This is a genomic window from Streptomyces sp. NPDC001728 (assembly GCF_040297565.1).
GTDB lineage: Bacteria > Actinomycetota > Actinomycetes > Streptomycetales > Streptomycetaceae > Streptomyces.
The window spans coordinates 1-114,747 of sequence record NZ_JBEOZK010000003.1 but is presented as its reverse complement, the minus strand read 5'-3'; the positions used below and the strand labels follow the sequence as shown (position 1 = coordinate 114,747).

The 114,747-nt window shown below is 72.8% G+C and carries 93 protein-coding genes (1 of these 93 only partly in view); 48 read left to right on the top strand and 45 right to left on the bottom strand.

Translation table 11 applies throughout. The features are described 5' to 3' along the window. From ABT154_RS05960 to ABT154_RS05945, 4 genes are all read right to left on the bottom strand, one after another. On the bottom strand, positions 1-597 hold the 5' portion of the coding sequence (locus ABT154_RS05960) for a response regulator (protein ID WP_351853408.1). 93 nt of this gene lie to the left of the window's left edge; the window shows 597 of its 690 coding nt (coding positions 1-597); it begins with the start codon at positions 595-597; its stop codon lies off the left edge, out of view. Then, complete coding sequence (locus tag ABT154_RS05955; RefSeq protein WP_351853405.1) at positions 594-1,835, bottom strand: sensor histidine kinase; 1,242 nt, start codon at positions 1,833-1,835, stop codon at positions 594-596. The genes ABT154_RS05960 and ABT154_RS05955 overlap by 4 nt, the downstream gene beginning before the upstream one ends. 238 nt (positions 1,836-2,073) lie before the next feature. After that, entirely contained in the window at positions 2,074-2,352 is a 279-nt protein-coding gene (gene pspAA, locus ABT154_RS05950; RefSeq protein WP_351853403.1) for a PspA-associated protein PspAA, read from the bottom strand. A 19-nt stretch (positions 2,353-2,371) separates the two neighbouring features. Next, positions 2,372-3,166, bottom strand: a complete 795-nt coding sequence (locus ABT154_RS05945) for a PspA/IM30 family protein (RefSeq protein ID WP_351853400.1) — start codon at positions 3,164-3,166, stop codon at positions 2,372-2,374. Positions 3,167-3,517: 351 nt separating this feature from the next. On the opposite strand from ABT154_RS05945, the gene ABT154_RS05940 reads away from it, so the two are divergent. The 3 genes from ABT154_RS05940 (at position 3,518) to ABT154_RS05930 (ending at position 6,169) form a co-directional block, all read left to right on the top strand. Beyond that, positions 3,518-4,120 (top strand): DUF3043 domain-containing protein, encoded by a 603-nt coding sequence (locus tag ABT154_RS05940; RefSeq protein ID WP_056560407.1) that lies wholly within the window; start codon positions 3,518-3,520, stop codon positions 4,118-4,120. Positions 4,121-4,188: 68 nt separating this feature from the next. Further along, a complete protein-coding gene (locus tag ABT154_RS05935; protein WP_351853397.1) occupies positions 4,189-4,962 on the top strand; it encodes a methyltransferase domain-containing protein in 774 nt (257 codons plus the stop codon). Between the two features lie 121 nt (positions 4,963-5,083). Continuing rightward, positions 5,084-6,169 (top strand): S1C family serine protease, encoded by a 1,086-nt coding sequence (locus ABT154_RS05930; protein WP_351853394.1) that lies wholly within the window; start codon positions 5,084-5,086, stop codon positions 6,167-6,169. A gap of 104 nt (positions 6,170-6,273) precedes the next feature. On the opposite strand, the gene ABT154_RS05925 is transcribed toward ABT154_RS05930, so the two are convergent. Next, positions 6,274-6,480, bottom strand: a complete 207-nt coding sequence (locus ABT154_RS05925) for a hypothetical protein (protein WP_030208345.1) — start codon at positions 6,478-6,480, stop codon at positions 6,274-6,276. A 91-nt stretch (positions 6,481-6,571) separates the two neighbouring features. Between ABT154_RS05925 and ABT154_RS05920 the strand changes: the two genes are divergently transcribed. The 4 genes from ABT154_RS05920 to ABT154_RS05905 all read left to right on the top strand — a co-directional run bounded on the left by ABT154_RS05920 (position 6,572) and on the right by ABT154_RS05905 (position 11,496). Then, the gene (locus tag ABT154_RS05920; protein WP_351853391.1) at positions 6,572-7,774 is read left to right on the top strand and encodes a bifunctional adenosylcobinamide kinase/adenosylcobinamide-phosphate guanylyltransferase; all 1,203 of its coding nucleotides are present in this window, start codon (positions 6,572-6,574) and stop codon (positions 7,772-7,774) included. 47 nt (positions 7,775-7,821) lie between these two features. Then, positions 7,822-8,898 (top strand): nicotinate-nucleotide--dimethylbenzimidazole phosphoribosyltransferase, encoded by a 1,077-nt coding sequence (gene cobT, locus ABT154_RS05915; protein WP_351853388.1) that lies wholly within the window; start codon positions 7,822-7,824, stop codon positions 8,896-8,898. 121 nt (positions 8,899-9,019) lie between these two features. Continuing rightward, positions 9,020-10,783, top strand: coding sequence for a phosphatidylglycerol lysyltransferase domain-containing protein (locus ABT154_RS05910; RefSeq protein WP_351853386.1), 1,764 nt, complete (start codon positions 9,020-9,022; stop codon positions 10,781-10,783). Continuing rightward, the gene (locus tag ABT154_RS05905) at positions 10,780-11,496 is read left to right on the top strand and encodes a hypothetical protein (protein WP_351853383.1); all 717 of its coding nucleotides are present in this window, start codon (positions 10,780-10,782) and stop codon (positions 11,494-11,496) included. The genes ABT154_RS05910 and ABT154_RS05905 overlap by 4 nt, the downstream gene beginning before the upstream one ends. Here the strand turns inward: ABT154_RS05905 and ABT154_RS05900 are convergent. After that, on the bottom strand, positions 11,430-12,200 hold the full coding sequence (locus tag ABT154_RS05900; RefSeq protein WP_351853380.1) for a hypothetical protein: 771 nt from the start codon (positions 12,198-12,200) through the stop codon (positions 11,430-11,432). The genes ABT154_RS05905 and ABT154_RS05900 overlap by 67 nt on opposite strands. Before the next feature lie 67 nt (positions 12,201-12,267). Here ABT154_RS05900 and cobS point away from each other — a divergent pair, with 67 nt between their 5' ends. Next, a complete protein-coding gene (cobS, locus tag ABT154_RS05895) occupies positions 12,268-13,032 on the top strand; it encodes an adenosylcobinamide-GDP ribazoletransferase (protein ID WP_351853377.1) in 765 nt (254 codons plus the stop codon). A 40-nt stretch (positions 13,033-13,072) separates the two neighbouring features. Here cobS and ABT154_RS05890 read toward each other — a convergent pair whose 3' ends face one another. The 5 genes from ABT154_RS05890 to ABT154_RS05870 are packed head-to-tail and all read right to left on the bottom strand — an operon-like array spanning position 13,073 to position 19,602. Continuing rightward, positions 13,073-13,867: an endo alpha-1,4 polygalactosaminidase gene (locus tag ABT154_RS05890; RefSeq protein WP_351853375.1), complete on the bottom strand. Its 795-nt coding sequence runs from the start codon at positions 13,865-13,867 to the stop codon at positions 13,073-13,075. Further along, positions 13,864-14,481 (bottom strand): spherulation-specific family 4 protein, encoded by a 618-nt coding sequence (locus ABT154_RS05885; protein WP_351853373.1) that lies wholly within the window; start codon positions 14,479-14,481, stop codon positions 13,864-13,866. Before ABT154_RS05885 ends, ABT154_RS05890 begins: the two co-directional genes overlap by 4 nt. 12 nt (positions 14,482-14,493) lie before the next feature. Continuing rightward, positions 14,494-15,972 (bottom strand): hypothetical protein, encoded by a 1,479-nt coding sequence (locus ABT154_RS05880; protein ID WP_351853371.1) that lies wholly within the window; start codon positions 15,970-15,972, stop codon positions 14,494-14,496. Beyond that, positions 15,969-17,519: a GT4 family glycosyltransferase PelF gene (gene pelF, locus ABT154_RS05875; protein ID WP_351853368.1), complete on the bottom strand. Its 1,551-nt coding sequence runs from the start codon at positions 17,517-17,519 to the stop codon at positions 15,969-15,971. Before pelF ends, ABT154_RS05880 begins: the two co-directional genes overlap by 4 nt. A 25-nt stretch (positions 17,520-17,544) precedes the next feature. Further along, positions 17,545-19,602: a hypothetical protein gene (locus ABT154_RS05870; RefSeq protein ID WP_351853365.1), complete on the bottom strand. Its 2,058-nt coding sequence runs from the start codon at positions 19,600-19,602 to the stop codon at positions 17,545-17,547. Between the two features lie 304 nt (positions 19,603-19,906). On the opposite strand from ABT154_RS05870, the gene ABT154_RS05865 reads away from it, so the two are divergent. The 6 genes from ABT154_RS05865 (at position 19,907) to ABT154_RS05840 (ending at position 29,849) form a co-directional block, all read left to right on the top strand. After that, complete coding sequence (locus tag ABT154_RS05865; RefSeq protein WP_351853364.1) at positions 19,907-21,415, top strand: leucyl aminopeptidase; 1,509 nt, start codon at positions 19,907-19,909, stop codon at positions 21,413-21,415. A gap of 299 nt (positions 21,416-21,714) precedes the next feature. After that, positions 21,715-23,103, top strand: coding sequence for a dihydrolipoyl dehydrogenase (lpdA, locus tag ABT154_RS05860; protein WP_351853361.1), 1,389 nt, complete (start codon positions 21,715-21,717; stop codon positions 23,101-23,103). Positions 23,104-23,166: 63 nt separating this feature from the next. After that, entirely contained in the window at positions 23,167-25,017 is a 1,851-nt protein-coding gene (gene sucB, locus ABT154_RS05855) for a 2-oxoglutarate dehydrogenase, E2 component, dihydrolipoamide succinyltransferase (protein ID WP_351853359.1), read from the top strand. A gap of 144 nt (positions 25,018-25,161) precedes the next feature. Further along, positions 25,162-25,785, top strand: a complete 624-nt coding sequence (locus tag ABT154_RS05850; RefSeq protein ID WP_351853357.1) for a GntR family transcriptional regulator — start codon at positions 25,162-25,164, stop codon at positions 25,783-25,785. A gap of 328 nt (positions 25,786-26,113) precedes the next feature. Beyond that, positions 26,114-28,819, top strand: coding sequence for a pyruvate dehydrogenase (acetyl-transferring), homodimeric type (gene aceE / locus ABT154_RS05845; RefSeq protein WP_351853354.1), 2,706 nt, complete (start codon positions 26,114-26,116; stop codon positions 28,817-28,819). A gap of 40 nt (positions 28,820-28,859) precedes the next feature. Further along, positions 28,860-29,849 carry a helix-turn-helix transcriptional regulator gene (locus tag ABT154_RS05840; protein ID WP_351853352.1) on the top strand — a complete coding sequence of 330 codons (990 nt, stop codon included), beginning with the start codon at positions 28,860-28,862 and terminating at the stop codon, positions 29,847-29,849. Here ABT154_RS05840 and ABT154_RS05835 read toward each other — a convergent pair. Beyond that, on the bottom strand, positions 29,840-30,760 hold the full coding sequence (locus ABT154_RS05835) for an SDR family oxidoreductase (RefSeq protein ID WP_351853349.1): 921 nt from the start codon (positions 30,758-30,760) through the stop codon (positions 29,840-29,842). The two genes, ABT154_RS05840 and ABT154_RS05835, sit on opposite strands and share 10 nt — an antisense overlap. 99 nt (positions 30,761-30,859) lie before the next feature. Here ABT154_RS05835 and ABT154_RS05830 point away from each other — a divergent pair, with 99 nt between their 5' ends. Beyond that, entirely contained in the window at positions 30,860-31,381 is a 522-nt protein-coding gene (locus tag ABT154_RS05830) for a DUF4240 domain-containing protein (protein ID WP_351854224.1), read from the top strand. Positions 31,382-31,458: 77 nt separating this feature from the next. On the opposite strand, the gene ABT154_RS05825 is transcribed toward ABT154_RS05830, so the two are convergent. Continuing rightward, positions 31,459-32,304 (bottom strand): SDR family NAD(P)-dependent oxidoreductase, encoded by an 846-nt coding sequence (locus tag ABT154_RS05825; protein WP_351853346.1) that lies wholly within the window; start codon positions 32,302-32,304, stop codon positions 31,459-31,461. Then, positions 32,304-33,098, bottom strand: a complete 795-nt coding sequence (locus tag ABT154_RS05820; RefSeq protein WP_317876692.1) for an SDR family NAD(P)-dependent oxidoreductase — start codon at positions 33,096-33,098, stop codon at positions 32,304-32,306. The genes ABT154_RS05825 and ABT154_RS05820 overlap by 1 nt, the downstream gene beginning before the upstream one ends. 131 nt (positions 33,099-33,229) lie before the next feature. On the opposite strand from ABT154_RS05820, the gene ABT154_RS05815 reads away from it, so the two are divergent. Then, complete coding sequence (locus ABT154_RS05815) at positions 33,230-33,892, top strand: TetR/AcrR family transcriptional regulator (protein WP_351853343.1); 663 nt, start codon at positions 33,230-33,232, stop codon at positions 33,890-33,892. A 76-nt stretch (positions 33,893-33,968) separates the two neighbouring features. Here ABT154_RS05815 and ABT154_RS05810 read toward each other — a convergent pair whose 3' ends face one another. Further along, positions 33,969-34,466 (bottom strand): GNAT family N-acetyltransferase, encoded by a 498-nt coding sequence (locus ABT154_RS05810; RefSeq protein WP_351853341.1) that lies wholly within the window; start codon positions 34,464-34,466, stop codon positions 33,969-33,971. 38 nt (positions 34,467-34,504) lie between these two features. On the opposite strand from ABT154_RS05810, the gene ABT154_RS05805 reads away from it, so the two are divergent. Then, positions 34,505-35,425, top strand: coding sequence for a TIGR01777 family oxidoreductase (locus ABT154_RS05805; protein WP_351853339.1), 921 nt, complete (start codon positions 34,505-34,507; stop codon positions 35,423-35,425). A 206-nt stretch (positions 35,426-35,631) separates the two neighbouring features. Next, positions 35,632-37,020 carry an NAD(P)/FAD-dependent oxidoreductase gene (locus ABT154_RS05800; RefSeq protein ID WP_351853337.1) on the top strand — a complete coding sequence of 463 codons (1,389 nt, stop codon included), beginning with the start codon at positions 35,632-35,634 and terminating at the stop codon, positions 37,018-37,020. Between the two features lie 156 nt (positions 37,021-37,176). Here the strand turns inward: ABT154_RS05800 and ABT154_RS05795 are convergent, their stop codons facing one another. Next, positions 37,177-38,847: an NsdA family TPR-like regulatory protein gene (locus ABT154_RS05795; RefSeq protein WP_351853334.1), complete on the bottom strand. Its 1,671-nt coding sequence runs from the start codon at positions 38,845-38,847 to the stop codon at positions 37,177-37,179. Between the two features lie 288 nt (positions 38,848-39,135). On the opposite strand from ABT154_RS05795, the gene lipB reads away from it, so the two are divergent. The 4 genes from lipB to ABT154_RS05775 all read left to right on the top strand — a co-directional run bounded on the left by lipB (position 39,136) and on the right by ABT154_RS05775 (position 42,331). Continuing rightward, positions 39,136-39,951, top strand: coding sequence for a lipoyl(octanoyl) transferase LipB (gene lipB, locus ABT154_RS05790; protein ID WP_351853332.1), 816 nt, complete (start codon positions 39,136-39,138; stop codon positions 39,949-39,951). A 102-nt stretch (positions 39,952-40,053) separates the two neighbouring features. Then, on the top strand, positions 40,054-41,001 hold the full coding sequence (lipA, locus tag ABT154_RS05785) for a lipoyl synthase (protein ID WP_351853330.1): 948 nt from the start codon (positions 40,054-40,056) through the stop codon (positions 40,999-41,001). Positions 41,002-41,400: 399 nt separating this feature from the next. Continuing rightward, a complete protein-coding gene (locus ABT154_RS05780; protein ID WP_351853327.1) occupies positions 41,401-41,616 on the top strand; it encodes an SCO2195 family GlnR-regulated protein in 216 nt (71 codons plus the stop codon). A gap of 10 nt (positions 41,617-41,626) precedes the next feature. Beyond that, positions 41,627-42,331 (top strand): DUF4191 domain-containing protein, encoded by a 705-nt coding sequence (locus ABT154_RS05775; protein ID WP_317875228.1) that lies wholly within the window; start codon positions 41,627-41,629, stop codon positions 42,329-42,331. A gap of 67 nt (positions 42,332-42,398) precedes the next feature. Here ABT154_RS05775 and ABT154_RS05770 read toward each other — a convergent pair whose 3' ends face one another. Next, entirely contained in the window at positions 42,399-42,866 is a 468-nt protein-coding gene (locus tag ABT154_RS05770) for an RDD family protein (protein WP_056560323.1), read from the bottom strand. 244 nt (positions 42,867-43,110) lie between these two features. Between ABT154_RS05770 and glnA the strand changes: the two genes are divergently transcribed. Next, positions 43,111-44,535 (top strand): type I glutamate--ammonia ligase, encoded by a 1,425-nt coding sequence (gene glnA / locus ABT154_RS05765; protein ID WP_351853324.1) that lies wholly within the window; start codon positions 43,111-43,113, stop codon positions 44,533-44,535. 102 nt (positions 44,536-44,637) lie between these two features. Here glnA and ABT154_RS05760 read toward each other — a convergent pair whose 3' ends face one another. The 4 genes from ABT154_RS05760 to ABT154_RS05745 form a co-directional block, all read right to left on the bottom strand. Continuing rightward, entirely contained in the window at positions 44,638-49,740 is a 5,103-nt protein-coding gene (locus ABT154_RS05760) for a hypothetical protein (RefSeq protein WP_351853321.1), read from the bottom strand. Positions 49,741-49,765: 25 nt separating this feature from the next. After that, complete coding sequence (locus ABT154_RS05755; RefSeq protein WP_351853318.1) at positions 49,766-52,999, bottom strand: ATP-binding protein; 3,234 nt, start codon at positions 52,997-52,999, stop codon at positions 49,766-49,768. Next, positions 52,992-53,837 carry a hypothetical protein gene (locus tag ABT154_RS05750; RefSeq protein ID WP_351853316.1) on the bottom strand — a complete coding sequence of 282 codons (846 nt, stop codon included), beginning with the start codon at positions 53,835-53,837 and terminating at the stop codon, positions 52,992-52,994. Before ABT154_RS05750 ends, ABT154_RS05755 begins: the two co-directional genes overlap by 8 nt. A gap of 230 nt (positions 53,838-54,067) precedes the next feature. Continuing rightward, positions 54,068-54,343, bottom strand: a complete 276-nt coding sequence (locus ABT154_RS05745) for a hypothetical protein (protein ID WP_351853314.1) — start codon at positions 54,341-54,343, stop codon at positions 54,068-54,070. A 149-nt stretch (positions 54,344-54,492) separates the two neighbouring features. On the opposite strand from ABT154_RS05745, the gene ABT154_RS05740 reads away from it, so the two are divergent. Further along, a complete protein-coding gene (locus tag ABT154_RS05740; RefSeq protein WP_351853311.1) occupies positions 54,493-54,852 on the top strand; it encodes an arsenate reductase family protein in 360 nt (119 codons plus the stop codon). A gap of 55 nt (positions 54,853-54,907) precedes the next feature. Here ABT154_RS05740 and ABT154_RS05735 read toward each other — a convergent pair whose 3' ends face one another. Beyond that, the gene (locus tag ABT154_RS05735; protein WP_351853309.1) at positions 54,908-55,630 is read right to left on the bottom strand and encodes an alpha/beta fold hydrolase; all 723 of its coding nucleotides are present in this window, start codon (positions 55,628-55,630) and stop codon (positions 54,908-54,910) included. 78 nt (positions 55,631-55,708) lie between these two features. Here ABT154_RS05735 and ABT154_RS05730 point away from each other — a divergent pair, with 78 nt between their 5' ends. After that, the gene (locus ABT154_RS05730; RefSeq protein ID WP_351854221.1) at positions 55,709-56,143 is read left to right on the top strand and encodes a MarR family transcriptional regulator; all 435 of its coding nucleotides are present in this window, start codon (positions 55,709-55,711) and stop codon (positions 56,141-56,143) included. Between the two features lie 263 nt (positions 56,144-56,406). Further along, positions 56,407-57,849 (top strand): MocR-like pyridoxine biosynthesis transcription factor PdxR, encoded by a 1,443-nt coding sequence (gene pdxR / locus ABT154_RS05725; protein WP_502969463.1) that lies wholly within the window; start codon positions 56,407-56,409, stop codon positions 57,847-57,849. Here the strand turns inward: pdxR and ABT154_RS05720 are convergent. Together ABT154_RS05720 and ABT154_RS05715 are read right to left on the bottom strand one after the other, a co-directional pair. After that, positions 57,818-58,342 carry a GNAT family N-acetyltransferase gene (locus tag ABT154_RS05720; protein ID WP_351853307.1) on the bottom strand — a complete coding sequence of 175 codons (525 nt, stop codon included), beginning with the start codon at positions 58,340-58,342 and terminating at the stop codon, positions 57,818-57,820. The two genes, pdxR and ABT154_RS05720, sit on opposite strands and share 32 nt — an antisense overlap. After that, positions 58,326-59,231 carry a Gfo/Idh/MocA family protein gene (locus ABT154_RS05715; protein ID WP_351853306.1) on the bottom strand — a complete coding sequence of 302 codons (906 nt, stop codon included), beginning with the start codon at positions 59,229-59,231 and terminating at the stop codon, positions 58,326-58,328. The genes ABT154_RS05720 and ABT154_RS05715 overlap by 17 nt, the downstream gene beginning before the upstream one ends. Before the next feature lie 250 nt (positions 59,232-59,481). Here ABT154_RS05715 and ABT154_RS05710 point away from each other — a divergent pair, with 250 nt between their 5' ends. The 4 genes from ABT154_RS05710 to ABT154_RS05695 all read left to right on the top strand — a co-directional run bounded on the left by ABT154_RS05710 (position 59,482) and on the right by ABT154_RS05695 (position 64,240). Beyond that, complete coding sequence (locus tag ABT154_RS05710; RefSeq protein ID WP_351853304.1) at positions 59,482-60,897, top strand: hypothetical protein; 1,416 nt, start codon at positions 59,482-59,484, stop codon at positions 60,895-60,897. Further along, positions 60,894-62,108, top strand: coding sequence for an ARPP-2 domain-containing protein (locus ABT154_RS05705; protein ID WP_351853301.1), 1,215 nt, complete (start codon positions 60,894-60,896; stop codon positions 62,106-62,108). Before ABT154_RS05710 ends, ABT154_RS05705 begins: the two co-directional genes overlap by 4 nt. Before the next feature lie 152 nt (positions 62,109-62,260). Beyond that, entirely contained in the window at positions 62,261-63,292 is a 1,032-nt protein-coding gene (gene glnII / locus ABT154_RS05700) for a glutamine synthetase (RefSeq protein ID WP_351853298.1), read from the top strand. 393 nt (positions 63,293-63,685) lie between these two features. Beyond that, positions 63,686-64,240 carry a winged helix-turn-helix domain-containing protein gene (locus ABT154_RS05695; protein WP_351853296.1) on the top strand — a complete coding sequence of 185 codons (555 nt, stop codon included), beginning with the start codon at positions 63,686-63,688 and terminating at the stop codon, positions 64,238-64,240. Here the strand turns inward: ABT154_RS05695 and ABT154_RS05690 are convergent, their stop codons facing one another. Both ABT154_RS05690 and ABT154_RS05685 read right to left on the bottom strand, forming a co-directional pair. After that, a complete protein-coding gene (locus ABT154_RS05690) occupies positions 64,241-65,725 on the bottom strand; it encodes a PepSY-associated TM helix domain-containing protein (RefSeq protein ID WP_351853294.1) in 1,485 nt (494 codons plus the stop codon). It abuts the gene before it with no gap. Positions 65,726-65,770: 45 nt separating this feature from the next. Continuing rightward, positions 65,771-66,397: a hypothetical protein gene (locus ABT154_RS05685; RefSeq protein ID WP_351853291.1), complete on the bottom strand. Its 627-nt coding sequence runs from the start codon at positions 66,395-66,397 to the stop codon at positions 65,771-65,773. A 244-nt stretch (positions 66,398-66,641) separates the two neighbouring features. On the opposite strand from ABT154_RS05685, the gene ABT154_RS05680 reads away from it, so the two are divergent. The 5 genes from ABT154_RS05680 to ABT154_RS05660 all read left to right on the top strand — a co-directional run bounded on the left by ABT154_RS05680 (position 66,642) and on the right by ABT154_RS05660 (position 73,253). After that, positions 66,642-67,682 carry an NAD-dependent epimerase/dehydratase family protein gene (locus ABT154_RS05680; RefSeq protein ID WP_351853289.1) on the top strand — a complete coding sequence of 347 codons (1,041 nt, stop codon included), beginning with the start codon at positions 66,642-66,644 and terminating at the stop codon, positions 67,680-67,682. Between the two features lie 117 nt (positions 67,683-67,799). Beyond that, positions 67,800-68,600: a tyrosine-protein phosphatase gene (locus ABT154_RS05675; RefSeq protein WP_351853286.1), complete on the top strand. Its 801-nt coding sequence runs from the start codon at positions 67,800-67,802 to the stop codon at positions 68,598-68,600. A 53-nt stretch (positions 68,601-68,653) separates the two neighbouring features. Next, a complete protein-coding gene (locus ABT154_RS05670; protein WP_351853283.1) occupies positions 68,654-71,185 on the top strand; it encodes a hypothetical protein in 2,532 nt (843 codons plus the stop codon). Positions 71,186-71,316: 131 nt separating this feature from the next. Further along, a complete protein-coding gene (locus ABT154_RS05665; RefSeq protein ID WP_351853282.1) occupies positions 71,317-72,201 on the top strand; it encodes a metal-dependent hydrolase in 885 nt (294 codons plus the stop codon). Further along, a complete protein-coding gene (locus ABT154_RS05660) occupies positions 72,201-73,253 on the top strand; it encodes a PDR/VanB family oxidoreductase (RefSeq protein ID WP_351853280.1) in 1,053 nt (350 codons plus the stop codon). The genes ABT154_RS05665 and ABT154_RS05660 overlap by 1 nt, the downstream gene beginning before the upstream one ends. Positions 73,254-73,260: 7 nt before the next feature. Here ABT154_RS05660 and ABT154_RS05655 read toward each other — a convergent pair whose 3' ends face one another. After that, complete coding sequence (locus ABT154_RS05655; RefSeq protein WP_351853278.1) at positions 73,261-73,776, bottom strand: hypothetical protein; 516 nt, start codon at positions 73,774-73,776, stop codon at positions 73,261-73,263. Positions 73,777-73,813: 37 nt separating this feature from the next. On the opposite strand from ABT154_RS05655, the gene ABT154_RS05650 reads away from it, so the two are divergent. Continuing rightward, positions 73,814-74,545, top strand: a complete 732-nt coding sequence (locus ABT154_RS05650) for a TetR/AcrR family transcriptional regulator (RefSeq protein ID WP_351853276.1) — start codon at positions 73,814-73,816, stop codon at positions 74,543-74,545. Between the two features lie 44 nt (positions 74,546-74,589). After that, a complete protein-coding gene (locus ABT154_RS05645) occupies positions 74,590-75,108 on the top strand; it encodes a GNAT family N-acetyltransferase (RefSeq protein WP_351853274.1) in 519 nt (172 codons plus the stop codon). Positions 75,109-75,142: 34 nt separating this feature from the next. Here ABT154_RS05645 and pulA read toward each other — a convergent pair whose 3' ends face one another. The 7 genes from pulA to ABT154_RS05610 all read right to left on the bottom strand — a co-directional run bounded on the left by pulA (position 75,143) and on the right by ABT154_RS05610 (position 88,409). Next, on the bottom strand, positions 75,143-80,431 hold the full coding sequence (pulA, locus tag ABT154_RS05640; protein ID WP_351853272.1) for a pullulanase-type alpha-1,6-glucosidase: 5,289 nt from the start codon (positions 80,429-80,431) through the stop codon (positions 75,143-75,145). Between the two features lie 71 nt (positions 80,432-80,502). Then, complete coding sequence (locus ABT154_RS05635) at positions 80,503-82,221, bottom strand: carbohydrate-binding module family 20 domain-containing protein (protein WP_351853269.1); 1,719 nt, start codon at positions 82,219-82,221, stop codon at positions 80,503-80,505. Positions 82,222-82,344: 123 nt separating this feature from the next. Further along, on the bottom strand, positions 82,345-83,463 hold the full coding sequence (locus ABT154_RS05630; RefSeq protein WP_351853267.1) for a LacI family DNA-binding transcriptional regulator: 1,119 nt from the start codon (positions 83,461-83,463) through the stop codon (positions 82,345-82,347). Continuing rightward, positions 83,451-85,154, bottom strand: coding sequence for a glycoside hydrolase family 13 protein (locus ABT154_RS05625; RefSeq protein ID WP_351853264.1), 1,704 nt, complete (start codon positions 85,152-85,154; stop codon positions 83,451-83,453). The genes ABT154_RS05630 and ABT154_RS05625 overlap by 13 nt, the downstream gene beginning before the upstream one ends. A 47-nt stretch (positions 85,155-85,201) precedes the next feature. Further along, positions 85,202-86,071 (bottom strand): sugar ABC transporter permease, encoded by an 870-nt coding sequence (locus tag ABT154_RS05620; protein ID WP_351854217.1) that lies wholly within the window; start codon positions 86,069-86,071, stop codon positions 85,202-85,204. Positions 86,072-86,097: 26 nt separating this feature from the next. Continuing rightward, the gene (locus tag ABT154_RS05615) at positions 86,098-87,111 is read right to left on the bottom strand and encodes a carbohydrate ABC transporter permease (protein WP_351853262.1); all 1,014 of its coding nucleotides are present in this window, start codon (positions 87,109-87,111) and stop codon (positions 86,098-86,100) included. A gap of 20 nt (positions 87,112-87,131) precedes the next feature. Then, positions 87,132-88,409 (bottom strand): extracellular solute-binding protein, encoded by a 1,278-nt coding sequence (locus ABT154_RS05610; protein WP_351853259.1) that lies wholly within the window; start codon positions 88,407-88,409, stop codon positions 87,132-87,134. A 349-nt stretch (positions 88,410-88,758) separates the two neighbouring features. On the opposite strand from ABT154_RS05610, the gene ABT154_RS05605 reads away from it, so the two are divergent. Further along, positions 88,759-89,793 carry a LacI family DNA-binding transcriptional regulator gene (locus ABT154_RS05605; protein WP_351853256.1) on the top strand — a complete coding sequence of 345 codons (1,035 nt, stop codon included), beginning with the start codon at positions 88,759-88,761 and terminating at the stop codon, positions 89,791-89,793. A 75-nt stretch (positions 89,794-89,868) separates the two neighbouring features. After that, a complete protein-coding gene (locus tag ABT154_RS05600) occupies positions 89,869-90,795 on the top strand; it encodes a phosphatase PAP2 family protein (RefSeq protein WP_351853253.1) in 927 nt (308 codons plus the stop codon). 90 nt (positions 90,796-90,885) lie between these two features. On the opposite strand, the gene ABT154_RS05595 is transcribed toward ABT154_RS05600, so the two are convergent. Continuing rightward, on the bottom strand, positions 90,886-93,882 hold the full coding sequence (locus ABT154_RS05595; protein WP_351853251.1) for a bifunctional [glutamine synthetase] adenylyltransferase/[glutamine synthetase]-adenylyl-L-tyrosine phosphorylase: 2,997 nt from the start codon (positions 93,880-93,882) through the stop codon (positions 90,886-90,888). A gap of 439 nt (positions 93,883-94,321) precedes the next feature. On the opposite strand from ABT154_RS05595, the gene ABT154_RS05590 reads away from it, so the two are divergent. Beyond that, complete coding sequence (locus ABT154_RS05590; RefSeq protein ID WP_351853248.1) at positions 94,322-96,394, top strand: PIG-L family deacetylase; 2,073 nt, start codon at positions 94,322-94,324, stop codon at positions 96,392-96,394. Between the two features lie 30 nt (positions 96,395-96,424). On the opposite strand, the gene ABT154_RS05585 is transcribed toward ABT154_RS05590, so the two are convergent. Further along, entirely contained in the window at positions 96,425-97,672 is a 1,248-nt protein-coding gene (locus ABT154_RS05585) for a cytochrome P450 family protein (RefSeq protein ID WP_351853245.1), read from the bottom strand. Further along, positions 97,669-98,988: a cytochrome P450 gene (locus tag ABT154_RS05580; protein WP_351853242.1), complete on the bottom strand. Its 1,320-nt coding sequence runs from the start codon at positions 98,986-98,988 to the stop codon at positions 97,669-97,671. Before ABT154_RS05580 ends, ABT154_RS05585 begins: the two co-directional genes overlap by 4 nt. A 263-nt stretch (positions 98,989-99,251) precedes the next feature. Between ABT154_RS05580 and ABT154_RS05575 the strand changes: the two genes are divergently transcribed. Further along, positions 99,252-99,683, top strand: coding sequence for a VOC family protein (locus ABT154_RS05575; RefSeq protein WP_351853239.1), 432 nt, complete (start codon positions 99,252-99,254; stop codon positions 99,681-99,683). A gap of 117 nt (positions 99,684-99,800) precedes the next feature. Here ABT154_RS05575 and ABT154_RS05570 read toward each other — a convergent pair whose 3' ends face one another. Continuing rightward, positions 99,801-100,010 carry a hypothetical protein gene (locus ABT154_RS05570; protein ID WP_351853237.1) on the bottom strand — a complete coding sequence of 70 codons (210 nt, stop codon included), beginning with the start codon at positions 100,008-100,010 and terminating at the stop codon, positions 99,801-99,803. An 8-nt stretch (positions 100,011-100,018) separates the two neighbouring features. Further along, a complete protein-coding gene (glnA2, locus tag ABT154_RS05565) occupies positions 100,019-101,380 on the bottom strand; it encodes a gamma-glutamylpolyamine synthetase GlnA2 (RefSeq protein ID WP_317877903.1) in 1,362 nt (453 codons plus the stop codon). A gap of 270 nt (positions 101,381-101,650) precedes the next feature. Here glnA2 and ABT154_RS05560 point away from each other — a divergent pair, with 270 nt between their 5' ends. The 4 genes from ABT154_RS05560 to ABT154_RS05545 all read left to right on the top strand — a co-directional run bounded on the left by ABT154_RS05560 (position 101,651) and on the right by ABT154_RS05545 (position 104,072). Next, the gene (locus tag ABT154_RS05560) at positions 101,651-102,097 is read left to right on the top strand and encodes a hypothetical protein (protein ID WP_351853235.1); all 447 of its coding nucleotides are present in this window, start codon (positions 101,651-101,653) and stop codon (positions 102,095-102,097) included. 71 nt (positions 102,098-102,168) lie between these two features. Then, positions 102,169-102,816, top strand: coding sequence for a thioredoxin-like domain-containing protein (locus ABT154_RS05555; protein WP_351853233.1), 648 nt, complete (start codon positions 102,169-102,171; stop codon positions 102,814-102,816). 20 nt (positions 102,817-102,836) lie between these two features. Continuing rightward, positions 102,837-103,484 (top strand): DUF305 domain-containing protein, encoded by a 648-nt coding sequence (locus ABT154_RS05550; protein WP_351854213.1) that lies wholly within the window; start codon positions 102,837-102,839, stop codon positions 103,482-103,484. A gap of 168 nt (positions 103,485-103,652) precedes the next feature. Next, entirely contained in the window at positions 103,653-104,072 is a 420-nt protein-coding gene (locus ABT154_RS05545; protein ID WP_351853231.1) for a CBS domain-containing protein, read from the top strand. Here ABT154_RS05545 and ABT154_RS05540 read toward each other — a convergent pair. Genes ABT154_RS05540 through gadC form a run of 3 tightly spaced genes read right to left on the bottom strand, consistent with a single transcriptional unit; the run spans position 104,057 to position 107,050 of the window. Beyond that, on the bottom strand, positions 104,057-104,872 hold the full coding sequence (locus ABT154_RS05540) for an alpha/beta fold hydrolase (RefSeq protein WP_351853228.1): 816 nt from the start codon (positions 104,870-104,872) through the stop codon (positions 104,057-104,059). The two genes, ABT154_RS05545 and ABT154_RS05540, sit on opposite strands and share 16 nt — an antisense overlap. Beyond that, positions 104,869-105,558, bottom strand: coding sequence for a DUF998 domain-containing protein (locus tag ABT154_RS05535; RefSeq protein ID WP_351853226.1), 690 nt, complete (start codon positions 105,556-105,558; stop codon positions 104,869-104,871). Before ABT154_RS05535 ends, ABT154_RS05540 begins: the two co-directional genes overlap by 4 nt. A 13-nt stretch (positions 105,559-105,571) precedes the next feature. Continuing rightward, on the bottom strand, positions 105,572-107,050 hold the full coding sequence (gene gadC / locus ABT154_RS05530) for a glutamate/gamma-aminobutyrate antiporter GadC (RefSeq protein WP_351853223.1): 1,479 nt from the start codon (positions 107,048-107,050) through the stop codon (positions 105,572-105,574). Between the two features lie 276 nt (positions 107,051-107,326). On the opposite strand from gadC, the gene ABT154_RS05525 reads away from it, so the two are divergent. Then, complete coding sequence (locus ABT154_RS05525; protein WP_351853220.1) at positions 107,327-109,102, top strand: NAD+ synthase; 1,776 nt, start codon at positions 107,327-107,329, stop codon at positions 109,100-109,102. A 49-nt stretch (positions 109,103-109,151) separates the two neighbouring features. Here ABT154_RS05525 and ABT154_RS05520 read toward each other — a convergent pair whose 3' ends face one another. The 3 genes from ABT154_RS05520 to ABT154_RS05510 all read right to left on the bottom strand — a co-directional run bounded on the left by ABT154_RS05520 (position 109,152) and on the right by ABT154_RS05510 (position 112,808). Beyond that, complete coding sequence (locus ABT154_RS05520; protein WP_351853217.1) at positions 109,152-110,174, bottom strand: endonuclease/exonuclease/phosphatase family protein; 1,023 nt, start codon at positions 110,172-110,174, stop codon at positions 109,152-109,154. 232 nt (positions 110,175-110,406) lie between these two features. After that, on the bottom strand, positions 110,407-111,021 hold the full coding sequence (locus ABT154_RS05515; RefSeq protein WP_351853215.1) for a TetR/AcrR family transcriptional regulator: 615 nt from the start codon (positions 111,019-111,021) through the stop codon (positions 110,407-110,409). Between the two features lie 131 nt (positions 111,022-111,152). Then, complete coding sequence (locus ABT154_RS05510) at positions 111,153-112,808, bottom strand: MFS transporter (RefSeq protein WP_351853213.1); 1,656 nt, start codon at positions 112,806-112,808, stop codon at positions 111,153-111,155. A 245-nt stretch (positions 112,809-113,053) separates the two neighbouring features. Between ABT154_RS05510 and panB the strand changes: the two genes are divergently transcribed. Then, on the top strand, positions 113,054-113,917 hold the full coding sequence (gene panB, locus ABT154_RS05505; RefSeq protein WP_351853211.1) for a 3-methyl-2-oxobutanoate hydroxymethyltransferase: 864 nt from the start codon (positions 113,054-113,056) through the stop codon (positions 113,915-113,917). Positions 113,918-114,158: 241 nt separating this feature from the next. Beyond that, positions 114,159-114,629 carry a DUF2690 domain-containing protein gene (locus ABT154_RS05500; protein ID WP_351853209.1) on the top strand — a complete coding sequence of 157 codons (471 nt, stop codon included), beginning with the start codon at positions 114,159-114,161 and terminating at the stop codon, positions 114,627-114,629. Positions 114,630-114,747 lie beyond the last annotated feature (118 nt).

Below are 114,747 nucleotides of genomic sequence, written 5' to 3'. Positions count from 1 at the left end.
GACATGGGTCTTCACGGTGAGCGGGCTGACGTCGAGACGGTCGGCGATCTCGTCGTTGGAGAGGCCGCCGGCGACCAGGACGAGGACCTCGCGCTCCCGGGCGGTGAGCGCGGACAGCCGCTCGGTGCGGGCCGCACCGCTCCCGCCGACGTCCTCCGCGCCGGGGCCCTGCGCGAGGAACGTGGCGATCAGGCCCTTGGTGGCGGCCGGGGAGAGCAGCGCGTCGCCCGCGTGCGCGATCCGGATCGCGCCGAGCAGTTCCTCGGGCTCGGCCCCCTTGCCGAGGAAGCCGGAGGCGCCGGCGCGCAGCGACTGCACGACGTACTCGTCGACCTCGAAGGTGGTCAGCATGACGATCCGCACCTCGGACAGCTCCGGGTCGGCCGTGATCATGCGGGTGGCGGCGAGGCCGTCCGTGCCCGGCATCCGGATGTCCATGAGGACGACATCGGCCTTCTCGGAGCGGGCGAGGGCCACGGCCTGGGCGCCGTCGGCGGCCTCGCCGACGACCTGCATGTCCGGTTCGGAGTCGACCAGCACCTTGAAGGCGCTGCGCAGCAGGGCCTGGTCGTCGGCGAGCACTACCCGGATCGTCATCGGTCCTCCCCCGTTCGGGACGTCACGGGCAGTATCGCCTGGACCCGGAACCCGCCGCCGAACCGGGGGCCCGCGGTCAGGGTGCCGCCGAAGGCGCCGACCCGTTCGCGCATGCCGAGGAGGCCGTGGCCGCCGTGGGGAGCGTGGTCCCCGGCGGCGGGCGGGCCGCCGTTGTCGAGGACGGTGATCTCGACCGTACGGCCCACCCGGACGACGCTCACCTCGGCCTTCGCGTCCGGTCCCGCGTGCTTGCGCACATTGGTCAGGGCCTCCTGGACGATCCGGTACGCGGCCAGGTCGACGGTGGCGGGCAGCGGCGACTCGCCGTCGGCACGGGCCAGGGCGACCGGGAGGCCGGCCTTGCGGAAGGTGTCGAGGAGCCCGTCGAGGACGGCGAGGCCGGGGGCCGGTTCGGTGGGCGCCTCCGGGTCACCGGACTGCCGCAGCAGGCCCACGGTGGCGCGCAGTTCGTCGAGGGCGGAGCGGCTGGCCTCCCGGACGTGCGCGAGGGCCTCCTTGGCCTGGTCGGGGCGCTTGTCCATGACATGGGCGGCGACGCCCGCCTGCACGTTGACCAGGGCGATGTGGTGGGCGACGACGTCGTGGAGGTCGCGGGCGATCCGCAGCCGCTCCTCGGCGACCCGGCGGCCGGCCTCCTCCTCGCGGGTCCGCTCGGCCCGTTCGGCGCGCTCCCTTATCGCGTCGACGAAGGCCCGCCGGCTGCGCACGGCGTCACCGGCGGCGGCGGCCATGCCCGTCCAGGCGAAGACGCCGAGGTTCTCCTGCGCGTACCAGTGGGTGGGGCCGAAGGCCATGGCCGCGACGGTCAGCAGCGCCATGGTGACGAGGCCGACCCGCCAGGTGGTGGGGCGGTCCGTGCGGGAGGCGACCGTGTAGAGCGCGACGACGGCGCTCATGGCGATGGGGGCGGGCCGGTTGTCGCCGATCAGTTCCACGAGGGTGACGGCCACGGTGAAGCAGAGCACCCGGAGTGGGCAGCGGCGGCGCAGCACCAGCGCGACGGCCCCGGCGACCATGATCAGGACGCTGGTCACGCCGGGCACGTGGTCGCCGAAGGTCGGCCCGGTCCGGCTGCCGTGCGGATCGGTGAACGACCCGGCGATCATGCAGATGAGCGCGCCGAACGCCACCGTCGCGTCGAAGGCGAGCGGGTGCCCGCGGAACCAGTCGCGGAAGCGGGCGAAGGGGGTGCCGGTGGCAGGGCCGGTGGGGGTCACGGGGAACAACGGTACGGGGCGGGAGGCGGGACCCGTACGGGAAAGCACGATGTCCCGCCACCCCGGAGGCGACGGGACCCGTCGTACGGCACGGTCGGCCCGGAATGCCCGGGATCGGCCAGGGTTCACGATCGGCCGGGACCGGGACGTTTGCTGAGCCCGGGATCGGCCGGGGTCCACGCCCCCGCCGATCGGCCGGAATCAAGCCCCCGGGTCAGCCCGGGATCGAGCCCCCCGGTCAGCCCGGGATCAGGCCGCCGTCGGAGAGCATCTCCTTGACCTCGTCCAGGCCCGCGTCCGGAGCCGGGAGGATCAGCTCCGAGGGTTCGAGGGCGTCGTCCGGCAGTGGCTCGCCGAGCCGCCGGACAGCGTCGAGGAGGGAGCCCAGCGTGCGCCGGAACCCTTCCTCGTCCCCCGACTCCAGCTCCGCGAGCAGCTCGTCGTCCAGCGTGTTCAGCTCGACGAAGTGACTGTCGGCCAGCTTCAGCTGGCCCTCCCCCATGATCCGCACGATCATGACGCGTCCTGTCTGTCGCCTACTTCTCGAACCGCGGGTGGGACTGCTGCGTGTTCTCCTGGGGCGCCGCCGCGCCACCGCCCTCGATCGCCTGCTGCTGGGCCGACGGGCCGCCCGCCAGCTCGGCCTTCATCCGCTGGAGCTCCAGCTCGACGTCCGTACCGCCGGACAGCCGGTCCAGCTCCGCCTGGATGTCGTCCTTCCCGAGCCCGGACTGGTCGTCCAGGGCGCCGGAGGCGAGCAGCTCGTCGATCGCGCCTGCGCGCGCCTGGAGCTGGGCGGTCTTGTCCTCGGCCCGCTGGATCGCGAGGCCGACGTCGCTCATCTCCTCCGAGATGCCGGAGAAGGACTCGGCGATCCGGGTCTGCGCCTGGGCCGCCGTGTAGGTCGCCTTGATGGTCTCCTTCTTGGTGCGGAATGCGTCCACCTTGGCCTGGAGGCGCTGGGCGGCGAGCGTGAGCTTCTCCTCCTCGCCCTGCAGCGTCTGGTGCTGCACCTCCAGGTCGCTGACCTGCTGCTGGAGCGCGGCGCGCCGGGACAGCGCCTCACGCGCCAGGTCCTCGCGGCCGAGGGCGAGCGCCTTGCGGCCCTGGTCCTCCAGCTTGGAGGACTGGCCCTGCAACTGGTTCAGCTGGAGTTCCAGCCGCTTGCGGGAGGTGGCGACGTCGGCGACGCCGCGCCGCACCTTCTGCAGCAGCTCCAACTGCTTCTGGTACGAGTAGTCGAGCGTCTCGCGCGGATCCTCGGCCCGGTCAAGGGCCTTGTTCGCCTTCGCGCGGAAGATCATCCCCATACGCTTCATGACACCGCTCATGGGCTTCGCGCGCCCCCTTCTGACGGACTTCGGCTCCAGCTCTACGACAGGATCCACACTACGGGCCCTGTCTCCATTACCGCACTGTTCGGAGCGTGATGCGCTCCTCCCCAAGGACGACTACGTCCGGTGCTCCCTCCCGCGCAGGGAGTAGACGGATCCGGGGGAACCCTCAGTGGTCCCACGTACGAACCGCGCACACATCGCGTACGCACACCTCGAAGACGCGGTCCGCTCCGCTGTCGCTCCGCCGATGCCGAAGAATTTTTCAAGATCTTTTCGAAGCATTGCTATCAGATCGTTCCCGCCCCGCCTGGGGTTCATGCCCACCACCCCGTACCCTTGGGTTTTGTGTTCCGTAGCCGTTCGAAGGAAGAGAAGGCCCCCACCGACAAGGTGACGGCGGACCTCTCCAAGCAGCCCCGCGACCCCGAGGCCCCCAAGGGCCGCCCGACGCCGAAGCGGAGTGAGGCGCAGACCCAGCGCCGTCGCGCCGCGACGGTGCCGACCGACCGCAAGGAGGCATCCAAGCGCCAGCGCGAGGCACGCCGCTCCGACCTGGCCCGCCAGCGCGAGGCGCTGGCCAGCGGCGACGAGCGTTATCTGCCGGCCCGCGACAAGGGTCCGGTCCGCCGCTTCGTGCGCGACTTCGTCGACTCGCGCTTCGCGATCGCCGAGTACTTCCTGCCGATGGCCGTGGTGATCCTCGTGCTGTCGCTGTTCGGCAACGCCAACCGGGGGCTGCAGAACATCTCGCTGCTGCTCTGGCTCGGCGTGATCGTCCTGATCGTCATCGACTCGATCGGCATCTGGATCCGGCTCCGGAAGCAGCTCAACGAGCGCTTCCCGAACGAGCCGAAGCGTGGCGCCATCGCCTACGGCCTGATGCGTACGCTCCAGATGCGCCGCCTGCGACTGCCGAAGCCGCAGGTCAAGCGCGGAGAGCGGCCCTGAGCGCCGACAGCTCGGAGCAGCCCGTCGAGCGTGCCTTCGGCGCGGCGACGTCGGAGTCGGGCGGTCCGGTGCTGCCCGTCGCGCACTGGCCCACCGGCTCCGGGGGGCTGCGCGACACGATCCGGCAGGAGATCGTCGCCCGTCAGCTCGACGAGCAGATATCCGGCCGCTACCCGGTGGGCCAGCGGCTGCGCATCCTCGACGCCGGCATGGGCCAGGGCACTCAGGCGCTGCGCCTCGCCCGCGCGGGGCACACCGTCACCGGTCTCGAAGCCGATCCGGATCTGCTGAAGGCGGCCCGCGACTCGCTGGCGACCGAGCCGGCCGGGATCCGCGAGCGGGTCCGGCTGATCGAGGGCGACGGGCGCGAGACCGGCGTGCACTTCCTCCCCGGCAGCTTCGACGTGGTCCTCTGCCACGGCGTGCTCATGTACGCGGACGAGCCCGACGCACTGCTCGCCGGCCTGGCCCGGATGCTGGCCCCCGGCGGACTCCTCTCCCTGGTCGTACGGAACGCGGAGGCCCTCGCCATGCGGCCGGGGCTCGCCGGGGACTGGTCCGGGGCGCTCACCGCCTTCGACTCGGACGTCTACACCGACGACAACGGCGTGAAGGTGCGGGCCGACCGTCTGGACGCGCTCACGGCGACGCTGGCGGGCATCGCGGCGCCGCTCCACGCCTGGTACGGGGTGCGGGTCTTCACCGACGGCATCCCGCGCGAGGCGGGGCTGCCGGCCGCCGATGAGCTGGACCGGCTGCTCGCCTCCGAGGACCGGGCGGGCCGCACGGAACCGTACCGGCGGCTGGCGGCGCTGCTGCACCTCTGCGGGGTACGGGGCTGACGCGGCGCGACCGTCGTACGGTCGCCGCCGCCGTGTACGCGGGGCCCCGGTTCGGGGTCCCGCTCCCCTGATCGGGTGAGCCCGCCGGGCCCGGGGGCGGGATGAAACGGATACTCCGGACATGGACGTCTCCCGCGCCCCTGCGCGTGCCCGTGCCCGTACGCCCCGGCTCCTCCTCCCGCTGACCGCCTCGGTGTGCGCCGCCGCGCTCGTCGGCGGGTGCTCCTCCGGCGGGGCCGCGACCGCGCCCGAGCGCTCCACCCAGGCGGCGGCGCCGCTCTCCGCGAACGAACTCCAGGACGACTACCAGGCCGTCATCAGGAACGTCCTGCCGTCGGTGGTGCAGATCGACGCGAGCGCGAGCCTCGGCTCCGGAGTGGTCTACGACGACAAGGGCCATGTCGTCACCAACGCGCACGTGGTCGGCCAGGAGAAGACCTTCAAGGTCGCCGCCGCCACCGGCGGGCAGGCGGTCACCGCCCGGCTCGTCTCCTCGTACCCCGAGCAGGACCTCGCGGTCATCAAGCTGGAGTCGCTGCCGCAGGGCCTGAAGCCCGCGAAGTTCGGCGACTCCTCCGCCGTCGACATGGGGCAGATCGTCCTCGCGATGGGCTCCCCGCTCGGTCTGTCCGGCAGCGTGACACAGGGCATCGTCTCCGCGACCGGCCGCACGGTCAGCGAGGGCCAGAACGGTGGGGGGACCGGCGCGACCATCGCGAACATGGTCCAGACCTCGGCGGCGATCAACCCGGGCAACAGCGGGGGCGCCCTGGTGAACCTGGACAGCCAGGTGATCGGCATCCCGACGCTCGCGGCGACCGATCCGGAGCTGGGCGGCGGTTCGGCGCCCGGGATCGGGTTCGCGATCCCCGCGTCGATGGTCCGGACGATCGCGGACCAGATCATCAAGGACGGCAAGGTGACTGACTCGGGCCGGGCGGCCCTGAACATCACCGGCCGTACGGTGCTCGACGACAACTACAACCCCGCGGGCGTCGCGGTGGTCGAGGCGCCGGCCGACGGCGCGGCGGGCAAGGCGGGCCTGAAGCCGGGCGACGTGATCACCCGGCTCGGGGACACCGACATCACGACGATCACGTCCCTGGCGGAGGCACTGGCCTCGATGAAGCCGGGCGACAAGGTGACGACGACGTACGTCCGTGGCACGAAGACGCAGAAGACGGAGATCACCCTCGGCGAGATGTGACGCCGCCCTGGACCCGGAGCTCCGAGGCCCGGCCGTGGGCCCCTGACCGGGCAGGCCGAAGGGGGTGCCGGGGACCGCGTCCCCCGCACCCCCTTCGTGGCGCCCTAGCCCTCCGCGTCGAGGGGCATCGGGCCGTAGATCTTCGTGCCGTCCTCCGACAGCGTCACCTGGGCCGCGCCGCCGCCCAGGAGGTCACGCCAGTGCTCGCCGATCCAGCTCTCCGCGTCGCCCTGGGTGGTGAACTCCTCCGGAGTCACCACCGGCTCGACCTCCGTGCCGTCGGACTTCTCGAACCGCCACGTCCATGCCATGTCCGCCTCCTGGCGCTCACCGGATGATCGGTTTCCTGCCCGCAGAGTAGCCGGGCGCGCACGGCTCGCGGTGGCACGGGAGGATCTGAGGGTGGAACTGACTCTGCTCGGCACCGGCGCCCCGCTCGGCCTCCCCCGCCCCGACTGCCCCTGCGCCGTGTGCGCGCTCTCCCTCGGCCCCCGGGTCCGCGCCGCGACGGCGCTGCTGGTGGACGGCGCCCTGCTGCTCGATCTGACCCCGGGGGCCGCGCTGGCGGCGGCCCGTTCGGGGCACTCCCTGGTGGGCGTACGGCAGGTGCTGCTGACGCATCCGCACGACGGGCCCGCCGTCGAGGTGCCCCCCGGGCTGCCGACGGCGGGGCGGGTGCCGGACGGCCGGGAGTTGACGCTGATCTCCGGGCACCGGGTGCGGGCCGTCGCGATGGACTCCCCCGGCACCGGGTACGAGGTGACCTCGGCGGACGGCGAGCGGCTCCTCTTTCTGCCGCCCGGCGGGGCTCCGGCGGGGCTCCCGGAGGACCACCGGGTGCCGTACGACATGGTCGTCGCCGATGTGACGGGCCGGCCGGACGCGCTGGCCCGGCTCCGGGCGACCGGTGCGGTGGGCCCGGCGACCGAGGTGATCGCCGTCCATCTGGACCACGACGCGCCGACGGGCCCGGAGCTGGACCGGCGGCTCACGGCGGCGGGCGCGCGGGCGGTGCCGGACGGGACGACGCTGTACGTGGGCGAGTACCACGAGGTGCCGGACGTGCCGCGCCGGACGCTGGTGACCGGCGGTGCCCGGTCGGGCAAGTCCGTGGAGGCCGAACGGCGCCTGGAGTCCTTCCCCGAGGTGCTGTACGTGGCGACGGGCGGGACCCGGGAGGGCGACCCGGAGTGGGCGGAGCGGGTGGGCCTGCACCGGGAGCGGCGGCCGGCTTCCTGGCGTACCGCCGAGACCTGCGATCTCGTACCCCTGCTCGACGGGGACGGGCCCGCGCTCCTGGTGGACTGTCTGTCGCTGTGGCTGACGGACGCCATGGACCGGGTGGGCGCCTGGGACGACGGAACATGGGCGGACGGCGGGCAGACGGCGCTGCGGGAGCGGACGGCGGAGCTGGTGGCCGCGGTGCGGGCCACCCGTCGCACGGTCGTCGCGGTGACGAACGAGGTGGGTTCGGGGGTGGTGCCGGCGACTGCGGCGGGGCGGCGCTTCCGGGACGAGCTGGGCCGGCTGAACGCGGCTTTCGCCGACGAGTGCGAGGAGGTCCTCCTCGTGGTCGCCGGTCAGCCGTTCGTGCTGCGCGGGTAGGGTGCGAGCACCTATGGCCCTCGCTGATTGTCACAAGGCGGAAACCCGTGAACCTGGACGACTTCTCCGATCTGATCGAGCGCCCCGACGGGGGGATCCGGCGTGACGCCGAGGAGCGCCGTGAGCGGCTGACCGTGCCGCCGGGCGCGCTCGGCCGGCTCGACGAGCTGGGTGAGTGGCTGTCGGCCGCGCAGGCCTCGGTCAAGGTGCGGGCGATCGAGCAGCCGAAGGTGGTGCTCTTCGCGGGCGATCACGGGATCGCCTCGCTCGACGTGTCGGGGCGCCCGGCGGGCACCGCGCACGAGCTGGTACGCGCGGTCCTGGAGGGGGCGAGCCCGGTCGCGGTGCTCGCCCGCTCGGCGGAGGTCCCGGTGCGGGTCGTGGACGCCGGGCTGGACTGCGAACCGGAGCTGCTGCCCGCCGATGTGGTGCGCCACCGGGTACGGCGGGGCAGCGGGCGGATCGACGTCGAGAACGCGCTGACGGTCGAGGAGACCGAGGCGGCGGTCCGGCTGGGCATCGCCATCGCCGACGAGGAGGCGGACTCGGGCACCGATCTGGTGGTGCTCGGTGATCTGAGCGTCGGCGGGACGACCTCGGCGTCGACGCTGATCGCGGCCCTGTGCGGGACGGACGCCTCCGTGGTCACCGGCCGGGGCGGCGCCGGGATCGACGATCTGGCGTGGATGCGGAAGTGCGCGGCGGTCCGGGACTCGCTGCGGCGGGCCCGGCCGGTGCTCGGCGACCAGCTGGAGCTGCTCGCGGCGGTCGGCGGGGCGGATCTGGCGGCGATGACCGGGTTCCTGCTCCAGGCCTCGGTGCGGCGGATGCCGGTGATCCTGGACGGTGTCGTGGGCGCGGCCTGCGCGCTGGTGGCGCAGCGGGCGGCGTTCCGGGCGCCGGACTGGTGGCTGGCGGGCCAGGTGAGCGGGGAGCCGGCGCAGGCGAAGGCGCTGGACCGGATGGCGCTCAACCCTCTGCTCGACCACGGCGTCCATGTGGGTGAGGGAACCGGGGCACTGCTCGCGCTTCCCCTCGTCAGGGCCGCGGCGGCGCTCGCCGCGGAGCTGCCCGAACGTCCGGACCCGACCGCTCCGGACGCCGAGGGCGAATCCGGGCTCTGACGCGGGTCCGACGCGGGGAGACGGACCCCCCGACGCCGGGACAGCGGCCGGGCGCGACGCGCGCGCGGCCGTCTCCGGCGTCGCCGCACGGCGAGCGGCACGCCCCATATGATCGCTTTTCATGGGAGAGGCCCGTTTGTCCGCCGAAGGAGCGCCCCGGGGCACCACCGCCCGGTCGCGGCGCAGCGCCGCGTTCGCCGTCTGGTACCTGCGCGTCGTCACGTTCATCAACTTCCTGAGTGCCGTGTGGGTCTCCTTCGGGCAGGACCTGCGCCGGCACAACGAGGACAACTACTTCACCCCGTACATGCTCACCGCGGGCTTCGCCTCGGGAGTCTTCACGCTCTTCCTGGCGATCACCATGCGGCGCCGCAAGCGGGCCGCGTGGATCCTCAACCTGGTGCTCAGCGGGCTCTTCCTGCTGCTCTTCGCGCTGGTGATGGTCTTCCCCGAGATCCGGCAGCACGCCCAGAACTGGATCTCGCTGGGCCTGACCGCCGTGTTCGTCCTCGCGCTGCTGCTCGGCCGCAAGGAGTTCTACGCGAAGGGCGACCGCTCCAACCCGTGGCTGGCCGCGATCGTGGCGGTCGGCGGACTGCTCGTGACCTCGCTGCTCGCGGCCGTCCTGGTCACCGTCACCAACACCGCCACCGCTCCGTCCACCTTCCTGGAGCGCTGGCGGTACGGCGTGATGCGGCTGATCACCCTGGCCGCCGACAACTCCCGTATCGCCGGGATCAGCACCCCCGGCTGGGTCGACGTCACCATCAACGTGCTGTCCACGCTGCTGCTCATCGCGGTGCTGTTCGCCGCCTTCCGCTCCCGCCGGGCCGTCGACCCGCTCACCGAGGAGGACGAGAAGAAGCTGCGGCTGCTGCTGGACAAGAACGGCGACCGCGACTCGCTCGGCTACTTCGCGCTGCGCCGTGAGAAGAGCGTCGTGTGGTCGCCGAGCGAGAAGGCCGCCGTCACCTACCGGGTGGTCGGCGGGGTGTCGCTGGCGTCCGGCGACCCGATCGGCGACCCCGAGGCCTGGCCCGGCGCCATCGAGCCCTGGCTGGCCGAGGCCCGCGAGCACGGCTGGATCCCGGCCGTGATGGGGGCGAGCGAGGAGGCCGGCACCATCTACGCCCGGCACGGTCTGGACGCCCTGGAGCTGGGCGACGAGGCGATCGTGGAGACCGACGAGTTCACCCTCGACGGCCGGGCGATGCGGACGGTCCGGCAGGCCTTCAACCGGGTGAAGCGGGCCGGTTACGAGGTCCGTATCCGGCGCCACGAGGACATCCCGGCCGATGAGATGGCCGAGCTGCTGCGCAAGGCCGACGACTGGCGGGACGGCGCCACCGAGCGCGGCTTCTCGATGGCGCTCGGCCGGCTCGGGGACCCGCACGACGGCCGCTGCGTGATGCTGGAGTGCACCGACGAGCAGGGGGCGCTGCGGGCCGTGCTGTCCTTCGTGCCCTGGGGGCCGAAGGGGCTCTCGCTCGACCTGATGCGCCGCGACCGGGACTCCGAGAACGGTCTGATGGAGTTCATGGTCATCGAACTCCTCCAGCGCGCCAAGGAGATCGGGATCACTCAGGTCTCGCTGAACTTCGCGATGTTCCGCTCCGTCTTCGAACGTGGCTCGAAGCTCGGGGCGGGACCCGTGCTGCGCATGTGGCGTTCGCTGCTCAGCTTCTTCTCCCGCTGGTGGCAGATCGAGTCGCTGTATCGCGCCAACGCCAAGTACCGACCGATCTGGGAGCCCCGATTCATGCTCTTCGAGAAGAGTGCGGACCTGCTGCGCATCGGCCTCGCGGCCGGCCGCGCGGAAGGGTTCCTGGAGGCCCCCGGGCTGCCGAAGTGGCTGCACCGCAGACATCTGGAGAGCGGCCGTTGAGCAGCGCCTTCCGGGACTTCGCCCGCCGCGAGTGGGGGCCGCTGTTCACCACCGTACGGACGGCGCTCGTCACGCGGCGGTGGCGGGCGGTCCCGATGACGCTCGCCGCGGTCTGTCTCACCGCCCTGTTCCAGGTGGTGCAGAACCAGGACTGGGGCTATCAGGCGGTCCAGGACATCGGTTCCGTACGGGCCGAGGACGCCCTGTGGCTCTCGCTGCTCCGGACCCCGCTCTCGCTCTTCGTGCCCGCGCTCGACCTGCCGGTGTGGGGCGCGCTCGCCCAGGTCCTGCTGGTGTTCGGGATCGCCGAGATCTGTCTCGGCCGGTGGCGGACCCTCACGGTCGCCTATCTGGCCACGCTCGCCGGGACGCTGTACGCGCGCGTGGGCATCGCACTCGGGCCCGGCAGTCCGCTCGGCCTGCCCGCCTCCGACGCGCAGGTCGTCGACACCGGGCCGTCGGCCGCCGTCGTCGGTCTCGCCGTGTACGTGTGCTGGCGGCTCGGGGCCCGGTGGACGGGCGCGCTGGTGGTCGTGGCGATGGTCGTGGAGGTGATCATCAAGGCGAACCTCGCGGGCAAGGAGCATCTGGCGGCCATCGCGGCCGTCCTGGTCCTGATCGCCTTCCAGGCGTGGCGGGGGCGCCGTCAGGACGGGGTGGAGTCGGAGCCCCGGCCCGGGACCCGCTCCTGGAAGCCGCCGATCAGGTCCTGAAAGCGGCGCCGGATCCTGGTCCAGCGTTTGTCGTGCCGGTAGGTGCGGATACGGGAGCGGGCCCGTGCCCGGTGGCGGCGCCCGTAGAACCGGCGGGACCACCAGGAGCCGGGGCGGGCGAGGCGGACGGCGCCGACGATCGCCACGAAGGGGACCAGGGTCCCGATCACGGCCATCCGGAACTTCCCCTTCACCAGGGTGATCAGGATGAAGAGGAAGTTCACCACCAGGGTCAGGATGAAGGCGACCCGGTCCTGGCGTTCGCCGGAGCTCATGTCGTCGACGCCGAGCGGTGAGAAGCCGCTCAGGGCCAGCAGGACCAGGGACGCGGTGAGGACGACCACCTCGACGCTCTTGCGGCCCTCGTCGCTCCAGTACACGTCGTCGAGGTGCAGGATCAGCGCGAACTCGTCCAGGACGAGTCCGGCGCCGATCCCGAAGACCACCGCGAAGACGGCCCCGCCGACCCCGTGCCGGTCACTGCCCACCGCGCCGAATCCGCCAAGGACGGTGAGCACCACACCCGGCACGACGTGATGGATGTGGAGCCCGCCGGAGGACACGTTCTTGAACGGCCCCTTCCCCGCCCGGATGAGGCGGGTGACGGCCCGGGTGACCAGGAACGTCACGACGAACGAGGTCAGCGCGAGGAGCATCGGGAGCTTGCCCGGCTCGACGATGTTGCGGGAGAACCAGTGACCCATGCCACCCCGTTCCGATATGCGCGATATGCGCAATCTACCGTCCAGGGGCGGCGATTACCCTGCCCGGATGGACGGCCTGCGTTTCGCCTTCGGCACCCTCACGGTGTTCCCCGCCCGCATCACCCGCTGGGACCGGGACGCGGCGCGCGCCGGCATGCTCTGCGCCCCGCTGGCCGGTCTGGTCGTCGGCCTCTGCGCCGCCGCGCTCGGCGGCGCGTTCCTGGCGCTCGGCTCGGGCCCGCTGCTCGCCGCCGTCGTCAGCACCGCCGTCCCCGCCGTCCTCACCCGCGGCCTCCACCTCGACGGCCTCGCCGACACCGCCGACGGCCTCGGCAGCGCCAAGCCCGCCGAGGAAGCGCTGCGCATCATGAAGCAGTCGGATGTCGGCCCGTTCGGCGTGATCGTCCTCCTGCTCGTCCTGCTCGCCCAGGTCGCGGCCCTCTTCGAGCTGTACGGGGAGAGCTGGGCGCACGGCGCGGCCGGCACCGCCCTCGCCGCGACCGTCGCCCGCCTCGCCCTCACCCACGCCTCCCGCCACGGCATCCCCGCGGCCCGGCCCGAGGGCCTCGGCGCGATCGTCGCCGCGACGGTCCCGGTCCGCTCGGCGACCCTCGCGACGGCGGTGGTCCTGGTGCTCTGCGCCCTGACGGGCCTGCTGTTCTCGCCGTACGACGCGGTCCACAACGTCCTGGCGGCCGGGGCCGCGATGGGCGCGGCGGCGCTGCTGCTGCGCCGCTGCGTGCGGCGGTTCGGCGGGGTGACGGGCGATGTGTTCGGGGCGGTGGAGGAGTCGGCGGCGACGGTGGCCCTGGTGGCGCTCGCACTGGGCTGACCCGCACCTGACCCGCCCCCTGCGCGCCGCCCTCTCCCCGTCAGCAGGGCCGCCGCCACACCCCCAGTTCGTAGTGCTTGAGCATGGAGCCGAGGCCCAGCTTCCGGGTCTGCGGGCAGAACTGTTCCGTCGTCAGTTCGTACTCGACGTGGAAGACGGCCTTGCCCGCCGCCACGAACGGGGCGAGCCGCCCGCACTCGTCGTACTCCGCGCACTGCTCGTTGACCGCGAAGTCGAAGTCCGGGAGCAGCTGCGGGATCTGGTCCAGGTCGTTCTTGAGGCCGACCGCCAGGCCGCGTTCACGGGCCAGGCGGGCGATCAGACGGTTGTAGCGGAGCTGGTCGGCGGCGGTGAGGGGAAAGCCTGTGCGGTTGCGGTAGCCGTCCATGTTGTCGGGTTCGACGGCGTCGAAGCCCTTGCCCCGGCACAGGTCGAGGCGCTTCGCCATGAGCGGTTCGAGGACGTCGGTGCGACGGATGTCGAGCCAGCGTTCGCCCTCCCAGCCGTTGCCCTTGCCGAGGACGGACTTCGGGAACGCCGCCGCGTCGGGGCGGAAGTCCTCCCAGGCACCGGTGGAGAGGTAGCAGATGACCTTGCGGCCCCGGCGGTGGAGGTCCGCGACGGCGGACGCCGGGTGGTCGAAGCCGTCGATGTCGTACACGGGGACGTCGACGGTCGGATCGAGCTTCCCGCTGAGCTGCCACTGCCAGGTCAGGCCGGGCGTCGGCTGCCACCGGTCCGCCCTCGGCTTCGGGTCCGGACCGGGGCCCGGGGCCGCCGTGCAGGCGGTGGCGAGGAGCAGCAGCCCCGCGAGCAGGGGCAGCAGTCGTCTCATCGGGCGGGCTCCAGGAGGTGCGGAAGGGTGCCCCAGGGGTGGGCGCCGGTGCCGGGGACGGCGCAGTGCACCGGGGTGGCCGGGCGGACGCCGGGCGGGGCGGCGTAGACGAGGTGGCAGTAGTGCGGGGCGACGGGCAGGTCGAGCGCCCGGTAGGTGTCCCAGGGGCCCTCGAAGGTGACCAGGAGATCGGCGAACTCCTCGTATCCCGGGTCGGGGTGGGCGCCGTGGTTGAGCACCAGGGTCGCGGCTCCGGAGGAGCGCGCCGCGACCGCGATCCGGCGGTAGTGGCCGAGGGCGTCGGGCGAGGTCGACACCTGGTCGAGGAAGGCGCCGTCGGTGCCGTACCAGTCGCGGTGCCGGAGCAGGTCGGTGACGACCTCGGCGTGCGGGCGGCGCCCGTAGGCGGTGTCCGCGTAGCCGAGGAGCCGGACGCCGGACGCCCGCAGCCGGCCGGCGCTCTCCGCGAACGCCGGGTCGGGCGCCTCGCCCGCACCGCTCGCCGGGTTGACGACGACGCCGTACAGGGACGGGGCCGCGTCCACGAGCGCCGACCAGGCCTCGGGACGGTCGGCCGGGTGCTCGTAGAACGGCACCAGGAGGAAACGATTCACGGGCCGAGTCCCCTAGACGCGGTGGGCGGTCGGTCGTACCAGCAGAACACAGGTGAGTACGGCGAGCACGACGGCCGCTCCCCCTGCCGCCACCGGGCCCGCGGCGGGTTCCGCGGTCTGTGCCGCCGCCGCGAGCAGACACACGGCGGCGGCGCTCAGCACCGCGCCGAAGGCCTGGAGCAGCAGCCCCAGCCACAGCACGGTCCCGATCAGGAGCAGGGTGACGAGCCGCGGCAGCGTGGGCCAGGGCGCCCCCGGCCAGGCCAGGGTCGCGGCGAGGGTGAGCCCGACGAGGACCGTGAGGTAGCCGCCGAGGCAGAGCACCAGGGTGCCGGAGACCGCGCGGCGGAACTCGCGGGCGGTGGTGAGGGTCCGCAGCCGGGTCAGGCTCTCGCCGCGGAAGCGGTGCAGCAGCCACTCGGCGGGCCCCATGGAGAGCGTCAGCGCAAGCACCGCGCCCGCCCCGCTCACCAGCGTGTCGCCGACGCCCGCGTGCAGCACCAGGAGACCGCTGCCGAGGCCGAACAGTCCGTACGGGAGGGAGGCGGCGCGCGGGGGGCCGCCGCGTCCCGCCGCGCCGCGCCGCGCGCCCGGCCGGAGGACGAGCGCGGCGAAGACGGTGCTCGCGGTGAGCGCGGCGAGCAGGAGGGTGGCGCGCAGCGGGTCGGGCAGGTCCCAGCGGAAGGCGGGGACGGCTCCGGCGAGCGGCATCAGGGCACAGAGCAGGGCCCGTTCGCGGCCGAGGACGAGCAGGACGGTCGCGGCGGCGAGGTAGAGCGACTGCCCGGCGGCGAACAGCGCCGCCGGGATCTCGCCGGGCGCGGCGGTCGCGAGGGCGACGGCCGTCCCGGCGAGGGCGCCCCCCGGGCCTCCGAGGAGCAGGGTGCGGGCGGCGGCGGGCCGGTCGCCGAGGCCCAGCCAGGTGTACGCGCGGTGGGACAGGGCCTGGTTCCACACCCAGCCGGTGACGGCGCCCGCGAGGAGCGGGACGGTGCCGCCGGGGAGCCCGAACCGGCCGTGCTCCCCGGCGAGCAGGGGTGAGGCGAGGACGTACGCGAGGCCGGGCAGCGCGAAGACGAGGCCGCGCAGGAGGCAGCCCGCGAGCCCGCTGTGCCAGGGCCCGGCGGGCGGGGCCTCCGGGGCGGGGTGGCGCCGCTCCACGCGCGCGTAGAGGTCCTCGGCGAGCTCGAAGGAGTCGGCGCGGCCGTAGGTGAGCCGGATGTGGTCGTCGGTCATGCCGTCGGATTCGAGGAGGGCGGCGATCTCGTCGGGATGGACGGCGACGGCGGCGAGTCCCCCGATCCGCTCGGTGAGCCGGTCGAGCGGATCGGGGGCGAGGTCGCCCGCGGCGGGGTGCGTCGGGTGCGCGGGGTCGGCGGCCGTGGCCCCCGGGGGCCTTCCGGGTGCTCCCGGTGTCTCCCCCCGTGGGCGCGGGATCGCCGGCAGGGGGGTGTGGGTGGTCGGGCGTCTCAGCCAGAGGGAGCCGCTCATGCCGGGGTGCCTCCCGCGACGAGGGTGGGGGTGGTGATGCGGCGGGGCGCGGGCAGGCGGACCGGCCACGGCTTGGGGTGGGTGACGGGTCGTACGGGTCCGGTCCGCTCGCCCGCGAGTTCGCGGTAGATCTGGCGGAAGCCGTCCACCGAGCGGTGCAGGGTGAAGCGGTCGACGACCCGCTGCCGGGCCTGCCGGCCGAGTTCGGCGCGGCGGGCCCCGTCGCGCAGGAGCGCGGTGACGGCGGCGGCCAGGACGGCCGGTTCGCGGGGCGGGACGACGATCCCGGCGTCCCCGACGGCCTCGCGGACCCCGCCGACGTCGGTGGAGACGGTGGCCCGGCCGCAGGACATGGCCTCGATGAGGGAGAAGGGGAAGCCCTCGCTGATGGAGGAGAGCACGACCACGCTGCCGGCAGCGTAGGCGGAGGGCACGTCGGAGACGCGGCCCTCGAAGGTGAGGCCGTCGGTGACGCCGAGTTCGGCGGCGAGCTTCTCCAGCCGGGTGAGGTAGTCCTCGTTCCCGGCGGGGACGGGGCCGAACAACCGGAGCCTCAGCTCGGGGAGTTCGGCGCGGCAGAGCGCGTACGCCCTGATGAGGGTTTCGAGGTCCTTGATGGGGTCGACGCGTCCGCACCAGCTGAGGGTGGGTGCCTCGGGTTCGGGGCCGGCCTCGGGGAAGAGGGCCGGGTCGACGCCGTTGTAGACGGTGCGGATGCGGTCGACGGGGGCGCCGCCGCGCTCCTCCCAGCGCCGGTTGTACTGGTTGCACGGGGTGATGAGGTCGGCCTTGCGGTAGCCGAGGGTGTTGAGCTCGCGGTAGAAGCCGAGCATGAGGGCCTTGACGGGCCAGCGCTGCGCGTCGGTGCGATAGCCGAGGTAACGCTCGCGGAGGTAGATGCCGTGTTCGGTGAGCAGGAAGGGCACCCCTTCGAAGTGCTGTGCGGCGAGCGCCGGAAGCGTGGCGAGGCCGCTGGAGACGGCGTGCGCGACGCCGTCGGTGGATATCCGGGCGGCGAGCGGCCGCAGGGCGTGTTCGAGCAGGTCGGTGGCGGTGAGCGCGTCGTGGACGGTGGGCCGGGCGGCGAGCGTCGGCAGATGGGGCATGGTCCAGATCCACATCAGGGAGCGCAGCGCGGCCTCGGAGCGCAGGGCCGTGGTCAGCCGTCCCTGGCGGGCGAGTTCGGCCAGTTCGTACAGGCCGGTGCCGAAGTCGCAGTCCGCCCCGGGGTCGAGGAGGGCGAGCAGGACGCGTTCGTAGGCGTCGAGGAAGCGGCGGCGCGTACGCCCCCGCAGGGGCCGGCGTGCGCGCACGGGCGCGGCCGGTCCCTGCGGGCGTCCCCAGAGGGGGTACGCGGTGTGCCGGGTGACGTTGGGCGGCAGCTCCCAGGTGACGGGCTCCCGGCCGCTGCCGATGAGGGCGAGGATCTCGAAGTCGACCTCGGGCATGCCGCGGACGAGCTGGTCGCACCAGGTGCTGACGCCGCCGTGGACGTGCGGATAGGTGCCTTCGGTGAGCATGGTGACGTGACGGCCACGGCTCGGCATGTGCGTTCCCCCCAGAACGTGCTGGTCAGGCGGTCGGGAGCGTGAGTGTGACGCTGGTCTGGAGCAGTTCGGGCGCGGTCCAGGCGGAGCGGGTTCCCGCGTAGGGCGCGCCGAAGGCGGTGGTGCCGAGGAGGAGGCGCTTACGGGTGCCCTCGGGGGCGGTGACGGGCGCCGCGAGGCCGGCGGGGGCCTTGACGGTGACCGTGGTGCCGACGCGGTAGGCGGTGACCTTTCCGGCGGCGAGGGCCCGGTCCCAGGCGGTGCGGCGGGTCAGCTCGGTGCCGACGTCCTTCTGGGCGGGGTTGACCAGCGGGGCGCTGGGCGCGAACAGGGCCCGGTAGTCGCCGAGTACCCGGTCGAGGACGGGGTAGAGGAGGCGTTCCTCGGCGAGGTTGGACTGGTGCACGTAGTGCGGGCGGGGGTCGTTGCCGAGGACGTGGGAGAGGGCGGTGCGGGCTTCCTGCGGCACGATGTGGTCGGCGTAGCCGGTGGCCGTGGGGAGCGGGGCGGGCAGGCAGGTGGAGGCCGGGTTGGACTCGCAGACGCCGCTGCCGCCGTCGGCGCGGGAGGTGTAGATCCAGTTGTACTCATCGGCCATCTCGGCGGCGGTGCCCACGTTGTAGTACACGTTCACGGGGTGGCGGGGCACGGTCTTCGCGGCGCCGGTGGCGGTCCCGACCGAACGCTGCTGCGGTTCGCGGGAGCTGTCGCTGCCGGTCCACTTGACGCCGTTGTCGGCGAGGGCGCCGGCGAGGTTGGGGTTGTCGACGGGCTGCTGGGGCAGGGTCCTGAGGCCGGAGTGCTCGCCGGTGACGAGTTCGCTCCGGTCGACGGAGATGCCCTTGCCGAGGGCCCAGTTGTAGTTGTCGCGGATCTGTCCGGAGAGTTCGGAGCGGCTGACCCAGAGGGTGTTGCCCGCGGTGTCCTCGGCGCACTGCCAGGGGACGACGACGTTGTCCTGGACGCAGCCGAGGAACGGGTGGGTGTAGGTGTGGTTGATCCACCGGTACTGGGCGCGGTCCGCGACGAGGCGGGCGGTGAGCGGGTCGCTGCCGCCGTGCTCGGTCTTCCACTGCTCGCCCTGGCCGCCGTTGTAGACCATGTCGAGGGTGAAGCCGGCGGACTTCTGCCAGGCGGCGGCGTACTGGGCGTCCGCGACCGTCATCCGGATCGGGTTGACGCCCTCGCCGTCGTCGCCGACGCAGTCGAAGTCGCCCGGGGTGCAGTTGAGGTTCGCGTCCCAGCGGGCGTCGGGGGCGAAGACGTCGTCGACGTGGACGGAGAGGTAGTTGCGGCTCTGGCCGAGGTGGACGCCCTGGGTGAGCCATTCGACGATGCCCCGGGCGAGGGCCCGGAACTGCCGCTGGTACTGGTTGTAGGCGAAGGTGACGACGAGTTCGCGGCGCCCGTCGGCTGCGTACTCGCCGACGAGGCTGGCCCGGCCGCCGGCCCCGTCGACGGGCATGTCCAGGTAGCTGGTGTAGCCGGCGCGGGGGCGGCCGGCGTACCCGTAACTCTCGGAGACCGCGGGGTCGTTGTCCTCGAAGGTGAGCGAGCCGTTCAGGTAGTCGAAGGGGCCGGTCCTCCCGGCGGCGGTGACGCCGGCGGTGGTCCCGTCGAGGACGCCGGACCAGCCTCCCTCGTTCGTGTAGTCCAGTCCGACGCCGGGGTGCGACCACGTGTAGGCGTCGACCTGTGGGATCCCGAAGGTCCGCTCGTACGTCTGGAGGGCGGTGTGTTCGGCCGAGTCCGGGCCGAAGGCGCTCTCGTGGGGCAGGACGACGCCCTGGTACTTGGCGCGGGGGCGGCCGTCGAGCGTGTCGCTGAGGAAGGCGGTGTCGAGAACCGGCCGGTTCGGGTCGTTCAGGTCGATCCTGCGGTACGGGACACCGGAGCCCTTCAGCTCGGCGGTGATCGCCCCGACCGCGCTGCCGCCGTCGTCGACGACGAGGACGGCGAGGTCCACACGGGGCGGTGTCGCGGCGACCGCCTGTGCGGACGGGACGACGGTGGCGAGCAGCGCGGCGGTGGCGAGGGCCGCGATCCGGGCGGTTCTGGGCGTACGGATTCGGTCGGAGTCCATGGCGGGTGTCCCCCCTCGGCGGGCCCTTCCCGAACCGGCGGGACCCGTGGAGATGTCGCAGATGAGGCGAAGGACGGTGGGTCGTCCTCGCGTGAATGAGGCGAGTGTGACCGGGCGACGGGAGCCGGAACGGTAAACATGAAAGAGACACCACGGATGAGTGAATCAACGCCGCCGTGAGCGAACCGAGCGAGCGAGCGTAGGCTCGTTCTCGGCGCTCTCCGGGCCGAAATACGATGCGGCGGGCACGGTCGGCCTATCCCTCGACCGCCACAGAACTCAATGGAAGCGAGATTTCACCACCGTGACTGCTCTCACTCTCAGCACTGCCGGCGCGGCGACGCTGCGCTCCGACGCCCTCGTCGTCGGCGTCGCGAAGTCCGGGAAGGCGCTCGTCGTCGCCCCGGGCGCCGAGGCCGTCGACAAGGCCTTCGAAGGCCGGCTCGCCGCCGTCCTGGAGACCCTGGGCGCCTCGGGTGCCGAGGGTGAGGCCACGAAGGTGCCCGCCCCCGCCGGCCTCAAGGCGCCGCTGGTCCTGGCCGTCGGCCTGGGCGCCGCGCCCGAGGACGGCGAGTCGTACGGCGCGGAGACCCTGCGCCGCGCCGCCGGCACCGCCGCCCGTGTCCTGACCGGCACGAAGAAGGCCGCGTTCGCACTGCCGATCGCCGTCGCCGAGGACGCCGCCGCCATCGCGGAGGGCGCCCTGCTCGGCGCGTACGCCTACACGGCGTACCAGGAGACCGGCAAGGACGCGAAGAAGCCGCTGGGCGAGGTCGCCCTGCTCGGCGCCAAGCCGCGCGACAAGGCCTTCAAGGCCGCCGCCGAGCGTGCCCAGGCCGTCGCGGAGGAGATGAACCGCGCCCGTGACCTGATCAACATGCCGCCGAACGACCTGTACCCGGCCACCTTCGCCGCCGCCGTGCAGGCCGCCGGCAAGGAGCACGGCCTCAAGGTCCAGGTCTTCGACGAGAAGGCGCTCACCAAGGGCGGCTTCGGCGGCATCCTCGGCGTCGGCATCGGCTCCGTGAACCCGCCGCGCCTGGTCCGGGTCGCCTACACCCACCCGAAGGCGGAGAAGACCCTCGCCCTGGTCGGCAAGGGCATCACCTACGACTCGGGCGGCATCTCCCTCAAGCCGGCCGGCCACAACGAGACGATGAAGTGCGACATGGCCGGCGCCGCCGCCGTGTTCGCCTCCGTCGTCGCCGTGGCCCGCCTCGGCCTCGAGGTCAACGTCACGGGCTGGCTCGCCCTGGCGGAGAACATGCCGTCCGGCTCCGCCACCCGCCCGGGTGACGTGCTGAACATGTACAGCGGCAAGACCGTCGAGGTCCTCAACACCGACGCCGAGGGCCGGCTCGTCCTCGCCGACGCGCTGACCAAGGCCTCCGAGGAGAACCCGGACGCGATCGTCGACGTCGCGACCCTGACCGGCGCGATGGTCCTGGCGCTCGGCGACCGCACCTTCGGCATCATGGCCAACGACGACGACTACCGCTCCGCGATCCACGAGATCGCCGAGGAGGTCGGCGAGCAGTCCTGGCCGATGCCGCTCCCCGCGGACCTGCGCAAGAGCATGGACTCCCCCACCGCCGACATGGCCAACATGGGCGTCCGGATGGGCGGCGGCCTGGTCGCCGGTCTCTTCCTCCAGGAGTTCGTGGGCGAGGGCATCACCTGGGCTCACCTGGACATCGCGGGCCCGGCCTTCCACGAGGGCGCCCCGTACGGCTACACCCCGAAGGGCGGCACCGGCTCCTCGGTGCGCACCCTGGTGAAGCTGGCCGAGCGCACGGCGGCCGGCGAGCTCTGAGCACCTCCGTGACAGGGACGGCCCCGGGCTTCGCGCCCGGGGCCGTCCCTGTTCGCCGGCGGCCGTCGCTGTTCGCTGGCGACGAAATCCGTAGGTTCGTACGCGCCCGTGACCCCGCCGTACGGTCGATCGGCCGTCTCAGAGCACGGCCCCGCGTCCCGTCGTCCGTCAACAAGTGCGAAGATGGGTTCTCGGCAGGACAGGGCCCCCACCACAGGGCCGAAATAAAGCGGCCGGACACCAGCCGCCGCCCGGTCATCGAAGACCGGCGACGAGCGCACATGCATGGAGGACGTGACGTGGCGAACGACGCCAGCACCGTTTTCGACCTAGTGATCCTCGGCGGCGGTAGCGGCGGTTACGCCGCGGCCCTGCGCGGAGCGCAGCTGGGCCTGGACGTCGCACTGATCGAGAAGAACAAGCTCGGCGGCACCTGCCTGCACAACGGCTGCATCCCGACGAAGGCCCTGCTCCACGCCGGCGAGGTCGCGGACCAGACCCGCGAGGCGGAGCAGTTCGGTGTCAAGGCCTCTTTCGAGGGCATCGACATCAAGGCCGTGCACAAGTACAAGGACGACGTGATCTCGGGCCTGTACAAGGGTCTGCAGGGTCTCGTCGCCTCCCGCAAGGTGACCTACATCGAGGGCACCGGCCATCTGTCCTCCCCGACCTCCGTCGATGTCGACGGCCGTCGTGTCGAGGGTCGCCACATCCTCCTGGCCACCGGTTCCGTGCCGAAGTCCCTGCCCGGCCTGGAGATCGACGGCAACCGGATCATCACCTCGGACCACGCGCTGACCCTGGACCGGGTCCCGGAGTCCGCGATCATCCTCGGCGGCGGTGTCATCGGCGTCGAGTTCGCCTCCGCGTGGAAGTCCTTCGGCACCGACGTCACGGTGATCGAGGGCATGAAGCACCTGGTCCCGGTCGAGGACGAGAACAGCTCGAAGCTTCTTGAGCGCGCCTTCCGCAAGCGCGGCATCAAGTTCAACCTCGGCACCTTCTTCCAGTCCGCCGAGTACACCGACGACGGCGTCAAGGTCACCCTGGCCGACGGCAAGACCTTCGAGGCCGAGGTGCTGCTCGTCGCCATCGGCCGCGGCCCGGTCTCCACCGGTCTCGGTTACGGGGAGCAGGGCGTCGCGATGGACCGCGGCTACGTCCTGGTCGACGAGTACATGCGCACCAACGTGCCGACGATCTCGGCCGTGGGCGACCTCGTCCCGACCCTCCAGCTCGCGCACGTCGGCTTCGCCGAGGGCATCCTCGTCGCGGAGCGGGTGGCCGGCCTCAAGGCCGTCCCGATCGACTACGACGGCGTGCCCCGGGTGACCTACTGCCACCCCGAGGTCGCCTCCGTCGGCATCACCGAGGCCAAGGCCAAGGAGATCTACGGCGCGGACAAGGTCGTCGCCCTCAAGTACAACCTCGCGGGCAACGGCAAGAGCAAGATCCTCAAGACCGCGGGCGAGATCAAGCTCGTCCAGGTCAAGGACGGTGCCGTGGTCGGCGTCCACATGGTCGGTGACCGCATGGGCGAGCAGGTCGGCGAAGCGCAGCTGATCTACAACTGGGAGGCGCTGCCGGCCGAGGTCGCGCAGCTCATCCACGCCCACCCGACGCAGAACGAGGCGCTCGGCGAGGCCCACCTGGCCCTGGCCGGCAAGCCGCTGCACTCCCACGACTGACGCTCATCGTCATCACAGGGCGCGACGACCACTTTCCGCAATTCGTTAGGAGCAACTGAAACCATGTCGGTTTCCGTAACCCTGCCGGCGCTCGGCGAGAGCGTCACCGAGGGCACCGTCACCCGCTGGCTCAAGGCCGAGGGCGAGCGTGTCGAGGCCGACGAGCCGCTGCTCGAGGTCTCGACCGACAAGGTCGACACCGAGATCCCGGCCCCCGCCTCGGGCATCCTGGCCTCCATCAAGGTCGCCGAGGACGAGACGGTCGAGGTCGGCGCCGAGCTGGCCATCATCGACGACGGCTCCGGCGCCCCCGCCGCTGCCGCCGCCCCGGCCGCCGAGGCCGCTCCGGCTCCGGCCGCCGCCCCGGCCGCCGAGGCCGCTCCGGCTCCGGCCGCCGCCCCGGCCCCCGTGGCCGAGGCCCCGGCCCCCGGTGCAAGCACCGGCTCCACTGGAGCGGCTGTCGCCGCGCAGCCTGCTGCGGTCGCCGAGGCCCCCGCCGAGGCTCCGGCCGCCGGTGGCGCCACCGGCACGGACGTCGTCCTGCCGGCGCTCGGCGAGTCCGTCACCGAGGGCACCGTCACCCGCTGGCTGAAGTCGGTCGGCGAGACCGTCGAGGCCGACGAGCCGCTGCTCGAGGTCTCCACGGACAAGGTCGACACCGAGATCCCGGCCCCGGTCTCGGGTGTCCTCCTGGAGATCGTCGTCGCCGAGGACGAGTCCGCCGAGGTCGGCGCCAAGCTCGCCGTCATCGGTGCCGCGGGTGCGGCTCCGGCCGCCGCCCCGGCTCCGGCTCCGGCCGCCCCCGCCGCGGCTCCGGCCCCGGTCGCCGCCCCGGCCCCGGTGGCTCCGGCCGCCCCGGTCGCCGCCCCGACTCCCGTCGCGCCCGCCGCCCCGGTCGCCGCTCCGGCGCCCGTCGCCGCCGCCCCGTCCATCGCCCCGGCCCTGGTCACCCCGGTTCCGGCGGCGCCCGCGGCTCCGGCCGAGGACGGCGCGTACGTGACCCCGCTGGTCCGCAAGCTCGCCACCGAGAACGGTGTCGAGCTGGCGGCCGTCAAGGGCTCCGGCGTCGGCGGTCGTATCCGCAAGCAGGACGTCCTCGCCGCCGCCGAGGCCAAGAAGGCCGCCGCGGCTCCGGTCGCGGCTCCGGCCGCCGCCAAGGCTCCGGGCAGCGCGGTCATCGAGGTGTCCCCGCTGCGCGGTCAGACCGTCAAGATGACCCGCATGCGCAAGGTCATCGGCGACAACATGATGAAGGCGCTGCACGGCCAGGCCCAGCTGACCTCGGTCGTCGAGGTCGACATCACCAAGCTGATGAAGCTGCGCGCCAAGGCCAAGGACGCCTTCGCCGCCCGTGAGGGCGTCAAGCTGTCCCCGATGCCGTTCTTCGTGAAGGCCGCGGCCCAGGCGCTGAAGGCCCACCCGGTCATCAACGCCCGGATCAACGAGGACGAGGGCACGATCACCTACTTCGACACCGAGAACATCGGTATCGCGGTGGACTCCGAGAAGGGTCTGATGACCCCGGTCATCAAGGGTGCGGGCGACCTCAACATCGCCGGCATCTCGAAGAAGACCGCGGAGCTGGCCGGCGCCGTGCGCGCCAGCAAGATCACCCCGGACGACCTCGCCGGTGCGACCTTCACCATCTCCAACACCGGTTCGCGCGGCGCGCTCTTCGACACGATCATCGTGCCCCCGAACCAGGTCGCCATCCTGGGCATCGGCGCCACCGTGCGCCGTCCGGTCGTCATCAACCACCCGGACCTGGGTGAGACGATCGCGATCCGCGACATGACGTACGTCGCGCTGTCCTACGACCACCGTCTGGTGGACGGCGCCGACGCCGCCCGCTACCTGACCTCGGTCAAGGCGATCCTGGAGGCCGGCGAGTTCGAGGTCGACCTCGGCCTCTGACGCGTCCGCCGAAGCGGTAGGCCGAAGGGCATACGCGGAGGCAACGTAACGAGCCTCACCTGCAGCGCCCCCGTCCGGAAGTGTTTCCGGGCGGGGGCGCCGCCGTATTGTCTTGAGAGTCAACACTCCCCGAGGAGCCGCTTCATGACCGTCCCCGTCGTCCACTCGCTGCGCGAGCAGATCCGCGAGCACATCGTGGAGGGGATCGTCAGCGGCCGCTGGAAGCCGGGCGAGCGCATCGTGGAGCGCCGGATCGCGACCGAGCTGGAGGTCTCCCAGACCCCGGTCCGCGAGGCACTGCGCGAGCTGGAGTCGCTGCGGCTGATCGAGTCGGCGCCGAACAAGGGCGTCCGGGTCCGCAATCTGACCGCGGCCGACCTGGAGGAGAGCTACCCCGTCCGGGCCGGTCTGGAGCAGATCGCGGCCGAGCTGGCGGCCGGACGGCTGGCGGCGGACTGCTCGTCCCTGGAACCGCACGTGGCGGCCCTCTACGAGGCCGACGCGAGCTCCGACGGGACGGCGCAGGTGCGGCACACGGTGGCCTTCCACCGGGAGCTGGTGAAGGCCGCCGGGAACAGCGTGCTGCTGCACACCTGGGAGACGCTCGGCATCGAGGTCTTCACGGCCCTGTCGATCCGCTGGCTGGGCACGGTCCAGAAGTCGTACGCGGAGGAGCACCAGGAGCTGGTGGAGGCCTTCCGCAGGGGTGACCCGAACATCGGGGCCCTGGTGAAGGCGCATGTGCTGGGCTGCGCCCCCAGGGCCTGACAGAGCCCCTGACACCCCTGAAATCCCTGGCCAGGGTTTACGCAGAGTGAGTGGGTCCGCCTTCCGGCGGGCCCGCTCATTCGTGCGAGCACCCACTCAGAAAGCGCCTCCGACCTGCGAAAACAGGCCACATTCGAGGCACCGGGTGCCCCCTTCCTTGGCACCCTGTGCCGACTTTCTCGATCTGAAGAGGTTTTCCCCTTCAACCCTTTGATCGATCATCGATCGGCGGTTTACAGTCTTCGGCGGGCCGCTACCCGGCCCTCAGCCCTGTCCTGCCAGACAAGGCACCCCTTCTCCACCCCCATCTGTCCGGAAGGCGGCGATCATGACCGATCCCGTAGGCAAGATTCCGAGCGAGCTCGACCAGCTCCCGGACCGTGACACCGAGGAGACCGCCGAGTGGGCGGCCTCCCTGGACGCCGTCACCAAGGCCGCCGGCCCCCACCGGGCCGCCTACCTGATGCGCCGCACGCTCCAGCACGCCGAGGGCGCGGGCCTGGCCCTGCCCAAGCTGCTGGAGACGGACTACGTCAACACCATCCCGACCTCCGCCGAGCCGACGGGCGCCGACTTCGACGGCGACGAGGACATGGAGCGCCGGATCACCGCCTGGAACCGCTGGAACGCGGCCGCGATGGTCACCCGCGGCTCGAAGTACGGCGTCGGCGGTCACATCGCCACCTTCGCGTCGGCCGCCTGGCTGTACGAGACCGGCTTCAACCACTTCTTCAAGGGCAAGGAAGCCGACGGTTCCGGCGACCAGCTCTACATCCAGGGCCACGCCTCCCCCGGCATCTACGCCCGCGCGTTCCTGGACGGGCGCCTGAACGAGGCCCACCTCGACAACTTCCGGCAGGAGTCCGGCGGCAACGGCCTGCCCTCCTACCCGCACCCGCGGCGCCTCCCCTGGCTGTGGGAGTTCCCCACCGTCTCCATGGGTCTGGGCCCGCTCTCCGCGATCTACCAGGCGCGCTTCAACCGCTACCTGACCAACCGCTCCATCAAGGACGTCTCCGCCTCGCACGTGTGGGCGTTCCTCGGTGACGGCGAGATGGACGAGCCCGAGTCGACCGCGGCCCTCGCCCTGGCCGCCCGCGAGGGTCTGGACAACCTGACCTTCGTCGTCAACTGCAACCTGCAGCGCCTCGACGGCCCGGTCCGCGCCAACTTCAAGATCGTGCAGGAGCTGGAGGCCCAGTTCCGCGGCGCCGGCTGGAACGTCGTGAAGTCGCTGTGGGGCAACGCCTGGGACGAGCTGTTCGCCCTCGACACCACCGGCGCCCTGGTCCGCCGCCTCCGCGAGGTGCCGGACGCGCAGGTCCAGACGTACCAGACCCGCGACGCCGCCTACATCCGGCAGGACTTCTTCGGCAAGGACCCCGCGCTCGCCGCGATGGCCCAGCTGCTGAGCGACGACAAGATCCTGGAGTGCTTCCACCTCTCGCGCGGTGGCCACGAGCCGCGCAAGGTGTACGCCGCGTACAAGGCCGCCGTGGAGTTCAAGGGCGCGCCGACGGTCATCCTCGCGCAGACCGTCAAGGGTCACACCCTGGGTGAGGGCTTCGCGTCGAAGAACGCGAACCACCAGATGAAGAAGCTGACGACCGACGAGTTCAAGAACATGCGTGACCTTCTCGAACTCCCCATCTCGGACGCGCAGTTCGCCGACGGCCAGGTGCCCTACGGCCACCCCGGCGTCGACTCCCCCGAGGTCCGCTACCTCCAGGAGCGCCGCGCGGCCCTCGGCGGCCCGGCCCCGGCCCGCCGCACCCGGCCGCTCGCCCCGCTGCCGGCCCCGGCCGAGAAGGCCTTCACCGCCTTCGACAAGGGCTCCGGCGCGCAGTCGATGGCGACGACGATGGCCTTCGTGCGTCTGATCAAGGACCTGATCCGCGACAAGGAGACCGGCAGGCGCTGGGTCCCGATCGTCCCGGACGAGGCCCGTACCTTCGGTATGGAGTCGCTGTTCCCGTCGCTCGGCATCTACTCGCCGAAGGGCCAGACGTACGAGCCGGTCGACCGCGACCAGCTGATGTACTACAAGGAGGCCAAGAACGGCCAGATCCTCAACGAGGGGATCACCGAGGCCGGTTCGATGGCCGACTTCATCGCCGCTTCCACCGCGTACTCCACGCACGGCGAGGCGATGATCCCGTTCTACATCTTCTACTCGATGTTCGGCTGGCAGCGGACCGCCGATCAGATGTGGCAGCTCGGCGACCAGCTGGGCCGCGGCTTCCTCGTCGGCGCCACCGCGGGCCGTACGACCCTGACCGGTGAGGGCCTGCAGCACGCCGACGGCCACTCGCCGGTGATCGCGGCGACCAACCCGGCGGCGCTGACGTACGACCCGGCGTTCGCCTACGAGGTCGCGGCCATCGTCAAGGAGGGCCTGCGCCGGATGTACGGCGAGGCCGCCGAGGGCGAGGACCAGAACGTCTTCTACTACCTCACCGTGTACAACGAGCCGATGCCGCAGCCGGCCAAGCCGGCCGGGATCGACGAGGGCATCGTCAAGGGCCTCTACCGCTTCAACACGGCGGAGTCGGCCGGTCTCGACCTCCCGGCGAACGCCTCGCGCATCCAGCTGCTCTCCTCCGGTACGGCCATCCACTGGGCCCTGGAGGCGCAGAAGCTGCTCGCCGCCGAGTGGGGCGTGGGCGCCGACGTGTGGTCCGCGACCTCCTGGACGGAGCTGCGGCGCGACGCGCTGGAGGCCGACGCGGCGCTGCTGCGCGGCGAGGAGCAGGTGCCGTACATCCGCAAGGCCCTGGAGGGCGTCGACTCCCCGGTCCTCGCGGTCTCCGACTACATGCGCCAGGTCCCGGACCAGATCGCGCAGTGGGTCGAGCAGGACTGGTCCTCGCTGGGCGCCGACGGCTTCGGCCTCTCGGACACCCGTGACGCGGCCCGCCGCCACTTCGGCGTCGACGCGCAGTCGATCGTCGTCGCGGCCCTCGCGCAGCTCGCCCGCCGCGGCGAGGTCCCCGCCGCGGCCGTGAAGGAGGCGCGCGAGCGCTACGGCCTGTAGGCCGGGTCCGGTTGTCGGTGCGGGCACGCATGATGGAGTCATGCGTGCCGCCCGGCTGATCAAGATGGTCCTGCTCCTCCAGTCCCGTCCCTCGATGACGGCGGCCGAACTCGCGGCCGAGCTGGAGGTGTCCGAACGGACCGTCACCCGTGATGCCCTCGCCCTCTCGGAGGCGGGGGTTCCGGTGTATGCGGACCGGGGCAGGGCCGGTGGGTACCGGCTCGTCGGCGGGTACCGCACGCGCCTCACCGGGCTGGAGCGCGGTGAGGCGGAGGCGCTGTTCCTCTCCGGGCTCCCCGGTGCCCTGCGGGACATGGGGCTCGCGGACGCCGCCTCCTCCGCGCGGCTGAAGGTGAGCGCCGCCCTGCTGCCCTCGCTGCGGGACGCGCCGGTCTCGGCTGCGCGGCGCTTCCATCTGGACGCCCCCGGCTGGTACCAGGAGCCGGAGACCCCGGAGTTGCTCGCCCCGATCGCCGAGGCGGTCTGGGACGACCTGATGGTCCGGGCGCGCTACCGGCGCGGGGACACCGAGGTGGAGCGCGAACTCGCGCCGTACGGGCTCGTCCTGAAGGCGGGCGTCTGGTACGTCTGCGCCAGGGCCGGTTCCTCGTTCCGTACGTACCGGGTGGACCGTTTCACGGCGGTCGCGGTCGGCGGGGAGCGTTTCGTCCGGGAGGAGGACTTCGACCTGTCCGCCTTCTGGGAGGAGCGGGCGGCGGAGTTCGCCCGGTCGATCCTGCGCGCCGAGGTCGTCGTACGGCTCACGGACGCGGGCGCGCGCCGGCTGCCGTACGTGACGGACCGGGCGGCGGCCGAGGAGGCGCTCGCGGCGGGGGTCTCCGGGGACGCGGCCGACGGGGTGGCGGCCGGCGGGGAGGGGTACGTGACGGTGACGCTCCCGGTGGAGAGCGAGGAGGTGGCCTTCTCCCAGCTGTTCGGGCTCGGCCCGGAGGCGGAGGTGCTGGCCCCCGCCTCCCTGCGCGAGCGGTTCGCCGAGGCGGCCCGGCGCACGGCCGCGCTCTACCGGTAGTCGTTCACGTCCGGCGTCCCTGTCTCGCCCGCGACGATGAAGCCCCAGGCGTCCGGCCGCGAGCCGTCCGCGTCGGTGAAGCCGTACTCCCCGGCGAGCTGTCCGCTGGAGAGCGACTGTCCGTTCCAGCGGTGCCGGCCGGGGTCGGCGGCGAGGGCGGCGACCGCCCTGCCCACGTACACCGGGGACTCGGACATCGCGAAGTCGGGGATCTTCACGGTGGCGTCGCGCCAGTTCTCCTCGGTGACCCCGAAGCCGGCGAGCATCTGCTCGGACCTGAGCCAGCCGGGGGTGAGCGCGACCGCCGTGCCGCCGGACTCCTCCAGCTCCTTCGCGAGGCCGAAGGCCATCCGGATCGGGGCGTTCTTGGCGAGGTCGTAGAAGAGGTTCTCGCGGAAGCGGGTGCGGTTGTACTCGGCGGTGCCGTCGGTGACCTCGACGACGAGACCACCGGGGTGGCGGATCAGCAGCGGCAGCGCGGTGTGGGAGGTGACGGCATGGGTCCGCACCCCGAGTTCGAGCATCCTGAGACCGCCGCCGAGGTCGTTCTCCCAGGTCTTCTTCCCGAAGGCGAGGAGGTGCTCGCCGCCCCACACGTCGTTGACGAGGACGTCGAGCCGCCCCCGCTCCCGGTCGATCCGGTCGACCAGCGCCCGGACCTGTTCGGGCTCCAGGTGGTCGGTGGGTACGGCGACGCCCTCGCCGCCGGCCGCCGTCACCAGTTCGGCCGTCTCCTCGATGGTCTCGGTGGCCCGGCCGACCTCGCTGACGCGCTCGCGGGTGGTCCGCCCGGTGACGTACACCGTGGCTCCCGCCGCGCCGAGCTGGACCGCGATGCCCCGCCCCGCGCCCCGGGTGGCCCCGGCGACCAGGCAGATCCGTCCGTGCAGTGGCTTCGTCTTCGTCGTCATGCGGAGGAGTCTTCCCGGAATACCCGACATCTTCTGTCCGGTTTCATTTCGGGCTTTCCGGGTGCGTCGCACCCTCCGAGCCACGATGCTGGTCCCGTGATGGACGAGACCGAGTTCTGGGAGATCATCGACGCCAGCCGCGAGGCCGCCGAGGGCGACCCCGAGGAGCAGGCCGATCTGCTCGTGGAACGGCTGACGCGCCTTGACCCCGACTCCGTGCTCGACTACGCGCGCCATTTCGAGGCCCGCTACAACCGGGCGTACCTCTGGGATCTGTGGGGCGCGGCGGCCGTGCTGTTCGACGGGGCGGGCGAGGAGTCCTTCGACTCGTTCCGCTGCTGGCTCATCGGGCAGGGCCGGGAGGTGTACGAGGGCGCGGTGCACGATCCGGACGCGCTGGCGGAGCTGCTCGACGACTTCGACACGGAGATCGACGGGGACGGCGAGGAGATCGGTTTCGCGGCGGACGAGGCGTACGAGCAGCTGACCGGCGCCGAGACCCCGGAGCTGGGCATTCCGGTGCCGGGCGGGGAGCCGCTCGGCACGCCCTTCGACCTGGCGGACGACGATGTGCTCGCGTCCCGCTTCCCGCGCCTGTGGGAGCGGTTCGGGGCGGGGTAGGACCCGGGGGCACGGAGGGAGGGCTCCGTAACCCCCGGGTGGTTCAGCACCCCGGGTGGTTCAGCACCCCGGGTGGTTCAGCCCAGTTGGAGCCGGGGGTTCTCCTGGCCGAGGATCATGTCCGTGCGCGGCTGGAGCGCCGGGAAGAGCTGCTCGGGCTGGGGGATCGCCCAGTACTTGCCCTCGGCGACCATCTCGAAGACGCGCTCGGCGTGCTCCTCGGGGGTGAGCCCGTGCTCGTCGGCGAGGGTCTGGAGCTGCTCGTTGAAGGCGGCGATCTCGGGCGGGACCGTCTCGCCGGGCCTGGCCGCCTTGAAGATCTCGCTCTTGACCGAGCCGGGGGTCACGACGGACACCTGGATCGGGGCGCCCTTCATCAGCATCTCGTAGTGCAGCGACTCGGTGAGGGCGAGCGTGCCGAACTTGGTGACGCTGTACGGGGCCATCAGCGGGCTGGGCAGCATGCCGCCGATGGACGACACGTTCACCACCCAGGCCTTCTCGCCGCGCTCCAGCATGCGCGGCACGAAGGCGCGGATGCCGTTGACGTAGCCGCCGATGTTGATCCGGAGCATGGCGTCCCAGCGCTCGGCCGGGATCTCCCAGGACCAGCCCATGGACATGATCCCGGCGTTGTTGACGAGCAGGTCGACCGTGCCGAAGCGGGTGTACGCGGTGTCGGCGAGGGCCTCGACCGAGGCGGCGTCGGCGACGTCGGTCACCACGGCCTCCACCTCGGCGCCGACGGCCCGCAGCTCCTCGGCGAAGACGGCGAGGCGGTCGGCGGCGATGTCGGCGAGGACCAGCTTCATGCCGAGCCCGGCGGCGTGCCGGGCGAGGCCGGAGCCGATCCCGGAGGAGGCGCCGGTGATGACGGCCGTACGTCCGCCGAAGACCTCGGCGGCCGGCGAGGAGGCGCTCATCAGAAGTGCGTCCCGCCGTCGATGCGGACCTCGGTGCCGGTGATGAAGCGGCCGTCGTCGGAGGCCAGCATCGCGACGACGCCGGCGACGGTCTCGGGGCCGGCGAAGCCCTGGCCGAGGGCGGGGGCGAGCTTCACGAAGAGCGAGAGGTCGGCGTCCTCGGGGAGGCCGGGGCCGACGCTCTGGCGGCTGGCGCCGGTGCCGTCGGTCATGCCGGAGGAGATGGAGCCGGGCTGCACGGCGGTGAAGCGGATGCCCCGCCCGGCGTACTCGGCGGCGAGCGCGTGGGTCATCGACTGGATGCCGCCCTTGCTGGCCGCGTAGGCCGCCATGTAGGGGTGGGCGAACATGGCGGAGGTGGAGGAGAAGTTCACGACGGCGGAGCCGTTGCCCTCCAGGAGGGCCGGGATCGCCTCGCGAATCATGAGGAAGGTGCCGGTGAGGTTGATCCGGAGCACCTGCTCGAAGGAGTCGAGGCTGGTCTCGTGGGTGTGCGAGGAGCGCAGGATGCCGGCCGCGTTGACCAGGACGTCCAGGCCGCCGAGCGCCTCGACGGCGGCGGCGACGCCGGCGCGTACGGAGGCCTCGTCGGCGACGTTCAGGACCACGGTGGTGAGGCGGTCGGCGGCGTCGCCGGCCTTGGCGACGGTGTCCTTGAGGCCGTCCTCGCTGATGTCGGCGGCCACGACCCGGCCACCCTCGGCGAGCACGCGCAGGACGGTGGCCTGACCGATGCCGGAGCCGCCGCCGGTGATGAGGGCGCGGCGTCCTTCGTATCGGGTGAGCTGGTTCATGGCGGCAACCTCTCGATCTCAAGATTCCGGGGAACGTTCCCGGGGACCATGCCACCGTACGCCCACATGGCACGTTTTGCCACAGCTGCACAGCGTGCACGCTCGGCAGTCACGGGCGTACTCTTCGTACGGTGAGCACCAAGCCCGAGGGCGCCACGCCCCCCACCCGGACGCTGACGGAACGGCGCAAGGCCGCCACCCAGCTGGACATAGCGCGCGCCGCCGCCGAGCTCTTCACCGAGCGCGGCCCCGACGGCACCACCGCCGAGGACATCGCCCAGCGGGCCGGCGTCGCGCTGCGCACCTTCTACCGCTACTTCCGCTCCAAGCAGGACGCCGTCGCCCCCCTCCTCGCGGGCGGCGCCGACCGCTGGCGCGAGATCCTCGCCACCACGGAGCCGGGCGCGGCCCTGCCCGAGGCCCTGGAACGCTCGATCGCCGCCTCGCTGAACGCCCGGGACGAGGAGGCGGCGGAGGGACTCCGCTGGACGCGCGGGCTGCTGCGCGCCGCCATCGAGGACCCCGCGCTGCGGGCGGTCTGGTACCGGGTCAACCAGGAGTCCGAGGAGCGGCTGCGCGAGGTCGTCGCCGGGCTCGCCGGGCCGGACGCGGACCCGCTGGAGGTACGGCTCGCGGCGGCGGCGGCCACGGACGCGATCCGGATCGCCCTGGAGAGCTGGGCGGAGTCGGACGCCCCGGTCACCGGCGAGGGCTCCCCGGCCGGCCTGGCGGTCCGCTGCCTGCGCGAGCTGATGGGCGGGATGCGCCTGCTGAACCCGGGCGACGGCGCGTAGGGCGGGTACCGACGGGCAGGCCGTCTCCGTACGCCTCCGCCGCGTACCGACCGGCGGGGCCCGCGGCCCCCGCGCCTCAGTCGAGCAGCGAGCGGCCCATCAGGACGTCGTCCACGTACTCCCCGCCGATGAACAGCTCGCCCGGCAGCACCCCCTCCACCGCGAAGCCCTCGGAGGCGTAGAGGGCGCGCGCCGGGGCGTTGTGGCCGAGCACCCGCAGGGTGATCCGGACGGCGCCCTGCTCCCTGGCCAGCCCCATCGCGGCCCGCAGCAGCGCCCGCGCCACGCCGAGCCCCCGGGCGGACCCGGCGACGGCCAGGCCCTGGATCTGCCGGACGTGCGCGGTGGCGGCGAGCGGCGTCGGCGGCACCACCCGGACGTAGCCGACGACGCCTCCGCCACGCACGGCCACGAGGTAGTCCCCTGGCAGATGGCGCGCGTCGAAGAAGGGCTCGCCCGGCTCCGGGGCGGGCAGCACCGCGTGCAGGGTCGACCAGGTGGTCCGGTCGAGCTCCGCCAGAGCGGCGTCGTCGTCCTGCACGGCGGTACGTATCAGCGTCTCCGGCACGATCATGACGGCCACTGTGCCACGCGCCCGCCGGGGAGGGCAGGATGGTGCCCATGCAGCGTTCCGCCACTCGCAAGCGCATCGCCGTCACCGGCGCCTCCGGGCTCATCGGCTCGGCCCTGGTCCGCTCCCTGCGCGCCGACGGCCACGACGTCCTCCGGCTGGTCCGCCGGCCCGCTCGGACCGCCGACGAGGTCACCTGGGACCCGAAGCGGCTGTACGTGGACGCCGCCGGGCTCGTCGGCGTGGACTCCGTCGTGCACCTGGCGGGCGCAGGCGTCGGCGAGCGCCGCTGGAACGAGGCGTACAAGCGGGAGATCCGGGACAGCCGGGTGCTCGGCACGACCGCGATCGCCCAGGCCCTCGCCTCGCTCGCGCAGCCGCCGGAGTCCCTGGTGTGCGGCACGGCGCTCGGCTGGTACGGGGACACCGGCAGCCGCGCGGTCGACGAGAGCGCCCCCGCGGGAACGGGCTTCCTGCCCGAGGTCTGCGTGGAGTGGGAGGCCGCCGCCGCGCCCGCCGAGGAGGCCGGCATCCGGGTCGCGTACGCCCGCACCGGCCTGGTCGTGGCGCGCGAGGGCGGGGCGTGGGGGCGGCTCTTTCCGCTCTTCCGCGCGGGGCTCGGCGGGCGGATGGGCGACGGCCGCCAGTACTGGTCGTACATCTCCCTCCACGACGAGGTGGCCGCCCTGCGCCATCTCGTCGACACCCCGGCGCTCTCCGGCCCGGTGAACCTGACGGCCCCCGACCCCGTCACCAACCGCGAGGTGACGGCGGCGATGGGCCGGGTGCTGCACCGGCCGACCGTCCTCACGGTGCCCGCGCCCGCGCTGAGACTGGTGCTCGGCGACTTCGCACAGGACGTGCTGGGCAGTCAGCGGGTGCTGCCGGGGCGCCTGTTGGAGACAGGCTTCGAGTTCGCGTTCCCGACGATCGACGACGCGATCAGGGCCGCCGCCCACTGAACCCGGCACCGGCCCGCCCGCTTCCGGCACCGGTCCTTCCCCTCCCCGTACCTCTGCGCTCCCCCGTGCCACAAGCACCCCGGTGCGCGCGGATGGCACCCGTGGGAGCGCTGCCTAGGCTCGACGAGAACGGCGAACTCGGGCATTCCGGAGGCCTGTTGGGGGCATAGGCATCCCACCGGCCGCGCCGACCTGGGGAGGGGCACGTGCTCAACAGCGCAGACAGCGCAAGGACCGCACAGCGTACGGACGTCGAGGACGACGGCACGCGGGCCGTCGACGTCGTCGTCGTGGGAGCCGGGGTCGCGGGACTCGCCGCCGCCCATCGGCTGACCGGCGCCGGGCTCTCCGTCGCCGTCCTGGAGGCGGAGCCGCGGATCGGGGGCCGGATGGCCACCGAGGCCGTCGACGGCTTCCTGCTCGACCGGGTCGGGCCGCTGCTCACCCTGTCGTACGAGGAGCTGCGCGCCGTACCCGGCCTCGACGGCCTGGTGCTGCGCTCCTTCGCTCCGGGCGTGCTCGTGCACAGCGACGGCCGGTACGCGCGGTGGGGCGCCTCGCACCCGCGCCGGGCGCCGGGCGGGCCACGGGGAGCGGGCCATCGGAGCGTGGGGGGAGCGTTCAGCGTGGCGCGCGCCCTCGCGAGCGCCCCCCGTCATCCGGCCGCCTCGCTCGACCAGGCTCGGCTCGGCGCGTCCCTGGTCCGGCTGGCCGCGACCCCGACGCAGCGCGTGCTCGCCCGCCCCGAGCGGACCGCCCGCGAGGCGCTGACCGCCCGGCTGCCCGCCAGGACCGTGCAGGGGGTGCTGCGCCCGCTGCTCGCGGCGCTGCTCGGCGACCCGGACCTCGGCATGTCGAGCCGGCACGCCGATCTCGCGCTGCGCGCCTTCGCCCGGGGCAGGCTGACCGTCCCCGGGGGCGGTTCGGCGGCGCTCCCGGAGCGGCTGGCGGCGGCGCTGCCGCCGGGCACGGTCCGGACCGGGGTCCGGGTCACGGAGGCGTCGATCTCGCGGGTGACGACGGAGCGGCACGGGGTGTTTCGCTGCCGGTCGGTCGTCATCGCGACGGGGGCGCGGACGGCCGCCGAACTGCTGCCCGGTCTGCGCCGGCCGGCCTTCCACCCGGTGACGGTGCTGCACCACACGGCGCCGGTGGCGCCGACGACGGACCCGACGCTGCTCCTGGAGTCCGACCCGGGCGGACCGGTGGCCCACACCGCCGTGATGAGCGCGGTGGATCCCAGCAGGGCGCCGGAGGGCCGGGCCCTGATCACCTCGACGGTCCTCGGGGCGCCGCCGGACGACACGGAGCGACGGGTCCGCAAGCACCTGGCCACGCTGTACGGCACGTCGACGGACGAGTGGGAGCTGCTCGCCCTGCGCCACACCCGGGACGCCGTCCCCGCGATGGCGCCCCCGCACGACGCCCGCCGCCCGGTCCGGCTGCTGGCGGGCCTCTACGCCTGCGGCGACCACCGGGCCACCAGCACCCCGCAGGGCGCCCTGGCCTCGGGCCGCCGGGCGGCCGGGGCCCTGCTGACCGACCTGGGTCTACGGGCGCCGGGCGAGCCGACGACGGAGGAGGAGGCGGCCTGAGCCGGGCGGGGTGACCACCGCCGGGGAGGCGGCCCGAGCCGGGCGGGCGCCCCGGCTGACCACGGCCGGGAAGACCGCCTGAGCCAGGCGGGCGCCCCGGCTGACCACGGGCCGAGGGGGAGGCCGCGCGAGACCGGTGGGCGCCCCGGGGCCGGGTCAGCCGATGGCGGCCACCCGGTCCCGGTAGGTGCGGGCCGCCGCCGCGTCCCGGTACGGCTCCAGGCGTCGTTCGAAGTCGCGTACGTACTCCACCGCGCGCGCCGACCTCATCTCCGAGGCCTGCTGGGCGGCCTCCGCGCCGAGTGCGCACGCCTGGTCCAGTTCGCCCAGGGCCAGTCGCGACGTCGCCAGGACCACCCGGCAGAAGAGGCGGCTGCGGGCGTAGCCGGGGGCGCTCAGCTGGAGGGCGCGCTCGGCGTGCTGGGCGGCGGGGCGGTACTGCTGGAGGTCCCGGTGGCAGTGGCACAGCTCGTCGGCGAGCTGGGCCTCGTCGAACGTCCGGGCCCAGTACGGCACCTCGTCGCCCGGCCGGGACGCTTCGAGGGCCCGCTCGGCCCGTACGAGGGAGGCGCTGCACGCCCGGGCCTCGGAGAGGACCGCGTGCCCGCGCGCCTCGACCGCGTGCAGCATCGCCTGGACGACCGGCGGTGCGCCGGGCCCGACGCCCTGCTGGGCGACCCGGGCGAGCTGCACGGCCTCCCGGCCGTGGCCGAGGTAGACGGCCTGGCAGCTCATGGTGAGCAGGACGTAGGAGCCGTAGGCCCGGTCTCCGGCGGCCTGGGCGAGGCGCAGCGCCTGTACGAAGTAGCGCTGGGCGAGTCCGTGGGCGGCGATGTCGTACGAGGTCCACCCGGCGAGCCGGGTGAGGTCGGCGGCGGCGGCGAAGAGCCGGCGGCCCACCGACTCCCCGTACGTCCCGCGCAGCATCGGCTCGGTCTCGTGCTCCAGGTAGCGGACGAGGGCCTGGCGGGCGTGGCCGCCGCCGTAGGCGTGGTCGAGGGTGCGGAAGAGTTCGCCGACGGAGCGGAGGGCGGCGATGTCCCCGCCGGAGACCCGCTGACCGGGCCCCCGGTCCGTACCGCGCTGCCGGGGCACCGTGACGCGGCCCTGCGGCGGCACCCGGGGGTCGAGCGGGGCGCGGGGGTCGTGGGGCGGACGGTTGTCGTGCGGGGCGCGGGGGTCGTACGGGGCCCGGGAGTCGCTCCCGGGACGGGAGTCACCGCCGGGTCCGCCGAGACGGGAGTCGTTCCCTGGGCGGGAATCGCGGGTGAGCCGGGTGTCGTGCGCGAGCCGTGTCTCCTGCCCGAGGCGCGCGGTGGCGGTCACCCTGGCCGTGCCGCCGCCGGCGGTGCGGGCACCCGGGGGCTGCTCCCCGCGCGCGACCCGGTCGTCGGCGCGACCGATCAGCCAGTCGCGGCTGGGCACGACCAGGCCCGCCGGGGTGAAGGCGATCTTGCGGAGTTCCGCGTGGCTGCCGGAGTCCTTGCGCCAGAGCCCGCTGACGATGTCGACCGCCTCTTCCGGGGTCGCGGCGAACTCCAGGCCCGCGTAGACCGGCGCGCAGGCGTCGAGACCGAGGTCCTGGGCGGAGAGACGGCGGCCGAGCCGACGGGTGAAGACCTCGGCGATGAGGGCGGGAGTGGTGCCGCGCGGCTGCTGGCCCCGGAGCCAGCGGGTCACCGAGGTCTTGTCGTACCGCAGGTCGAGGCCGTGTTCCAGACCGAGCTGGTCGACCCGTCTCGCGAGCCCCGCGTGGGAGAACCCCGCTTCGGCGATGAGCGCGGCGAGCTGGCGGTTCGGGATGCGCTGCGGTGGTCGTTCCGTCATCAGCTGTGCGGTCTCCTGCCTTCCGGGTCCGGGCGGCAGCCCCGTCGGACCCTCATGGAACGGCGTGAATTTAGCGGTCCTCACGGCCCATACCGCCAGCTTCGCCCCACATTCATCCGATCGTGTGAGGATTGACGGCATCGCTGACGTAGACGCCCCCGTCCACCTGCTGGAGGGGCGTCCCCGCCACCGCCGTACAGTGGCATGGGCGCGAATGACGCATGGTGCCGCGCCGGCCCGGGATGATCCCCGGTCCCCGGTCCACGGCACCCAGGAGGAGGCATGGCCGTGAGTGAGCTGCGATTCGTCCGCCTTGGGTTCGGCGCGGAAGCCGTCGAGTACCAGGTGGCCTGGGACAAGCAGCGCGAAGTGCACGCCGCGCGGTTCGCCGACGAGACCGACGACACCTGTCTGCTCCTGGAGCACCCGCCGGTCTACACGGCCGGCCGGCGCACCCAGGAGAACGAGCGCCCGCTCGACGGGACGCCCGTGGTGGACGTCGACCGGGGCGGGAAGATCACCTGGCACGGCCCCGGCCAGCTGGTCGGCTACCCGATCATGAAGCTGCCCCGCCCGGTGGACGTCGTCGCGCATGTCCGCCGGCTGGAGGAGGCGCTGATCCGTACGGCCGCCGAGTTCGGCGTCGGGACGACCCGGATCGAGGGGCGCAGCGGCGTCTGGGTCCTGGGTGACCCGGTGGAGCAGCGGCCGTCGCTCGGCGGGCTCTCGCTCGACTTCGACCCCCGGCTGACCGACGAGGAGTTCGACCCGCGTCTGAACGGCCCCGAGTACGCCCCGTCCAACGCCGGCCAGCGTCGCGAGGACCGCAAGCTCGCCGCCATCGGCATCCGGGTCGCCAAGGGCGTCACGATGCACGGCTTCGCGCTCAACGTGAACCCGGACAACGCCTGGTTCGACCGGATCATCCCGTGCGGCATCCGCGACGCGGGCGTCACCTCGATCGCCAACGAGCTGGGCCGGGACGTCACGATCGAGGAGGTGCTCCCGGTGGCGGAGCGCCATCTGCGGGACGTCCTGGAGGGCGCGGAGCTCAGGCCGCGCGAGATCGAGCCTCCGATGGCGGCGGAAACCGCCTCGGTCTGAGGAATGCAGGGCGCTGGCCAGAGGTTGGCCAGACGTAGTAAGGCATGGGAAGCAACGGCGTACCCTGGTGTGCGCCGAAGAATCGAAGCTACAGGAGCCGATGTGTCCGCAGTCGCACCCGACGGACGCAAGATGCTGCGCCTGGAGGTCCGGAACGCCCAGACCCCCATCGAGCGCAAGCCCGAGTGGATCAAGACCCGGGCGAAGATGGGGCCCGAGTACACGAAGATGCAGAGTCTCGTGAAGAGCGAGGGCCTGCACACGGTCTGCCAGGAGGCGGGCTGTCCCAACATCTTCGAGTGCTGGGAGGACCGCGAGGCCACCTTCCTCATCGGCGGTGACCAGTGCACCCGGCGCTGCGACTTCTGCCAGATCGACACGGGCAAGCCCGAGGCGCTGGACCGGGACGAGCCGCGCCGCGTGGGCGAGTCGGTCGTCACGATGGACCTGAACTACGCCACCATCACCGGCGTCGCGCGCGACGACCTGGAGGACGGCGGCGCCTGGCTGTACGCGGAGACCGTGCGCCAGATCCACCAGCAGACCGCGGACCGCGCCGACGGCCGTACCAAGGTCGAGCTGCTGGCCCCCGACTTCAACGCGGTGCCGGAGCTCCTGGCGGAGGTCTTCGCCTCCCGCCCCGAGGTCTTCGCGCACAACGTGGAGACGGTGCCGCGGATCTTCAAGCGGATCCGTCCGGGCTTCCGTTACGAGCGTTCCCTCGACGTCATCACGCAGGCCCGTGACTACGGTCTGGTCACGAAGTCGAACCTGATCCTCGGGATGGGCGAGACCCGCGAGGAGGTCAGCGAGGCGCTCCAGCAGCTGCACGACGCCGGCTGCGAGCTCATCACGATCACCCAGTACCTGCGCCCCTCGGTCCGGCACCACCCCGTGGAGCGCTGGGTGAAGCCGCAGGAGTTCGTGGAGCTGAAGGAGGAGGCCGACGAGATCGGTTTCTCCGGCGTGATGTCGGGCCCGCTCGTCCGTTCCTCGTACCGCGCGGGCCGTCTGTTCCAGCAGGCGATGGAGCAGCGCAGCCGAGCCTGAGCGCAGGTCGTGGGTCCGCCCGAGGAACGAGGGCGGGCACGCGGCCGGAGCGGTGGCGAGGCGGAGCGCGACCAGAAGCCGGTGGAGCGCGGCGCGGTGGACAACGCCGCGCAGCCGTGGGATCACATCCCGGGTTCACCGTGTGAATCCGAGCACAAGTAGTTACCGGTCGGTAGTGGCCGGATCCGGCGCGGTCCGTACGCCCCCGCAGCTCAGCGGGGACGTACGGGCCGCGTCGCCGTCCCCGGGCTCCGCCACCTGGGCGCATCAACGTTTCATCAGTGTTTGACCACCGGGTCACGCCCTGGTAACACCAGTCTGTGAGCCTGGAAGCACTCACCGCCACCATCCGCTCGCACCCCCGCCTCGTCTCACCCGCAATCGAGGGAGGACCCCGACATGCCGGCCGCATCGGCGCACGTCCGCGTCACCGCGATCCCGTCCGTCACCGACGCCCTGAAGGCCGTGGAGTCACTGCTCCTCGGGGCCGGGCAGCGCACCGCCCGGCGCAACGCCTGGAACTCCGTCCTGGAGGACCGCCGTCGCGCCAAGGACCGGGTCGAGGCCCAGCACGTAATGGAGGTCGCGTCGGGCCGGACTTCCCGGGCCACGTAAACTTCAGGACATGGCGAGGAAGGCAAACACGGGCAGCGCTGACGCTGCGAACCAGGGGCGGCTCAAGCAGATCGCCCTCACGTACAAGATGACCCGAAAGGCTGACCCTAAGGTCGGGCTTGTCGTCGCTGGCGTGGGCATCGTCGTACTCGGTGTCCTCCTCGCGATCGGCTTCCTGATCGGTCACCCGGTCTACCTGGGCATCCTGGGCTTCGTCCTGGCGCTCCTGGCGGCGGCCATCGTGTTCGGGCGGCGCGCCGAGCGCGCGGCCTTCGGGCAGATGGAGGGCCAGCCGGGCGCGGCGGCGGCGGTGCTCCAGAACGTCGGGCGCGGCTGGACGACGACCCCCGCGGTCGCGATGAACCGCAGCCAGGACGTCGTGCACCGGGCGGTCGGCCGGGCCGGCATCGTGCTGGTGGCCGAGGGCAACCCCAACCGGGTCAAGACCCTGCTGGCGGCGGAGAAGAAGCGGATGAACCGCGTCGTGGTGGACGTGCCGGTGCACGACCTCATCGTCGGCGACGGCGAGGGCCAGGTGCCGCTGAAGAAGCTCCGCACGACCATGCTCAAGATGCCCCGGGTGCTCACCGGCCCGCAGGTGACGGTGGCCAACGACCGGCTGCGGGCGATGGGCGACCTCATGAGCAACATGCCGCTGCCGAAGGGCCCCATGCCCAAGGGCATGCGGATGCCGCGCGGCGGAAAGGCGCGCTGATCCACGACCTGACGAGAAAGGCCCCGGACCGTGGGAACGGTCCGGGGCCTTTCTCGTGCCCGGCGCGTCAGATGCGGACCTGGACGGCGCCGGAGAGGCGGTCGTGGAGGCCGCGGCCGTCGCGGTCCCAGATGAGGGCGGGGAGCGCCAGGCAGACGAGCAGGGAGCGGAGCGCCACCCGCGGCAGGCCGAGGCGCCCGCCGTGCACGGAGACGACCTGGAGGCCGAAGAGGCGCTTGCCCGGCGTCGAGCCGATGGTGCCGACGGTCAGCACGCTCAGGACGAGCAGGATGACCAGGGCCCAGTTGCCGGTGGCCTGGTTGTAGCCGTCGGTGATCAAGCCGTATGCGATCAGCGTGCAGAGGGCCCAGTCGACGGCGAGGGCGCCGAGCCGCCGTCCGGGGCGGGCGATCGAGCCGGGGCCCTCCTCGGGCAGTCCCAGCTGCTGACCGCGGTAGCCGAAGTCCACGCCGGCCTCTTCGGCCGCCGCGCGGGGGCCGGAGAGCCAGGATCCGAGTGCTTGCCTGTTGTCCACCCGACCACGGTACTGCGCCCGTTTTTGATCACTTCGGCCCGGGTGGGCGTAGCCGGGTCCGGCCGGCCGCCGAGCGCGCCGGAACTCCCCGGGGACACCCAGCCCGGTTAACTTCGACGAAACAATTGGGTCATGCTTGAGAAATCCCGTCTGCCTATGGTCGGGTCCAGCGTGTGCCACCGCACTGGCCGCACGACCGAGCTGCAACCCCGCCCCTCCCCGGGCCGGGAGTAGGAGGAGTTGGATGTCCGAGAAGCACGGGTTCCAGAACGCCGACGAGGTCAACAAGTTCATCAAGGACAACGACGTCAAGATGGTCGACGTCCGGTTCTGCGACCTTCCGGGCGTGATGCAGCACTTCACGATCCCGGCGACGGCCTTCGACCCGGCGGAGGAGCTCGCCTTCGACGGCTCGTCGATCCGCGGTTTCCAGGCCATCCACGAGTCCGACATGTCGCTCCGCGCCGACCTGTCGACGGCCCGTGTGGACCCCTTCCGCCGCGACAAGACGCTCAACATCAACTTCTTCATCCACGACCCGATCACGGGCGAGCAGTACAGCCGTGACCCGCGGAACATCGCGAAGAAGGCCGAGGCGTACCTCGCGTCCACCGGCCTCGCCGACACCGCGTACTTCGGCCCCGAGGCCGAGTTCTACGTCTTCGACTCGGTGCGCTTCGAGACCTCGGCGAACCAGGGCTTCTACCACATCGACTCCGAGGCCGGCGCCTGGAACAGCGGCTCGGAGGAGAACAACCGCGGCTACAAGGTCCGCTACAAGGGCGGCTACTTCCCGGCCCCGCCGGTCGACCACTTCGCCGACCTGCGCTCCGAGATCTCCCTGGAGCTGGAGAACGTCGGCCTCCAGGTCGAGCGCCAGCACCACGAGGTCGGCACCGCCGGCCAGGCCGAGATCAACTACAAGTTCAACACGCTGCTCGCCGCGGCCGACGACCTGATGCTCTTCAAGTACATCGTGAAGAACGTCGCCTGGCGCAACGGCAAGACCGCGACCTTCATGCCGAAGCCGATCTTCGGCGACAACGGCTCGGGCATGCACGTCCACCAGTCGCTGTGGTCGAACGGCGACCCGCTGTTCTACGACGAGACGGGCTACGCCGGCCTCTCGGACATGGCCCGCTACTACATCGGCGGCATCCTCAAGCACGCGCCGTCGCTGCTCGCCTTCACCAACCCGACGGTGAACTCGTACCACCGCCTGGTCCCGGGCTTCGAGGCCCCGGTCAACATGGTGTACTCGCAGCGCAACCGCTCCGCCGCCATGCGCATCCCGATCACGGGCTCGAACCCGAAGGCCAAGCGCGTCGAGTTCCGCGCGCCGGACCCGTCCTCCAACCCGTACCTCGCCTTCTCGGCGCTGCTGCTCGCGGGTCTCGACGGCGTCAAGAACAAGATCGAGCCGATGGAGCCGATCGACAAGGACCTCTACGAGCTGGCTCCCGAGGAGCACGCCAACGTCCCCCAGGTCCCGACCAACCTGGAGGCCGTCCTCACCGCCCTGGAGGAGGACAACGAGTACCTCCAGGCCGGCGGCGTCTTCACCTCGGACCTGATCGAGACGTGGATCGACTACAAGCGCACGAACGAGATCGCCCCGATCCAGCTGCGCCCGCACCCGCACGAGTTCGAGCTGTACTTCGACCTCTAAAGGTCCTCCGACCCGCGGATCCGTCGTACGACACGCACATGGGGCTGCCCCCTCCTCCCTCGGGAGGAGGGGGCAGCCCTCGTTCGTGCGTGCTGACAGTCCCTACGCCCGTCGGGCCGTGCGGGTGTCGGGGACGAACCAGGCACGGGCCGCCTTCACATAGCCGTCCGCCTGGGCCATGGGCCGGTCCAGCAGGGCCACCAGGTCGGTCTGCTGGGCGAGCAGCGCGGTGCGCAGGGCCGGGTCGTGCTCGGACATCCGCTGGAGGGCGGCGACCGCGCGGGCGCTGCACCTGCCGAGGCCTGGCCAGGAGCCGTCCGGGGAGCGCAGCTCATCGGTGCGGCCCTCGGCCGACGCGTAGGCGTAGGCGACGAAGACCGCGTGGGAGCCGGAGACCGCCGGGTTCACGATGTGCTCGGCCACGCCGCCGAGGGTCTCCCGGGTCCAGTTCTGGCGGGGCAGCCACATCGCGCCCCAGGCGGTGGCGTACGGGTAGGACGGGTTGGGGCTCCGCTTCGGGATCTGCGGGGAGAGCAGCCCGGCCTTGTTCATCGTGTGCAGGGAGTTCGCCATCCAGCCGATCTCGTTCCAGTGCTTCGCCTCGTCGAGCACCACATCGCGCCGTATCTGACCGTCGACGGCCTCGGCCACGGCGGGCGCCAGACGGTGGGCGAAGTCCGGCCGCACCCTGAGTGTGACGTCCAGCAGCACATCGACGGAGAAGGGGTTGAGCCGCTTCACCAGGGACTCGGGCGGCAGCTCCTCCAGTTCGTCGAGCAGCAGCCGTACGGGCTCCTCGGCTTCCGCCCTCACCAGCAGCGACAGCAGCGAGGGCAGGTGCGTCAGGTCCCGCACCCGCGCGAATCCGAGCCTCCGGGCCAGCCGCTGCCCGGGGACGGCCGCGGCCAGCCGGCAGGCCCACTCGGCGTCCCAGATCAGGGCCAGCCGCAGGACGTCGGCGAGCGCGGCCGGGCTGGTCACCTGTCTGACGGTCGCCTCGTGCCGCTTGCGGAGGTTGTCCACCCACTTCGAGTGGATGCCGCCGGACCGCAGCCCGAGCGCCACCAGCTGACGGACGATCTGGTACTGCTGGCTGGGGTGCTGGATGTGGGCGACCTCGCTGGTGAAGGCGTTCCACGCGCCGCCCTCGCCCTGGAGGTCGCGCATCAGCGCGACACCGGCGCCCTCGGACGTCCGTTCCACCGCCGTCAGCAGCCGGGCCGCCTCGGCGGGGTCGTTGTACACGGCCTGGCGCACCTTGTCCCGCAGCAGGCTGTCCCTGCGTCTGCGCCGGACGACCTCCTTGGCCTGGAGATACGCGAGGGTCGCCGCGGCGGTGGCTCCGTTCAGCCCGGCCAGTACGTTGATGACCTCGGTGACCTGGCTGGCGCCGGCCCCCCGGCTGATCTGCGCGCCCCAGCGCCGGCCCACCGACTCCGGGGTCTCGGCGCCGTTCTTCCGCAGCACCCACAGCCCGGCGTCCTCCACCGGCACACCGCCGTCGACCAGCGTCCTGGCGACCTCGCGGGCGCACAGCGCCGCCGACGAGGGCGAGGCGGAGGCCATCCGCTCGATGAAGACAGCCGCGTCGTGCTCGTTGACGTACTGGCTCGGCAGCCCCTGGTACATGGCGCGGCCGAGCTGGTGGAAGTAGCGCCGGGCGTCCGCGATGGGCGCTTCCTTCATCCCGTCGAAGAGCTTCTTGTCCGGCACGTGGCGGCCCAGCTTCTCCAGGAACTCCGCTCCGAACTCCTCGTCCTGCCCCATCAGCAGCGCGGCCTGCGGGCCCCAGGGCCGCATCGAGCGGTTCAGCACCCCGGCGACGACGTCCACGAACAGGTCGAGGCACTCCTCCCGGAAGGGAGCGTTGGCCTCCCAGATGCCCTTGATCAGGTGGTACTGGATGGAGATCCGCGGGTCCTCCTCCAGCCGGGCGCGCACCCAGTCCTTGCCGAGTTCCTCGGCGAGGAACTGGCCGAAGCCCTTCTTCTCGGTCAGGAACAGCTCGTCGACGCGCGCCGTCGCCGACAGCAGCAGACCGGCGCCCTTGGCGTCCTGGTTGCCCCGCACCTGCTGGGCGAGGGCGCGCGCGAGACCGGCGTCGGGGCGCTCCGCGCGGTCGCCGTACAGCGCGTGGCGGGCGGTGTAGTCGTGGATCTCGCTGGTCGTCCGGAGCAGCAGGGCCGCGTCCGTCGGGGTCGCGGTGCGCAGGGCGTTGTGGATGGCGACGCCGAAGCCGTCCCCCTTGTTGATCTTCTTGTCGTTGAGCAGCTTGGTGACGAAGGCGAGCTGGTAGTCGCGGGCCTCCTCCAGCGCGTACCGCAGGTCCACCGCGCCGGCGTGCCGCAGCGCCTGCCGGATGCGCGTCTCGTGCCGTACGAAGACGACGTCCCAGTCCTCGTAGTCGGGGTCGTAGCGTGCCCGCAGGACGAGGGACGCGACGTACAGCGCGATGCCGCGGGCGGGATCGGGGTCGTGTTCGAGGAGCTTGCGGACCTCGGCCTCGTTCTGGACCCAGGAGGCGTACTCCGGATTGCCGATGTCGTTGCCGGCGCGGCGCACCAGGCGTTCGACCCGGCTGACCGTGCGGTAGTCGAGGGCCTTGTCGGGGTTGAGGCGGATCAGGGTCTCCGATCCGCGCTTGGCCACGATCTGGTCGAGGCGCGGATCGTGGAAGCGGCTGAGCTGCTCCAGCACGCTGTAGAGCCCGTCACCGGCCCTCGGCCTGGCCGCCAGCAGGTCCTCGAACCGCTCCACCATCCACACCGCGAGGGTGTCGAACTGGGAGTCGCTGAAACGGTGCCGGTGCCGGTGGATCGCGCGGATCACGGCCAGCAGGTCGCGTGCGGACCGCAGGGTGATCTCCGGCAGCCGCGCCACGAGGGTCTTGAGCAGCTTGCCGATCACCTTCTCGCCGAGTGAGGAGTCCATCGCGAGCAGCACCAGCGCGATGCCCACCGGCGAGGCGTTCCGGCGCCACCTGGCGAAGTCGTCCTCGTGCTCGGGGTCGAGCAGGCGCTCCGCGAGGGTCCGGCAGGTGCGCTCGTCGTACAGGCGCGCGCCGCGGAGCACGGGCAGCAGCCCGCTGCGGCGGTCCTCCAGGTCGCGGAAGAGTTCCTTGGCGACGAGGTCGGCGACCTGGTCGTGGCGGCGCGGCCGGTCGGCCTCCTCGGGGTGGACGAGCTCGGCGTGGGCGTCCAGGATCGTGCGGCAGTCGACGTGGCTGGGGAAGCGGAGCCGGTCGGGGGCTCCGTCCGGGGCGGCGCCGATCCTGAAGAGGGGGGCGCGCTCCTCCTCGGGGACGGCCACGTTCCCGCCGAGCAGGGAGACGGCCGCGACGACGGCGGCCAGGTCCTGTGTGTCGGCCCCCAGTTCGGGGTCGTTGAAGGCCTGTCGCAGTTCCTCCTCCAGGCGCTCGGGCTTGTCGTTCCCGCCCCGGTAGTGGCACAGCCCGTTGACGAAGCGGCTGAGGTCGTGGACGCAGCGGCGCGCCAGGGCCTCGATGAAGCGGGCGTTCCCGGCGACCTCGTCCCCGTGGATCTGCCGGGCGCGGAAGGCCAGGTCGAGGAGGGCGGCGGGGCGGACGACGGAGTGGACGACGGTGAGGTTCGCCGCCTGCCAGTCGTGTTGCGAGTTGATGTCGTACTCGAGGCAGGCGAGCACGCTGACGCCGAGCTCCGCCGACACGGCGGGCAGCACGTGGTCGACGTCCGTCTCGCCCATCGGCCGGATGGCGTCGAGGATGACCACGGGGCAGCCGGAGTCCGGCTGTTCCGGGGCTCCGAGACTGCCGAGGGCGTGCCGTACGCCTTCGGCGAGGACGTCACCGCTCGGGAACGCCCGGTTGCCGGGGACGAGCATGATCACCCGCCGCCCGGTCTCGGCGAGCGCCCGTGCCGTGCAGCGGGCGATGCAGCTCTTCCCGGAACCGGACGGCCCTCCCAGAACGGCCACCTTGCGTTCCGGTTCCTGGAAGATCGCCACGAGGCTGTCGACCTGGTCGGTGCGGATGTCGGGGAGGTGCTGCCGGTCGGGCTGTGTCCGTGTCCAGTCGTAGAGGCTCCAGCCGGTGGCGCTCAGTTCGCTCGTGTGCCAGTTCCGCGTCCAGGCGTCCCAGGCCTCGCCCCAGTAGGCGCGGGCCGCGCCCGCCAGGGTGAGACCGGGGTCCGCGACCGCGAGCGTCGGGGCCGGGTCCCCGGCGGAGGTACGGAACCAGCCGCCGTGGCCGGGATGGACGAGCCCGCCGCCGCCGGCTCCGGCGCGCAGGGCCGCCTCGGCGGGGTCCATGGCCTGGAACTGCGTCGTCGGGTTGAGGTGGGGCAGCGCGTACGCGCCGGCGGCGAGCACACCGGGCGCGGGGTAGGGCAGTTCGGGCGCGCCGAGGGTCCGTGACAGCAGCCGGAGGGCGGCGGGCAGGGTCACGGTGGTGTCGTCGACGCGGGTCGGCGGCAGCAGGCCGGGGACCGCCAGCTTCGGCTTCGGGTCCCCCACGAGTTCCTCGTCGATCCCCAGCTGGAAGAGCAGGGTCCGTACGGGCTCGGCGCCGCTGTCGGAGGCCCTGTTGGTGGCCGGGGTGACGGAGCTCCACTTCCTGGTGATGCGGGCCAGCTCCCGGACCGCGTCGTCGTGGCCCATGGCGGTGTCGCCGGTCTTGCTCTCCAGGACGAACCGGGCCGCCCAGGCCGTGGGGGGCAGGTCCGGGTCGGCGGCGGGGTGGAGGACGGTGACGTCCAGGTGGGTGGCGGAGGTGGCCTCGGGGGCGGTCGACTCCCCGGTGGCGTCCTTCCCGGGTCCTGGGGCGTCACGCTCGGGGACGTACGGGCCGCTGTCGGGTGAGCAGGCCCATTCGTACAGCTGGGAGAGGTCCTCCTCCAGGCCCTCGACGGCCTGGAGGTGCGTCACCAGCTCGGCGTACGGTCCCTCGCAGGCCTGCGGGTCGGAGAGCAGGTCGACGAGGAGTTCGAGGCCTACGCGCCCGGAGCCATCGGTCACGAACCGGTCCGGGATGCCCAGCGCCGCACCGCGCAGCCCCCTGCGCTCCGCCTCCTGGAGCAGGGGCCGGACCCCCTGGGCGTGGAGCCTTTCGAGCAGGACGTCGAAGGGCGTGCGCGGGGCGGCCTCCTGACGCTTCGCCAGGACGGCGTCGAGGGCGAGCAGCGCGCCGATGACACCCTCGCGTGCCGAGACGGAGTCGAGAACCGTCATCTTGCCTCCTCACTGCGGTCGGTCCTCAGGAACGGGTCGGGGCGGGTCCGGGCGGGTCCGGTTCGGCCGGATCCGGTCGGGGCGCGTCGGGGCTGACGTCGAGGCAGAACACCCCTCGTACGTCGGCCACCACCAGGCGGGAGCCGTCCGCGTCGAGGGCCAGCGCGATCGGCTGGTCCGGCAGCGGCAGCCGGGGTGTCGGGCGTTCGTCGCCGGGGGTGATCGGGCGGACGCACAGCCAGGGGTTCTTCGCGTCCCCGGCCGCCGCCGCCAGGCTGTCGCCGACGGCGAGCGCGACCGCGCCGTCACGGGCGGCGGGCAGGTCCAGGCCCCGCGTCCCCCTGCTCTCGTCCCACACGAACAGGCCCCCGCCCTGGTCGAGCATCGCCACGGTGCGGCCGGTCGACGACACCACGGCGTGCTGCGTCGCGGGCATGAGCAGCGGCTGCCGTCGTACCGCCGACACTCCCGTGTCCTGGACGCGGGCGGTCACGGTGCCGAACTCGGTGGTGGCGACGAGCCGTACGTCACCGGCCGGGCCGCCCAGGTGGACCTGGGTCACCCGGCTCGATCCCGGCACGGCGAACGACCTGGTCCGCCCGGTGGCGCCCCATTCGACGACCTCGATCCGCGCGCCCCTGGCGACGGCGAGCAGCCCGTCGCCGTGCAGCGAGATCGCCGTGGCCCCGTCCAGGGCGGCCAGCGGCTCCGGGTCCTCTCCCGAGAGCGGTCGCCAGAGCAGTCCCGCGCCGTCCGTGACGAGCGCGACGACGGGTTCGCCGCCGACGACGGCGAGCGCCATGTGCGTGGCGATGCCGTCCTCCTCGGACCTCACCGGCTCGACGAGTGGCGCGCCGTCCGCGAGGTTCCACAGCTGTACGGACGCGTCGCCGTGGGTGGTCACCACGAAACCCTCGCCCCCCGCGCCCGCGACCGCGAGGAGGTCGGGTACGGCCACCTCGTCCTTGGGGGTGGCCCACAGGATGTCGACCCCGGCGCCGGAGCCGCGCGGGTCCAGATCGCGTCCGTCCTCCCCGGCCCTGAGGAGGGAGAGCTTCAGCTGGAACGCCCGCTCAGCCGGGTGGAGTCCGGGCTTCTGGGTCCGTACCCCCGCACCGACCGCGTCCGGCAGGGCGTCTCGCCCTCCGTCCCGCAGCTGTCGGGCGAGGGCGCCGGCGGGCAGCGCGTTCCAGAAGGCCGGCGAGGAGAGTTCGGCGGCGAAATCCCGGCGGTGGTGCCGGGCGACGTCCCCGAACAGGGCGGTCAGCGCCGTGTCGGCCGCCCAGTCGATCCCGGCCCCCTCGGACGCGTGGACGGGCAGGCACTCCCGTACCGCCTCGGCGAACTCCGACCCGGAGGGCCGCGGCGCGAAGGGGGTGGCGAGGCGCCACGCGGGGGGCTGCGGGGCGGGGCCTGAGCCGCTTCCCTTACGGGTGCCCCTGCCCGTACCGCTGCCCTCACCCGTAACGGCCGCGGTGTTCGTCACCGAGTCGCCCAGCAGTTCCGCGGCCTCCCTCGCGTCCTCCGGGCCATACGTCCCGCCGGAGTGGTCCGAGGCCGTGGCGAGGGCCGCCCAGTGCTCGGCGGTCAGCCCGGCCTCGTGCCCGCACTCGGCTGCCGCCCGTACCGGTTCCAGCATCGCCCGGCACCAGACATCCGAGTGGTCCCGGGCGGCGAGCAGGCTCAGATGGAAGGTCCGCAGCCGCTTCCCCGCCGCGTCCCGCGCGCTCGCCGCGCCGTCGCCGTGCGGCGGGGTGCGGAGGAACTCGTCGACCGCGTGGACCGCCGCTCCGAAGTGTCCGTGGCAGGCGGCGGCGATCGCGCCGACGCCCCTCCGGGACGGGGTTCCGGGGGTGCCCCCGCCGGCCGTCGAAGCATGGCGCAGCCGGGCGTCGACATACGCGCGGACGCCCTCGTCGTCGGTGCCTAGCTGGAACACCGGCAGCTGGCGGTCCTGCCACACCCTGTCGGCGGCCGGGTCGTGACCGGCCGAGGCGATGACGGTCGTCCGCGCGTACTCGGCGAGCGGGTCGAGCAGCTCCGTGACCAGGGCCGCGGGCCCGCCGTCGGCCAGGTGGAGGTCGTCCACCAGTACGGTCCGGGGAGGCAGGGCCTCCAGGGCCTCGCACAGCTCGTCCGGCGTCGGGGTGCCCTCCAGGCCGAGGCCGAGCGCCCGGCCGATCCGCCGGGCCAGGCCCGACACGGTGGCGTCCTGGGCGGACACCAGCGCGTGCACGGAGTCGTCCGGGAGGATCAGGCCCCCGCTCCGCCGCCGGGCGACGGGCGGCAGCCGCCGCCGCCACTCGGGCTTCCCGCACACGGCCAGATGCCCCAGCAGCGCACTCTTGCCGACCCCGGCCGCGCCCCGCAGGATGAGCGGCCCGGCCGGTCCGCCGCCGGCGATGAACGCGCGGAGACGCCGCTGCTCCTCGGCCCGGCCGGAGAAGTACCAGCCCTCCTGCCGCGGTCGGCTCCGGCCTCGTGCGAGGTGGGACCACTCGTCGAGGCCGTCGAGCCAGTCGGGGGAGGTTCGGGGCATGTACGCCGGATCGGGCAGCGCGCGGCAGCTCCCGCGGCCGGCGGAGTACACCCAGACCTCCTGTTCGACCGTCGGCAGGTGGCCGTTGACCCGCTCCACGAGGACCGTGGGATCGATGAACTGCGATGTGCCGGGGCTGTGTTCGAGCGTCTTGGCGAAGGCGCGGGCGAAGGCGAGCTGTCCGGCCTGCTGCGTCCTGCGAGCCGTGGCGATCACCCAGGCGTCGTAGTCGACACGCCCGAGGGCGGCCTGACTCCGGAGGGTGCCCATGGCGTCGGCCGCGCCGGACTCGGAGTAGCAGGCGTCGAGAACGAGGACCGCCTGGCCGAAGAGGGTCTTCCTGAGTTCGTCGTCGCTCCCGTACAAGGTGTTGATGATCTTCTGCGGCGGAAGGAGGTCCTTCGCCGACTTCGTGTGCGTCGGCAGGGCCAGGCCCCAGTTCACGCCCTCCCTCTCGCCGTGTCCCGTGCAGTAGACGAACAGGGACAGCGGCGGCTCCTGCTCACCGCTCCTCACCGTCTCCAGCCACTTGCCGAGGTCCGCGCACACCTGGTGCAGGCCCCGCTCCCCCGGGCCGGGCCTGCGGATCTCCCGCATCCCCAGGTCCTGGAGCGTGCGGCGCATCGAGCTCAGTTCGTGCGGTACGTGTTCGAGCCGCGCCAGGCCACTGCCCTCGCCGTATTCGCCCTCCCCGGCCAGGAGGAACCACCGCTCACCCAAGAGCTGCCTCGACTGCGCGAGCGGTCCACACGTTGGCGAGGTAGCGGGTGCAGTCGTGCATGTGGAGCAGGGGGTTGGTGACGCCGAAGTCCTCGACTTCGTCGTTGTAGAGGGTCTTCAGCTGCTTGCGCAGGGCGACGACGTCCTGCTCCGCGGCCACGTTCACCCAGCGGCGGACGGACGGCGGGCGCCCCGGCTCCGCGTCGGCCGAGCGGGCCAGTCGGCGGCGGATGGACTTCAGCCCGAGCGGCGAGCCCATGGTGACCAGGGTGTCGATCCGGACGTCCTTGAGCTTCCACAGGACCTCGTAGGCGGCCACGCTGCCCAGCGAGTGGGCGAGGACCACCCGGGTGTCCTCCTGGATCGCCGTCTCCAGCTCGGCCCGGATCTCCTCGCCGAGGGCCGGTTCCTCGAAGTACCGGTGCACCTGCTTGATCTGGCGGATGAGGACCGAGGCGGTGATTCCGCCGAGGTACGGCGTCCGCTCCAGGATGCTGAGGCAGGCCTGAGCGCCGCGGACGACGCCCCCCTTGGCGGCCGGCTCGGCGCCGTCCTCGTCGAAGGCCGCCGGGTCCGCCTCCCTGGCCATGGCCTCCAGGAGTTCGTACTCGAAGCCGTCGGCCACGTCGGCGGCGGTGTAGAGCGCGCCACCGCCGGCCTTGCCCGTGCCGCCGTTGTACAGGTGTCCGTAGAAGGCCGCTTCGAACGACACCGTCGCGGCTTCGGCGTAGCGGATGTTCCGCAGGCCGGTGCGCAGCGCTCCGTGCCACGTCTCGTGCATCTCCTCGCGCGACCGCCAGGACCAACCGATGCCGTGTACGCCGACGATGCGGGCCACGTTCGCCTCCCCCGATGACGGGCCGGAACGTCCGGCCGAGCTTGCCAGAAGAATAGCCCCGAACGACCGGGAGGGAGGAGGCGCGAAGGTGACGGCCCCTCTCCTCCCTTATCTCACCGTGCAGTTGGGCGGCCGGCCTGTCGGCCAGGGTCGGCCGGACACCGGGAAACCCGGACCGGCCGCCCCAGAGTGTCCCGGGAGCGGCCGGTCCGTCGCTCGCTCTCCTCCGGTCAGCGGCCGTAGCGGATCAGGGACCGGACCATGCGGCAGGTGGTGTCCGAGGGCGGGCGGATGCCGAGGGTGACGGCCGTGCTGCGTATCTTCGCGTCCGTGGCCTTCGACGGGATGTAGACCCCGGCGTCGAGCAGGGCGATCGACAGGCGCATGGCCTTCAGGCGCCGGTTGTGCGACACGTACCACTCGCGGGGGCGGCCCGCGGGGAGCGCCTTCCTCTGCAGGGGCTTCCAGGGTTCGAGGGACGGAGTCCGGATCACGGCGAGTGCCATGGGCTACCTCCTGGCGGACGGTGGGGCGCGAGCCCTCCCCGGGGCCCTCGCCTTCACCCACCATTTTAGTGACCCCCACTGACAATCGCCCCTGGCCAGGCAGGGTTTGGGGGGTGGTGGAGGGAGGCTTGGGGGGTACCGTGGGAGCCATGGAGATCTGGATCAATCCCGCCTGTTCCAAGTGCCGCGGCGCCCTCACCCTGCTCGACGCCGAGGGCGCCGAGTACACCGTGCGCCGCTACCTGGAGGACGTGCCCTCCACCGACGAGATCCGGCAGGTGCTGGACCGGCTCGGGCTCGAACCGTGGGACATCACACGGACGGAGGAGGCCGTCGCCAAGGAGCTGGGCGTGAAGGAGTGGCCGCGCGACGCCGGGGGCCGCGACCGGTGGATCGAGGCGCTCTCCGCGCACCCGAAGCTCATCCAGCGGCCGATCATCACCGCCGAGGACGGCACCGCGGTCGTGGGCCGCTCCGAGGAGGCGGTCCGGGACGCGCTGTCGCGCTGAGCCGGTGGGGCCGGCCCGGTCGCGCCGCGTCGGCCTCGCGGTCCCGGCTGTCGGGTCAGTCCCGGAGGAAGCCCGCGATACGGGCCAGCTCGGCGGGGCCCAGAGCGGCCGGCAGCGTGTGGTGGGTCGCGGCCGGGACGATGTCCGCCCGCAGGCCCAGGGCCGTCGCGCCGGCCGCCACCCGACGGGCGTCATGGGCCCGGCCCGCTCCGGCCAGGAGCAGCAGCACCGGCGGGCGCAGCCCCGAGAGTTCGGCTGCCGTGGGGCGGGGGCCGGTGACCGGGCGGCGCCGGGGCAGGTCCGCCGCGAGGGCGTCGAGCCTCCGTACCGCCGGGTCGTACTCCGCGCCGCCCGTCTCCCACGCCAGGAACGCCGCCGTCCGCGCGGGTCTCGGGCGCAGCAGCATCGGCAGGGCCCGCAGCAGGTAGCCCGGGCGGAAGCCGGCGAAGCAGCCGGTGGGGTCGAGCAGGACGAGGCGGTCGGTGCGGGCGGGGGACGCGAGTGCGTACCGGAGGGCGATCCACGCGCCGTACGAGTGGCCGCAGAACGCCGCCGACGCGATCCCCAGGCCGTCGAGCAGGGCGTCGAGCCAGGCCGTCAGGTCGGCGGCGGTACGGATCGGGCGGTCACCCGGCCTGCTGCGGCCAGGTCCGCCGACGAGGTCGACGGCGTGGACCCGGTGCGTGGTGCCGTACGGGGTGGCGATTTCCGTGACGGTCGTGGGGTGCGGCCAGGTCGCCAGGAGTGCGTCGTACACGGAGTCGAAGCGGTCGGACACGGTCGGTACGATCCTCTCGTTCGGCGATAATCTCGATGAACGAGATAATAGGAGGACGTGGTGGCGGAGTCACCCGAGATGCGGATCTTTCACCTGCTCCGCGAGGTCACGGTCGAATACGGCCTGCGACAGGGCGAGTTCGCCGCGCGGAACGGCATGCACCCCACGGACGTCCGCGCCCTGATCTCGCTCCTCGACGCCGAACGCGCGGGCACTGACGCGACCGCCGGGTGGCTCGGCGAGCGGCTCGGCCTCAACTCGGCCGGCACGACCGCCGTCGTCGACCGCCTCGAACGCCTGGGGTACGTGGCCCGCGTACGCGACACCCGCGACCGGCGGCGGGTACTGCTCACCGTGGAGGAACACGCCGAGGAACTCGGCCGCGCGCACTTCGGCCCCCTGAGCGACGGGGCGGTGACGCTGCTCGACGGCTTCGATGAGGGCGAGAAGGAGGCCGTACGACGGTTCCTGACGGGGGTACGGGACCTGCTGGGCGGCGGGGAGGACCGGTGACGGGCGGGGACGGCGAGGGGCTGGGCGGGGAAGTGCGCGGCGAACCGGGCGGGGCGGATGGGGCCGACGGGGCCGACGGGGCCGACCGGCTCGGTGAGCCCGGTGAGCCCGGTGACCCCGGTGACCCCGGTGACCCCGGTGACCCCGGTGAAGACCTGCACCGAACGCCGGGCGGAAGCGGCGGGCTCAGCGGCCCCGACGACGACCCGCGCCCCCACCCCGACCCGCGCGGCGGAGCCCACGCTCTCGGTGTCGATCTGCACCTGGATCTCGGCGGCGCCGGCGGGCGGCGGGCCGCGCTCGCCGGGGCGCTGCGCGAGGCCGTGCGCTCCGGGCGGCTCGCCCCCGGCACCCGGCTGCCGCCCTACCGCTCGCTCGCCGCCGACCTCGGCATCGCCCGCAACACCGTCGCCGACGCCTACGCCGAACTCGTCGCCGAGGGCTGGCTCACCTCCCGCCAGGGCTCCGGGACCCGCGTCGCCGACCGGGTCGCGGCGCCCTCCCCCGGCCCGGTGCGGCCGGCCGCGCCGCCGCCGCTCCCGTACGACCTGGTCCAGGGCAAGCCCGACCCCGGCTCGTTCCCGCGCGCCGCCTGGCTCGCGGCGGCCCGGCACGCGCTGACGGACGCCCCGCACGAGGCCTTCGGCATCGGCGACCCGCAGGGCCGGACCGAACTGCGGCACGCGCTCGCCGAGTACCTCGCGCGGGTCCGGGGCGTACGGACCGCCGCGGACCGGATCGTGATCTGCTCGGGCGCCGCGCACGCGCTGCGGCTGCTCGCCCGGGTCCTCGGCGGCGGGGCGGCGGGTCCCTGGGCCGTGGAGGAGTACGGGCTGCCCTTCCACCGCGGGCTCCTCACCGAGGCCGGGATCGCGACCGTGCCCGTCGCCGTCGACGGGAACGGGGCGCGGACCGCCGAGATCCCCCGCCACGCGCGCGCGGTGCTGCTGACCCCCGCCCACCAGTTCCCCACCGGCGGACCGCTGCACCCCGAGCGGCGGGCCGGGGTCCTGGAGTGGGCGCGGGTCTCCGGCGGTCTGGTGGTCGAGGACGACTACGACGGGGAGTTCCGCTACGACCGGCGGCCGGTGGGCGCGGTCCAGGGTCTCGACCCGGACCGGACCGTCCTCCTCGGCTCCGTCAGCAAGAGCCTCTCCCCCGCGTTGCGGATCGGCTGGATGTGCCTGCCGGCCGGCCTGGTGGACCGGGTCGTCGCGGCGAAGGGCGTGCGCGAGCCGCACACCTCGGCCACCGAACAGCTCACGCTCGCAGGGTTCCTCGCCTCCGGCGCGTACGACCGGCACGTCCGGCGCATGCGGCAGCGGCACCGGGCCCGGCGCGACCGGCTGGCGGCGGTGCTCGCCGAGCGGGTGCCGGCGGTCCGGGTGACGGGGATCGCCGCCGGACTGCACGCCGTGGTCGAACTGCCGGCGGGCACGGAGCCTGCGGCGGTCGCGGCGGCGGCCCGGCACGGCGTCGCCGTGGAGGCTCTCGCCGGCTACCGCCACCCGGAGGCCGGCGGCCGGCCCCACCAGGACGGCCTGGTCGTCGGCTACGCCACGCCGCCGGAGCGGTTGTTCGGCCCTGCTCTGGACGCGTTGTGCGCGGGCTTGGGAGAGGCCCTGGGCGGCGCCTCGGGCGACGTCTCGGGCAGCGCCTCGGGCAGGACGGCGCTCAGCCCGCCACCGGCAGGACCTTCGTCATGACCAGCTCGGGAGCCGACGGAAGCGTGGCGGGAGCTGTCGTGGGGACGGCGGCGGGGGCATGGCCGAGGCGCTCGTACAGGGCGATCGCCTCGGTGTTGCCCCGGAGCACGGAGAGCCGCAGGACCGTGGCCCCGCCGCCGTGGGCCCAGGTCTCGACGGCGGCGATCAGGCGGGCGGCCAGGCCGTGGCCGCGGGCCCCGGGCGCCACCCAGACGGAGCGCAGCTCCGGGAGGCCGTCCGGCGCGAGGAGCCCGCCCGCGAGTCCGACCGGCCGGCCGTCGAGCAGGGCGAGGACCCCGTACGTCTCCGGGTCGTCGAACCGGGCCCGCCACCGTTCCTCACCGCCCCGGCCCCAGTCGGCGAGCCGGACCCCGAACGCCTCCGGCGAGGTGGTGAGCGCGACCACGCGGGCCTCGCGCCAGAGCGGCCAGTCCGCCGGGGTGACAGTCCGCAGGACCGGCCGGCCCGCGCCGGGCTCAGGCGCCGGCGGCACGCCGCTCCACCTCCGTGAGGATCTCGGTCAGGCGGAGACCGAAGCGGGCGTCGCAGTCGTGCGGGCGTCCCGTGCGGGCCGCCGCGACGAGGGCGTCCACGGCCGTGCCGAACGCCCCCACCGCCCCGTCCCAGCGGGGCATTTCGGTGCGTCCGGCGGTGCCGTACAGGGTGAGGGCCGCCTCCGCCGCCTCCGGCGGGGCGCTCAGGGTGAGCGTGGCCGTGCTGCTCGCCCCCGACGCGTGCCGCAGGACCAGGTGGTGGGTGTCCGCCGGACCCCGGGCGGCCGTGATCTCCGTGACGTCGCCGAGGACCGGCAGGTAGACGGAGAGCACGTGCGGGCCCACGTCCCACAGGCCGCCCTTCTCGCGGCGCCAGGGGGAGGCCGCGTACGCGCTGGCGGAACCCGGCCCGTAGAGCGAGCCGAGCCAGTGGGCCTCGCCCAGGAACCAGCCGTCCGCCGCGGCCTGCTCCTCGATCCAGCGGGCGGTCGGCTCCGCGAAGCGCAGGGTGCAGAAGACCACCGAGGCGACCCCGGCGGTCTCGACCGCGTCGGCGACCGCGCGGGCCCCGGCCACGGTCGTGGCCACCGGCTTGTCCAGGAGGACGTGACAGCCGGCCTCCGCCGCGCGCACGGCCAGCGGGGCCTGGACGTCCGGCGGGAGGGCGAGCGCCACGGCGTCGCTGGCCGCGAAGAGGGCGTCCACGTCGTCGTACGCGCGCGTGCCCGACGCGGCGGCGAGCTCGGCCGCCGCCTCGGGGCGTCTGCCCCACACCCCGCTGAACTCGATGCCGGAATGCCCGGCCAACGCGGGCGCGTGCGTGCGCCCGGCCCAGGGGCCGGTGCCGAGCAGTCCGATACGGGGCTTCCCACCCAGGTGCTTCGCCATGCCCCCAGTCTGCCCCGCACCAGTGACAACCGACCCGGGGCCCGGCCACCCGGCCCGGCCCACCACCCCGACCCCCCGCCGCACTCTCCCTCTTCCCTCCCGCGTCCCCTCCCCCGAAATCCGCTCGCCCCGCTCCCCCCACCCGGTGTTAGCGTTCCCGGGCCGGCCGCGGGACTCCGGTGCGACTTCCGGAACCTGCCTCTGAAGCAACGTCTTCGCTGTTCGCGCCCCCATTCCCCGGCCGGCACCCATGCGCCGGGAGGAGAGTGCCGTGTCCGAGCTCGTCGCCGCCGAGGACGTACTCCTCTTCGTCAACGCCGCCGTGACCGCCACCGGACAGCGGGAGTTCCGCTCCTCCGCCGCCGAGCAGCGCTTCTCGCTCGCGTTCCTCCACGAGTACGTACGCGTCAACTACCGGCCCGTGTACGCCGCCTCGCTCGCGCTCGACATCAACGACCACAACGCCGCGCTCGTCATCGAGCAGCTGCTCCGCACGCCCGGGGAGGCGGAGCCGGGCGAGGGCCGGCTGATCGCCGCGCGCCTCGCGAAGCTGCCGCCTCCGCGGGTCTACCGGCTGTTCCGTACGCTGCGCGCCGCCGGGGTCAACAACCGGCGCACGCGCGCGATCGTGCGCGCGTGGCTGGCGGCCCGGCCCGACCCGGCGCTCGACGCGGTGAAGTACCGCGGCGGCCTCAAGGCCACCCTCCGGCACGTCCACGGGCGGCTGCCCGACCCGGAGACGGGCGACTTCCTCTTCGCGCCGGGCCGCCGGGTCCGGTACGAGAACGCGACCCTCGACGCGCACCGCCGGGCGCACTACGAGCAGGGCGCGCTGTACGAGCTGCCGTTCACGGTCGCGGAGGGCTTCGCCGCGAAGCACGGGGTGCCGCGCGCGGTGTTCCTGGAGCGGATCGCACCCCGGATGACCCGGCTCGAAAAGCTCAGGACGGCGCGGGCCGCCGATCTGTCCGTGATGCCGCTGACCCGGCTCGCGCTGTTCGTCCTGTCGCTGCCGTTCGGTGAGCGGGTGGAGCGGCGGGCCGAGCTGACGGGTGCGCTGCGCGCGGCGGCACGGCGCACGGCGGGGCCGTACGCCGGGAGCTGGGGCCGGATCGCGGCCGTGCTCGACGACAGTTTCTCCTCCTCGGGTTCGGCGGTGAAGCGGCGCCGACCGCTGGCCGTCGCGCTCGGCGCCCACTTCCTCCTTGAAGCCCTCGCGGCGCCGGGGGCGTACACCCCGCTGTGGACCTCGGGCGGCGACGATCCGCTGCTCGTCCGGCCGTACGGGCCGACTCCGCTGGGTCTGCGGATCCTGGACGCCCTGGACACCGGTCCCGACCGGCTGCTGATCGTCTCGGACGGCTGGGACAACGCCCCGCCGGGGCTCGCGGGCGAGGTGCTGCGGGTGTGGCGGACGCGGCTCGATCCGGAGCGCCGGACGAGCGTGGTGCACCTGAACCCCGTATACGACGCGGAGGGCTTCGACGTGCGCCGGCTGGCGCCGAGCGTGCCGGCCGCGGGCATCCGGGACGCGGAGGATCTGGCGGCGCTGGTGGAGATCGCGCAGTTCGCCGAGGGCCGGACGGGCTTCGCCGAACTGCGGGCCTATCTGGACCGGCGGGCGGAGCTGTTCCTGAGGGCAGCCGGAGAGGGGGCCGGGCGATGACCCGGATCGATCTGACCGGGCTCGACGTGCGGCCCGCGCAGGTGTGGGGCGGGGTGCGGATCGTGCCGCTCGTGCGGGACCGGCCGGTGCCGGGGCTGCGGCTGCACCGGGAGGTGTACGAGGGGTGGGGCGCGGTGGAGCTGCCCGACCGCACCGCGTACACCTCGTACATCCCGCACGGCTTCGTCGCCGACTGGTCGGGGACGGGATCGGGCGCGGAGTCCGCCGCGTACGGCACCCGGCTCGGCGACGGCGCGGGGACTCGCGCGGGCACGCACTCCGGTGCGCCCTGGGGCGCGCCGGAGTGCGTGCCCGTGCGCCGGATCCACCGCATGGCCAAGCGCCGCCAGGGCGAGCGGCGGCTGCGGTTCCTGCCACTGCACCTCGCCCTGGAGGGGTATCTCGCGCTGCACTTCGGCGGGCCCTCCGTCGTCTGGGACGAGTGGTCCCGCGAGGCGCTGCGGCACGGTCTCTCGCCGCGTGCCGAGGCGGCGTACGCGGGGTGGGCGGTGCCGGGGCTCGCGGAGGCGCCGCGGGTCTTCGAACTGCACCCGGGTCAGTGCGGGCTGCTCCTGTACGTGGCCGACGCGCTCGCCGCGGCCTTCGTGGTGCCGCACCCGGAGGACTACCGGCTGCTGCACCCGACGCTCGTCGAGGACCTGTACGGGGAGCTGGTCCACCAGTACGCGTACTACGGCGGCCCGGTGCCCGAGTTCACCGCGCGGATCCGGGACGGCGCCGGCGGCATCCGGAACCTCGCGGACCTGCGGGCGGCGGCCCGGGAGCAGGAGCGGGCCTGGGCGGTGGCCCACGACGGGCTGATGGCGCGGGACCTCCTGGAGACCTCGTACGCCTTCGAGCGGGCGTACCGGGCGGGGCCGTTCGATCTGTACCGGTTCCTGCCGCCGTTCGAGCGGGGCGGGCGGGAGCAGCACATCGGTGAGGTGATCACCGACCGGAAGGGGCGGACGGCCTATCTGAAGACCTTCCGGCTCTCCGAGAAGCAGATCCGGAAGGGGTACCTGCTGCACCGGCTCGCGGACTGCGACTGGCACCTCGGGCGGACCGCGGAGGCGCTGGGGACCTCGTACGCCGAGGTGGTCCTGCGGGTGCGGGCGGCGGGGCTCGGCGCCCTCCTCGACGCGCACCGGGTCGAGGAGCGGCTGCGGGCCGATCGGGGGAAGAACGGGAAGATCAGGGAGGCCGAGTAACACGGGGTTCACAAACGGGCAACCGATGGGAAATCCCGTGTTGCGAAGCTGCGGTCGAACACACACCGCGCATTCGGCGCGGAGACCGCAGCTTCTCGCAGTGCCGCGAGCCGCAGCGGAAACCCGCAGCAGCACGCCAAAGGATGAGACCCGTGACCTTCAAGGCTGAGTACATCTGGATCGACGGCACCGAGCCGACCGCGAAGCTTCGCTCCAAGACGAAGATCATCGCGGGTGACGCCCTCGCGCTCGACGAGCTGCCGATCTGGGGCTTCGACGGTTCCAGCACGAACCAGGCCAAGGGCCACGCCTCGGACCGCGTCCTCAACCCGGTCTTCTCCTGCCCGGACCCGATCCGCGGCGGCGACGACATCCTGGTGCTGTGCGAGGTCCTGAACACGGACATGACGCCGCACGAGTCGAACACGCGCGCCGGGCTGGCCGAGGTCTCCGCGCGGTACGGGGCTCAGGAGCCGATCTTCGGCATCGAGCAGGAGTACACCTTCTTCGAGGGCACCCGCCCGCTCGGCTTCCCGGTCAACGGCTTCCCGGCCGCGCAGGGCGGTTACTACTGCGGCGTCGGCGCGGACGAGATCTTCGGCCGCCCGATCGTCGAGGCGCACCTCGAGAACTGCCTCAAGGCCGGTCTCGGCATCTCCGGCATCAACGCCGAGGTCATGCCGGGCCAGTGGGAGTTCCAGGTCGGCCCGCTGGCCCCCCTGGAGGTCTCGGACCAGCTGTGGATCGCCCGCTGGCTGCTGTACCGCACGGCCGAGGACTTCAACGTCTCCGCGACGCTGGACCCGAAGCCGGTGAAGGGCGACTGGAACGGCGCGGGCGCGCACACCAACTTCTCCACGAAGGCGATGCGCGAGCGCTACGACGCGATCATCACCGCGTGCGAGTCGCTCGGCGAGGGCTCGAAGCCGCTCGACCACGTCAAGAACTACGGCGCCGGCATCGACGACCGTCTGACGGGCCTGCACGAGACCGCCCCGTGGGACCAGTACTCCTACGGCGTCTCGGACCGAGGCGCCTCGGTCCGCATCCCGTGGCAGGTCGAGCAGGACCAGAAGGGCTACATCGAGGACCGTCGCCCGAACGCGAACGTGGACCCGTACACGGTGACCCGCCTGATCGTGGACACCTGCTGCGAGGCCCTGGAGAAGGCCGACCAGGTCTGATCCGCAGCACCGCACGAAGCACGCAGCACGGAGAGGGGGCGCCCACCGGTTCGTACGGTGGGCGCCCCTCTTCGTCGTACAGGGGGCGCGCCTCCCGGCATGTGGGCAGCGCTACACGGGTTCTGACCGGGCGGGGGCTCGTCGGGGGCATTCCCTTCTGGTTCAATAGGGATATGGCCATCATGCAGAACGACACCGCGACGGGTCGTCACGACCTCGAGCCGTTCTGGCCTTCCCGGCAGCACCATGACTTCGACCGGTGCTGTCGACGCGCGAGGAACGCGTCGGCCCTCTAAAGCCCCGATCGGTTCGGTCCGATCCCCGGCCTTCGGCCGACGCGCACGACGTACGAGACCTCTCCGTCCGTTCCCCGCGCGAAAGAGCTGACCTGCCATGGCCCACACCCAGAGCGCCTCCCTCACCGCCGTCCGTCCCGGCCGGCCCCGACTGCGGGCCGTCGATCCGCACGAGGTCGTCGACTTCGCCCAGGTCGCGGAGTTCCTGCCGCCCGGCGCCACCCTGCTGCCCGCGCCGCAGCACACGCTGCCGACGCTGCCGGGGCGTCCGCCGATGGTCGGGTACCTCGTCCTCGTACCGGCCGACCAGCACGCCCGGCTGCCCTTCGCCGCGCCTTCCCCCGCCTCCGTCCCCGCCCCCGTGGAGGAGCAGGGGCCGGTGGCCATCGACGGGGTCCGGCGGATCGCCGTCGTGGACGGGCAGGCGCTGGACCTGACGTACCTCGAGTTCGAGCTGCTCGCCCATCTGGTGGCACACCCCCTCCGGGTGCACACCCGCGACCAGTTGGTCACCACCGTGTGGGGGTACGGGCACGTCGGCGACGGCCGTACCGTCGACGTGCACGTGGCCCGGCTGCGCCGCAAGCTGGGCGCCGAGCACCGCCGCACGATCCAGACCGTGCGGCGGGTCGGCTACAAGTACACCCCCTGATCAGCCGGTTCGGCCCGCCCCGGACCTCGCCCTGGTCACCAGCGCCAGGGCGAGGTCCACGGCCAGGAACAGCAGCAGGCTCAGGCCGAGCAGCGGGACGAACCACGCCACCAGGGCCGTGACCGCGAGCAGCGGCAGCGGCAGCGTCGGCGGCACCTTGCGCCAGGCGCCCCTGGCGACCGGCCGGCCCGGACGGCGCAGCCACCACATGCGGTAGCCCCAGAGGATCAGCAGGATCAGGGACAGCGCGAGGGCCGCGAGCGCCAGCTGGTTGATCAGGCCGAGGAACACACCCGTGTGCGCGTCGATGCCGAACCGGGTGAGCTTCGCGAGCAACGGGTAGTCGGCGAAGGCCAGCCGGTCGAGCACCGCGCCGTCCGCCGGGTTCACCGCCACCGAGTCCAGCTCGACCGGGAACCGCGTGTCCGTCTCCTTGACCACGTACCCCTTGCCCTCGGCGGGCAGTGCCACCGAGACGCTCGGACTGTCGATACCGGCCGCGCGGGCCGCCTCCAGCGCCTTGTCGATGCCGATGTCCGGGCCCTGGGCGGTGGTGGTGCCGGTGTGGGCGCCGCCGTGGCCCTCGTGCTCCGAGGACCCGCCGGCCGCACCGCCGACGGTCGCGGTCAGCGTCGGCGTCGCGCCGCCGAGACCGTCCTGCGCCACGCCGATGTTCTCCCCCGCGTACCGCGACCAGGTCAGGCCGGTGGCCGAGAGCAGCACCAGGCCGGTCACCGCCCACAGACCCACCGAGCCGTGCCAGGAGAGCGTGCGGCGCCGGGACGCCGGGCCGCCCTCCGGCACGAAGAGGGCACGGCGGTTCCTCCTGCGGCGGCCGAGCCACAGCAGCAGACCGCCCAGCGCGATCACCCACAGCCAGCTCGCGGCCAGTTCGCTGTAGTTCCGGCCGAGGTCGCCGAGATGCAGATCGCGGTGCAGGCCGTCGGTCCAGGTGCGCAGCGGGAGCGCCCCGGAGCTGCCGTAACTGGGCAGCTGCCCGCGTACGTCACCGGTGTACGGGTCCACGAAGACGGCCGCCGAGGTGACCTCGGGGGCGTCCGGGTCGGCCATCAGGACGCGGGTCGTCGCCCCGGGTTCGACGCCGGGCCAGACGGCGGTGACGGTGCCGTTCGGGTTGACCTTGCGCGCGGTGTTCACCTGCTGGGAGAGCGGCAGGGTGGCGTCCCCGACGGGGACCTCCAGCTCGTGCGCGTACACGACCTTCTCGGCCTGGAAGGAGAGCGCGTACAGCAGGCCGCTGGCGGCGGCCACGAGGAGGAAGGGGGCGACGAGCACGCCCGCGTAGAAGTGGAGGCGGAGGACGAGGGGGCGGAGGGAACTCCAGGTGGTGCCGGGGTGGGTGGGGGTGGTCGTGGGGGGCCTCGTGGCCGTCGCGGATGGCTTCGTGGCTGTCGTGCGGGGCTCTGTGGCTTGCGACGGTGGCGCCTCGGGTGTTTCCGGGCGTGCGGGATCGTCGATCGGCATGACTGTCCTCGGACTCGTTGCAGACAGGGGGAAGGGACCCCCGGGTCAGACGTGAGCTCCGAGGGCCTTGGCGCGGGGTACGGGCGGCCGGGGCGGGCCGCGCCGGGAGAGGGCGTGCGCGAGGACGACGGTGTGCGGACGGTGCGCGCTCCGGCGCGCCCGGCGGAGCGCGGGGCGCGGGACATGGGGCACGGGCACGCGCGCGAGGAGGGGGCGGAGCGGGGTGAAGGCGTACGCGAGGGCCGCCTCCGCCAGCGTCAGGAACGCGGCCTCGCCACGGGCCAGCCAGAGGCCGCAGAGCAGTGCGGCGAGGAGGTGGACGGCGAGCATGCCGAGACCGCCGCCGGAGAGCATGTCCGTGGTGGAGGCCATGTCAGCGCCTGAACTCATGTCCATGGCGGGGCTCATGGCACCCATGCCGTGCATGCCGCCGTGGGGCACCCCGTGCATGTCGTGGGCCGCACCCGGCGTCGGGCTCGCCATCGGGTGGCCCGTGTCCCCCGCCCGCGCGCCCGCCATGGAGAAGAGCAGGTGCGACGCCCCCTGGAGCACGGCCATCGCACCCGCGATCGTCGGCGCGCCCCGGCGCCGGCCCGCCGCCGCCCAGGCCGCGCCCGCCGTCGCGGCGAAGGCGGCGAGCAGGGCGACGGCCGGCAGCCGATGCTCAGACATGGAGGAATGCCCCACCGCCGCCAAGGTCACGCACACCACCGCGAACAGGGCGGCTCTCGACGCGCGCAGGGGCGACCGGACATCCGTCATCGCCCGTCATGGTGTCACCCGGCCGTGCGGCGCACGAGACCACCTCCCCGCGCGATGACACCCCTCACGCGGCCGTGACGTTCCTCCCGTGGCGGAATCCCCCCGGAGCGGAACACCCTGGTCCCCGGGGCGACCGGCCGGGCAGGCTCGGGACATGAGACTACTGATGCTCGGAGGCACGGAGTTCGTCGGCCGCGCGGTCGTCGAGGCCGCGCTCGGCCGGGGCTGGGACGTGACCGTCTTCCACCGCGGGCGGCACCCGGCCCCCGAGGGGGTGACCGCACTGCTCGGCGACCGCACCACCGCCCCGGAGGGCCTCGCCGCGCTCGCCACCGGTTCCTGGGACGCCGTCGTGGACACCTGGTCGCTCGCGCCCTCGGTGGTGCGGGACGCGGCCCGGCTGCTCGCCGGACGGGTCGAGCGGTACGCGTACGTGTCGAGCCGGTCCGTGTACACCTGGCCCATGGCCGCCGGGCTGACGGAGGACGGTCCGCTGGTGGACGGTTCGCCGGACGCCGGCGGCGAGGTGCCGTACGGGGAGGCCAAGCGGGGCGGCGAACTGGCCGTCGCGGACGCGTTCGGCGCGGAGCGGTCACTGTTCGTCCGCGCCGGGCTCATCCTCGGCCCGTACGAGAACGTGGGCCGGCTCCCCTGGTGGCTCGGCCGGATCGCGCGCGGCGGTCCGGTCCTCGCGCCCGGCCCCGAGGCGCTGCCGATCCAGTACATCGACGTGCGCGACCTGGCCGAATGGACGCTCGACGCGGTGGCCGCGGGGCGCTGCGGGCCGTACGACCTCGTGTCGCCGCCCGGCCACGCGACGATGGGCGAACTGCTCGACGCGTGCGTAGAGGCGACCGGTGGGACCGACGCCGTCGGACTCCGGTGGACCGAGCCCGAGGCGCTCCTCGCCGCCGGGGTGGAGCCCTGGACGGAGCTGCCCGTCTGGCTGCCGCCGGGCGAGACGTACGACGCGATGCACACGGCCGACGTCTCCCGGGCGCTCGCGACCGGGCTGCGCTGCCGGCCCGTCGCCGAGACGGTCGCGGACACCTGGGCGTGGCTGGAATCGCTCGGCGGGGTGGCACCGGACCAGCCGAACCGGCCGGGCCGACCGCCGGTGGGGCTCTCCCCCGAACGGGAGGCGGAGGTGCTCACCGCGCTCGCCGGGGCCGCGGAGGCCGCGGGGCTCGCCTGACGCGGCGGACTCACGTGGGAGCCGCCCACCCGGACGTGACGAACCCGCTGGATCTGCCCATAGCGGGATGATCCATTACGGTCGACCGCACACGCACGTACCGGAGGAGCCGCCGACATGCCCGCCATCCCCGCCACCTCCGTCGCCAACCTCCGCGATCTCGGCGGCCTGCCGCTCGGGGGCGGGCGGACGGTTCGGCCCGGGCTCGCCCTGCGGTCCGCGCAGCTCGACCGGCTCGACCCCGCGGAACCGGCGGTGGCCGGCCTCGGTGTCCGTACCGTCGTCGACTTCCGTACGGAGGGCGAGCGCGGCGAGCGGCCCGACCGGCTGCCCGTCGGCGCGCGGGCGCTCGTCGCGGACGTGCTCGCCGACCATCTGGCCGTCAGCGGGCTGCCGCCCGCCGCGCACCTGAAGCAGTTGATCTCCGACCCGGCGCTCGCCGAGGAACACCTCGGCGGGGGCCGGGTGCGGGCCGCGTTCGCCCGGACGTACCGCACCTTCGTCTCCGGCGAATCGGCCCGCGCGGCCTACCGCACGCTCCTCACCGAGCTGGGCGCGCCGGACGCCGGGCCGTTGCTCTTCCACTGCTCGGCGGGGAAGGACCGGACGGGCTGGGCGGCGACGGTCGTGCTGTCGCTGCTCGGCGCGGACGAGGAGACCGTGCGGTCGGAGTACCTCGCCGTCAACACGGCGGTGCGGCAGGCGTTCGCGCCGATGATCGAGGGGTTCACGGCCCAGGGCGGCGATCCGCAGCTGGCGCTCGACCTGATCGGGGTCCTTCCGGAGTACCTGGCGGCGGCGCTCGACGAGGTGGCGGTCCGGCACGGATCGATGGAGGCGTACGTACGGGACGGGCTGGGTGTTCCGGACGAGGTCACGGCGGTGATCCGCGAGCGGCTGACGGTCCCGGCCGCCTGAGCACGCACCACGGGCCGGGGTGACCATCGGAAGAATCGCTCGTTCTGCTGAACGTGAGCACCCAGGATCTCGTTCCCTCGCCCGTGGGCCCCGTCGACGTCGAGCAGGCCGAGGCCGCGCTCGTCGAGCGCTATCCGCGCCTGGTCCGCATCGCCTATCTCGTGCTGCCGCCTTCGCTGGGACGCAACCGCCGGGTGCTGACGGCGCACGCGCTCGTCCAGCGTTCGCTGCCGCGGCGGCGGGTGCCGGGGCCGTCCGTGCCGGAGCCCCGGCTGTCCGAGGACGCGGTCGATCCCGGGTACGCGTACGTACGGGGCGAGGTGCTGCGGCAGGCGCTGATCGCGGGCCTGCCGCTGCGACGCCTCGCGCTGCCGCGCCGGTCCCAGTTCCCGCCGCTGCTGCCGCATGTGTGGGGGCTGCGATTGTTCCCCCGGGTGGGGGGCGCGGACGAACTGGCCCTGGACCAGCGCCTGTCCCGCCTCTCCGGCCCGGGCCGCGCGGCCTACGTCCTGCGCGGCCTGGAACGCCAGGGGGACCCGGAGGTCCTGCGGGTCCTGAGGGCGGCGGGGGTGGAGGACCCGGCGGGGGCTCTGACGGAGGCGGACGCGGTGGAGACGGGGGCCCTGGACGGGCCGGGCTTCTCGGACGGAGGGCCGTCCGGCACCGGGGACGGCCGTACGGAACGGGTCGGGGAACAGCCCGGCCCGGGCCGGGGTGGAGCCGGGAACCGGACGGGACCGGGGGGGCAGGGAGCCGGGCGGGAACGCGCGGGCGGCGGAGCCGGTACGGGGGCGGCGGGCGGCAGCGGCGCCGGCGGTACGGCCACGCCGGGCCGGACCGGCACCGACGGCCGGAACGGTCGCGCCGAACGCGTCGGCGAGCAGGCGGGACCCGGCGGGGCTGGAGCGGCACCGGGAGACCGGACCCGGCCGCTCGACGATGCCGGGGGCGCCGATGGCCGGGGTGCGCAGGGCGGTTCGCCCGGCGGAGCCGCAGCCTCCGGCGACCGGAGCGGACGCCCCGACGGACTCGGACGACCAGGTGGAGCCCCTGGAGACCACGGTGGCGCCGACGGCCGGGGCTGGCAGGGCGGCAGCGCTCGCGACGGGTTCGGGCAGTCGGGCACGGGCCTCGGCTCCGACGGCGCCGGGCGTTCGGGGGGTGCCGGAGCCGAGGCCCGTGAGGCGGGGCGGGGCCCCGGTGGGTTCGATCCCGGGCGGCGGCGTAGTGGGGTCGCCCTGCTGGAGTCCGACGAGTTCGATCCCTGTGCGCTGCAGGCGCGGCCCACCGATCTCATGCGGCGGCGGCAGCACGGCCGGGCCGCTCTCGTCGCCCTCGCCGCGCTCGTCGTCTGCGGGACACTGCTCGGGCTGCCCGGGGACGGCTGGGGCAGAAACGGTGCCGCCGCCCCCTCGTACGCCCGCAACCCCGCCGCCGAGGCCGCCCTCGACCCCGGCGCCCTCAAGCGGGTCGACCCCACCGTCTGGCCCGGTTCGACCCGGCAGGACTTCTCCGTGTGGCCCGCCCGCGGCAACCTCGCCCGGGACACCGGCCTGCTTCGGCGCACGCTCGCCGTGTGGGCCCGGCCCGGCCCCTCCGTACGCTCCTCCGCCACGCCCGGGACCCCGGTCGGGCCACCCATGGGACCGCCACAGCTGCTGTTCGCGGGCGTCGTCGACGGGGCCCGGGTGGTGCTCCTCCACGACGGGCTGCGCGCCGTGCGGTACGCCGAACCCGTCGACGGCGCGGCGGGCACCGCCGGAGCCGCGCTCGACTTCGCGCGCACCGACGGCGCCGACACCGTCGGTTCCGCCGCGCTCGTCGTGTCCCGCGCGGCGGGCAACGTCCGCTATCTCACCGCGCCCTGGGTCACGGAGACCGCCGTACGGGACCTGCTCGCGCCCGGCCGGGACGCCCGGCCGCTGCCCCGCGACGGCGACGGGGTGACGGAGCCGATGACGAGCCCCGCGCTCGCGAAGGGCTGCACCCGCTGGAACACCCTCCAGGTGCACGACGGTTCGGGGCTCCGGCTCCTCGCCGACCTGGGCGAGCTGTCCCCCGCCCGCCTCCTGTGGGGCGCCCCCGGCGCCCCCGTGGACGCCACGGGCCCCGACGCGCGGGCGGCGTGGGCCCGTACCGCCTGCCAGCTGACGGCGGTGCGGGCGCACGGCGTGCGCTCGGTGAGCGCCTGGCGGTTCGCGCGGCAGCCGCTGCCGGAGGGTGCCGGGCGGGGCACCTGGCTGTGCACGCGCGCGGAGACCTGGCGGGGTACGGGCAGCAGGGTCCTCGCCCAGTTCCTGGTCCCCTCGCCGGAGGTGCCGGCGGCGCTCGCGGCCCGCTCCGAGGGGTCGCCCGCGTGCGGGGTGCGGGAGCCCCGGGTCCTGGCGGGCGTGCTGTGGCAGGCGCCGGGCGGCGGCTGGTACGTCCTGGCGGCGGGCAGCCCGGACGTCACCGCGCTGGAGACCTCGGGCGGGGTGAAGGGCCGTGCGGACGGGCCGGTGCTGGCGGTGAAGGCGTCGGCGGGGGCGCGGGCCGACCTGGACGGCACCCTGCGGGACGGGCGGAGGATGGGCGCACTGAGGTAGGGGGAGGCGGCGGGTCGGCGGGCGCGCGTCCCCGGCCGTCCGCCCGCACGGGCCCCGGACCCCGCCCCCACCCCCAAAAAGACCGTGCACAGGCCTGTTGCCACCGCCTTACCCCTCAGTACATTGACGTCATGTCTAATACGCGGCCCGTACCGGTGGCGTCGGAGCACGTCGAGCTCAGAGCCCGCAAGGTCTCCTTCGACTGGGAGGCGACCCCGCTCCACTGGGTGCCCGGCGATCCCTTCACCACGCACACCATCAACGTGCTGCACCTGCTCCTCCCCGCCGGCGAGCGCTGGTTCGTGCACGTCTACAAGCAGGCGCTGCCGTACATCACCGACGACCGGCTGCGCGAGGACGTCATCGGCTTCGTCGGCCAGGAGGCCATCCACTCCCAGGCCCACGACGACGTCCTGCCCCACCTCCGCGAGCAGGGCCTCGACCCCACCCCGTACACCGCGCAGGTCGACTGGTTCTTCGAGAAGCTCCTCGGGGACCGGACCCTGCCGCCGGGCCGCCCGCGCCGCTGGTGGCTCATGGAACGGGTCGCGCTGATCGCCGCCATCGAGCACTACACCGCCTTCCTCGGCGACTGGGTCCTCAACGCCGACGCCCTCGACCGCGCCGGCGCCGACCCCACCATGCTCGACCTGCTGCGCTGGCACGGCGCCGAGGAGGTCGAGCACCGCGCGGTCGCCTTCGAGCTCTTCATGCACCTCGACGGCGGCTACCGGCGCCGCGCCCGCACCTGGGCGCTCGCCTTCTCCGCGCTCGTCTTCCTCTGGCAGCGCGGCATCCGCTTCTTCATGGAGAACGATCCCAGCCTGCTCGACGGCAAGGCCTCCCTCGGCCAGTTCGTCCGCAAGGGCCGGCAGGGCGTACTGCCCTCCACCCCGGCCATGCTGCGCTCCGTCCCCCGCTACCTCAGCCGCGCCTACCACCCCTCCCAGGAGGGGAACACCGCGCAGGCGATGGCCTACCTGGCCTCCTCCCCCGGCGCCAACGGAGGTCACTGATGCCCCGGTTCACCACCGTCGCCCTCGTCGCCGGGGCCGCGCTGCTCGTCCGCCGCGCGGTCCGCAGCCGTATGTCCACCGCGCCACTGTGGCCGATGCCCGCCCTCGACGAACCCGTGTCCGGATACGGCCGGGGCCGCACCGTCCCCCGCAGGGTCCGCGTCGCCCGGCGCACCGAACCCGCCGAGGGGGTCGTCGAACTGCGCCTGGAGGGAGCCGGGTTGCCCGCCTGGCAGCCCGGCGCCCATGTCGATCTCGTCCTGCCCTCCGGGCTCGTCCGGCAGTACTCGCTCTGCGGCGATCCAGCCGACACGGGCGCGTACACCGTGGCCACCCGTCTCGTCGAGGACAGCCGGGGCGGCTCCCGCGAGGTCCACGAACAGCTCCACGAGGGCGTGGAGATCGAGATCCGGGGCCCCCGCAACCGCTTCCCGCTCGCCGACGCCCCCGCGTACGTCTTCGTCGCCGGCGGCATCGGCATCACCCCGGTCCTCCCGATGCTCCGCGCCGCCGAAGCGGCCGGCGCGGACTGGCGGCTCGTGTACTGCGGGCGCGGGCGCGCCTCCATGCCGTACCTCGCCGAGATCGAGCGGCTCGGCGGCGACCGGGTGACCGTCGTCGCCGAGGACGAGTCGGGCCGCCCCGACCTGGGCTTCCTCACCCGGGTGCCCGCCGGGACGCCGGTCTACTGCTGCGGCCCCGACGGCCTCATGGACGCGGTGGCGGCGGCGCTGCCGGAGGGCAGGGCGCCGCGCCTGGAGCGCTTCTCCGCCTCGGCGCCGGTCGACGGGACGGCCTTCGAGGTCGAGCTGCGCCGCTCCGGACGCACGGTGAGGGTCGCGGCCGACCAGTCGGTCCTCGCAGCGGTACGCGAGGAGGTCCCGGGCCTCATGTACTCCTGCCGGCAGGGCTTCTGCGGCACCTGCCGACAGCGGGTGATCGAGGGCGAGATCGACCACCGGGACGAGCTGCTCACCGATGCCGAGCGGGACGACTCGATGCTGATCTGCGTCTCGCGCTGTACGGGGAAGCGGCTCGTCCTGGACCTGTAGGGCCGCCCTACGGCAGGACCAGCCAGTCGAGGGCCAGCGCGACGAGGAGGCCTCCCACCAGGAGCCAGGTGCCCAGCCGCGTACGGCCGTTGCGGGACAGCTCGATCACGATCCCGCAGAGGATCATGGCGAGGCCGTACACGCCGACGACGAGCACGGACGTCCGGCTCGCGAGGCGGATCACGAGGACCACGGCCATCGCCACGAGGAGCACGGAGGCGGCGGCCACGCGGAGGCGGCGCGCCTGCTTCGGGGTGAGCCCGGCGGTGCGGACGGCCTCTTCGGCGACCTCTTCGGCGGCGTCGTCGTCCGGCTCCACGGTCTCGTCCGTCTCGACGCTCTCGTCCGCGTCGTCGGTCTCGGCGGACTCCTCCCCCTCATCCGTCTCCGCGGCCCCGTGGGCGGCCTTCTCGGGCTTCGGAGTCCCTTCGGGGCTCTCCTTGCGGGTCTCCTCGTGGGTCTCCTCGGCCTCAGGGGCCTCCGGGGACTTGGCTGCCTGGGTGTCCTGGTCGGAAGCGCTCATGGAGCAGGAGAGTAACCGACCCCGTTAGGCTGTTCGTATGACGACCGGGGTACGCCGCAGGATGGGCGTCGAGGAGCGCAAGCAGCAACTGATCGGGGTCGCCCTCGAACTCTTCAGCCACCGCTCTCCCGACGAGGTCTCCATCGACGAGATCGCCGCCGCCGCGGGCATCTCGCGGCCGTTGGTCTACCACTACTTCCCCGGCAAGCAGAGCCTGTACGAGGCGGCGCTGCGGCGGGCCGCCGACGAGCTGGCGGCCCGGTTCGTGGAGCCCCCGCAGGGACCGCTCGGGGCGCGGCTGCTGCGGGTGATGGGCCGGTTCTTCGATTTCGTGGACGAGCACGGCCCGGGTTTCGCGGCGCTGATGCGGGGCGGGCCCGCGGTGGGTTCGTCCACGACGAACGCGATGATCGACGAGGTCCGGCAGGCCGCGTACGTCCAGATCCTCGCCCATCTGGGCGTCGAGAAGCCGTCCGCCCGGCTGGAGTTGGTCGTCCGCTCCTGGGTGTCGCTCGCCGAGTCGACGGCGCTGATCTGGCTGGACGGGCGCCGTGTCCCGCGCGCGGAGCTGGAGTTGCAGCTCGTGCACGACTTCGCGGCGCTGGCCGCGGTGAGTGCCGCGTACGACGCGGAGATGGCGGAGATCCTGGTGGGTCTCCTCGCGGACGAGCCGGCCGACGGCCCCTTCGGGGAGCTGGTGGCCAGGCTCGTCGCGCTGGTGCCCACGGCCGGGGCGGCGCCCGTCGTGCCCGATCAGCGCTTGCGGTAGGACGGTTCGAGGTCGCAGGTCAGAACACCCTTACGGTGATCACCATGACGACGCGAGTGATCTTCCGGCGGGCCGGAGAGGGCGATCTCGATCTCCTGGCGGGAATGTACGACGCGGCCGCCCGCTGGATGCTGCGCAACGGCATCGACCAGTGGAAGCCCGGCGGGAAGAGTGCCGCCCACTTCGGCGAGCGCCTGGCCGCCGGTGAGGTGTGGCTGGCGTCCCACGGTGGCCGGGTGGTCGGCGCGTACGAGCTGTGGTGGGAGGACGAGGGGGCCTGGGGTCCGCAGCCGCCGGTCGCCGGGTACGTCCACCGGCTGATGACGGAGCGGGCGTCGGCGCCGGCCGGCACCGGGCGGGCGCTGCTCGCGCACGCGGAGGAGCGGATAGCGGCCGGCGGACGGGCGGTGGCCCGGCTGGACTGTCTGTCGGACAACCCGCGGCTCCGTACGTACTACGAGGCCGCGGGCTACCGTGCCGTCGGCGAGGAGCCGGGAAAGCTCGCCGCCGACGGCACGCGTTACGGGGTCACCCTGATGGAGCGGTCGCTCACCGGGGCGTGACCCTCACTTCGCCCGGGTCACCCGGGGCCGACCGTCACTTCGCCTTGAACACCGCCACCGTCCGCGCCGGGACCGTGAAGGTGCCCGAGCCCGACGCGTAGGACGACGACTTCACGACGCCGTCCGAGCCCGCAGCCTGCACGGGGTGCAGGGCGTACGACGTACCGGCCAGGCCGGAGACGCGCTGGGTCTGCTGCCGCGTGCTCGCGTTGAAGACGACCACCAGGTCGCCCAGGCGCATCGTGATCACGCCGGGGGTCTCGTCGCGGCCGGAGAGCGGGAAGGACAGGGCGTCCTGGACCTGCCCGGCGGTGGCGAGGGAGAACGCCGGCTCGGTGGTACGGATCTTCTGAAGATCCCGGTAGGCGGCGGAGGCGCCGTCGATCTGCGCGCAGCCGACCGTCAGGGCCGGGTCGACGAGCAGCGGCTTGCCGTAGGACCACTTGGCCTTGTTGTCGGCGGCCGGCGGCAGACCGCGGCCGAAGCCGTTGCCGTCGCGGCAGTCCCAGTGGATGGCGTTGTACCAGTCGCCGCTGTCGAAGGAGTTGCGGTCCAGGGACTTGGAGCGGAGCAGGTCCGAGCCGGCCTGGGAGAGCGCCGGGCCCTGCGAGAGGGTGGCCGTCGCCATGGCGAGGACCTGCATACGGGCCCGGTCCCCCGCCGGTGTGCCCGCCGGGAGCTTGAAGGCGAGGGCGTCGTACAGGCTCTCGTTGTCGTGGGCGTCGGCGTAGGCCAGGGCGTCGCCGGGGGCGGCGGCGTATCCGGCGGGGGCGCCGTTGTAGTCGACCTCGGAGCCCTTGACCGTACGCCCGGAGGTGTCGGTGAAGGTGTACGGGGCGAGGTTGCCGGTCAGGCCGACCTTGATGAGGTCCTGGTAGTGCAGGAGGCGGGCCTTCTGCTCGGCCGGGGTGCCGTTGGCGGCCGAGGAGTTGGGGTCCGTGTAGAGGCCGGAGGCGAAGCCCTGGACGCCGGGGTCCTCGTCGAAGGGGCCGCCGCCGCGGACGGCGTCGCGGGCCCGGTCGGAGAAGGTGGCGATGCCGGTGCCGGCCATGTTCTTCTGGGTGGCCTGGACGAAGCGGGCGTCGTCGGCGATCTCGCCGAAGTTCCAGCCCTCGCCGTAGAGGACGATCGCCTTGCCGTCGACGCCGTCCTTGGCGACGGTCAGCCCGTCGAGGGCCTTGCGCACGGCGAGGATGTTGTCCTTCGGGTGGTGGCCCATGAGGTCGAAGCGGAAGCCGTCGACCTTGTACTCGCGCGCCCAGGTGACGACGGAGTCGACCACGAGCTTGCCCATCATGGCGTTCTCGGGCGCGGTGTTGGCGCAGCAGGTGGAGGTGGCGACGGTGCCGTCGGCCTGGAGGCGCTGGTAGTAGCCGGGCACGATCCGGTCGAGGACGGACTTGTCGGACTGTCCGGCGGCGACGGTGTGGTTGTAGACGACGTCCATGACGGTGCGCAGGCCGTCGCCGTTGAGGGCCTGGACCATCTGCCGGAACTCGACCGTGCGGCGGGTGCCTTCGGGGTCGGTGGCGTAGGAGCCCTCGGGGACGGTGTAGTGCAGGGGGTCGTAGCCCCAGTTGTAGGCGTCCTTCGCCGCCGCGGCGGCGACGCAGGCCTGCTGCTCCTCGGAGTCGGGGGCGTAGACCTTCAGGTCGCAGGCGGGGGTGGTCTGCGCGGACTTCTTCTCGGGGACGGTGCCGATGTCGAAGGCCGGGAGGAGGTGGACGTAGGAGGTGCCGGAGGCGGCGAGGTCGCGGAGGTGCCTGGAGCCCTTGCTGTCCTTGTCGGTGAAGGCGAGGTAGGTGCCCCGGTGGTCGGCCTTCGCCGTCGGGTCCGCGACGGAGAAGTCACGGATGTGGAGTTCCTGGATCTGGGCGTCCCGCAGCGGTACGGCGGCGGGCTTCCTCAGCGCGCGCCAGCCGGTGGGGGCGAGCTTCGGGTCGGTGAGGTCGACGGCGAGGCTGCGGGCGGAGTCGGTGGTGAGGGCGGTGGAGTAGGGGTCGGTGACCTTGTTGACCACCGTCTTCTGGACGGTCGGGGCCCACACCTTCACCACGTACCGGTACGGCTTGCCCGTCCAGGACTTCGGGCCGGTGACGGACCACACGCCGGAGGTGTCGTCGCGGCGCATGGGCAGGGTCCGGCCGTCGAGTTCGAGGGCGACGGACTGGGCGGTGGGGGCCCAGACGCCGAGGGTGACCTCGCCGCCGCGGAAGACCGGGCCGAGGGCGGCGCCGGTGGCCTTCCTCGCGTACAGGTCGTCGAGGACGCCGGCGGTCTGGACGCCGGTGGCGGCGAGCAGGGCGCCGTTGGCGGCGCGCTGGGTGGCGATGAGCTGGCCGCGCAGGGAGTCCCGGACGCGGTCGGTGTCACGGGGGTCGACGGTGAAGGCGGGGTAGTCCTTGAGGTGCGGGAACTTCGCCCGCTGGGCGTCGGTGAGCGTTCCGGGGTTCAGCCGGAGCCACTGGCCCTCGCTGCTGAGGGCGCCGTCGGTGACGGTGATCCCGCCGTCCTTCGCGTACACGAGCTGCTGGCTGGTGGAGTCGTTCGGCCTCACCTTCCAGACGACGGTGTTCCGGTCGATCCACTGGGCCTCGGACGTGCCGAGGTCGAGGTTCGGGGCGCCGCCGACGGTGGGGAGGAGGTACTTCTGCTGTCCGGAGAGCGCCCAGACCTCGTGGCCGAGGCTCGCCAGGTCGAGGGACTGGTCGGTGGGCAGGTCCTTCTCGTCACCCTTGTGGAGGATGTACGAGAGGGTGGTGGCGCCTTCGGTGAGGGGGACCTCGTAGACGGCGCCGTACGCGTCGAAGCGGACCGGTGTCAGCGGCCTGGACCAGTCGGTGGGCTGGGCGGCGCCGGTCCAGGTGTGGAGGCCCCAGCCGTCGTGGTTCCCGTCGGGCCGCTGGTAGTGGATGACGGCCTTGGAGGTGTCCGGGGTGGCGGGGGCCGGGTCGGTGTCGGACTGGCCGTCGGCGCCCTGGGTGATCCAGACCTCGCCGGTGCGGCCGAGCTCGATGCTCCGCTGCGGGCCGTCCGCGGCGCCGTCCTTCTCGACGGTGTACGCGACGGTGGAGGCGCCCTCGGGCACCTTGACCCAGGCGAAGGCGCCGTGGGCGTCGCGGCCGGTGAAGGCGGCCTCCTGGCCGGCCGCCCGCAGCTTCCAGCCCTCGTAGTTCCCGTCCTCGCGCCGGTAGTGCACGACGGCGTAGGTCCGCTCGACGGCGACCGGCTTCTCGGGCGCGGGGGCCTGTCCGGCGGTGCTGCTGGCGGTGGTGCCCGCGGTGCGGCCGGAGCTGTCGACGACGACGGCCTTGTAGCGGAGCGGGGTTCCGGCGGGGGCGGTGACGTACTGGGTGACCTTGTAGGGGGCGTGGTCGGCGGTGCCGAGGGTCTGCCAGCGGCCGTTGCCGGTCTGGGCGGCGAAGACGACCCGGTTGAGCTGTCCGCCGGTGACGTCGGCGCTGAGCTCGACGGTGCCGGTGGCTCCGGCGGCGGGCGCCCTGAGGCTGACGGCGGGCTTCGCGGCGGGGGCCGGGAGGGGCTTGTCGGCCTTGAGGACCAGCGAGGAGAGGGCGGGGACGGTGACGGTCACGGCCCCGTTCTTCGAGACGACCGCGCCCTGACCCCCGTACAGGGTGCGGAAGTCCGCGGAGTCGACGGGGACGGTGACGGTCTTCTCGGTGGTGGCGCTGTTGGTGGCGACGAGGTACTCGGTCCGCGTCTTCGCGTCCGTACGGGAGAAGGCGTAGACGGAGTCCTCGGCGAGCCGCTCCTGCTGGACGCCGTCGCGGAGGGCGGGGTTCTCGCGGGTCAGCTTCGAGAGCTGGGCCACGGACGTGTACACGGGGTGCGTCGTGTCGTACGCGTCGGTGGCGTGGGTGCGGTCGGTGCCGAGCTGGTCGTCGTCGAGGTAGTCGGCGGCCTGCGAGGCGAAGAGGGGCTGGCGGGCGTCCTTGTCGCCGCCGGCGCCGGTGAAGCCCTGTTCGTCGCCGGAGTAGATCACCGGGTTGCCCCGGGAGAGGAACATCAGCTCGTTGGCGAGGCGGGCCCTGCGCAGGAGTTCGGTGTCGGAGGCCTTGGGGTTGTCCTGCTTGAGGAAGGTGCCGATGCGGCCCATGTCGTGGTTGCCGAGGAAGGTCACCTGCTCGTAGGCGTTGGCCTTGTCGGTGGTGTACCGGTAGTCCTCGGCGAAGACCTTGGCGAGGCGGTCGGCTCCGGCGCCCTGGGAGGCGAAGGCGCGGGCGGCGTCCTGGAAGGGGAAGTCGAGGGTGGCGTCGAGCCGGCCCCGGGTGACGTAGGGGGCGGTGACGGTGGTGTCGGCGGAGTAGACCTCACCGAACATGAAGAAGTCCTCGCGGCCCCGCTTCTTGGCGTAGGCGTCGAGGGCGGTGGCCCACTGGGTCCAGAAGTCGAGGTCGACGTGCTTGACGGTGTCGATGCGGAAGCCGTCGATCTTGAAGTCGCGGACCCACTTCTCGTAGATCCTCTCCATGCCCTCGACGACCTCGGGGCGCTCGGTCCACAGGTCGTCGAGGCCGACGAAGTCGCCGTACTCGGCGGACTCGCCGGCCCAGGTGGAGTCGCCCCGGTTGTGGTACATCGTCGGGTCGTCGAGCCAGGCGGGAACCTTGCCGCCGGTCGTCGTCGGTGTGTACGGGAACGAGTCCGCGTCCACCTTCCCGATGGCGTCCCGGTCGTCGAAGGGGCGGCCGGAGGCGTCGAGGTAGGGGTAGGCGCCCTTGGGGCGGTACCCGTACTTCCGCTCGGCGTAGTCGACGGTGTCGGCGGTGTGGTTGGTGATGACGTCGAAGAAGACCTTCATGCCCTTGGCGTGGGCGGCGGCGATCAGCTTCTCCAGGTCGGCGTTGGTCCCGAAGTGCGGGTCGACCTGGGTGAAGTCGGTGATCCAGTAGCCGTGGTAGCCGGCGGAGGCGTCCTTGCCGGTGCCCTGCACGGGCCGGTTCTTGAAGATCGGCGCCATCCAGATGGCGGTGGTGCCGAGGCCCTTGATGTAGTCGAGCCGCTGGGTGAGGCCCTTGAGGTCGCCGCCCTGGTAGAAGCCCTTGTCGGTGGGGTCGAAGCCGGTCTTCGTCCGGCTGCCGGTGAGCCCGCCCCGGTCGTTGGAGGTGTCGCCGTTGGCGAAGCGGTCGGGCAGTACGAAGTAGAACTGCTCGCGGGTGAGGTCCTGGCGGGCCGGCTCGGCGGCGAGCGCCGCGTCGGAGGGCGGCGCGGGCGGCCGGGGCGCCGCCGTCGCGGGGATCGCGGGCACGAGGGCCGCGCACAGGGCGGCGGCCAGCGCGACCGCCGTTCTCTTGCGTATCACGGGGGTTGCTCCCTGGAGGTACGGGAAGAGAGGGCCGCCCCGGCGGGACGGCCCTTCGAGGAGGAGAGGGCTCAGCTGCGGAAGGTGTCGTTCAGGACGACCTGGCCCGAGGCGGGGACGGTCGCGGTGCGGTTGGCGCCGGACTCCCAGGTCACGTTCCCTGCGGCGTCCTTGCGGACGTACTTGTACTCGAAGGCCGTTCCCGCGGGCAGGGACACCGTCAGCTTCCAGACGGGGTACGCGGCCGGGTCGAGCTTCAGGGCGGCGGCGGGGGCCCAGCCGCCCAGCTCGGGGCGGTTGCCGGTGACGTAGATGTTCTGGCCGACGACGGTGGTGGCGTTGACGTTGAACGCGGCGCCGGCGGTGGCCGGCGGGTTCGTGGTGGGCGGCGTGGTGGGGGTGGTGCCACCGCAAGTCATGGCCCCGGTGTGCAGGGCGAGGGCCGTGTTCGCGGCGAGGGTGGCCGTGAACTGGCCGGAGGAGTTCACCGTGACGGCGGTGTTGCTCTGCACATCGCAGTAGGTGCCGCCGGGCAGGGCGCTCTGGAAGGTGCGGGTGAGCGCCGAGGACTCGTGGTTGATCGCCACGTACGCCTTGGAGCCGCGGCCGAACGCGATCGCGTTGCCGCCGTTGTCCCACCAGTTCGTGACGGCCTGGCCGCGTGCGGTGTTGCGGAGGGCCACCATGGAGGAGATCTCACGCCAGGCGTGCTGGCACTTCCAGCCGTCGCTGTAACAGGCGTTCACCTGGCCACCGCTGGGCGGTCCGGCGTCCTTGTCGGTCCACTCGTAGCCGGAGTGGACGTCCGGGGAGCCGTAGGGCCAGGCGAGCATGAAGACGGAGGCGAGGGTGTAGTTCGCGCCGTCCTTGTAGGAGAGGGTGTCGCCGCCGCGCTCGGTGTCGTGGTTGTCGACGAAGACGGCGGACTGCCCGGAGGGCATGTAGCCCCAGGACTCGCCGAAGTTCTTGAGGTGGGCGAGCTTCTCGTTCTGGAGGATCCGCTTGAGGTCGCGGGCGTACCGGAACTCCTGGACGTCTCCGGTGCCGAGGTACTCGCTCGGGGAGACGGCCTCGCCCGCGCCGTAGATGGCCTCCTGCTTCCAGTAGGCGTTGGGGTTCGTCAGCCGGGACTTGATGTCGGCGAGGTCGGCGGCCGGCATGTGCTTGGCGGCGTCGATGCGGAGGCCGTCGACGCCGAGGGAGAGGAGGTCGTTGAGGTATCCGGCGATCTTCGCCCGGACGTACTCCTCGCCGGTGTCGAGGTCGGGGAGCTGGACGAGTTCGCAGTTCTGGACGTTGGCCCGGTTCCCGTAGTCGGAGATCGAGGACCGGCAGTCGTCCATGTCGGAGCCGGAGTAGAGGCCCGGGTAGTCGTACTTGGAGAACGGGGTTCCGCCCGTTCCCGTACCGGAGCCGTTCGCCATGTGGTTGATGACGGAGTCGGCGACGACCTTGACGCCCGCCGCGTGGCAGGTGTCGATCATGTTCTTGAAGGCCGTGCGGTCGCCGAGGCGTCCGGCGATCTTGTAGCTGACCGGCTGGTAGGAGGTCCACCACTGGCCGCCCTGGAGGTGTTCCTGGGGCGGGGAGACCTGGACGTACCCGTATCCGGCGGGGCCGAGACGGTCGGTGCACTCTCGGGCCACCGAGGCGAAGTTCCATTCGAACATCACCGCGGTGACGTCCTTCTCGCCGGGCGGGGCGGCTTGCGCCGGCACGTTCCCCGTGACGGCCACGGCGGCGGCTCCCGCCACGAGGGCGAGTGCGGCAGCCACGGTCTTTCTGGCCATGCTTCCTCCTGTACGACGTCCCTGTCGCAAGAAGTTGCCGAAAATGTCAGCAACTGTTTTCAGCCGTGACCGTACGAGTGCCCCGATGCCCGGTCAACCCTCCGGACACCTCAACGCAAGTTGTTACGAAAGGACTTGCGGAGTCCCCGCGGCGGGGCGCGCGGGCGGCTGCGCCGTCGAACCGCGGACCACCAGCTCGGGCTGGAAGACGAACTCCGTCCTCCCCCAGCTACCGCTGGGAGGTTCCCCCGGCACGGGGTTCCCCTCGATCTCCTCCAGGAGCGCGCCGACGGCCGCCGTCGCCATGGCCTGCACGGGCTGGCGCACGGTGGACAGCGGGGGGCTGGTGAAGGCGATCAGCGGCGAGTCGTCGAAGCCGACGACGGAGACGTCCCCGGGCACGTCGAGGCCGCGGGCGCGGACCGCCCTGACCACCCCGAGCGCCATCAGGTCGGAGCCGCAGACGATGCCCGTACACCCTTCGCGGAGCAGGATCTCGGCGGCGGCGTGGCCGCCCTCGACGCCGAAGAGCGTGGGCCTGATGAACCGTTCCGCGTCCGCGCGGTCGACGCCGAGCAGCTCGTACAGCTCGGCGGTGAAACCCTCGGCCTTGCGGCGCGAGGGCACGTAGCGGGTGGGGCCGATGGCGAGCCCGATGCGCTCGTGGCCCAGCTCGACCAGGTGCCGCACGGCCATCCTGGCCGCCGCCCGGTCGTCCGGGGAGACGAAGTTGGCGTCGATGTGCTCGTTGTAGCCGTTGATGAGGACGTACGGCACGCCCCTGGCGGCCAGCCGGGCGTAGCGCGCCGGGTCGGCGGTGGCGTCCGCGTGGAGGCCGGAGAGGAAGACGATGCCGGCCACCCCGCGCTCCACGAGCTGCTCGACCAGCTCGTCCTCGGTGGCGCCGCCGGGCATCTGGGTGCAGAGCACCGGGGTGTAGCCGTGCCCGGCGAGGGCCTGTTCGACGACCTGCGCGAAGGCCGGGAAGATCGGGTTGGTCAGCTCGGGCACGACGAGCCCGACGAGGCCCGCGCTGCGCCGTTTCAGGCGTACGGGACGCTCGTAGCCCAGCACGTCCAGCGCGGCGAGCACCTTGTGGCGGGTCGCGGCGGCCACCCCCGCCTTGCCGTTGAGGACCCGGCTGACGGTGGCCTCGCTGACCCCGGACTGGGCCGCGATGTCCGCGAGCCGCGGGGCGCCGTTCCCGGCGCCCCGCGGCAGGGGGATCGTCACACCGCCCACCAGACGGTGGTGTCCGCGGGCACCTCGACTGTGCCTTCGCCGTCGGCGGCGATCCTGACGTCCTCGTTGGAGAGGAGGTACCGGCCGGGCAGCGGGACGGAGATGGCCCGGCCGGTGGTGTTGGCGGTGCAGACGAAGCCGTCGCGGCGGAAGGAGAGCACACCCTCGGGTGCCTCCAGCCACTCGACGGCCTCGCCCGCACCGAGTTCGGGGCGCTCGCGCCGCAAGGCGAGCGCGCTGCGGTACAGCTCCAGGGTGGAGCCGGGGTCGCCGGTCTGCGCCTCGACGCTGAGGGCGCCCCAGGTGGGGGGCTGCGGCAGCCAGGAGCCGCCGTCGCCGAAGCCGTACGAGGAGCCCTCGACGGTCCACGGGATCGGCACCCGGCAGCCGTCGCGGAAGCCGTCCTGGCCGCTGGCCCGCCAGAACGACGGGTCCTGGCGGACCTCGTCGGGCAGGTCGGTGACGTCCGGCAGGCCGAGCTCCTCGCCCTGGTAGACGTACGCGGAGCCGGGCAGCGCCAGCATCAGCAGGGTCGCGGCGCGGGCCCGGCGCAGGCCGAGCGCGCGGTCGCCGGCCTCGCGGAGCTGGGTGCCGAGGCCCGCCGGGTTGGCGAAGCGGGTGGCGTGCCGGGTGACGTCGTGGTTGGAGAGGACCCAGGTGGCGGGGGCCCCGACCGGGCGCATCGCGTCGAGCGAGTCGTCGATGACACGGCGCAGCTCGGCGGCGTCCCAGTGGGTGCCCAGGTACTGGAAGTTGAAGGCCTGGTGCATCTCGTCGGCGCGGACGTAGTGCGCGGTGCGCTCGACGGTGGGGGTCCAGGCCTCGGCGACGAGGATGCGCTCTCTGGGGGTCTCCCCAGGCGAAGCCGAGGGGGAGTACTCGGAAAGAACACGGCGCCAGGTGCGGTAGATCTCGTGGACGCCGTCCTGGTCGAAGAAGGGCATGACGTCGTTGCCGAGCAGCTTCAGCTGGTCGTGGGCGCCGAGGTCGGGCAGTCCCTCGGCCTTGACCAGGCCGTGGGCGACGTCGACGCGGAAGCCGTCGACGCCCATGTCGAGCCAGAAGCGCAGGATGGAGCGGAACTCGTCGCGGACGGCGGGGTGTTCCCAGTTGAAGTCGGGCTGCTCCGGGGCGAAGAGGTGGAGGTACCAGTCGCCGGGGGTGCCGTCCGGGTTCTCCGTACGGGTCCAGGCGGGGCCGCCGAAGATGGACTCCCAGTCGTTCGGGGGCAGTTCACCGTCGACGCCCTGGCCGGGGCGGAAGTGGTAGCGCTCGCGCAGCGGCGACCCGGGGCCCTCGCGCAGGGCGCGCTGGAACCACTCGTGCTGGTCGGAGGAGTGGTTGGGGACCAGGTCGACGATGATGCGCAGGCCCAGGTCGTGGGCCTCGCGGATCACGGCGTCGGCGTCGAGGAGCGAGCCGAACATGGGGTCGATGGCCCGGTAGTCGGCGACGTCGTATCCGGCGTCGGCCTGCGGGGAGGCGTAGAACGGGGAGAGCCAGACGGCGTCGACGCCCAGGTCCTTGAGGTACGGCAGCCGGCTGCGGACGCCCTCCAGGTCACCCATGCCGTCGCCGTTGCCGTCGGCGAAGCTGCGCGGGTAGACCTGGTAGATCACGGCGTCTCTCCACCAGCCCGTGTGCGTGCCGGTGGTCGGGGCGTCGGCCGGGGTGGCGAGATGCTGGGTCATGGCTTCCCTGGGAGGTATGGAGGGGCGTACGGGGAGGGTGTTCGGGCTCAGCCCTTGACGGCACCGGCGGACATGCCGGTGACCAGGTGCCGCTGGGCGAAGAGGAACACCAGCGCGGCGGGGATGGCGATGAGCACGGAGGCCGCGGACATCGGACCCCACTGGGCGCCGTACTGGTTGACGAACTTCTGCAGTCCGCCGGCCAGCGTGAGGTTCTCGTCGCCGACCATGAAGGCGGAGGCGTAGGCGACCTCGCCCCAGGCGGTGATGAAGGAGTAGAAGGCGGTCACCGCGATGCCGGGCTTGGCGAGCGGCAGGATGAGCCGCCAGAAGGTGCCGAAGGGGGTCAGGCCGTCGACGTAGCCGGACTCGTCGATCTCGCGCGGGATGGTGTCGAAGAAGCCCTTCATCATCCAGGCGCAGAACGGGACGGCGATGGTCAGATAGGTGATGACCAGGCCGAGCGGCTGGTTGAGCAGGCCCATCGTCGCCATGATGTTGTAGATCGGCACGATGAGGACGGCGACCGGGAACATCTGGGTGATGAGCAGCGTCCACATCAGGCCGCGCTTGCCGGGGAACCGGAAGCGGCTGACGGCGTAGCCGGTGGTGGCGGCGATGAAGACGCCGATGACGGTGGTGAGGCCGGCGACGAGCAGCGAGTTGCCGAACCAGGTGAGGAACGGGGTGTCCTTCAGCAGGTTCGTGTAGTTCTCGAGCGTCGTCTCCTTGACGAAGTCCGTGGTGCTCGCGTACTTCGCCGGCTTGAGCGAGGTCAGCAGGACCCAGAGCACCGGGAAGACGGCGATCACGGACGCCAGGATCAGGGTGGCGTGCAGCCCCACCGAGGCGAGCGGCGAGCGGCGGTTGCGGATCGGGGTGTTCACGCGCGGGGCGGTCGCGCTGCGGGTGTTCACGGTCCGGGGGGTGGGCGTCGTGGTGGTCACCAGACTTCTCCCTGCTTGCGGAGGACGCGCCGGTAGAACGCGGCGAAGACCATCAGGAGGATCAGGATGAGGACGCCCCACGTGGACGACTGGGCGAAGTCGCGCGGGCTGATCTCGAAGGAGAACTTGTACGCCTGGGTGACGAGGATCTGGGTGGCCTCGCCGGGTCCGCCCCGGGTGAGCAGGAAGATCACCGGGAACATGTTGAAGGTCCAGATGGTCGAGAGCAGGATCACCGTCGTCGACACCGAGCGCAGTCCGGGCAGTGTGATGTGCCGGAAGCGCTGCCAGGCGTTGGCGCCGTCCATCTCGGCGGCCTCGTACATCTCGCTCGGGATGGACTGGAGTCCGCCGAGGAGGGCGACCATCATGAAGGGGATGCCGAGCCAGACGTTGACGGCGATGACCGAGAACTTGGCCCAGGTGGGGTCGTTCAGCCACGGGACGCCGTCCATGCCGACGCCCGAGAGGATCTGGTTGAGCATGCCGCGGCGCTCGTCGTAGAGGAAGCGCCAGGCGAAGACGGAGACGAAGCCGGGCACGGCCCAGGGCAGGATCAGCAGCATCCGGTAGACGGAGCGGCCGGCGATCCGGCGGTTGAGGACGTTGGCGAGGGCCAGTCCCAGGGCGAAGGTGACGGCCACGCAGGAGACGGTCCAGACGACCGTCCAGCCGAGGGTGGCGAGGAACTGGCTGCCGCTGACCGCGTCGACGTAGTTGTCCAGGCCGACGAACTCGTAGGTGGCCGGGATCTGGTTGACGCCGATGCTGCGGGCGACGTTGCGCTCGTTGGCGTCGGTGAACGACAGGTAGACGCCGCGGACCAGCGGGTAGCCGATGATCACGCCGATGACGACGACGACCGGGGCGACCATGGCCCAGGCGTACCAGTGGGTGGAGAGGGAACGGCGCACCGCGCCGCCGTTGTCACCAGTACCGCGGCGCCGGCCGCGGGTGACACCGTCACCCGCGGCCTTCGCCACCGACTGGCTGGGAGTGTCCACAGCCATGAGCCGGCCTGCCTTCTTTCTTACTTCCAGTCCTTCAGGAGCTTGCGGTAGGAGTCACCGATCGCCTTGGCGCCGGCCTCCGGGGTGGTCTGGCCGGTGAGCACCTTGGTGTACTCGACCTTGACCGGCTCGAAGAGGCTGCCGCCCTCGGGGATCCAGGGGCGCTGGACGGCCTTGTCGACGACCGGCTTGAAGAAGGTGATCATCTCGTTGGTCGCGACGTCCGGCTTGATGTAGACGGACTGACGGGTCGGGAGGAGGCTCAGCTCCTTCGCGACGGTCGCCTGGGTCTCGGCCGAGGTCATGTACTCGGCGAAGGCGTAGGAGGCGGCGAGGTTCTTGGAGCCCGCGTAGACGGCGAGGTTGTGACCGCCCTGCGGGGCGCCCTGGCCGGCCGAACCGGCCGGGACCGGGGCGATGCCCAGGTTGGCCTTGTCGGCGAACTCCTTGCCGGCGAGGGTGTCGGAGACGGCCCAGGGGCCGTTGATCATCATCGCGACCTTGCCGTCCTTGAAGGACGCCTGCATGTTGTCCCAGCCGTTGGTCGCGTCGGTGATCGCGGTCTTCGAGTCGACGAGGTCCTTGACGGTCTTGAGCGCCTTCACGCCGGCCGGGCCGTCGATGGTGATCTTCTTCTGGTCGGCGTCGACGAGGTCGCCGCCCTCGCCGTACAGGAAGGAGAGGAACCAGTACGGGTCGTCGCCGCGCAGGTACATGCCGGTCTTGCCGGTCTTCTGCTTGATCGTGGCGGAGGCGGCCTTCAGCTCGTCGATGCTCTTGGGCACCTCGACGCCGGCGTCCTTGAGGATCTTCTTGTTGTAGAAGATGCCCATGGAGTCGATGACCTGCGGGACGGCGTAGGTCTTGCCGTTGTACTTGGTGGAGGCGGCGGCCTGCTCCAGGAAGTCGCCCTGGTCCTTGAGGGCCGGGGTGCCGTCCAGCGGGGCGAGGTAGCCGAGGTCCGCGAACTCGGGGGTCCAGGCGACCTCGGAGCGGATGACGTCGGGGGCGCCGGAGCCGGACTGCGCGGCGTTCTTGAACTTGTTCTGCGCCTCACCGAACGGCACGTTCACGTACTTGACGGTGACCTTGGGGTACTTCTTCTTGAAGTCCTCGGCGACCTTCTTGAAGACCTTGTCCTCGGAGCCGACCGTCGAGGTGTCCCACCAGGTGACGGTGCCGGAGAGCTCGCCCGAGCTCGTGGAGCCGCCGCCGTCCGAACCGCCGTCACTACCGCACGCCGCCAGGGTCACGCCCAGGGCCGCGACCAGAGCGGTGGCCGCTATGCCACGCCGCATGTGAACTCCTTCAACTGATCCCGGGGGGACGAGGGGCTGGAACCTTCCTCATGCGACCGCTCCCTCGCGGCGCTCCGGGTTGCCAGGAACGTAACAGGGATGAAAACGCGCCGAAAGACCTTGCGGGAACTTTCTGCAAGGACCGGCGATCGTTACATCCGCGTGTCCCTAAGGTTGCCGTCGGGTCGCTTGACAGCAGATGACACGCGCCCCCCGGGCGCCGCACGGCCCCGCGCGCACGCCCCCGACGCCTGCCGCGCGCCCCCGCAAGACCTGCAAGACCTTGCGGGGTGGCTTGCATCACCTGCCCGGTGGGCAATACGCGCTGTGACCGGTACAGTCCATCCTCATGACCGCGCGGCTCTCCGACATCGCAGCCCAGGCGGGGGTCAGTGAGGCCACAGTCAGCCGCGTGCTCAACGGCAAGCCCGGCGTGGCAACGGCCACCCGTGAGTCCGTCCTTGCCGCGCTCGACGTGCTCGGCTACGAGCGGCCCGTACGACTGCGCCAGCGCAGCGCGGGACTCGTCGGCCTCATCACCCCCGAACTCGACAACCCGATCTTTCCCGCGCTCGCGCAGGTCATCGGGCAGGCCCTCACCCGGCAGGGCTACACGCCGGTGCTCGCCACCCAGACCCCCGGCGGGTCCACCGAGGACGAGCTGACCGACATGCTGGTGGAGCGCGGCGTCGCCGGCATCATCTTCGTCTCGGGGCTGCACGCCGACACCACCGCCGACATGACGCGCTACGACCAACTGCGCGGCAAGGGCGTCCCGTACGTCCTCCTCAACGGCTTCTCCCCCAAGGTGCAGGCGCCGTTCGTCTCCCCCGACGACCGGGCCGCGATGCGGCTGGCGGTGACGCATCTGGCGTCGCTCGGCCACACCCGGATCGGCCTCGCCGTCGGCCCGAAGCGGTTCGTGCCGGTGCTCCGCAAGATAGAGGGCTTCCAGCAGGGCATGGCGGAGCGGCTCGGCCTCGCCCCCGAGGAGTCCGAGGCGCTGATCCAGCACTCCCTGTACACCCTGGAGGGCGGCCAGGCGGCTGCCGGGGCGCTGATCTCCCGGGGCTGCACGGCGGTCGTCTGCGCGAGCGACATGATGGCGCTCGGCGCGATCAGGGCCGCCCGGCAGCAGGGTCTCGACGTGCCCAGGGACGTCTCCGTCGTCGGTTTCGACGACTCTCCGCTCATAGCGTTCACCGATCCGCCGCTGACCACCATCCGGCAGCCCGTGCAGGCGATGGGACAGGCCGCGGTCCGGGCGCTCCTGGAGGAGGTCGGGGGCACCCCGGCCCCGCATTCCGAGTTCGTCTTCATGCCTGAGCTGGTCGTTCGCGGGTCGACCGCGTCCGCTCCCTCCACCTCTCGGTCTCCTTCTTGAGGTGGACCGGGTGCGTCCCGAACCCGTCCGAGGGATGATCGGTCGGGGGGAAGGGATCTGGCAGACTCTCTCCCTATGGGTGAAACGACCGTGAAGAGTTTGGACGACCGGACGACCCCGTCGTCACCCATCGTGGACGGCGGCAGGTTCGCGCGCCTGCGTGCGCGCACGCCCCGGCGACCCACGATCTGGTTCGAGGTCGCCCTCATCGGCATCAGCTACTGGCTGTACTCCCTCACCCGCAACGCGGTGCCGGAGCAGAAGGCCGAGGCGCTGAAGAACGCCGACTGGATCTGGAAGATCGAGTCGTCCCTCGGCCTCGCCTTCGAGCACACCGTCAACCACGCCGTGAACTCGGTGACCTGGCTGATCGTGTCGATGAACTACTACTACGCGACGCTGCACTTCGTCGTGACCATCGGTGTGCTCGTATGGCTGTACCGATGGCACCCGGGCCGTTACGCGGCGTTCCGTACCGTGCTGTTCGCCACCACCGGTGTGGCGCTGGTCGGTTACTACCTGTTCCCGCTCGCACCGCCGCGGCTGATGAACGGCGTGAACTTCGTCGACACCGTCCTGGTGCACCAGACCTGGGGCTCGATGGCCTCGGGCAACCTCAAGCACGTCTCCAACCAGTACGCGGCGATGCCGTCGATGCACATCGGCTGGTCGCTCTGGTGCGGTGTGACGATCTTCCTCCTGGCCAAGGCGCCCTGGTCGAAGATCCTCGGTCTGCTCTACCCCGCGATGACGCTCGTCGTGATCGTCTCCACCGCCAACCACTTCTGGCTGGACGCGGTCGGCGGCATGCTCTGCCTCGCCTTCGGCTTCGCCGTCTCGTACTTCTGGTACGGCTCCCGCCCGCACCGCCTGCCCAAGCTGGTCGAGCCGGCGGCGTCGACGCCGCGGCGGAGCGGCCCGCCCCCGGAGGAGGGGACGGACCGCGAGGACGGGAAGACCCCGTCCGACGACGCGGAGCGGCCGGTCAGCTCCGGCAGGTGATCCGGCCGCCGGGGACGGCGGGCCGGACCGGGGCCTGGTCGGCGACCGTCCCGAGCGGGGCCGGCGGCCGGCCGGGGCGCCGCCCGGGGCCTACGCCCCGTAGAAGTACTCCTCCACGACGGCCCTCGCCCGGCGGGTGATCCGGCGGTAGTCGTCGACCATCTCGCCGACGTGCCCGGTCTCGTACCCGAGGTACCGTCCCACCGCCGCGAGTTCCCTCGGGCCGGACGGGAAGGTGTCCCCGGCCCTGCCGCGGACCAGCATCACCGCGTTGCGGACGCGGGTCGCCAGGACCCACGCCTCGTCCAGGGTCTGGGCCTCCTCCGTCGGGATCAGACCGGCCGCGTGCGCCGCGGCGAGCGCCTCGCGGGTACGGGTGGTCCGCAGCCCCGGCTCCGCCCAGCCGTGCCGCATCTGGAGCAGCTGGACCGTCCACTCGACGTCGCTGAGGCCGCCGCGCCCCAGCTTGGCGTGGAGCGTCGGGTCGGCGCCGCGCGGCAGCCGCTCGGACTCCATCCGGGCCTTGAGCCGGCGGATCTCGCGGATCGCGTCCTCACCGAGGCCCTCGGCCGGGTAGCGCAGCGGGTCGACGAGTTCGATGAACCGCGCCCCCAGTTCGGCGTCGCCGGCCATGGGTGCGGCGCGCAGCAGTGCCTGGCTCTCCCAGACCAGCGACCAGCGGTGGTAGTAGGCCGCGTACGCCTTGAGGGTGCGGACCAGGGGGCCGCTCTTGCCCTCCGGCCTGAGGTCCGCGTCGATCAGCAGCGGCGGGTCGGTGGTGGGCAGCTGGAGCAGCCGTCGCATCTCGGCGACCACCCGGTTCGCGGCCCGCGCCGCCTCCTGCTCGTCGACGCCCTCGCGCGGCTCGTGCACGAAGAGGACGTCGGCGTCGGAGCCGTATCCCAGCTCGTGACCGCCGAAGCGGCCCACCCCGATGACCGCGAACCGGGTCGGCAGCTCCTCGCCCCACTCCGCGCGCACGGCGGCCCGCAGGGCGCCCGCGATCGTCGCCGCGTTGAGGTCGGTGACGGCCTCCCCCACCCGGTCGACCAGCGCGCCCGGGTCGGGTTCGCGGGGGCTGTCCTCGGTGCCGTACGAGCCGATGAGATCGGCCGCCGCGGTACGGAACAGCTCCCGGCGCCGTACCCCACGGGCCGCCGCGACGGCCTGCTCGGCGTCGTCCGCGCGGCCCACCGCCGCCAGGACCTCCTGCTCCAGGTGCTCCCGGCCGCGCGGTTTCAGGCCCTCCGGGTCACCGAGCAGCGCGACCGCCTCGGGGGCGCGCAGCAGCAGGTCGGGGGCGAGCCGACCGGCGGACAGGACCCGGGCCAGGTTCTCGGCGGCTGCGCCCTCGTCGCGGAGCAGCCGCAGGTACCAGGGGGTCTTGCCGAGGGCGTCGGAGACCTTGCGGAAGCCGAGCAGCCCCGCGTCCGGGTCGGCCGAGTCCGCGAACCAGCCGAGCAGCACCGGCAGCAGCGTCCGCTGGATGGCGGCCTTCCTGCTGACCCCGGAGGCCAGCGCCTCCAGGTGCCGCAGGGCGGCGGCGGGGTCCGCGTACCCCAGCGCTTCAAGGCGCTGCCCGGCCGCCTTCGGGCTGAGCCGGATCTCACCGGGGGCGAGCTGGGCGACCGCGTCGAGCAGCGGCCGGTAGAAGATCTTCTCGTGCAGTCGGCGGACGACGGCCGCGTGCCGCTTCCATGTGCGGTTCAGCTCGGTGACCGGGTCGGTGCGCAGTCCGAGCGAGCGGCCGAGGCGGCGCAGATCGGCCTCGTCCTCGGGGACCAGATGGGTGCGGCGCAGCCGGTACAGCTGGATGCGGTGCTCCATCGCCCGCAGGAAGCGGTAGGACTCGTCGAGCTGGGAGGCGTCGGCCCGGCCGACGTACCCCCCGGCGGCGAGGGCCGCGAGCGCGTCGAGGGTGGTGCCGCTGTGCAGGGTGGCGTCGCTGCGGCCGTGCACCAGCTGGAGCAGCTGGACGGCGAACTCGACGTCCCGCAGGCCGCCGGGGCCGAGCTTGAGTTCGCGGTCGACCTGGGCGACCGGGATGTTGTCGACGACGCGGCGGCGCATCTTCTGCACGTCGGGGACGAAGTTCTCGCGCTCGGCGGCCTGCCAGACGAGCGGGGAGACGGCGTCGATGTACTGGGCGCCCAGCTCCGGGTCGCCGGCCACCGCGCGCGCCTTCAGGAGGGCCTGGAACTCCCAGGTCTTCGCCCAGCGCTGGTAGTACGCGAGGTGGGAGGAGAGCGTACGGACGAGGGGGCCGTTGCGGCCCTCGGGGCGCAGATTGGCGTCCACCGGCCAGATGGTGCCCTCGATGTTGGTCTCGGAGCAGATCCGCATCAGATGGGAGGCGAGCCGGGTCGCGGCCTGGAGAGCCTTGCCCTCGTCGGCGGCGTCCGTGCCGTCGGTGGGCTCCGCCACGAAGATCACGTCCACGTCGGAGACGTAGTTCAGCTCGTGGCCGCCGCACTTGCCCATCGCGATCACCGAGAGCCGGCACAGGGCGGCGTCGGCGGGTGCGGCCGTACGGGCGATGGCGAGGGCGGCGCGCAGGGTCGCCGTCGCCAGGTCGGCCAGCTCGGCGGCGGCCTCGGCGACGTCGGTGGTGCCGCACACGTCACGGGCCGCTATGGCGAGGAGACAGCGCCGGTAGGCGACCCGCAGGGACACCGCGTCGACGGCCTCCGCGAGCCCCCGCTCGAACTCGGCGACCCCCGGGTGCAGGTCGGCCGCCTCGTAGGTGACCAGGGACTCCCAGTCGCGCGGGTGCCTGGCCAGATGGTCGCCGAGCGCCTCCGAGGCGCCGAGCACCCCGAGGAGCCGGTCCCGGAACGGCTTGGCGGCCAGCAGGGTGGTCGTGAAGGTCTGCCGCTCGGCGTCGGGCTGCGCCTCGACCAGCCGGACCAGGCCGCGCAGGGCGAGGTCCGGGTCGGCGGTGGCGCCGAGCCCGTCGAGGAGGACGGAGTCACCGCGCAGCTCGGCCAGCTCGGGCACGTCGAGCAGCCGTTCGGCCCCGGAAGGGTCGGTGAACCCGTGCCGCAGCAGACGTGAGAACGTGCTGCTCCTGCGTCCCGGCACCGTCATTCCGCCGCTCCTTCCGAGCAGGTCCGCCCCGTGGTGGAGCCGGGGTGGATCGAGCCTATCCGGAGCGGCGGACGGGGGTGTGCGGGCCCGCGGTTCGCAGCGGGTCACACGTGATGTCTCGCACATTGATCGCTTTTCGTGGTGGATGAACCGTATTCCTTGAAAGTCCGTCTTGCTCGGGGCGGACCCCCTCCGTCTGCCCGGCTCCCGCCGGAACCCGCCCGACCCCTGCCGAACCCGCCCGGCTCCGGCCGGAACCCCGCCCGACCCCTGCCGAACCCGCCCGGCTCCCGCCGGAACCCGCACGACCCCTGCCGAACCCGCCCGGCTCCGGCCGGAACCCCGCCCGACCGCCTCCGTTGAAAGCGCGCCGCCGAACATGCCCGTCCGCCCCCGTCGCCGTCTCCTCCCGTCCCGCCGAAGGACCCTGTCCACGGCCGTGACGGCCGTCCTCGTGGGCGGCGCCTTCGCCGGCCTGCTCTCGGTGACGGGCACGCCGAGGACACCGACGGCGCACGCGGTGCCGGAGGGCAAGGGCTCGGGGGCGGCGGCCAAGGCGGCCTCGAACGCCTCCGAGGCCGCCGGGGCCGCGAAGCCGGGACGGCCTCCGGCGGCGGCCTCCGCCCCGAGGGCGAAGGCCCCGGTCTCCGTCGTCCAGATCGTCGCGCACCCCGACGACGACCTGTACTTCATGAACCCGGACGTCTCCCAGTCGCTCCGCTCCGCCACCCCCCTGACCTCCGTCTACCTCACCGCCGGCGAGTCCGACGGCGTCAACGCCCGCCCGCGCGACGCCGCGGTGACCGAGCCCGACAAGGCCGGTTACGCCGAGGCCCGGCAGAACGGCATCCGGGCCGCGTACGCCGAGATGGCGACCGGCAGCCGGACCAGCCCCTGGGACCGGACCGCGCTCCCCACCGCCGGCGGCGCGTACGCCGAGATGGACACGCTGCGGGAGAAGCCGCAGGTCACCCTCGTATGGCTCCAGCTGCGCGAGGCCGGTTCGATCAGCGACGACCGCCCGCACAGCCTCAGCGGCCTGTGGCACGGCCGGATCGGCGCGCTCGGGTCGCAGCGCTCCACCGGCAGCCCGGTCGACGCCGACTTCGCGTACACGAAGGACCAGGTCGTCGCCACGGTCACCGGGCTGCTCGAACGCTTCCGGCCGACCTTCGTCCGGATGCAGGACCCGACACCGGGCACGTACCCGAAGACGGGGAAGCTCAGGGACCACCAGGACCACCTGTACGGGGCACGGTTCGCGCAGGCCGCGCTGGCCCGGTACGCGAGCACCCCCGGCCACCCGCACGTCGGCGTGCAGAACTACCTCGGCTACCCCACCAGCGCGCTGCCCCACACCCTCGACCCCGAGACCGCGGGCGCCAAGCTGAAGACCCTCAAGACCTACGCCTGGCTCGACGGGGTCAACGACTGCGGGACGCTCGCGGGCTGCGGCGACCTGAAGGTGGCCGCGCGGCCCGCCGGGCGGGGCTGGGCGCAGACCGTCCGCTACGCCCGGGGCACCTCCACCTCCTGGGTGCAGCGGGACGGGGAAGGCGGTCTGCGCGCCTTCTCCGTGCTCGACGGGCATCTCGCGGCCTGGCGGCAACCGGCCGGCGGCGGCGCGTGGCGCGGCCCCGCGCTGCTGCCCGGCGGCGGCCTGGACAGCGGGGTCACCTCCGTGGCGCTGCCCGACGGACGCCTCGCGGTCTACGGCACCCGGACGACGCTCTCCGGGCTCACCGGTGACGGCCCCACCGGCTACCGCCGGGAGGTGGTGACCACCGCGCAGTCGGCGCCCGGCGGCGCGTTCGGCCCGTGGCGCTCGCTCGGCACGCCCGAGCGGAACGACGCGAGCGGCACCTCCGACATCAGCGCGCCCGCCGTGACGGTGGACGGCGAGGGCCGGGCGACCGTACTCCTGCGGGACAGCAGGCACCGTCTCACGGCGCGCGAGCAGTGGGCGGACGGCGGCTGGGGGCCGTGGCGGACGCTCGGCGGCACCGACGTGTACGGCGATCCGGTCGCCGCGACGGACGGGACCGGCCGGGTCCATGTCTTCGCGAGCACCCCGCGCACCGTGCTCACCTGGGCGGGGCAGGGCTCCGGCGGCCCGCTGGTAGGACCGGTGAGGACCGGGCTCCCGGCGACGACCCTCGCGCTGAGCGCGAGCGCGGCGCCGGACGGCGACGGGGTGCGGCTCTGGTTCCGCAAGCCGGCCTCCGGCGACCTGCGGAGCGCCGACTTCTCGGGCCCCGGCCCGGTCTCCCCGGTCACCGAACTGCCGGGCGGGGTGGCCGGCTTCGGCCCGGTGAGCGGCGGCGACGGCCTGCTCGCGGTCCGGTCCAGGACGGGTTTCCTGGCGACGGCTCCGCACGGCAGGGCGGCGGCGGGCGGTCCGGTGTGGAGGCTGGAGAAGTTCCTCTTCGCGGGGGCGCCGGACGCGGGGACCGACGGAGTGGCGGCGATCGGCCTGGACGGCCGGCTGCACTGGACGCCGGCGGCCCGCTGACCGCCCCCACCCCCTGGGGCGTCTTGTCGATCAGGAGTCCAGGAGTACGGGGAACGCCTCCATGTCGTTCTGCGTCATCACCGGCAGCTTGCGGAGGTCGGCGTCCGGCACCGCGAGCCGCAGGCGGGGGAAGCGCGCGAAGAGGGCGGGCAGCGCGATGCCCGCCTCGACGCGGGACAGGGCCGCGCCGGGGCAGATGTGCGGGCCGTGGCCGAAGGTCATGTGCCGGGCGGCGGTCGGCCGGGTGATGTCGAACGCGTCGGCGTCCGGGCCGTGCTGCTCGAGGTCGCGGCCGATCGCCCGGTAGGAGATGACCACGCCCTCGCCCGCGGCGATGACGCCGTCGCCCACCTCGATGTCCTCGGTGGCGAAACGCATCAGCAGATGGGTGGTGGGGGTGTCCCACCGGAGGGTCTCCTCGATCACGGTCTCCCAGGAGACCTCGCCGTCCAGGACCATCCGCAGCTGGTCGGGGTGGGCGAGCAGGGCGCGTACGGCGTTGAGGATGAGCCCGATCGTGGTCTCGTGCCCGGCGGCGACCATCGCCTTGAGGTTGCCGATCACCTCCTCCTCGGTCAGCGGCTCGCCGCCCTCGTCGGCGAGGATCAGCGCGGAGGTCAGGTCGTCCGTGGGCCGCGCGGTCTTCTCGCGTACGAGCCCGGCGTAGAAGACGTCCAGTTCGGCCAGCAGCGCCAGTCGCTCGTCCTGCGGGGTGAGCATCGAGAAGAAGGCCTTGTACCGGCGGGTCAGCATGGCGTTCGCGGCCGGGTCGACGCCCATCAGCATGCCCACGACCCGCATGGGCAGCGGCTGCGCGAACACGGACTTGAGGTCGACGACGCCCCCGTCCCGGCCGCCGTCCGCCAGCGCGTCGAGGAGTTCACCGGTGAACTTCTCGATGTCGGGGCGTATCGCGTCCAGACGGCGCGGAGTGAGCGCCTGGGAGGTCTTGGTGCGCAGCCGGCGGTGCTCGGCGCCGTCCACGGTGAACATCGACCGCCCGGCGTCGATCATCCCGATGAGCGGCCACGCGTGCGTCACCTCGCCGCCGCGCCACAGGCCCCAGGCGTCGAGGTCCTTCACCAGGCGGGGGTCGACCAGGAGCCGCCGGGCGTCGGCGTGCCGGGTGACGGCCCAGGCGGGCACCCCGAGGAGATCGATCCGGGCCAGCGGTCCCGCGTCGCGCAGCCGCGCCGTCTCGCCGTCCAGGTCCTGGACCATCGGGTCGATGGCGACGGTCCCGCCGCCCTGGGCGGCGGAGGCGTGGGGGCAGTTCACGAGGGATCTCCTGACGTGCGGACGGGGGTGAACCGGACGGGAAGGGAGGTCGTGCCGCGCAGGAAGGCGGAGGGCCTTCGTACGAGATCCTCGGCGGCGACGGCGAGTCCGAGGTCGGGCAGCCGGTCGAGAAGCACCTCGATGCCGGTACGGACGATGGTCTCGGCGATCTCCTGGGCGGGAAAGGGGCACCGGTACTCGCCGTGGCTGAACGCCAGGTGGGCGCCGGAGCCGCTGCGGGCGGAGGCGTCGGCGGCCCCGGCCACCGCCGCGGCGCCCTGGCGGATCAGCGGGTCGGTGTTGGCGGCGCCGAGCCCGAGGAGCAGCATGTCCCCGGCCTTGATGTGGTGGTCGCCGAGCCGGGTGTCCCGGACGGCCCAGCGCCCGGCGAGGATCTGGGTGGGGGTGTCCTCCCACAGCACCTCGGTCGTGGCCTCGCCGACACTGCGCCGGCCGCGGGCCATCGAGTCGCCGAACTCGGACTCGGTGAGCATCAGGCGCAGGGAGTTGCTGATCCAGTCGGCGGTGGTGAGGTGCCCGGCGGCCGTGATGGCCATCAGGTCGAGCATGTACTCCTCGTCGGTGAACGCCTCGGGGAAGGCGAGCATGCGCGAGGTGATGTCGTTCCCCGGCTCGGCGTGCTTGGTCGCGACCAGCTTCGCCATGTGCTCGGCGAACCGCAGATGGGCGCTCTGGGCCTCGGGGCCGCCGTCGGCCAGGTCCTTCAGCACCCGGGCGATGTCGGCGCCCTCGTCGTCGGGGAAGCCGACGAGGCGGGCGAGGACGAGGACGGGGAGGGGTTCGCAGAAGTCGGCCACGAGGTCGGCGGCGCCCCGGCCGCACACGGCGTCGATCAGCCGGTCGGCCAGCTCCTCGCAGTGCCCGCGGGTCTCGAAGGGGTCGGCGCCTTCGAGGGCGGGAACGACCATCCGGACGTGCCGGCGGTGTTCCTCGCCCGCGGTGAAGTAGATGGACGGCAGGGGCCGGCCGACCATCGGGAGCAGCGGCCAGTCGTCGGGGATGTTCGGCCACTGGTTCCACAGGCTCACGTCGCGCGGGTACAACTCCGCGTCGCTGGTGACCCGGTGGACCTCGCGGTAGCCGATGACCAGCCAGGCGGGTATTCCGCCGGGCAGTTCCACGGGGACGACGGGGCCGTGGTCGCGCCGCATGGCGCGGTGGACGGCGTGGGGGTCGGTCTGGAACTCGGGCCCGCTCAGCGCTACGGCCGCCGGGCCGGCGTGGGCCGGGCAGCCGGGGGGCGGGGAGGTCGGAGTCGGAGCGGGCGCGGGCTGTGCGGAGGAAGGGCGCGTCATGTGTCCTGGATCCTGTGGCGACAGTCGCACGCGTCGCGGTCATGTGATCAAAGCAGGCTCACTATAAGGACGTTGTGTGTCCAAGAAGCCGCCAACGGCGATCAATTTCCAACTCGGAAGGGAACAGACCGAACAACAGGGGAGCATTCCCGCGTCCGTCGGCCGCGTTCGGCGCCCCGCCCGGGACGATGCACACCGGAACCGGCCGCGAGGAACGACGGTTTTCCGTCAGGTCGGGCCCATGGAACGAGGAGAGGCACCCCATGAACTGGACACTGGAAGTCGTCCCGGTCCCCGTGACCGACCTGGACCGGGCGAAGGAGTTCTACGGCGAGAAGTGCGGTTTCAGGATCGACCTGGACGACGAGGTGGCGCCGGGCACGCGCATCATCCAGGCGACGCCACCGGGCTCGCGCTGCTCGATCGCGATGATCAGCGGGATGCCGCAGCTGCCGGACACCAGGAACATGAAGCCGGGAGCCCTCCAGGGCCTCCAGCTCTGCGTCACGGACATCGAGGCGGCACACAAGGAACTCGTGGCCCGGGGCGTGACCCCCTCACCGATCCGGCACGTGGGAGCGACGGGCTGGGAGGAGGGCAAGGGCGGCACCTGGAACTCCTTCCTCACCTTCGAGGACCCGGACGGCAACGGCTGGGTGGTCCAGGAGGCCCCGTCGGAACTGTCGGAGCGCTGAGCCGGGGCGCTAGCCCCAGGGAGAAATGGCGGAGTCGGGCGTCCTCCGCCACGCAGGCCATCCCGGCGGCCTCCATCACCCGATGGGAGCCGACGTTGTCGAGGTCGGCGTCCCCCTTCACCCCGGAGACACCGGCCCGCCGGGCGATCCGAGGAGCGCCCGCACGGCGAGGATCGCGCAGGCCAGGACGGCGGCCACCGACGCCGCCCGCTGCCAGTCGGTCGCGTACACCGCCAGGCCGATCCCCGGCGCGAGCCCGAGCCCCGTACTGGCCACCCGGTTGACGCGCGTGGGCACGAGTTCCGTGCCATGGGCACGTCGGGGCACGGACACCCCTACAGCACCGGCAGGTTCTTCCGGAGCTCGAAGGCGGTGACCTCGGAGCGGTACTCCTCCCACTCCTGCTTCTTGTTGCGGAGGAAGAAGTCGAAGACGTGCTCTCCCAGCGTCTCCGCCACCAGTTCGCTCTTCTCCATCAGGGTGATCGCCTCTCCCAGGTTCTGCGGGAGCGGTTCGATGCCCATCGCGCGGCGTTCCGCGTCGGAGAGGGCCCAGACGTCGTCGTCGGCGCCGGCCGGGAGTTCGTAGCCCTCCTCGATGCCCTTGAGGCCCGCCGCGAGGAGGACCGCGTACGTCAGGTACGGGTTGGCGCCCGAGTCGATCGAGCGGACCTCCACACGGGAGGAGCCCGTCTTGCCCGGCTTGTACATGGGGACGCGGATCAGCGCCGAGCGGTTGTTGTGGCCCCAGCAGATGTACGAGGGGGCCTCGCCGCCCGAGCCGGCCGTGCGGGACGAGCCGCCCCAGATGCGCTTGTACGAGTTGACCCACTGGTTGGTGACGGCCGAGATCTCGCCCGCGTGCTTGAGCAGGCCCGCGATGAAGGAGCGGCCCACCTTCGACAGCTGGTACTCGGAGCCCGACTCGTAGAACGCGTTCCGGTCGCCCTCGAACAGCGACAGGTGGGTGTGCATGCCCGAGCCCGGGTAGTCCGAGAACGGCTTCGGCATGAACGTGGCCTGCACGCCCTGCTCCAGCGCCACCTGCTTCATCACCAGGCGGAAGGTCATGATGTTGTCGGCCGTGGAGAGCGCGTCCGCGTACCGGAGGTCGATCTCCTGCTGGCCCGGGGCGCCCTCGTGGTGGCTGAACTCCACCGAGATGCCCATGGATTCGAGCATCGTGATCGCCTGGCGGCGGAAGTCCATGCCCACGTTCTGCGGGGTGTGGTCGAAGTAGCCCGAGTTGTCCGCCGGGGTCGGACGGGTGCCGTCGAGCGGCTTGTCCTTGAGGAGGAAGAACTCGATCTCGGGGTGCGTGTAGAAGGTGAAACCCAGGTCCGAGGTCTTGGCGAGCGCCCGCTTGAGGACGTAGCGCGGGTCCGCGAAGGACGGCGAGCCGTCCGGCATCAGGATGTCGCAGAACATCCGCGCGGTGCCCGGCGCCTCGGCCCGCCACGGCAGGATCTGGAAGGTCCCCGGGTCCGGCTTGGCGATCATGTCCGACTCGTAGACCCGGGCGAAGCCCTCGATCGCGGAGCCGTCGAAGCCGATGCCCTCGTCGAAGGCCTGCTCCAGCTCGGCCGGCGCCACGGCGACCGACTTCAGGAAGCCGAGCACGTCGGTGAACCACAGACGCACGAAGCGGATGTCGCGCTCTTCGAGCGTACGGAGCACGAATTCCTGCTGCTTGTCCATTTCCACACCCATCCTCGCTGGTCAGGCCGCCTGTTCCCACCGCCTCGGGCAACATGGGGGGCACCTGAGCATCCCACCACATGGTTTCGCGCACGTTGCACACCCATAGTGCCTGCTCGGGTGTGACTCAGGTAATGCGAATCCTGTCGCGCCCGGGTGTCCTGACGCTGTGCTCCGGGTGCCCGTTCGCCCCTCCGCCGCGCGCCCGTCGGTACCGAGTGGTACCCCGTTCGGCCCACAGAGCGTCCGCGCCCACTACGATCTGCGCCCATGGGGGCCACACGGCTCGTACGCCCGTCCCGGCACGCGCGTCCCATGGCACTGGTGAGTGCCGTGGCGACGCTCCTCGCCGCGCTCTTCTTCTGTCTGGGGGCCGGGCCCGACTCCGGGAACCACCACCCGGAGCCCGCCGCCGGAGGGACTTCACAGGCCGGGGGAACCGTACGGGCCGAGGGGACCGTACGGACGACGGCCGCCGCCTCCGTCGCGGCCGGCACCCCCGTCGGCGAGTACATCTGCCCCTTTGACCGCGGCGGCTGCTCGCTCTTCCCCTCGCTCTCCCCCGCGGTGCTCAGCGCGCCCCCGCTCGACCCCCCGCTGCACGCGGAGGGCGGGCTCCCACGCCTCTTCCCGCCGCCCGCCGACGACCCGGCGGGCCGCACCGGCGCCCAGCCCCGTGCGCCGGACCTGCACGTCCTTCAAGTTCTCCGGACGTAGCGGCGGCGGGCGTCCCGCCCCCGCACGTCCAGCCCCGAACTCCACCCCACCCTGAGAAGGACGACATCACCATGGCCGCCAACCGCTCCGCCACCGCCGACCGCCGCGCCCGAATAGAGGAGATGCGCCGCGCCGAGCAGGCCCGTGAGCGCCGCAACCGCTTCCTCACGATCGGCATCTCGGGCGTCGTCGTCCTGGGTCTCGTCGGCTTCGGCAGCTTCGTGCTGATGAAGAAGTCCGACGAGCAGGACCAGAAGGACGCCGCCGCGAAGGCCCCCATCACGGCCGAGCAGTCCTGGGACGCGGCCAAGCTCGGCCGCAACCACGTCGAGAAGGCCGTGAAGTACGACATGAAGCCGCCGGTCGGCGGCGACCACAACCCGGTCTGGATGAACTGCGACGGCGTGGTCTACAAGAAGGCCCTCCCCGAGGTGAACGCGGTGCACTCCCTGGAGCACGGCGCCGTCTGGGTGACGTACAACAAGAAGGCCGCCGCCGACGACGTCAAGAAGCTGGAAGACAAGGTCGCCAAGACCAAGTACACCCTGATGAGCCCCGTGGACGACCAGGCCGGGGCGATCATGCTGTCCGCCTGGGGCAAGCAGGTCACCGTGGACAACGCGAGCGACCCCCGTATCGACGCCTTCTTCACCAAGTACGTCCAGGGGCCGCAGACCCCCGAGCCCGGTGCGGCCTGCACCGGCGGGCTCGACCAGTGAGCGCCGCCGACGAGGACGTCCTGACGCCCCCGGCCCGGCGGTCGGACCGGACGCGGTGGGCGGCGGTCACCGCCGTCGCGCTCGCGCTGCTCTTCGCCGGGGGCGCCGTCACCGTCGCCTCGGCCGAGCGCGACGAGGCGCCGGGCACGCCCGCCTCCCTCTCCGCGGACGCCGGCTTCGCCCGGGACATGTCGGTCCACCACCAGCAGGCCGTCGAGATGTCGTTCATCGTCCGGGACCGCACCCAGGACGAGGAGGTGCGCCGGCTGGCGTACGACATCGCCAACACCCAGGCCAACCAACGGGGCATGATGCTCGGCTGGCTCGACCTGTGGGGGCTGCCCAAGACCGAGTCCGGCGTCGAGCCGATGACCTGGATGGGCATGGGCGGGTCCGGCGACACGGGCCCCCTCGACGGGGCCCTGATGCCGGGCATGGCGACCAACGCGCAGCTGGACCAGTTGCGGAAGGCGAGCGGCCGCGAGGCCGAGATCCTGTACCTGCAGCTCATGACCGCGCACCACAAGGGCGGGGTCCACATGGCCGAGGGCTGTGTCCAGAAGTGCTCGGTGGACATCGAGCGGAACCTGGCGCAGGGCATGGTCGACGCGCAGAAGTCCGAGATGCTGCTGATGGCGGACATGCTCAGGAAGCGCGGCGCGGCGTGAGGCCCCACGCGGGCTGAGGCCCGGCACCGCGTCGGGCTCGGCACGGGCTGGGCGTAAGACGTTCACGGCCCCCGTGACCCCAGCGGTCGCGGGGGCCTCGTCGTGCGCCCACAATGAATGGGCTCGGGGACGTACGTGTGACCGCGTTCGACGAAAGGTACGCACCTCATGACCACGGCGAAGGACATCATGCATCCCGGGGCCCAGTGGATCCCGGCACACGAGACGCTCGACCGCGCCGCCCAGCTGATGCGCAATCTGAACGTGGGCGCACTGCCCATCGCCGACGAGAACGAACGTCTCTGCGGCATCATCACGGACCGCGACATCGTGATCGGCTGTGTGGCCATGGGGCACGACCCGGCCAAGGTCACCTGTGGCGAGATGGCGAAGGGCACCCCGCGCTGGGTGGAGTCGGGCGCGGACGTCGGCGCCGTCCTGGAGGAGATGCAGAGCCACCAGATCCGCCGCCTGCCCGTCATCGAGGGCAAGAGGCTCGTCGGCATGATCAGCGAGGCCGATCTGGCCCAGCACCTGTCGGACGAGCAGATCAAGGCGTTCTGCGCGAGCGTCTACGCCGCTTCCTGACCCGTGCGCAGGACCGCCCGGGCCACCGCGTCCGGGCGGTCGAGCATGACCAGATGGCCCGACGGCACGGCCGCCTCGTAGCGGGCGCCGAGCCGGCGGGCCAGCGCGCGTTGCCGCCGCTCCCAGCGGGCTGAGCCCGCGGGGGCGGCGAGGACCGTGACGGGGAGGCCCGGCGGGAGCGGGTGCGTGGCGCGCAGGGCGAGGAGTCCGGCGGCCACGGCCCCGTAGTGGGCGTTCTCCAGGAGGGCGCCGCGCAGCACCCGTGAGGTGCCGTAGACCCGGCGCACCAGGACGGTGGGGGCCGGGTCGTGGCGTACGGCCGCGCGGCGGACGGCGGGGCCGAGCGCGGCGGGGACCCCGGCGGCGGACAGGGCGGCGCCGAGGACCCGGGACACGGCGGGCGTACGGGAGGGGCGGGGGCGCTCCTCCACCGAGGAGTCGACGAGCACCAGGGCGGCGGTACGGCCGGGGTGGAGCCGGGCGAAGGCCTCGGCGTGGAAGCCGGCGATCGAGTGCCCGACGACGGTGACGGGTTCGGTGGCGGGGACCCCGAGGGCGTCGAGGACGGCGGCGATCCGGTCGGCCTCGCCCGTGGCGGTGGGCGGCGCGGCGGCGGGGGCGGAGAGGCCGTGTCCCGGGCGGTCGAAGCGGACGACCGTGCGGTGCGGGGCGAGGAGCGGGACGACCGGGTCCCAGTCGAACCAGCTCAGGCCGAGGCCGGTGCTCAGGACGCAGACCGGCCCGGTGCCGTCGACGGCCACGTGGTGGGCCACTCCGTCGATCCGTACGAACGGGCTCATCGTTCCTCCTCCCTCTCCCGCGCCAGGGAGTACGCGAGGACCGCGAGCCACACGGCCACCAGGAGCACCTGGAGCCGCTGGCCCGCGCCGAGCGACCAGGTGCCCTTCCCGGCCTCGAAGGCGGCGACGGCGGTGAGCGTCCAGGCGGTGGCGGCGAACTCCAGGACGACGAGGGCGGGGCCGGTACGGGCGAGGGCGGGGCGGCGGCCGTGCCGGCGGGCGGCGACGGTGAGCGCGACCAGGGCGACGAGGGCGCCGCTCATGGCGAAACTCGAACTGATGGCATGGGCCGTATGGGTGGCCGGGACGAGCCCGGCGGTCTCGCGCGCCGCGCACTCGGGGTCGACGGTGGGGGCGCAGCTGAGCGGGAGGCGGGAGTCGGCGACGGTGGCGGCCCCGAAGACGGCGAGGGCGACCCAGCCGACGGCCTCCCAGGGGTCGCGGGAGGGACGGGTAGGGGTCCCCCAGGCCCCCACCACCGCCCCCGCCAGCACCAGCGCCCCCGCCGCCAGGTCCGTCGCCCTGAACAGGCCGCCGAGCGGCTGGTCCGCCGCCGCGAGTTCGGAGACGTACGTCCGGACCGGGTCGAGCCCGGTCCGGACGAGGACTTCGAGGACCCAGGCGGTGTACGCGAGCGCGCCGAGGCCCAGCAGGACGGCGGCCGTACGCGTGACACTCCTGGACATACCGGCTCGAACGCTAGGGCACGGAGGAAGGTTCCCGGTGGTCCGGGTGGACCCAGCCGGGCTTGCGGTACTTGAGGAGCGCGGCCGGGGTGACGATGCCGAGGAGCAGCAGGCCGCCGCCGACGATCAGCAGATAGCGCCAGAGGGGCTGGTCGCCGAACTGGTCCGGCGGGACGAAGCCGATGACGAGCGCGGCGACCGAGGCGACGAAGCCGACGCCGGCGACCCATTCGACGGCGGGGACGCGGAAGCCGCGTTCGACGCCGGGCTGGGTCCTGCGGAGCCTGACGACGGCGACGAACATCAGCAGGTAGGCGATCAGGTAGATCTGCACGGTGATGACGGAGAACATCCAGTAGGCGCTGGAGACGTTGTCGCTGAACGCGTAGAGGATGCCGATCAGGGTGGTGACGACCCCCTGCGCGATCATGATGTTCCGCGGGGCGCCGTCCTTGTTGAACTTCTGCAGCGCGGGCGGCAGGTAGCCCTCCTGACGGGAGAGCAGGACCAGGCCCTTGGCGGGTCCGGCGAGCCAGGTGAGCATGCCGCCGAGGGCGGCGCAGACCAGCATGATGCCGACGACCTTGGTCATCCAGCCGATGGAGAAGTGGTCGAAGAAGGCCTGGAAGGCCTGCATCAGGCCGGCGGTGAGGCTGAGCTGCTCCGAGGGCATGACCCAGGCGATGGCCAGGGCCGGGAGGATGAAGATCAGCAGGACGAGGCCGGTCGCCAGGAACATCGACTTCGGGTACTCGCGCCCGGGGTCGCGCAGCGAGGACACGTGGACGCCGTTCATCTCCATGCCCGCGTAGGACAGGAAGTTGTTGACGATGAGGACCAGACTCGCGAGGCCGGTCCACGGCGGCAGCCAGTGGTCGGCGCTCATGGGCTGCGCGGAGGGGTTGCCCTGGCCGAGGAAGACCATGCCGAGGACGACGAGCAGCACACCGGGGATGAGGGTGCCGATGATCAGGCCGAGGGAGGAGAGGCCGGCGATCGTCTTGGTACCGCGCGAGGAGATCAGGACCCCGGACCAGTAGATGACGATGATGACGATCGCGACGTAGAGGCCGTTCTCGGCGAGGGAGGGGTCGATGACGTACGCGAAGGTCGAGGCGACGTACGCGAGGAGGCTCGGGTAGTACGCGATGGTCATGGCGAACTGGCACCAGACCGCGAGGAAGCCGAGCGGCTTGCCGAGCGCCTCGCTCACCCAGCGGTAGATGCCGCCGTTCCAGCCGGAGGCCAGCTCGGCGCCGACGAGGGCGGTGGGGAGCAGGAAGACGATGGCGGGGAGCAGGTAGAGGAAGATCGCGGCGAGGCCGTAGATGGCCATGGCCGGCGAGGGCCGCAGGCTGGCGACGGACGCGGTGGTCATGAAGGCGAGGGTCAGCCAGGAGATGAACTGCCGCTTGGTGCCGTCGTCATGGGAGGCCGCCGAGTCGGTCGCGGTGGGCCGTGCCGACTCTGCCGGGTCGTCAGTGGTCGTCATGAGGACATGATCGGCGGGGCGGGACGGGCCCGCATGTCGGCGGTCCGGGATCCGGCGTCCGGCGTCCGGCGTCCGGCGTCCGGCGTCCGGCGTCCGGCGTCCGGCGTCCGGCGTCCGGCGTCCGGCGTCCGGCGTCCGGCGTCCGGGACATTCGGATCCTCGCGTCCCGGGACATTCGGATCCCCGCGTCCCGGGACATTCGGATCCCCGTGTCCCGGGATATTCGGATCCCCGTGTCCCAGGACATAGCGTCGGTCTGACGATTACACTGGGCGGGTGCCTCAACTACGCCTCGCCCTGAATCAGATCGACTCGACCGTCGGAGACATCGCCGGGAACGCCGAGGCGATCGTGCACTGGACCCGGCACGCCGCCGGACAGGGCGCGCATCTGGTCGCGTTCCCCGAGATGGCGCTGACCGGATATCCCGTCGAGGACCTCGCGCTGCGCTCCTCCTTCGTGGAGGCGTCCCGCGCGGCCCTGCGCGGTCTCGCCCGGCGGCTCGCCGACGAGGGGTTCGGGGAGGTGCCGGTCGTCGTCGGCTATCTGGACCGTTCCGAGCGGGACGTCCCGAGGCTCGGCCGGCCGGCCGGTTCGCCGGAGAACGCCGCCGCCGTGCTGCACCGCGGCGAGGTGGTGCTGCGCTTCGCCAAGCACCACCTCCCCAACTACGGCGTCTTCGACGAGTACCGCTACTTCGTGCCGGGCGACACGCTGCCGGTCGTGCGGGTGCGCGGCATCGACGTGGCCCTGGCGATCTGCGAGGACCTGTGGCAGGACGGCGGCCGGGTCCCTGCGGCGCGCAGCGCGCGGGCGGGGCTGCTGCTCTCGGTCAACGCCTCGCCGTACGAGCGGAACAAGGACGACACCCGGCTCGACCTGGTCCGCGGGCGGGCCAGGGAGGCGGGGTGCGTGACCGCGTACCTGGCGATGACGGGCGGTCAGGACGAGCTGGTCTTCGACGGCGACTCGATCGTCGTCGACGCCGAGGGCGAGGTGATCGCGCGGGCGCCGCAGTTCGTCGAGGGCAGTGTGATCCTCGACCTGGAGCTGCCGGCGGCGGAGGCCGACGGCCGCGACGGAGTCGCTGATGGACAGCGTGTGGACGACGGGCTGCGGATCGACCGCGTGGTGCTGTCGGAGGAGCCCCTTCCGGCGTACGAGCCGGAACTGACGGGCGGTTGGGCACACCGGCTGGACGACGACGAGGAGGTGTACTCCGCGCTGGTGATCGGGGTCCGCGCCTATGTCGCGAAGAACGGCTTCCGCTCGGTGCTCGTCGGGCTGTCCGGCGGCATCGACTCGGCGCTGGTCGCGGCCATCGCCTGCGACGCGCTCGGTGCGGACCAGGTGTACGGGGTGTCGATGCCCTCCAAGTACTCCTCCGACCACTCGCGGGACGACGCGGCCGAGCTGGCCCGCCGGACCGGGCTGCACTACCGCACGGTGTCGATCGAGCCGATGTTCGACGCGTACATGGGGGCGCTCGGTCTCACCGGCCTCGCGGAGGAGAACCTCCAGTCGCGGCTGCGCGGGACGACGCTGATGGCGATCTCCAACCAGGAGGGCCAGATCGTCCTGGCGCCGGGCAACAAGTCCGAACTGGCGGTGGGGTACTCGACGCTGTACGGGGACTCCGTCGGCGCCTTCGGCCCCATCAAGGACGTCTACAAGTCGACGGTGTTCCGGCTCGCGCGCTGGCGGAACCGGGCGGCGGAGGAGCGCGGGCAGACCCCGCCGATCCCGGAGGCCTCGATCAGCAAGCCGCCGAGCGCCGAACTGCGCCCGGGGCAGGTGGACACGGACTCGCTGCCGGACTACGAGGTGCTGGACGCGATCCTCGCCCTGTACGTGGACCAGGACCTGGGCAAGGACGCGATCGTGGCGGCCGGTTTCGACGATGAGCTGGTGACGCGGACACTGCGGATGGTGGACACGGCGGAGTACAAGCGGCGCCAGTACCCGCCGGGCACGAAGATCTCGGCGAAGGGCTTCGGCAAGGACCGGCGCCTGCCGATCACCAACCGCTGGCGGGAGACGCCGTCCGGCTGACCCCGGCCCGGACGGTCCGCCAGGGCCTGAATGACGGGCTCTGGGCCCCTCAGAGGCGGACGCGGGCGGCGACCGGGAGGTGGTCGCTCTCCGTCGCCGACAGCGCCCAGGAGGACATCGGCTCGACGCCCTTGACCATGATCTGGTCGATGCGGGCCATCGGGAACGAGGCCGGCCAGCTGAAGCCGAAGCCGTCGCCCGCCGCGCCCTGGGTGGAGCGGAGCTGCGAGGTGACGGCGCGCAGGGCGCGGTCGTTCATGGTGCCGTTGAGGTCGCCGAGGAGGACGATCCGCTCGTGCGGGTCGTGGGCGATGGCCTCGCCGAGGGCGTTCGCGCTGCTGTCGCGCTGGTTGGCGGTGAAGCCGGCGTTCAGCTTGACCCGTACGGACGGCAGGTGGGCGACGTACACCGCGATCTCGCCCTTCGGGGTGACGACGGTGGCGCGCATCGCGCGGGTCCAGCCCATCCGGATGTCGACGGGCTGCGCGGCGCGCAGGGGCAGCTTGCTCCAGAGTCCGACGGTGCCCTGGACGGAGTGGTACGGGTACGCCTTCGCCAGGCCCTTCTTGTACGCCGGGACCATGTCGCCCTTGAGTTCCTCCAGGGCCAGGACGTCGGCGCCGGACGCGGCGAGCTGCCGGGCGGTGCCCGCGGGGTCCGGGTTGTCGGCGTTCACGTTGTGGGTGGCGACCGTCAGGTCACCGCCGGCGGAGGACTTGTCGGCGACGAGCCCGCCGAAGAGGTTCAGCCACACCACGGCCGGGAGCAGCAGGGCGATCAGGGCGGTGGCGGAGCGGCGTACCAGGGCGAGGACGAGCAGCAGGGGCACGAAGAGACCCAGCCAGGGCAGGAAGGTCTCGGTCAGGCTGCCCAGGTTGCCGATCCGGTTGGGGATGTCGGAGTGGAAGACCATCAGCAGAGTGAGGGCCACCGCGCAGGCGGCGATCACGATGCCCCGGCGCCAGATCCCACGGTCGCCGCGGAGCCGGTCGAGGGCGGTCCGGAAGCGGGAGGCGGGAGGCTCGTTCCCGGTGCCGCCCTGCTCGGTCTCCGTCATGTCCACCCGCGCCATCGCACTGTCCTCACTGCCTTGCTGCCGTGCCGTCTTGCCGTGCTGCGTTGCTTCGTGACCCGACGTCGACACTAGGCGATGACGGGGCCGTCGTACTCCCCCAGGGACGACACGGCCGCGTGGCGGGTTCCTGCAGGTGGCGCGTACGGGAGGGCTGTGACAGAACGCGCACATTCGTACGGGTCCGTGCCGACGCGGGCCGGGACCGGCCGTGCGCGGCGGGCGCGCGGGATCAGTCGCGCGGGCGGAGGCCTTCCAGGACGGTGTCGACGACCCGCTCGGCGAGGTCGGGCTCCAGGGGGGAGCCGGGGCGGATGACGGTGCGCAGGAGCAGCGGGCCGGTGAGGAGGTCGTTGACGAACTCGACGTCGAGCCCGGCCCGGATCTCCCCCCGTTCCATGCCGCGGCGGACGGCGTCCAGGCCTAGGCGGCGGCGCGGTTCGATGACGGTGAGGTGGTACGCGTCCCACAGCTTCGGGTACAGCTGCATCTGCGCGAACACGTTGTGGAGCAGCGCGGAGTTCCGCTTGGCGAGACCGCGTTCGCGCATGGACTCCAGGAGGGCGATGAGGTCGTCCCGGACCGAGGTGCCGGGCAGCACCGGGTCCGGGGGCTCCACCGAGCGGAGCAGGTCGACGAAGAGCTCCTCCTTGCCGGCCCAGCGCCGGTAGATGGTGGCCTTGCCGACCCCGGCGGTACGGGCGATCCGCTCGATGGACAGTTCGGCGAGCGGAGCGCCGTCGTCGAGGAGCCCGACGACCGCGTCGAAGACGGCCCGCTCGACGCCCTCGCTGCGCGGCCGGCCGCGCCGGGCGTGGGGGGCGGGGTCCGCGGTGCCGGGGGCCATGGCCCCCGGCACCGGCCTCGACCCCGGCGTCACGACTCCGCACGGTGCCGGGATCGGGTATCGGGCATCGTGGGGTTGCTGGGTCCCGCCGTCCTGCCGCGACACGTGCGCTCCACCTCTCGTTCGGACGACTACCGTCGGGCCGATTCTCCCGCCTCCGCGCCGGGCGCGGAGACCGAGTCCCGCCGGGTCTCGTCCTCGGGGCCGGGAACCGCCGGTGCGGCGGCCTGCGCCGGGGCGCGGCCCGGGAGGAAGAGCGCGACCACGACCGCGCCGACGACGCCGATCACGGCGGAGGCGACCGCCGTGACGTGCATGGCGCTCAGGAAGGCGTCGTACGCGGGGGCCACCAGGCCTCGGCCCGCCGGGCCGAGCTTCTCCGCGACCGCGAGCGTCGCCTCGACGGACTCGCCCGCCGTGTCGCGCAGGGCGGCCGGTACGGCGCCGAGGTGCCCCTCGATCTCCCCCCGGTAGGTGGAGGAGAGCAGCGAGCCGAGGACGGCCACGCCGAGCGCGCCGCCGACCTGCCGGAAGGTGTTGTTGATCGCGGAGCCCGAGCCCGCCTTCTCGCGGGGCAGCGCCTGCATGATGGCGACGGTGACCGGCGGCATGATGTGCGCCATGCCCGCGCCCTGGAGGAAGAAGACGACCTCCATGACCCAGACCGGGGTGCCGGCGTCGAAGAAGGCGAAGGCGGCCAGGCCGAGGGCGACGAGCAGCATGCCGACGGTGCAGACGGCCCGCGCGCCGAAGCGTTCGACGACGAGCCGGGCCCGGGGCGCGAACACCATCTGCGCGACGGCCAGCGGCAGGATCAGCAGGCCGGACTGGAGCGCGCTGTAGCCGCGGACGCTCTGCAGGTAGAAGGCGGAGAAGAAGGTCACGCCCATGAGCGCGAAGAAGACGAGGGCGATGGCGGCCACGGCGGCGGAGAACGCGGGCCGCTTGAAGTACGACATGTCGATCGCCGGGTGGTCGCTGCGCCGCTCGTGGAGGACGAAGAGGACGAGGACCGCGAGGCCGCCGAGGACCGGGGCGAGGACGCCGGCGTCGGTGAAGTCGGCCAGTTCGCCGCCGCGGATGATCCCGTACACGAGGAGGACCAGGCCGACGACGGAGAGCAGCACGCCGGGAATGTCGATGCGGCCGGGATCGGGGTCCCGGGAGTCGGGGACGAGCCAGACCATCAGGGCGAGGGCGAGGATCACGACGGGCACGTTGATGAGGAAGATCGAGCCCCACCAGAAGTGTTCGAGCAGGATGCCGCCGGTGATCGGGCCGATCGCGATGGCGAGGCCGACGCTGCCGGCCCAGATGCCGATGGCCTTGGGCTGCTCGTCGCGCTCGAAGACGTTCATGAGGACGGCGAGGGTGGCGGGCATGACGAAGGCGGCGCCGAGGCCCATGAGGGCCCGGAAGGCGATGAGCTCGCCCGGGGAGCCGGACATCGCGGCGAGGGCGGAGCCGATGCCGAAGACGGTGATGCCGAAGAGCAGCACCTTCTTGCGGCCGAGGCGGTCGCCGAGCAGGCCGGAGGTGAAGAGGAGGCCGGCGAAGACGAGCGTGTAGGAGTTGATCGACCACTCCAGCTCGCTCTGGGTGGCGCCGATGCCGGTGGGGGCGGGGGCGGCGATCGTCTTGACGGCGACGTTCAGGATCGAGTTGTCGAGGACGACGATCAGCAGGCTGAGCATCAGGACGCCGAGGACGGCCCAGCGGCGCCGGTGGACGGCCTCGGGTATGCGGGGCCCGGCGGGCGCGGTGGGTGCGGTGGACGGCTGTGACATGAGCACCACCCTAGAGATATTTCGATACGAGACCGTCTCGTATCGAAAAAGATGACGGAGGCTTTACGAAGAGGCCCGCGCGTGACGCGTACGCGTGACGCCCGCGCATGCCGCGCCCGCGTGACGCGCCGGTGTGAACAGCACCACTCCGGCCCACTTCCCCGTCCGCCCGGCGAAGTGCCACCATGGATGTGGTCCGGGGACGCCGTCAGGGCGCCTCGAGATGACACAAGGAGCCGTGCACCATGACGCTTCAGGCTGCCCAGAATCCGCCCGCCGACAGCAGCAAGGCGCTGTACGGCGGCAAGGGCACGCGCCGTCTCACCGTCCACGACATCGCCGCCGCCAAGACCCGTGGCGAGAAGTGGCCCATGCTCACCGCCTACGACGCCATGACCGCCTCGGTCTTCGACGAGGCCGGCATCCCGGTGATCCTCGTCGGCGACTCCATGGGCAACTGTCACCTCGGTTACGACACCACCGTGCCCGTCACGATGGACGAGATGACCCTGCTCTCCGCCGCCGTCGTCCGGGGCACCCGGCGCGCCCTCGTCGTCGGCGACCTCCCCTTCGGCTCGTACCAGGAAGGGCCCGTCCAGGCCCTGCGCAACGCCACCCGGCTCGTGAAGGACGCCGGCGTCGGGGCGATCAAGCTGGAGGGCGGCGAGCGTTCGCTGCCGCAGACCGAGCTGCTCGTCCAGGCCGGCATCCCCGTCATGTCCCACCTGGGCCTCACCCCCCAGTCCGTGAACACCATGGGCTACCGGGTGCAGGGCCGTTCCGACGAGGCCGCGCACAAGCTGCTCCGCGACGCCAAGGCGGCGCAGGACGCGGGCGCGTTCGCGGTCGTCCTGGAGCTGGTGCCGGCCGAGCTGGCCGCCGAGGTCACCCGCTCGCTGCACATCCCGACCGTCGGCATCGGGGCGGGCCCCGACACCGACGCCCAGGTCCTCGTCTGGACCGACATGGCCGGCCTGACCGGCGGCAAGGTCCCGCGCTTCACCAAGCAGTACGCCAACCTCCGCGAGACGCTCGGCGACGCCGCGCGCGCCTTCGCCGAGGACGTCAGCGGCGGGGCGTTCCCCGCCGAGGAGCACACCTTCCACTAGGGCCTTCCGGGCCCGCAGCGCAGGACTCCTGTCCCCGCATCCGGCGGCCGGGGCCCGTTCCCACGGGTCCCGGCCGTTCGTCGTCCCGTCCCGTCCCGTACGACGTCCCGTGCGGTCCCGCGCCCCGTCCCGGGACCGCACGGGACGGCGATCGGGACGGGAACCCGTTGTCCGGCGGATCCGGCGCGTGGAACGGTCGCACCGCACCCCGCACACCGCTCCCACTGCACCGGAGGACGTCTTGCGCATCTCCCCCACCCTCAAGCGCGCCGCGGTCACCACCGCCGCCGGCATCGCCCTCGTCACCGGCTTCTCGGGCAGTGCCCAGGCCGGCTCCGGATACGACTTCCAGAACCCCGCCTCCTCCAGCTGCGCCTCCGACGCCTACACCGCCAAGTCCGCCGCGCTGTACGCGCAGCGCAGCGGCGCCCAGGTCGGCACCATCCAGCTGCGCTACAGCCCGTCCTGCCGCACGGTCTGGTCCCGCGTCTACTCCAACGGGTCGCAGGTGGACGGGTCCACCTTCCGCCAGGAGACCAACACCTACTCCGGCCACTGCATCAGCGGCGCCCTCTGGGACTCGGGCCTCGGCCAGTACTACTGCTACACCGCGATGCTCAACGACGCCGGCTACACCTCGTTCGCCGAGGGCGTGGCCAACAACAGCTCGAACTCCGACAGCTCGCAGTGGGGCAACACCTCGGCCTACTGACCGCCCCCGCCCGCGTGCCGACAGACGGCCGACAGCCCCGCCGACCGATGCCGGCGGGGCTATCGCGGACGCGTACGAACTCCCGGAGCCGCCGGAGCGGTAGAGCCGGCGGGGCCGG

Coding starts and splice junctions, on each gene's coding strand:
- pelF (WP_351853368.1), bottom strand. CDS start 17,519: ATGCCGAGCCGTGGCCGTCACGTCACCATGCTCACCGAAGGCACCTAT.
- ABT154_RS05575 (WP_351853239.1), top strand. CDS start 99,252: ATGAACTGGACACTGGAAGTCGTCCCGGTCCCCGTGACCGACCTGGAC.
- pspAA (WP_351853403.1), bottom strand. CDS start 2,352: ATGATCGTGCGGATCATGGGGGAGGGCCAGCTGAAGCTGGCCGACAGT.
- glnA (WP_351853324.1), top strand. CDS start 43,111: ATGTCCGAGAAGCACGGGTTCCAGAACGCCGACGAGGTCAACAAGTTC.
- ABT154_RS05910 (WP_351853386.1), top strand. CDS start 9,020: ATGGGAGAGGCCCGTTTGTCCGCCGAAGGAGCGCCCCGGGGCACCACC.
- aceE (WP_351853354.1), top strand. CDS start 26,114: ATGACCGATCCCGTAGGCAAGATTCCGAGCGAGCTCGACCAGCTCCCG.
- ABT154_RS05850 (WP_351853357.1), top strand. CDS start 25,162: ATGACCGTCCCCGTCGTCCACTCGCTGCGCGAGCAGATCCGCGAGCAC.
- ABT154_RS05655 (WP_351853278.1), bottom strand. CDS start 73,776: ATGAGCGCTTCCGACCAGGACACCCAGGCAGCCAAGTCCCCGGAGGCC.
- ABT154_RS05665 (WP_351853282.1), top strand. CDS start 71,317: ATGTCTAATACGCGGCCCGTACCGGTGGCGTCGGAGCACGTCGAGCTC.
- ABT154_RS05880 (WP_351853371.1), bottom strand. CDS start 15,972: ATGAGCGGCTCCCTCTGGCTGAGACGCCCGACCACCCACACCCCCCTG.
- ABT154_RS05615 (WP_351853262.1), bottom strand. CDS start 87,111: ATGGCTGTGGACACTCCCAGCCAGTCGGTGGCGAAGGCCGCGGGTGAC.
- ABT154_RS05730 (WP_351854221.1), top strand. CDS start 55,709: ATGCGGATCTTTCACCTGCTCCGCGAGGTCACGGTCGAATACGGCCTG.
- cobS (WP_351853377.1), top strand. CDS start 12,268: ATGGACGGCCTGCGTTTCGCCTTCGGCACCCTCACGGTGTTCCCCGCC.
- ABT154_RS05925 (WP_030208345.1), bottom strand. CDS start 6,480: ATGGCATGGACGTGGCGGTTCGAGAAGTCCGACGGCACGGAGGTCGAG.
- ABT154_RS05870 (WP_351853365.1), bottom strand. CDS start 19,602: ATGGACTCCGACCGAATCCGTACGCCCAGAACCGCCCGGATCGCGGCC.
- ABT154_RS05660 (WP_351853280.1), top strand. CDS start 72,201: ATGCCCCGGTTCACCACCGTCGCCCTCGTCGCCGGGGCCGCGCTGCTC.
- ABT154_RS05605 (WP_351853256.1), top strand. CDS start 88,759: ATGACCGCGCGGCTCTCCGACATCGCAGCCCAGGCGGGGGTCAGTGAG.
- ABT154_RS05685 (WP_351853291.1), bottom strand. CDS start 66,397: ATGTCTGAGCATCGGCTGCCGGCCGTCGCCCTGCTCGCCGCCTTCGCC.
- ABT154_RS05805 (WP_351853339.1), top strand. CDS start 34,505: ATGGTGCCCATGCAGCGTTCCGCCACTCGCAAGCGCATCGCCGTCACC.
- glnA2 (WP_317877903.1), bottom strand. CDS start 101,380: ATGGACAAGCAGCAGGAATTCGTGCTCCGTACGCTCGAAGAGCGCGAC.
- ABT154_RS05650 (WP_351853276.1), top strand. CDS start 73,814: ATGACGACCGGGGTACGCCGCAGGATGGGCGTCGAGGAGCGCAAGCAG.
- ABT154_RS05545 (WP_351853231.1), top strand. CDS start 103,653: ATGACCACGGCGAAGGACATCATGCATCCCGGGGCCCAGTGGATCCCG.
- ABT154_RS05645 (WP_351853274.1), top strand. CDS start 74,590: ATGACGACGCGAGTGATCTTCCGGCGGGCCGGAGAGGGCGATCTCGAT.
- ABT154_RS05635 (WP_351853269.1), bottom strand. CDS start 82,221: ATGGCCAGAAAGACCGTGGCTGCCGCACTCGCCCTCGTGGCGGGAGCC.
- ABT154_RS05580 (WP_351853242.1), bottom strand. CDS start 98,988: ATGACGCGCCCTTCCTCCGCACAGCCCGCGCCCGCTCCGACTCCGACC.
- ABT154_RS05600 (WP_351853253.1), top strand. CDS start 89,869: ATGGGTGAAACGACCGTGAAGAGTTTGGACGACCGGACGACCCCGTCG.
- panB (WP_351853211.1), top strand. CDS start 113,054: ATGACGCTTCAGGCTGCCCAGAATCCGCCCGCCGACAGCAGCAAGGCG.
- ABT154_RS05690 (WP_351853294.1), bottom strand. CDS start 65,725: ATGCCGATCGACGATCCCGCACGCCCGGAAACACCCGAGGCGCCACCG.
- ABT154_RS05595 (WP_351853251.1), bottom strand. CDS start 93,882: ATGACGGTGCCGGGACGCAGGAGCAGCACGTTCTCACGTCTGCTGCGG.
- sucB (WP_351853359.1), top strand. CDS start 23,167: ATGTCGGTTTCCGTAACCCTGCCGGCGCTCGGCGAGAGCGTCACCGAG.
- ABT154_RS05710 (WP_351853304.1), top strand. CDS start 59,482: ATGCGCCGGGAGGAGAGTGCCGTGTCCGAGCTCGTCGCCGCCGAGGAC.
- ABT154_RS05695 (WP_351853296.1), top strand. CDS start 63,686: ATGGCCCACACCCAGAGCGCCTCCCTCACCGCCGTCCGTCCCGGCCGG.
- ABT154_RS05540 (WP_351853228.1), bottom strand. CDS start 104,872: ATGAGCCCGTTCGTACGGATCGACGGAGTGGCCCACCACGTGGCCGTC.
- ABT154_RS05555 (WP_351853233.1), top strand. CDS start 102,169: ATGGCCGCCAACCGCTCCGCCACCGCCGACCGCCGCGCCCGAATAGAG.
- ABT154_RS05810 (WP_351853341.1), bottom strand. CDS start 34,466: ATGATCGTGCCGGAGACGCTGATACGTACCGCCGTGCAGGACGACGAC.
- ABT154_RS05705 (WP_351853301.1), top strand. CDS start 60,894: ATGACCCGGATCGATCTGACCGGGCTCGACGTGCGGCCCGCGCAGGTG.
- ABT154_RS05835 (WP_351853349.1), bottom strand. CDS start 30,760: ATGACGACGAAGACGAAGCCACTGCACGGACGGATCTGCCTGGTCGCC.
- ABT154_RS05740 (WP_351853311.1), top strand. CDS start 54,493: ATGGAGATCTGGATCAATCCCGCCTGTTCCAAGTGCCGCGGCGCCCTC.
- ABT154_RS05745 (WP_351853314.1), bottom strand. CDS start 54,343: ATGGCACTCGCCGTGATCCGGACTCCGTCCCTCGAACCCTGGAAGCCC.
- ABT154_RS05675 (WP_351853286.1), top strand. CDS start 67,800: ATGCCCGCCATCCCCGCCACCTCCGTCGCCAACCTCCGCGATCTCGGC.
- ABT154_RS05680 (WP_351853289.1), top strand. CDS start 66,642: ATGAGACTACTGATGCTCGGAGGCACGGAGTTCGTCGGCCGCGCGGTC.
- ABT154_RS05610 (WP_351853259.1), bottom strand. CDS start 88,409: ATGCGGCGTGGCATAGCGGCCACCGCTCTGGTCGCGGCCCTGGGCGTG.
- ABT154_RS05795 (WP_351853334.1), bottom strand. CDS start 38,847: ATGACGGAACGACCACCGCAGCGCATCCCGAACCGCCAGCTCGCCGCG.
- ABT154_RS05560 (WP_351853235.1), top strand. CDS start 101,651: ATGGGGGCCACACGGCTCGTACGCCCGTCCCGGCACGCGCGTCCCATG.
- ABT154_RS05830 (WP_351854224.1), top strand. CDS start 30,860: ATGGACGAGACCGAGTTCTGGGAGATCATCGACGCCAGCCGCGAGGCC.
- ABT154_RS05820 (WP_317876692.1), bottom strand. CDS start 33,098: ATGAACCAGCTCACCCGATACGAAGGACGCCGCGCCCTCATCACCGGC.
- ABT154_RS05760 (WP_351853321.1), bottom strand. CDS start 49,740: ATGACGGTTCTCGACTCCGTCTCGGCACGCGAGGGTGTCATCGGCGCG.
- ABT154_RS05890 (WP_351853375.1), bottom strand. CDS start 13,867: ATGAGACGACTGCTGCCCCTGCTCGCGGGGCTGCTGCTCCTCGCCACC.
- ABT154_RS05930 (WP_351853394.1), top strand. CDS start 5,084: ATGGACGTCTCCCGCGCCCCTGCGCGTGCCCGTGCCCGTACGCCCCGG.
- ABT154_RS05625 (WP_351853264.1), bottom strand. CDS start 85,154: ATGACCCAGCATCTCGCCACCCCGGCCGACGCCCCGACCACCGGCACG.
- ABT154_RS05900 (WP_351853380.1), bottom strand. CDS start 12,200: ATGGGTCACTGGTTCTCCCGCAACATCGTCGAGCCGGGCAAGCTCCCG.
- ABT154_RS05520 (WP_351853217.1), bottom strand. CDS start 110,174: ATGGCGCGGGTGGACATGACGGAGACCGAGCAGGGCGGCACCGGGAAC.
- ABT154_RS05825 (WP_351853346.1), bottom strand. CDS start 32,304: ATGAGCGCCTCCTCGCCGGCCGCCGAGGTCTTCGGCGGACGTACGGCC.
- gadC (WP_351853223.1), bottom strand. CDS start 107,050: ATGACGACCACTGACGACCCGGCAGAGTCGGCACGGCCCACCGCGACC.
- ABT154_RS05715 (WP_351853306.1), bottom strand. CDS start 59,231: ATGGCGAAGCACCTGGGTGGGAAGCCCCGTATCGGACTGCTCGGCACC.
- ABT154_RS05510 (WP_351853213.1), bottom strand. CDS start 112,808: ATGTCACAGCCGTCCACCGCACCCACCGCGCCCGCCGGGCCCCGCATA.
- ABT154_RS05780 (WP_351853327.1), top strand. CDS start 41,401: ATGCCGGCCGCATCGGCGCACGTCCGCGTCACCGCGATCCCGTCCGTC.
- ABT154_RS05535 (WP_351853226.1), bottom strand. CDS start 105,558: ATGTCCAGGAGTGTCACGCGTACGGCCGCCGTCCTGCTGGGCCTCGGC.
- ABT154_RS05515 (WP_351853215.1), bottom strand. CDS start 111,021: ATGGCCCCCGGCACCGCGGACCCCGCCCCCCACGCCCGGCGCGGCCGG.
- ABT154_RS05775 (WP_317875228.1), top strand. CDS start 41,627: ATGGCGAGGAAGGCAAACACGGGCAGCGCTGACGCTGCGAACCAGGGG.
- ABT154_RS05945 (WP_351853400.1), bottom strand. CDS start 3,166: ATGAGCGGTGTCATGAAGCGTATGGGGATGATCTTCCGCGCGAAGGCG.
- ABT154_RS05840 (WP_351853352.1), top strand. CDS start 28,860: ATGCGTGCCGCCCGGCTGATCAAGATGGTCCTGCTCCTCCAGTCCCGT.